Below are 115,343 nucleotides of genomic sequence, written 5' to 3' on the forward strand. Positions count from 1 at the left end.
CGACGCCTACCCGGATCTGGTGCAGGTGGTCGAGCCGATGTTCAGTAATTTTGGCGGCCGAGATTCCTTTGGCGGCGAGATTGTCACCATCAAGTGCTTCGAAGATAACTCGCTGGTGAAGGAGCAAGCCGACCAGCCGGGCGCCGGCAAGGTGCTCGTGGTCGACGGGGGCGGTTCCCTGCGGCGCGCGTTGTTGGGCGACATGATTGCCGAGAAAGCCGCAAAAAACGGCTGGGAAGGGTTGGTGATCTACGGTTGCATCCGTGATGTCGATGTCATCGCGCAGACCGATCTTGGCGTCCAGGCCCTGGCCAGCCACCCGATGAAGACCGACAAGCGCGGCATCGGTGACTTGAATGTGGTGGTCACATTTGCCGGCGTGACCTTTCGTCCGGGTGAGTACATCTATGCGGATAATAATGGCGTGATTGTGTCGCCAAGCCCGCTGAAAATGCCTGAATAAACTGCAATAACCGACGGGGTGAGGATGTTCGAGGAAGAAAACGCGCAATGGGGGCTGGTGCATGCCCTGGTGCTGGACGGTAAAGGCGGTGCGCGTTCGATTGCCCGGACTGAGCTCGACGACTTGCAACTGCAGCCCCAGGAAAGCCTGTGGCTGCATTGGGATCGCAGCCATCCGCAGACCCAGACCTGGCTGCGTAAATCCAGTGGCCTGAGCGAATTTGCCTGCGACCTGCTGCTGGAGGAGAACACCCGCCCGCGCTTGTTGCCGCTGCCAGAGGGCGAGCTTCTCCTGTTCCTGCGCGGGGTTAACCTCAATCCGGGTGCAGAGCCCGAAGACATGGTGTCGGTGCGTATCTTCGCCGCCGCCAGCCGCGTGATTTCCTTGCGCCTGCGCCCGCTGCGCGCTACCGATGAACTGCTTGTGCAACTGGCGGAGGGAAAAGGGCCAAGAACTGCGTCTGAACTCATCCTTTATATGGCGCAGTACCTGACCAATAAAGTGCAGGATCTGGTCACGGACCTCTCTGAAGTCGTGGATTCCGAGGAAGAAAAACTCGATACCGACGAACGGTATACTCCGGAGCACGGCAGCGTGTTGCAGATCCGTCGACGAGCGGCAGGGCTCAAGCGATTCCTCGCGCCGCAGCGGGACATTTTTGCTCAACTGACGCGGATCAAATTGCCATGGTTCTGCGATGACGATGCCGACTATTGGAACGAATTGAACAACAGCCTGACCCGCTATCTGGAAGAGCTCGAATTGACCCGCGAGCGCGTGGGGCTTGTGCTGGAGGCCGAAGACCGGCGCTTGAGCGTGCGCATGAACCGCACGATGTATCGCTTTGGGATCATCACTGGAATCTTCCTGCCCATGAGCTTCTTGACCGGCTTACTGGGTATAAATGTGGGAGGCATACCTTTCTCTCAGAGCCCCTATGGCTTCATCATTGCGTGCCTGTTGATGGTGTCGGTGGCTCTCGGACAATGGTGGCTATTTCGGCGGTTACGCTGGGTTTGAGCTGAATATCACCTGAATGTAGGAAGGGTCCTATGTGACCCCAGGAATTTTCCCCTCGTCTTTAAAACACTTGCGAGAGGTCTTTATGCACGATCCGTTCGAACAGTCTTTACGTGACATGCTCAATGCCTCGCCGTCCAACCGTGACGACGATGCCTGCTTGGGCCGCGTGTTGAAAACCGCTAACCGCCAGGTGGGCGCGGGTGACCTGTTCGGTCTGCTCGGCCGCTGGGTGCCGGCGTTGATGATGGCCTTGAACAACGGTTCGGCCCACGTTTCACCGGTTTCCCGTCGTAAACCTCTTGCTCGCACTGCTGATAAGGCTGATTGAATATGGAACTTGATCTCTGGACCCAGAGCCTGGTCACTGCAATGACCGCATTGTGGACCAAGGTGGCGAACTTCATTCCCAACCTGTTTGGTGCTCTGGTCCTGGTATTGCTGGGCTTTGTCGTAGCCAAGCTGCTCGATACCCTGCTGTCCAAATTGCTCGCTAAACTCGGGCTTGATCGCCTGATGGCAGGCACTGGCCTGACCAAACTGCTGGGGCGTGCCGGGCTGCAAGTGCCGATCTCCACGTTGATCGGTAAGATCGTCTATTGGTTCGTTTTGCTGATTTTTCTGGTTTCTGCGGCTCAATCCCTTGGACTTGAGCGAGTTTCAGCTACGCTCGACATGCTGGCGCTGTATTTACCGAAAGTTTTCGGCGGCGCGCTGGTACTGCTGGTAGGTGTTCTGCTGGCGCAACTGGCCAATGGGCTGGTGCGCGGCGCTGCCGAAGGCGTGGGGCTGGATTATGCTGCTGGCCTGGGGCGAATTGCCCAGGGGTTGGTGATCATCATCAGTATTTCGGTCGCGATCAGCCAGTTGGAGGTCAAGACTGACCTGCTCAACCATGTAATTGTGATCGTTTTGATTACCGTTGGTCTGGCCGTTGCGCTGGCCATGGGCTTGGGAAGCCGGGAAATTGCGGGTCAGATTCTTGCGGGAATCTATGTGCGCGAGCTGTATCAAGTTGGGCAACAGGTGCGTGTAGGCGAGGTCGAAGGGCAAATCGAGGAGATCGGCACGGTCAAGACGACGGTGCTGACCGATGACGGTGACCTGGTGTCGTTGTCCAATCGGATTCTCCTGGAGCAGCAGGTCAGTAGCCGCTAATCCGGTAAACCCTGCTAATGTACGCCGCCGCAAGCTCGGCTGACCGGGCTGTAGCGGACATTGACCTGACTGTCGGCACGACTTGTTTTGAATAAAGCCCAAACGCTGTCCACGCGCTATGACCCCCGTGAGCTCTCTGATGAGGAGTTGGTCGCGCGCTCGCACACGGAGCTGTTTCACGTCACTCGCGCGTACGAAGAATTGATGCGCAGATATCAACGCACTCTGTTCAACGTTTGTTCAAGGTATTTAGGGAACGATAGAGATGCGGACGATGTCTGTCAGGAAGTGATGCTCAAGGTGTTGTACGGCCTGAAGAACTTTGAGGGTAAATCGAAGTTCAAGACCTGGCTCTACAGCATCACGTACAACGAGTGCATCACGCAGTATCGGAAGGAACGGCGAAAGCGTCGCTTGATGGACGCTTTGAGTCTGGACCCCCTTGAGGAGGCGACTGAAGAGAAGTCGCCGGCACCCGAGGAAAAGGGCGGACTCGATCGCTGGCTGGTGTATGTGAACCCGATTGACCGGGAAATTCTGGTGCTGCGATTTGTCGCAGAGCTCGAGTTCCAGGAAATCGCTGACATCATGCACATGGGTTTGAGTGCTACAAAAATGCGTTACAAACGTGCTCTAGATAAATTACGTGAGAAATTTGCGGGCGAGACTGAAACTTAGTGCGTGGCAAATATCTCTTACGTGTAGGCAAGTTCTGTTAGACTTGTCGCCGAGTTGTCCCCCGGTTTGTGGGACTGCTTTACAATCACCAGATGGGGATTTAACGGATGAAACTGAAAAACACCTTGGGCTTGGCCATTGGTTCTCTTATTGCCGCAACTTCTTTCGGCGTTCTGGCACAAGGCCAAGGCGCAGTTGAAGGCGAGCTGTTCTACAAGAAGCAGTACAACGATAGCGTCAAGCACATCGAAGACGGCTTCAATCCTGGCGCTCGCATCGGTTACTTCCTGACCGACGACCTGTCCTTGAACTTGTCCTACGACAAAACCAACCACACCCGTTCGAACGACGGTACTGGTAGCCAGAAGATCAAAGGCGATACCGGCAGCCTGGTTGCCCAGTATCACTTCGGTCAAGCTGGTGTTGACAGCCTGCGTCCATACGTTGAAGGCGGTTTCGGCCACCAGAGCCGTGGCAACGTACAAGCTGACGGCCACAGCGGTCGCGATCAGACCACTTTCGCTACCGTCGGTACTGGCGTGAAGTACTACTTCACCAACAACCTGTACGCTCGTGCCGGTGTTGAAGCTGACTACGGTCTGGACAACGGCAAGTGGGACTACTCCGCACTGGTCGGCCTGGGCGTAAACTTCGGCGGTAACGCTGGCGCAGCTGCTCCAGCTCCTACTCCAGCACCAGCTCCAGAGCCAACTCCAGAGCCAGAAGCTCCAGTTGCTCAGGTTGTTCGTGTTGAGCTGGACGTTAAGTTCGACTTCGACAAATCCGTTGTTAAGCCTAACAGCTACGGCGACGTGAAAAACCTGGCCGACTTCATGGCTCAGTACCCAGCTACCAACGTAGAAGTTGCTGGTCACACTGACTCCGTAGGTCCAGACGCTTACAACCAGAAGCTGTCCCAGCGTCGTGCTGACGCTGTTAAGCAAGTTCTGGTTAAAGACGGCGTTGCTCCTAGCCGTGTAACTGCTGTTGGTTACGGCGAATCCCGCCCAGTTGCTGACAACGCAACTGAAGCAGGTCGTGCTGTTAACCGTCGCGTAGAAGCGTCGGTTGAAGCTCAAGCTCAGTAATTACTGAGTAGAAAAAAGCCCGGCTCAGGCCGGGCTTTTTTTCGCCTGGAATTTGCCTCAGGCACTGGCCGCTGCCGTGATGTAGGCCACTTGGTCGGTGGCGGCAACACTGCCAATCACCAGGATTGCAGGGCTCTTCAAGGCAAAGGAATGAGCATCCTCGTGCATGCGTGACAGCTCACTACGGCATTCGCGCTGCTGGGGCAGTGATGCATTTTCGATCATCGCCACTGGCATATCAGCTGCCATCCCGCCTCCGAGCAATTGCTGGCGAATCTCCTCCAGCTTGGCCACCCCCATGTACACCACCAATGTCGTTCCACCTTCTGCCAGCGCGCGCCAATTAACGCTGCTGTCGTCTTGAGTGTGGGCCGTGACCAACGTCACGCCGCGGCTGACACCGCGCAATGTCAGAGGAATCGCGCAGTTCGTCGCACCCGCCAGCCCTGCGGTGATCCCGTTGACCAACTCCACCTCGACGCCACGCTCGCGCAGCCACATGGCCTCTTCACCACCGCGTCCGAAAATGCACGGATCGCCACCTTTGAGCCGCACCACGCACTTGCCTTGGCGGGCGTAACGCAGCATCAGGCGATGGATAAAATCCTGCGGGGTTGAGCGGCAGCCACCGCGTTTACCCACGGTAATCACACGAGCCTCGGCGCAGTGCTCCAGTACGGCCGGGTTGACCAAATCATCGATCAACACTACATCGGCTTCGTTCATTGCCCGTACGGCTTTGAGGGTCAACAGTTCTGGGTCGCCGGGGCCTGCGCCCACCAGCCAGACTTTTGCGTTCATGTGTTTTTCCTCGTCTAGAGCTGACGTCAGCTATGAAAGAGTGAATACAGAAGAATCAGATTGATCAGCATCGAGACCAGGCCCAAGGTGCGCCAAACCTTCAAAGGTTCGCGCTCAAGGAGTGGCCTCGGACGGATGCTCAGCTCTTGGCGGTCAGCCTGCTCCAGCACCAGCAGCCATTCCTCGGCAGTCTCGTAGCGATGCGTCGGCTGCGCTGCCACAGCGCGTTCCAGGCTCAGAGGGAGCCAGTCCGGGAGGTCCGGACGATAGCGGCTGGCGGTGACGGATTGGGCAAATCTAGGTCGTTGGAAAGCTTCGATTTCACCGTATGGGTAGTGCCCGGTCAGCAGGAAATACAGCGTCACACCAACGCTATATAAATCCTGTTGTGCTGTAGGACGGTCGCCATTGAACGCCTCAGGCGCGATAAAGCTCGGAGTGCCGGGCAGCACATGGGCGCGATCCTCTGACAGGCCGGAGCAATACGCCAGACCGAAATCCAATACTCGCAATTCTCCGTCGTCCCCCAGCAGCAGGTTTTCCGGCTTGATATCGCGGTGCAGGATCTGCCGTCGATGCAGCATGCCCACCGCGCGCAGCAAGCGCTCGGCGACGGACTGCCATTGCGCCAGGGGCAGTGGGCCCTGGCGCTGAAAGAGCTCGGCGAGGGTCATACCGGGATATTCACGCATCACGTAGTACAAATGCTGACGCCCGCTGGCCGTATGGACTTCCGGAAACGCCCGCCCGGCAACCCGTCGCAGAAACCATTCTTCCGACAACAATGCCTGACCGCCGTCGCTGTCATTATCGCGGCTCAGGGGCAGCGTTTTCAGCAGCCAGGGTTGCTGCTGGGCATCGCGTACCCGGTACAACAATGACTGCCTGCTGTGTGCCAGGACGGCGTCGACCTGCCAACCTTCAAAGTGTTGCCCGGCTTTGAGCGGCGGTGGCAAGGGCCATTGCTGCAGCTGCACCAAGGCGTCACCGAGTGTGGCCTCGCCGACCGTGTCGACACGCACCAGCAGGGCGCTGGCATTGTCCTGGCTACCCGCCAGGTGCGCGGCGTTGATCAGGGTGCTTACCGCCAGGTCGAGGTCGGTTTGTTCACGCAGGATCGCGCTGATGCTGTGATCGGCCAGGGTTGCCCACACGCCATCGCTGAGCAGCAGGAAACACTCACCCTCGCGCAATTGACCGTCGAGAAAGTCCAGGACCAGATGTTGATCCAGGCCAAGGGCACGCTTGAGCACATGCTGCATGCCCGGCTGTTCCCACACATGGTCTTCGCTGATGCGCTGCAACTCGCCGTCCAGCCAGCGATATGCCCGGCAATCGCCGACATGGGCCAGGGTGAAGCGCTGGCCGCGAAAGACCAAGGCGCTGAGGGTGGTCAGCAACGGTTGACCTCCCCCATTGGCCTGCAGCCAGCGGTTCTGTGCGAGTAGCAACCGCTCCAGTGCCTGTGCCACGCCCCAGGTTTGCGGCGTGGCGTAGTAATCCAGGGCCAGGGCCTGCAGAGTTGAGCGGGCGGCCAGGCCACCGTCTGCACACTGGCTCACGCCGTCGGCCATGGCGCACAGATAGCCTTTGCTCGCCGCCAGTTCCGCAGCGGGGGTAACCACCCGCAGCGCATCCTGGTTTTCCGCCCGTGGGCCGATGGCACTGGCGTGGGCGATGCTCAGTTGCAGGCTCATCAGACGCGCGCGGCGGTCACAGCGGCCGAACCCCAAGTAGTTCTCCAGCGGCGCTTGACGCCATGCAGACCGAACCAGGCCAATACGCCCAGGCTCGCGAACAACCACAAGGCCAATTGATAGCTTCCGGTGCTCTGCTTGATCGCACCCATGCCCGCCGCCAGGGCGAAACCGCCGATGCCGCCGGCCATGCCAATCAGGCCGGTCATCACGCCGATCTCACGGCGAAAACGCTGTGGTACCAGTTGGAACACAGCGCCATTGCCTGCGCCCAAACCGAGCATGGTGCAGACGAAAAGCGCCAGCGCCGCGTAGGAACTGGGCAGGTTGAAACCGACTGCCGCGATGCAAATTGCTGCGACGCTGTACATGCCGAGCAGTGTGCGGATCCCGCCGAAACGGTCGGCCAAGGCGCCGCCCAGTGGGCGCATCAGGCTGCCACCGAACACGCAGGCGGCGGTGTAGTAGCCGGCGGTCATGGGGCTCAGGCCGTATTGATCGTTGAAATAGCCGGGCAGGGCGCTGGCCAGGCCGATAAAGCCACCGAAGGTCACGCTGTAGAAAAACATGAACCACCAACTGTCGCGGTCGCCCAGAGCCTTGAAGTAATCAGCCATGGACTTGGCTTTAGGGCGTTCAGGCGCATTTTTCGCGAGCCAGGCGAACACGATCAGGGTCAGGATCAGCGGAATCAGTGCGAAGCCGAACACGTTGCTCCAGCCAAAGGCCGCCGCCAGTACCGGGGCCAACAATGCAGCGAACACTGTGCCCGAATTACCGGCGCCGGCGATGCCCATGGCCTTGCCCTGGTGTTCGGCTGGATACCACTGGGACGCCAACGGCAACGCCACTGCAAAGGATGCGCCGGCCATACCGAGGAACAGCCCTAGCAACAAGGCTTGTTCGTAGCTGTGAACCCCCAGTTTCCAGGCGCCGAACAACGCGACAATCACAATCACCTGGCCAATCAGCCCGGCTGTCTTTGGGGATAGCTTGTCCGCCAGCATGCCCATCAGGAAGCGCAACACAGCGCCCGCAAGGATCGGTGTCGCCACCATCAAGCCGCGTTGTTGAGTGGTCAGGTGCAAGTCGGCGGAAATCTGTACCGCCAGCGGGCCCAACAAATACCAGACCATGAAGCTCAGATCGAAATACAGGAACGCGGCAAACAGGGTCGGGGTGTGCCCGGATTTCCAGAAGCTTGATTTCATCACGCACCTCAACGGTTGGGAGTCTTGTAAGAAGGCCTGGTGATGGAGCAGCCGGCTGAGGCCGCCCCACCGGCCCCGTGCTGCTGGGGCCAAAACGAAAAAACGCCGCCATCGGGTTCGCGAGGGCAAACCGGATGTGCGACGTCTTTGTCGTGGAGGGGCAACCGCCGTTGGTTACCTGTGATGATTGTTTAGCAAGTCCCGCGCCACATCAGCCGAGCAGTTCACTCATGGCGATGATTTGCTCTGCCACTTGGATCAGTTTCTGTTGGCGGCTCATGGCTTGGCGGCGCATCAGTGTGTAGGCCTCTTCCTCATTACAGGCCTTCATTTTCATCAGCATGCCCTTGGCCAGTTCGATGCGCTTGCGCTCGGCCAACTGCTGGTCCCGCGCCTGAAGCTGGGCGCGCAAGGCTTGGTCGCTTTCAAAGCGGGCCATGGCCACGTCGAGGATCGGTTGCAGGCGCTGGGCCTGGATGCCCTCGACGATATAGGCACTGACACCGGACTTGATGGCCTGGCGCATCACGTTCGGGTCGTGCTCGTCGGTAAACATCACGATAGGCCGGGGCTGGTCGCGGCTGACGAGCACCACTTGCTCCATCACATCGCGGCCCGGTGACTCGGTATCGATCAGAATCACATCCGGGCGCACTGTTTCGACGCGTGCCGGCAAGTCGATGGTCAGGCCGGACTCATCGATCACCTCGAAGCCAGCTTCGATCAGCGCCGTACGCAGGCGCCCGACCTTGCGCGGGGTGTCATTGATCAACAGGATTCGCAGCATAGAAGTGCTCCTGTCAGCGCAAGGCTTGGCGGTTGGCGTGGTCGGCGATGGCATGCAATCGGAAACTGCGGGCGTAGCCGACGGGGTCCGAGCCGTCCCACACCTTGCCGTCGATCAGTTGGCTGCTGCGCATGTCCTGGCGTTGCGCATTGATGCCCAGCGCGTCTGCCGCCTGGCGATACAGCGCCAGTTGCTGGACCTGGCGGGCAACGCCCAGGTAATCAGGGTCTTCGCGCAGCAGGCCCCAGCGTCGAAACTGGGTCATGAACCACATGCCATCGCAGAGATATGGCAGGTTCACTTCGCCATCGGCGAAAAAGCGCAGGGCATGGGGATCCTGCCAGTGGTTGCCCAGGCCATCGTCATAAATGCCCAGCAGGCGGGGTTCGATGCAGTCGAGAGGCGCGTCAAGGTACTCGCGGCCGCTGAGCAACTGCGCGGTGGAACGTCGGTTTTCGATACTTTCTTCAATAAAACGGCTGGCTTCGAGAATAGCCATGACCAATACGCGGGCGGTGTTGGGGTATTGGTCGACGAAGGCCTGTGTGCAGCCGAGCACCTTTTCTGGATGGTTCGGCCAGATCGCTTGGGTGGTTGCCAGTGTAAAGCCCTGGTTTTGCGCGACTGCGCTGGCACTCCAGGGTTCTCCGACGCAAAAGCCATCAATCCGACCAGCTTGCAGGTGCGCAACCATTTGTGGGGGCGGTACCACGACGCTGTCCACATCCTGTAACGGATGAATGCCCTGACTTGCGAGCCAGTAGTACAACCACATGGCGTGGGTGCCTGTGGGAAAGGTCTGTGCGAAGGTCAGTTTTGTTCGGCTTTGGTGCACGTGGCGATCCAATGCCTCAGGAGTGACCACCCCTTGTCGTTGCAGGGCGTGGGACAGGTTGATGCTTTGACCGTTCTGGTTCAGTCCCATCAGCACCGCCATGTCGGTGGGTGCGACGCCGCCGATGCCCAGGTGAACGGCATAGATCAACCCGTACAGACTGTGGGCGGCGTCCAGTTCACCGCTGACCAGTTTGTCCCGCAGGTTGGCCCACGAGGATTGGCGCTTGAGGTTTAGCGTCAGGCCATAAGGTTGAGCGAAGCCCTGGGTTGCCGCCACCACCAAGGAGGCGCAGTCGCTCAAAGCCATGAAGCCCAGGTCGAGGCTGCTCTTTTCCGGAGCATCACTGCCGTTGACCCAGGCCAGTGGGTCTCTTGTCGGGCTGCTGCCAACCGAATCGTTCATCAACACCTACCTTTTCTTTCAAAAAAAAGCGCCGTTCCCTCAGATGGCGATGCAAGGCCATTGCGGGTAACGACGCCTTTGTCCGTAAGCTCGCTCCGCCGTTGGAGTGCGCTCTGATAACGAGTGCAAAGCAAGGCACATGCCACGGGCCTGGAAGCGCTGTCGGCCGTCACCTTTCCATCAAGATTGAAAATGGACGGCCTCTCAGTATGGCCGCCTCTCACTGCCAGGCCGCCCAGGAAACCTACGGTGTACGCTGACTTCCCCTTAACGACTCCCTGCCTCTGGCTACTGCTTGCCGCGCTGATGCTGGGAGGTGCCGATGCCCATGGCGAAACCTATCAGGCGCAGGACGAGAGCCTGCATACCGTCTTTACTGCCTTGTCCGTGCCTATGGGCCTGCCCATTGTCGTGAGCAGTGAAGTGGCGCGCACACGCATCAGTGAAGTCATTGACCTCGATACACCTCAACACGCCCTGGAGACGCTTGCATTGCAATACGGCTTGATCTGGTACGGCGATGGGCAGGCGCTCTACCTCTATGACGTCAGCGAAGCAAAAAGCTCGACCGTGACGTTGTTGCATATATCCGTCGACAGGTTTCGCGCCCTCATGCGCCGCTCGGGGGTTGATGAAACGCGCTACCCCCTTAGGATCAGCGGAACTCGGACATTCTCTGTGTCGGGCCCGCCCAATTATGTCGATCAGGTGTTGCATCTGGCCCAATTGATGGACCTTGAACGTGCTGATTTGCGCGTGGGTACCCAGGCGTTTGCTGTCGTCCAGGTACTCAACACCCATGTTGCTGACCGGGTGTACTCCATGGGCCCGGAAAAGGTCACGGTGCCGGGGATCGCGTCGCTGATCGACACCCTGCTGGCGTCTGAGGAGGACGGACCACTGGCCGACCAGAGTCTGGCGGTGATCCCCTATTTGGATACCAACAGCCTGCTGATCAAGGGCGAGCCTGAACAGTTGGGTTTCATCGAGCGATTGATCGCCGAGTTGGACACACCCAAGCGGTCTGTCGAAGTCTCGCTCTGGATGGTGGACGTGGAGCGTGACGACCTGAAAAAACTGGAGCCTGCCTGGGATAAGGAGGCGAAGGGTCAGGCCACGCGAATCCTGGAACCGATTGACGATAACCGCTTGATGGCGCAAATCGCCACGCTGGAGCATCGGCGGCGAGCGAAAGTGATGACGTTACCGGTGATTCTCACCCAAGAGAACGTGCCAGCGGTATTTCAGGATAACCACACCTTCTATCTGCCCGCTCCCGGACAGGATCATGCTGATTGGAAGCCTGTGCATTACGGCTCCCAAGTCAGCGTGTTACCGCGTTTTGCCGAAGCGAATCAGATCGAGATGCTTCTCCACGTTGAGGATGGTCGCCAGATGAGCCAGGCCGGTCGGCGCGGCAAACCGAGCGCGGTCGGGCGAGTGAGTGTCAGTAGCGTGGTGCAAGTGCCGCAGGGCAAGCGCCTGTGGTTGGGGCCGTTTAGCCGTGAGGCCAATGAGCAGGGACGCAACGCCGTATCAAATAGCTCGGCCAAGGTTCGTCTGTTTGTGATTCAGTCCCGGGCCGTGGGTAGCGAGAAGGCGTTACCGGCAGGCGTTGGTGCGCCGCCGTTGACTGCGGCGCAATACGAACGAGTGCAACGTGCGTTTGTGCACCCGGGTCGCGATATCTCTCCGTGAAAAAGGTGCTAACCCGTGCATATGGAAATTCTTCTACAGGAACAACTGGTCAGTTTCAGGCGCCTTTCAGCCTTTGCGCCTGGGAAGGTGCTGCCATTGGCGCCTGGAATCAACCACTGCGTGGAGGTTCGGGTTAACGGCAGGCTATTGGCGTTGGGGGAGTTGGTGCAGTTGGAGGATCGCCTGGGGATTGAATTGCACGAGGTCTATCGAAAAGGGGCATCTGACAGTTGTAAATGAACGGTCTTACAGGGTGATGTTGAAAAGCGGCGGCTGTATGGGTTTTTTCCTAGCGTGGGCTGCAAGGCGGTTTTTTATAGTCATGACGTGGGCACAAGAGCCAGTACTGGAAATAAGGAATGAGTCGGATGCCGAGGTGGATATGGCCGTCGTGAATGATGGGTTGACTGCGACTTCCCTGTATTTCTCCCAGTGGATACTGCATGGCGATGGTCGTCTAAGCGGTAAAGTCAGCGATGTTCAGTTGCCGCCCAAGGAGCTGCATGTTTTGCGGTTGCTGCTTGCCTCTGGCGGTGTCCTGATGACCAAGGATCATTTGCTTGAACTGGCCTGGCCACAAGGGGAGGTCGCGGAGGAGTCACTGACCCGTTGCATTTACTCGCTGCGCAAGCATCTTGGAGCCGACAAGGGGTTTATCAAGACCATCTACGGTCGTGGGTATCGCTTCACCTGTCCCGTGAACGTTGAGCGGCATGGGGCTGGGCATACGGATGCCGCGCAGCACCTGTGTTCGGCCTGTGGTCAGCTCAGGCGTGGCTAAGCTGTGGCGCAGGCTGCTGTTGCTCGGCCTATTGATCAGCGCAAACCAGGCGTTTGCCTACTGCTGGGAGGAAACCGCCAGTCGCTACGGTATCGAGCCTGAATTGCTGCAGGCTATCGCTGCCGTGGAGTCGGGGTTTCGTGCAGATGCGATCAACCACGCAAACCAAAATGGTACGCGTGACATCGGCCTGATGCAGATCAACAGTATCCATTTGCCCCGCTTGCTCAAGCTGGGCATTACCGAGGAGCGGCTGTTGAGTGAGCCGTGCCTCTCAGTGGAAGTAGGCGCTTCCATACTGGCCGATTTCATTCAGCGCTTTGGCTACAACTGGACGGCGGTAGGTTCCTACAATGTTGGCGCTGGCTCAGGCCCTCAGCGCGACGCATTGCGCATGCGCTATGCAGAGAAAATCTGGGCACGCTATGAGTTGCTCGTACAGCAGCGCTATTGATGTTTGGGTAGCACGCCTCGCGTGCACCCCGTCACCCCGGCTATAATCGCCGCCACCTTTCGCCGCCATCCGAGTCTAGCCCGCCCATGTATACCCTGGCCCGCCAGCTGTTGTTCAAACTCTCCCCGGAAACCTCCCACGATCTGTCCCTGGACCTGATCGGCGCCGGTGGCCGCCTGGGGCTCAACGGCCTGGTATGCAAGGCACCCGCAAAAATGCCGGTATCAGTGATGGGGCTCGACTTCCCCAACCCGGTCGGACTGGCCGCTGGCCTGGACAAGAACGGCGCGGCCATCGATGGCTTCGCGCAACTGGGTTTCGGTTTTGTCGAGATCGGCACCGTGACGCCACGGCCGCAGCCCGGTAACCCCAAGCCGCGGATCTTCCGCCTGCCTGAAGCCGAGGCGATCATCAACCGCATGGGTTTCAACAACCTCGGCGTCGATCACCTGCTGTCGCGGGTTGAGGCTGCGAAGTACAAGGGCATCCTCGGCATCAATATCGGCAAGAACTTTGATACACCGGTTGAGCGAGCGGTGGACGACTACCTGATCTGCTTGGACAAGGTCTACGCCCACGCCAGCTATGTCACCGTCAACGTCAGCTCGCCGAACACACCGGGCTTGCGCAGCCTGCAGTTCGGTGACTCCCTTAAGCAGTTGCTCGAAGCCCTGCGCCAGCGCCAGGAAGATTTGGCAGTGCGCCATGGCAAGCGCGTGCCGCTGGCCATCAAGATCGCCCCGGACATGAGTGACGAGGAAACCGTACTGGTGGCCCAAGCCCTGGTGGATTCGGGTATGGACGCAGTGATCGCTACCAACACCACCCTCAGCCGTGTCGGCGTCGAAGGGTTGGCCCATGGCGACGAAGCCGGTGGCCTGTCAGGTGCGCCGGTGCGGGACAAGAGCACCCATATCGTCAAGGTGTTGGCTGCTGAGTTGGCCGGGCGTTTGCCGATCATTGCAGTGGGCGGTATCACCGAAGGCAAGCACGCTGCCGAGAAGATCGCTGCCGGCGCGAGCCTGGTGCAGTTGTACTCCGGGTTTATCTACAAAGGCCCGGCGCTTATTCGTCAATCGGTGGATGCGATAGCGGCATTGCGTTGAAAGATCGCCCAATAAAAAGGGCTCCTTAAAAGGAGCCCCTGGGCCGAAGCCCGCCGCCTTGAGAGGGCGTGCGTGGTTAAGTCGTCATCTATTCGTGGTGGTGTCGGAATTAAGTGCCCTTGATTAGCCGACGGCGTGAAGTTCGTTGAGTCTGTGGATTCCCGCAGTGCCAGTCATACCGTCCCAGTTGTCGCCTCGTCCTTCTCGCCAGCCGTTGATCCAGGCTTGGCGTACCGACGGTAGAGTAAATGGGCAAAGCTCACGGGATTTGCCATGAACGCCATATTGATATCCGCGTAAAAAAGCTCTTTCCAACGGATCACGCTTAAGTCTTCTCATAGGGTGTTTCCCTCACTTGTTGACTGTCTTGATATCCTTCGGCCTCGTCTGAGGCCGGGCAGAGTTTTTCTGCCGTTGGTGGGCTCGCTGCCGGCGTGGCGAGCCTAGGTGTTGGCGTCGTTACGGCGCCAACCTGTGTTGAGTTCTAACCAATAGGTCACACGGATTCAATGATCGTTTTGTCATAAGCACGTAACGATTACGATGCTATAGCCATAAGCTGGGATGGCTTTTCGCCCCTTTTTTGAGGCAAAGCCAGCTATGATGCACCCTGCAAAGAGGATGGGTTTAATCCTTTAGTGAGAATGCTGGCCCGTTGCGGTCGGTTACTATTCGACGAAGGGTCGGAATATTTCTTTTTGTTGCTTAAAAAAATCACTCTGCCCCGTCAATAAAGGCTCAAGGGCCCGTCAGACGGGGTGGGACGGCACATTCGTGCCACGCGAGCACTCTTCGAGAAAAGTGCTTGATTGAAAACCGAACCGGCGATGCGTCGCCCGTTCATTTATTGCTGAAAAGCCTGGAATGCCCCATGTCGGACCGTTTTGAACTCTTCCTCACTTGCCCCAAGGGCCTCGAAGGCCTGCTGATCGAGGAAGCCGTCGGGCTTGGCCTTGAGGAAGCCCGCGAGCACACCTCGGCCGTGCGCGGCATGGCCGACATGGAAACCGCCTATCGCCTGTGCCTCTGGTCGCGCCTGGCCAACCGCGTGTTGCTGGTGCTCAAGCGCTTCCCGATGAAGGATGCCGAAGACCTCTACCACGGCGTGCTGGACATCGAATGGGCCGACCACATGGTCTCCGACGGCACCCTGGCGGTGGAGTTCAGCGGTCACGGTTCGGGCATCGACAACACACACTTCGGCGCGCTGAAGGTCAAGGACGCGATCGTCGACAAGCTGCGTACCCCGACCGGCGAACGCCCGTCCATCGACAAGATCAACCCGGACCTGCGCATTCACCTGCGCCTGGACCGTGGCGAAGCAATCCTGTCTCTCGACCTTTCCGGCCACAGCCTGCACCAGCGCGGCTACCGCCTGCAGCAGGGCGCGGCGCCGTTGAAGGAAAACCTGGCGGCGGCGATCCTGATTCGTGCCGGCTGGCCGCGTATTGCTGCCGAAGGCGGCGCGCTGACTGACCCGATGTGCGGTGTGGGGACCTTCCTGGTCGAAGGCGCGATGATTGCCGCCGACATGGCCCCCAACCTCAACCGCGAACTGTGGGGCTTCACCACCTGGCTTGGCCACGTGCCGGCGCTGTGGAAGAAACTTCATACAGAAGCCACTGAACGTGCCGCCATCGGCATGAACAAAACCCCGCTGTGGGTGCGTGGCTACGAGGCTGACCCGCGTCTGATCCAGCCCGCGCGCAACAACATCGAGCGTGCTGGCCTGAGCCATTGGATCAAGGTGTACCAGGGCGAAGTCGGCACCTTCGAGCCGCGCCCGGACCAGAACCAAAAAGGTCTGGTGATCTGCAACCCGCCCTACGGCGAGCGTCTGGGTGACGAAGCCAGCCTGTTGTACCTCTACCAGAACCTCGGCGAGCGTCTGCGCCAGGCCTGCATGGGCTGGGAAGCCGCGGTGTTCACCGGCGCACCGGACCTGGGCAAGCGCATGGGCATTCGCAGCCACAAGCAGTATTCGTTCTGGAACGGCGCGTTGCCGTGCAAATTGCTGCTGATCAAGGTCAACCCGGATCAGTTCGTTACCGGCGAGCGTCGTACCCCGGAACAGCGCCAGGCTGAACGTGAGCAGGCCGTTTACGACCAAGCCCCGGTCGAGCCACAAGAGCGCCAGTACAACAAGAACGGCAACCCGATCAAGCCAGCCCCGGCCCCTGTGGTCGAGCAGGCGCGCCTGAGCGAAGGCGGGCAGATGTTCGCCAACCGCCTGCAGAAGAACCTCAAGCTGCTGGGCAAGTGGGCCAAGCGTGAAGGGGTGGATTGCTATCGCGTGTACGACGCCGATATGCCCGAATACTCCATGGCCATCGACCTGTACCACGATTGGGTGCATGTGCAGGAATATGCCGCGCCGAAGTCCATTGACCCGGAAAAAGCCTCTGCACGTATGTTCGATGCGCTGGCGGCGATCCCTCAGGCGCTGAACATCGACAAGAGCCGCGTGGTGGTCAAGCGTCGTGAGCGCCAGAGCGGCACCAAGCAGTACGAGCGCCAGAGCGCCCAAGGCAAGTTCACCGAAGTCAGTGAAGGCGGCGTGAAGCTGCTGGTCAACCTCACCGATTATCTCGATACCGGCCTGTTCCTAGACCATCGCCCGATGCGCATGCGTATCCAGAAGGAAGCGGCCGGCAAGCGTTTCCTTAACCTGTATTGCTACACCGCCACCGCCAGTGTGCACGCCGCCAAGGGTGGCGCGCGCAGCACCACCAGCGTTGACCTGTCCAAGACCTATCTGGACTGGGCGCGTCGTAACTTCTCCCTCAACGGGTTCTCCGACAAGAACCGCCTGGAGCAGGGTGACGTGATGGCCTGGCTGGAGGCCAGCCGCGATGAGTTCGACATGATCTTCATCGACCCGCCGACCTTCTCCAATTCCAAGCGCATGGAAGGCATTTTCGACGTGCAGCGTGACCACGTGCAGTTGCTGGACCTGGCGATGGCACGCCTGGCACCGGGTGGTGTGCTGTATTTCTCGAACAACTTCCGCAAGTTCGCGCTGGAGGAAAACCTCAGCGAGCGCTACACGGTCGAGGAAATCAGCGACAAGACCATCGATCCGGATTTTGCGCGCAACGCCAAGATCCATCGGGCCTGGAAAATCACCGCTCGCGGTTAACCAACAGCCTGAAGCCGCAAGCCTGGTTTAATCCGGTCTTGCGGCTTTTTTACGCTGGTCAAACTCTGGGCCGATAGCTATAACTTAAGGCCTAGCCAAAGTGACACCCCCGCACGCTGGCGTTGTGAGTGTTGCTTATGCCGATGCAAGCCGTTCGCCCGAAAATCCTAGGCTTTATCAGTGAACAGGCGTCGGCTTGGCTGGTGGCATTGGTGGTGTTTCTGGCGGGCTGTACCCTGACGCTCATCGTCGCCTGGGCGTCCTTCGATCTCTATCAACAACAGGTGCGCCAGCGTTTCCAGTTGCTGGTCAACGAGCGGTACACCCGCCTGCAGGAACGCTTCGAAGATCAGGAACAGCGCTTGAACAGCCTGCGGCGGTTCTTCGTCAATTCCGACGATGTGTCCCGTGAAGAGTTCGATGGTTTCGCCCAGCCTTTGCTATTGCGCACCCGGGCCTACGCCTGGGCGCCGCGCGTGTCTCGCGATCAACGCAGCCAGTTCGAACAAGAGGTGTCCCGCCAGCGTGGTGCGCCCTTTGTCATCCGTGAGTTAAATAGCGCCGGAGAACTGGCCCCGGCGCCTGAGCGTGATGAATACGTGCCGGTGCTCTATAGCCAGACTCAAAGTCTGCTGGGCTCGCCACTGGGTTTTGATCTGCTGGCCCAGCCCCTGCGGCGCTCAGCCCTTGAGCGCGCACAAAAAAGCGGCAAGCTGGCGGTTTCCCAGCCCATGCAACTGGTAGGCGTTGAGCCTGCTTATGCCACTGGCGTATTGCTGGTGGCGCCGGTCAGTCACCTGTCCACTTCCGAGCAGTCCCAGCATGAGCCCTTTGGCTACGTGATGGCCGTGATCAGCATGCGCCAGTTAGTAGCTGACGGCTTGCCCAAGCCGGAACGGGACAACCTGGTGATGCAGATCGTCGATACCTCCGACCTACAGAAACGTGTGCTCTACGAATCGAGCAATAGCGTGGCAAACGGCGACCTGATCGGTGCGCGCCGTCTTACCTTGGGGGACCACGTTTATGCCCTGACCCTGCGTCCGAGCCAGGTGTTCGACCAGACTAACCATTCTTCGTTGATCACGATCCTGACGATGGGCGGGTTGCTCAGCCTGTTGCTCAGCGCTTTGCTCTATGTGCTGGTGAGCCAACGCCAGCGCGCCGTGAAGCTGGTGGAACAGCGTACCGTGCAGTTGCGCCTGCGTGAGCAGGAGTTACGCGGTGCCCATGGCCAACTGCGCAGCGTGCTGAATGCGGCGACCCAGGTCGCCATCATTGCCACCGACTTACGCGGCGTCATCAACACCTTCAATGCCGGTGCCGAACAAATGCTCGGGTTCTCAGCCGAGCAGGTGGTGGGTAAGTTGACCCTCGAAAGCTTGCACTTGGCGTCGGAACTGGAAGCCCGTGCAGCTAGCCTGAGCGTGGCCTTGGGCAAGCGAATCCCTGCCAGTCAGGCGATGCTGGTCGAGAGCCCGGATAACCTGCACGAAGCCCGGGAATGGACCTTGGTGCGCGAGGATCGCAGCCAGTTGACTGTGAACATGCTGGCCACTGTGTTGCTGGATGATCACGGTTTGTGGATCGGGCACTTGGCGATTTACCTGGACATTACCGAGCAAAAACGTGCTTACGAAGCATTGGCGGCCCGTGACCGCCTCCTCAAGAAACTCAGCGCCCATGTGCCCGGCGGTATCTTCCAGTTCACCCTGGAACCCCGCGAAAACTGGCGGTTCATCTATGCCAGCGATGGTATGCGCGACATTTATGAAATCGAAACCGGTGTGTTGCAACAGGACGCGAAGAAAGTTTTCGAGCGTATCCACCCGCTGGACGTGGAGCGGGTACGAGCCTCGATTCGCCTGTCGGCGTTGCAGTTGAGCCATTGGCGCGAAGAGTACCGGGTGCAGTTGCCACAACGGGGTCTGCGCTGGATTCGCGGCGAAGCCACACCGGAAGAGTTACCGGGTGGCGGTACGCTGTGGCATGGCTACGTGTCGGACATTTCCGATTTGAAGCGGGTTGAAGAGGAGCTACGCGCACTGTCCATCACTGATTCCCTGACCGGAATTCACAATCGCCGCTATTTTCAGGACCGACTCAGGGCCGAGATGGTGAGGCTCAATCGGACCAGCGGGGCATTGTCGGTGATCATGCTCGATATCGATCACTTCAAGCGCATCAACGACAAGCATGGTCACGCGGTCGGCGACGCGGTGTTACAGGAGTTGTGCAAACGCATCGGCCAACGCTTGCGTCGTTCCGATGTTTTCTGTCGGCTGGGTGGCGAGGAATTCATGGTGCTTTGCCCCAACACCGGTGGCGAACAGGCCTACAGCCTGGCGATGGAATTGTGGCAGTCGCTGCGCAACGAGCCTATGGAAGCGGTGGGCATCGTCACTGCCAGCTTTGGTGTGGCCAGTTGGCGGATCGACGAAGGCATTGATGGGTTGTTGTTGCGCGCCGACTCGGCCGTTTATGTCGCCAAGCAGGCGGGCAGGGATCGGGTAGAGGCGACGCCGCTGTGTTGAGTGACCTTTGTGGTGAGCGGGCAAGCCGCTCACCACAGGCCCCAGTTCAGCGTCAGAGTACTGGGGCTGAAGCCGCCAATTTAGGTTGGCGATACAGGTCCAGCAGCACCTGATCCAGCACCGACGAAGCGCCCCATGGCTTCGGATCGTTGAGAATCGCCACCACCGCCCAGGTATTGCCGTTGTTGTCGCGGCTGAACCCGGCAATGGCGCGTACGGTGTTCAAGGTGCCGGTCTTGACGTGGGCTTCGCCGCGCATCGCAGTGGTCTTCAGGCGTTTGCGCATGGTGCCGTCGGTGCCGGCAATCGGCATCGAACTGATGTATTCGGCAGCGTAAGGGCTTTTCCAGGCGGCTTGCAGCATCGCGGCCATCTCGCGGGCGCTGACCCGTTCGGCACGGGACAGCCCGGAGCCGTTCTCCATCACCAGATGCGGTGCAGTGATACCTTTTTTCGCCAGCCACTGACGCACTACACGTTGCGCGGCCTTGGCGTCGTCGCCGTCGGCATCGTTGCGAAACTGCGCGCCCAGGCTCAGGAACAACTGCTGCGCCATGGTGTTGTTACTGTATTTGTTGATGTCGCGGATGATTTCCGCCAGGTCCGGCGAGAATGCGCGGGCCAACACCTTGGCATCCTTGGGCACGGGTGCCTGGATATCACGGCCCTGGATGCTGCCGCCCAACTCCTGCCAGATTGCCCGCACGGCGCCGGCGGTATAGGTGGCATGGTCGAGCAGTGACAGGTACGTCTGGGAGCTGCAGCCGTCGCCCAGTTGGCCACTGACGGTGACCGTCACGCTGCCATCGGCGGCAGTGACCGGGTTGTAGCGCACGTCGCCGGTGCATTGCTTGGCGTTGGAAACCTTGACCTGATTGTCGATGCGAATACTGGCGATCGGCGGCTCCACCGATACGATCACACGGCCTGAGTCGTTGCGGGTCACAAAGCGCAGGGCCTTGAGGTTGACCAGCAGGGCGTCGGGCTTAACCAAGAAGGGCTTGTTCTCGTCGTTGCCGTCGTCATTGAATTCCGGCAGTTGTGGCGGGATAAAGAAGCCACGGTCCAACACCAGGTCGCCTGTGACCTGCTGTACGCCATTGGCGCGCAGGTCGCGCATCAGCAGCCAGAGTTTTTCCATGTTCAGCTTGGGATCACCGCCGCCCTTGAGGTAAAGGTTGCCATGCAACACGCCGCCGCTGAGGGTGCCGTCGGTGTAGAACTCGGTTTTCCACTGGTGGTTAGGGCCGAGCATTTCCAAGGCGGCGTAGGTGGTAACCAGCTTCATGGTGGAAGCGGGGTTTACCGAGACGTCAGCGTTGAAGACGGTGGGGGTGCCAGGGCCGTTCAGGGGGATCATCACCAGTGACAGCGCGGTGTTTTGCAGCTTGGCTTTGGCCAGGGCCTGCTGAACATTCGGGGGGAGGGTGTTATTGACTGGGGCAGCTGTGGCGCTGAGGGCCAGTGGCAAGAGGAGACCGGCTAGCAAGACTGAACGTAAAGATTTGATCATAAGAAATGAAACCCTACTGCTGAGGAGGGTGAAAGAGGCGAGGGGTAAATAGGAAAAATCCCTCATTGGTCATGAAAGTGTCGGCATTATGCCCCAAGGTGGGCGCGCTTGTGGCTGAACCATAGCTGGAAATCAGCGTTTTTTTACAGGCAAAGTGCCGCCTGTCCCAGAGAGTCGGGCAATCGTCGCCTTAAACTGCTAAAGTGCCGCCCGTTATTACTTATGAGGATTGTTCCAATGGCGACTAACCGTTCCCAGCGTCTGCGCAAAAAACTGTGCGTTGATGAATTTCAAGAGCTGGGTTTCGAACTGAACCTGGACTTCAACGAAGGCCTGAGTGAAGAAGCTATCGACGCTTTCCTCGAAGCATTCATCAAAGAAGCCATGGAAGCCAACGGTCTGGGCTATGTCGGCGGCGATGACTTCGGTCTGGTTTGCCTGCAGAAGCGTGGCTCGGTCTCCGAAGAGCAGCGCGCTGCTGTTGAAGCCTGGCTGAAAACCCGTTCCGAGCTGACCAAGGCTGAAGTCAGCCCGTTGCTGGACGTGTGGTATCCGGAAAAGCCGATCAACGCGGCTAAGTGATACTGAAAAAAACGGCGACCTGAGGGTCGCCGTTTTTTTATGCCTTGCGCCAGTTCAGAATCAGCAGCGTCAATACCCCCGCCACAATCCCCCAGAACGCCGACCCGATGGAAAACAACGTCAAGCCTGACGCGGTGACCATAAAGGTGATCAGCGCCGCTTCCCGTTCCTTCGGCTCATTCATGGCGATACTCAAGCCGTTGATGATCGAGCTAAACAACGCCAATGCCGCAATCGACAGCACCAGCTCCTTGGGCAATGCTGCGAACAATGCCGCCAACGTGGCGCCGAACACGCCTGCAACCCCGTAGAAAACCCCGCACCACACGGCCGCGGTGTAGCGTTTGTTGCGGTCTTCGTGGGCATGGGGCCCGGTGCAGATGGCTGCGCTGATCGCCGCCAGGTTGATGCCATGGGAGCCAAAAGGTGCCAGTACCAGCGAGGCCAGGCCGGTGGCTGTGATCAGTGGTGATGCCGGCACGTTGTAGCCGTCGGCGCGCAACACGGCGACGCCGGGCATGTTTTGCGAAGTCATTGCCACCACAAACAGCGGAATGCCGATGCTGATCGTCGCGGCCAGTGAGAAGTGCGGCGTGGTCCAGACCGGCGTCGCGACTTCCAGGTGGAAGCCGCTGAAATCCAACAGCCCCATCACCCCGGACAGCGCGGTGCCGATCACCAGCGCGGCCAGCACCGCATAACGTGGCGACAGACGCTTAATGATCAGATACGTGAAGAACATCCCCAGCACCAGGCCGGTGCGATGCTGAGCGGCAACGAAAATCTCGCTGCCGATCTTGAACAGGATCCCTGCCAATAAGGCCGCCGCCAGTGAGGCAGGAATGCGTTTGACCAGTTTTTCAAAGCTGCCGGTCAGCCCGCAGATCGTCACCAGCACCGCACAGGTGATATAGGCACCGATGGCTTCGCCATAACTCACGCCGCCCAGGCTGGTGATCAACAGCGCCGCGCCAGGCGTGGACCAGGCAATGGTGATCGGTGTGCGATAGCGCAGGGACAGGCCGATGCTGCACACCGCCATGCCGATGGAAATTGCCCAGATCCATGAGGAAATCTGCGCGGTGGTCAAGCCGGCGGCTTGCCCGGCTTGGAACATCAGCACCAGGGAACTGGTGTAGCCGGTCATCATCGCAATGAAACCCGCGACGATGGCCGATGGAGAAGTGTCGGCCAGCGGGCGCAAAGGCGCTTGAGTGGCTTCGGTCATGGAGAGGTGTTCCTTTTACCTGGGTATTTGCCGGTGACGGCGCAGATTCAAGCCTAAACTCAAACGTAACTACTCATTGCAATACAGCCGCCGGCGCAATCAGCCGTACAGTGTGTTGGCGCATTGGGTTGTGTACAATGTGCCGTGTTTTTAGGTGATACTTGCCAGCGACCCTCGCTTGCCGTATTACCGTTAATTCGCCGCCGTTCTCCAAACCCGAGTGCCCATGAACGAACAGTTGCAACCTCTCAAGAAACAACCGCGAGCCGGCAAGGCCGGTCGCAGCGGAACCCAGGACGATATCGTCTATGCGCATATCTTCGAGGCCATCCTCGAACAACGCCTGGCGCCCGGCACCAAATTGAGCGAAGAAGCACTGGGCGAAATCTTCGGCGTAAGCCGCACCATCATTCGTCGCGCACTGTCGCGCCTGGCCCATGAAGGCGTCGTGCTGCTGCGGCCCAATCGCGGCGCGGTGGTGGCGAGTCCAAGCGTGGAAGAGGCGCGCCAAGTGTTCCTGGCACGGCGTCTGGTGGAGCGGGCGATCACCGAGTTGGCGGTGCAGCATGCTACCGCTGAACAACTGGCCGAGCTGCGCCAGATGGTCAACGACGAGCGCGACAGTTTCTCCCGTGGTGATCGCGGTGCGGGTATCCGCCTCTCCGGCGAATTCCACCTCAAGCTGGCCGAAGCGGCAAAGAACGCGCCGCTGATCAGCTTCCAGCGCAGCCTGGTGTCCCAGACCTCACTGATCATCGCCCAGTACGAAAGCGGCAACCGCTCGCACTGTTCGTATGATGAGCACACCCAGTTGATCGACGCGATTGAAGCGCGGGACGCGACACTGGCGGTGAATTTGATGATGCATCACATGGATCACATCGACAGCAAGCTCAACCTCGACGAGGAAAGTGCGTCGGATGATTTGCATGCGGTGTTTTCGCATTTGCTCCAGACCAAAAAGCCGGGGCGTTCTTCGGTCAAACTGTAATTTCCCCGTTTCACCCGGAAACAAATGTGGGAGGGGGCTTGCTCCCGATAGCGCTGGATCAGTTAACACATGACTAACTGAACCACTGCCATCGGGAGCAAGCCCCCTCCCACGTTTGGTTTTGTGTAGCGGTTGAGATCAGCGTTGGTGCACGAGTTGGCCGGCAGCGTAGGTCTGCAACACCGTCCGATCATCCCCCAGCGTCATCAACACAAACAACGTCTCGGCAATGTTGTTCGCCTGTTTCAAGCGATAGCTGAGCAGCGGCGTGGCGTTGTAATCCAGCACCAAAAAGTCCGCATCCGTGCCCGGCTGCAACGTGCCGATCTTGTCCTCCAGGCGCAGTGCACGCGCTCCGCCGAGGGTCGCCAGGTACAGCGATTTGAACGGGCTCAACCGCGCCCCTTGTAGTTGCATGACCTTGTACGCTTCGTTCAACGTTTGCAGCAGCGAGAAACTGGTGCCGCCGCCCACATCAGTGCCCAGGCCCACATTCAACTTGTGCTTCTCGGCCATTGGCAGGTTGAACAACCCACTGCCGAGGAAGAAGTTCGACGTCGGGCAGAACGCCACCGCCGAGCCGGTCTCTGCCAGCCGCGCGCACTCGTCATCACACAGGTGCACGCCGTGGGCAAATACCGAACGCTCGCCCAGCAGGTTGTAGTGGTCGTAAACATCCAGATAGCCTTTGCGCTCCGGGAACAACTCCTTCACCCATTCGACTTCCTGCTTGTTCTCACTGATGTGCGTCTGCATGTACAGGTCCGGGTACTCGCCCAGCAGTTGCCCGGCCAATGCCAGTTGTTCCGGCGTGCTGGTCGGTGCGAATCGCGGCGTGACGGCATAGTGCAGACGGCCCTTACCGTGCCAGCGCTCGATGAGCGTCTTGCTTTCCTGGTACCCGGTTTCGGCAGTGTCGGTGAGGTAGTCCGGCGCGTTGCGGTCCATCATCACTTTGCCAGCGATCATGCGCAGGTCGAGTTTCTCGGCCGCTTCGAAGAATGAGTTCACGGACTGCGGATGAACGCTGCCGAACACCAGCGCCGTGGTGGTGCCGTTGCGCAGCAGTTCCTTGATGAAAATATCCGAGACTTCGTCGGCGTGGGCCTTGTCGGCGAATTGGCTTTCACACGGGAAGGTGTAGGTGTTGAGCCAGTCCAGCAACTGCTCGCCATAAGCACCGACCATGCCGGTCTGCGGCAGGTGGATATGGGTGTCGATCAGGCCTGGGGTGATCAGCGCGTCCTGGTAATGGGTGACTTCGATGTCGGCCGGCAGGGTCGGCAGCAGGTCGCCAGCATGGCCGACAGCGCTGATCTGGCCGTTGTCGATCACCAGCAGGCCGTCTTCGAAATACTCATAGGACGCTTCGATCCCAACGATGGCGGGGTCGGCGATGCTGTGCAGGATGGCGGCACGGTAGGCTTTGCGAGTCAAAGGCATGGTTATCTCAATTCGTGGCTTGGCTGCGGCGTGACACCGGCAGCAGTTTGGCAATGGGTTCGGCGCTCGCGGTGTGCTGGCCGAAATTAGCGTTATAGGTGGCGATGATTTCGCCGGCGATGGAGATGGCGATTTCTACCGGTAATTTGCCCTTCACCTCGGTCAGGCCCATGGGGCAGCGCATGCGTTGCAACTGCACGGCGTCGAAGCCACGGTCACGCAGGCGGTGTTCAAACTTGACGCGCTTAGTCTTGGAGCCAATCAGGCCGAAGTAGGCGAAGTCATTGCGCTTGAGCAGGGCGGCGGTGAGTTCCAGGTCCAGCGCGTGATTGTGGGTCATGACGATGCAATAACTGCCCGCCGGCAAGTCAGCAATTTCGTCGACCGGTTCTTCGCTGACGATTTTACGCACGCCCTGGGGGATATGTTCCGGGAACTCCTGATCGCGGGAATCGATCCAGCGTACCCGGCACGGCAGGCTCGCCAGCAAGGGCACCAGCGCGCGGCCGACGTGGCCTGCGCCAAATACCGCAATCTGCGCCTGCACCTGGCCCATGGGTTCAAACAGCAACACGGTGACGCCACCGCAGCACTGGCCCAGGCTGGCGCCGAGGCTGAAGCGCTCCAAATGAGTGTTTTGCTGGCCGCGCGCGAGCATGTCGCGGGCGATCTGCATGGCCTTGTATTCCAGGTGCCCGCCACCGATGGTGTCGAAGGTCTGCGCGGCGCTGATCACCATCTTCGAACCAGCATTGCGCGGCGTGGAGCCGAGTTCTTCGATGATGGTCACCAGTACGCAGGGTTCGCCTCTGTTTTGCAGGTCGGCGAGGGCGCTGATCCAGTTGTTCATGTTTACCTCAACATTACTGTTGTCAGTCAGGCCGCTATCGGGGGCAACCCCCCTCCCACATTTGAAAGTAATCACAGCTCAAAATGTGGGAGTGGGGCTTGCCCCCGATGGCAGCGCCTCGGTCTAGAGCGAAGCCATCTCGGTGTCAGCCTCAACTACCTTCGCAGCAGCCAACTTGCGCATCTGCTCACACCCCCACAACACTCGCTCCGGCGTCGCTGGCGCATCGATTTTCGGCTGATGGCGATAGTCACCCAGACTCGCCACCGCGTCCTTGATCGCGCACCACGAGGCAATCCCGAGCATGAACGGCGGTTCACCCACGGCCTTGGAATGGAACACCGTGTCTTCCGGATTTTTGCGGTTTTCTACCAGCTTCACCCGCAGATCCAACGGCATGTCCGCCACCGCCGGGATCTTGTAGCTGGCTGGGCCGTTGGTCATCAGCTTGCCCTTGTTGTTCCACACCAGCTCTTCCATGGTCAGCCAACCCATGCCCTGGATAAAGCCGCCCTCCACCTGGCCGATGTCGATGGCCGGGTTCAGCGAGGCCCCTACGTCATGCAGGATGTCGGTGCGCAGCATTTTGTATTCGCCGGTCAGGGTGTCGACGATCACTTCGCAGCAGGCTGCGCCGAAGGCGAAGTAATAGAACGGCCGCCCGCGTGACTGGCTGCGGTCGTAGAAGATTTTCGGGGTCTTGTAGAAGCCGGTGCTCGACAGCGACACCTGAGCGAAGTAGGCCTGTTGGATCAGTGCCTCAAAGGTCAGGATCTGGTCACGCACGCGCACATGGCCGTTGTGGAATTCAACGTCCGCCTCGCTCACGTCGTATTTGCGCGCCGCAAATTCCACCAACCGTTGCTTAATGGTTTCGGCGGCATTCTGCGCGGCTTTGCCGTTCAGGTCCGCGCCGCTGGAAGCGGCGGTCGGCGAGGTGTTGGGCACCTTGTCGGTGTTGGTGGCGGTGATTTGCACGCGGTCGATTTCCACCTGGAACACTTCGGCCACTACTTGCGCCACTTTAATGTTCAAACCCTGGCCCATCTCGGTGCCGCCGTGGTTCAGGTGGATACTGCCGTCGGTGTAAATATGGATCAGCGCACCGGCCTGGTTCAGAAAGCTGGCGGTGAACGAGATGCCGAACTTCACCGGTGTCAGCGCCAGGCCTTTCTTCAGGATTGGGCTGTGGGCGTTGTACAGGCGAATCGCTTCGCGCCGCTCGGCGTATTGGCTGCTGGCCTCCAGTTCGGCGGTCATCTCTTCGAGCATGTTGTGCTCGACGGTCTGGTAGTAGTGGGTGACGTTGCGCTCGGTCTTGCCGTAGTAGTTGGCCTTGCGCACCGCCAGCGGGTCCAGCGCCAGATGGCGGGCGATGGCGTCCATCACTTCTTCGATAGCGACCATACCTTGGGGCCCGCCGAAGCCACGGTAAGCCGTGTTGGACGCGGTATTGGTCTTGCAGCGATGGCCGTTGACCGTGGCATCGCCCAGGTAATACGAGTTGTCGGAGTGGAACATGGCACGGTCGACAATCGAGTTGGACAGGTCCGGCGAGCAGCCGCAGTTGCCGGCCAGCTCCAGGTTGATCCCGTGCAGGCGGCCGCTGTCGTCGAAGCCCACGTCGTATTCGATATAGAAGGGGTGGCGCTTGCCGGTCATCAGCATGTCTTCCACGCGCGGCAGGCGCATTTTGGTCGGCTGGCCGGTGAGGCGCGCCACCACTGCGCACAGGCAGGCGGGGCTGGCGGCCTGGGTTTCCTTGCCACCGAAACCACCGCCCATGCGGCGCATGTCGACGACGATTTTGTTCATCGACACATCGAGTACTTCGGCTACCAGTTTCTGCACTTCGGTGGGGTTTTGTGTGGAGCAGTAGACGATCATGCCGCCGTCTTCGGTGGGCATCACCGACGAGATCTGGGTTTCCAGGTAGAAGTGTTCCTGGCCGCCGATGTGCAGAGTGCCCTGGATACGGTTTTTCGCCGTTGCCAGTGCGCCTGCCGAATCGCCGCGTTGATGGGTATGACTGTCGAGCACAAAGTGTTTTTTGCGGTAGGCCTCGACCACGTCCAGCACCGGTTCCAGGTCTTCGTATTCGATCACGGCGGCCATGGCGGCTTTGCGTGCGGTGTCCAGGTCACGGGCGGCAACCGCCAGTACCACTTGCCCAACGAACTGCACGGTATCGATGGCCAGCAGCGGGTCGCCGGGCATCAGCGGGCCGATGTCTTTCAGGCCCGGTACGTCTTCGTGAGTGATAGCGATGCGCACACCTTCGAAGGCGTAGCAGGGCGCGGTGTCGATGCTGATGATTCGAGCGTGAGCGCGGTCAGACATGCGCGCATACAGGTGCAACTGGTTGGGGAATTCCAGGCGGTCATCGATGTACTGCGCCTCACCACTGACGTGCTTGGCGGCGCTGTCATGCTTGACGCTGCGACCGACTCCGGAGGTCAGGTCCTGGGCGAACAGCTCGGCGAGTTCGGCCTGGGTTTTTTCCACGGCGTGATGGTTAGACATAAGCGGTCACCCGAGTCTCGATGTGCGGCGTTTGCAGTTCGATGAAGTATTTACGCAGCAGGTTCTGCGCGCTGAGCAGGCGATATTCCTTGCTGGCGCGGAAGTCCGACAGCGGCGTGAAATCCTGGGCCAGGGCGGCGCAGGCTTTCTCCACGGTGGCGGCGTTCCAAGTGGCGCCGACCAATGCGGCTTCGCAGCTTTTCGCGCGTTTTGGTGTCGCGGCCATGCCGCCGAACGCGACGCGTGCCTCACGAATTACGCCGTTGTCGATCTTCAGATTGAAGGCTGCGCAGACGGCGGAAATGTCATCGTCCAGGCGCTTGGAAACCTTATACGCACGGAACAGCTTATGGCCCTTGGGTACGATGATTTTCTCGATGAATTCACTGTCCTGGCGGGCGGTCACGCGGTAGTCGATGAAGTAGTCTTCCAGGGCCAGAGTGCGGCGTACGTCGCCCTTGCACAGCACGATCTGCGCGCCCAGGGCGATCAGCAGTGGCGGTGAGTCGCCGATGGGTGAGGCGTTACCGATATTGCCGCCCAACGTGCCCTGGTTGCGGATTTGCAGAGAGGCGAAGCGGTGCAGTAGCTCGCCGAAGTCCGGGTATTCGTGATGCAGTGCGGTGTAGCAGTCGGAGAGGGCGGTGGCGGCGCCTATTTCCAGGCGGTCGTCGAACGATTCGACGCGCTTCATTTCTTCAATATTGCCGACGTAAATCATCACTGGCAGTGTGCGGTGAAACTGGGTGACTTCCAGCGCCAGGTCGGTGCCGCCGGCCAGCAGGCGGGCTTGGGGGTAGGCGTCATAGAGGTCGGCCAGGTCGGCCACGGTCAGTGGCACCAGGCAGCGTTTGTCGCCGCTGTTGAGCTCGCCCGTTTGGGTCGGCGCGATGGCTTTGAGGCGTGCAATCGTCTCGGCCTGGCGGCTGTCGAACTGATCCTGGGGCTTGTTGCAGCAGGCCTGTTCGGCGGCTGCAAGAATCGGGCGGTAGCCGGTGCAGCGGCACAGGTTGCCGGCCAGGGCTTCATGGGCTTTCTGGCTGTCGGGAGCGTCGCTGTTCTTTTGCAGGGCGAACAGCGACATCACAAACCCTGGGGTGCAAAAGCCGCATTGCGAACCGTGGCACTCAACCATGGCTTGCTGCACGCTGTGCAGTTGGCCTTGGTGCTTGAGGTCTTCGACGCTGATCAGTTGTTTGCCGTGCAGCGACGACACAAAGGTCAGGCACGAGTTAAGGCTGCGATAACGAATCTGCTCGACGCCTTGATCGTCGCGATGCAGCTCGCCGACCACCACGGTGCACGCACCGCAGTCGCCGCTGGCGCAGCCTTCCTTGGTACCGGATTTGCCCACGTGCTCACGCAGATAGTTGAGCACGGTCAGGTTGGGGTCCAGGGCGTGCTCGCTACGGAGTTCCTGGTTGAGTAAAAACTGGATCACGGAAGGCCTCGCAGACTCATTATTGTTGTTAACCGCTTTTCGCCGAATCTAGTCATGTCTGACTTTTCGGTCAATGATTTTCTGACCAGCAGGTCAAGAAAATGCGATCGCAACACTCTCAATTATGGTCCAGTCTTTTGGAACCGGCGTTTTTGCGGGCTTACGCTGCTCAGCCGCTGCTTATTTCATGCCAAATTCGCCACGGTGGGCGTAGCGCCATCAGCCAGCCAATGCGCTACACTGCCGCGCTTGTACCGATAGAAGATTTTGAAGGGAAAACATGACGTTCAAGGCGCCGGACAGTCTCGCCGAGCAAATCGCTCACCACCTCGCCGAACGCATTATTCGCGGCGATCTCAAGCCTGGTGAGCGCATCCAGGAACAGAAAGTCACGCTGGCGCTAAATGTCAGCCGTGGTTCCGTGCGCGAAGCCTTGCTGATCCTCGAACGGCGCCACCTCATCGCGATCCTGCCGCGCCGTGGTGCCCACGTGACCGAGCTCACCGCGCACAAAGTGCAGAGCCTGTGCACGCTGATGAGCGAGCTGTACATCCTGCTCGGCAATGCCGTCGCCGAAGGCTGGCAGACCCAGGCCGACATGGCGCCGTTCGTGCAGATCCAGCAGCGCCTGGTGACCAATTTCGAGCGTGAGGACATCCGCGCCTTCGTCGAAGAATGCTTTAACGTGATGCGCGCCGCGTACCCCTTTGCCAACAACCCGTACCTGCAGGAAACCGTCGAGAACCTGCAACCGGCGATGAACCGCGCTTATTACCTGGCCCTGGATCAGCGCAAGGCCTCCATGAGCGAGTACCTGGCGCTGTTCGAGCAACTGCTCGCCGCCGTACTGGCCCGTGACGTGCCGCAGATTCGCCTGGTGCTGTCGGCCTACTGCCAGCGCAGCAGCTCGTTGGTCATCGCAGCGTTGGCGGACGGCTAAGCGTGCGGCTCAAGTGCATCAAACTGGCGGGGTTCAAATCCTTCGTCGACCCGACCACGGTGAACTTCCCCAGTAACATGGCGGCGGTGGTCGGGCCCAATGGTTGCGGCAAGTCGAACATCATCGACGCCGTCCGTTGGGTGATGGGCGAGAGCTCGGCAAAAAACCTGCGCGGCGAGTCGATGACCGACGTCATCTTCAACGGCTCCACCAGCCGCAAGCCGGTGAGCCAGGCCAGTATCGAGTTGGTATTCGACAACTCCGATGGCACCCTGATCGGCGAGTACGCGGCCTACGCGGAAATTTCCATCCGCCGCAAAGTCACGCGCGACAGCCAGAACAGCTACTTCCTCAACGGCACCAAGTGCCGTCGACGTGACATCACCGATATTTTCCTTGGCACCGGCCTGGGCCCGCGCAGCTACTCGATCATTGAGCAGGGCATGATCTCCAAGCTGATCGAAGCCAAGCCCGAAGACCTGCGTAACTTTATCGAAGAAGCGGCCGGCATCTCCAAGTACAAAGAGCGCCGCCGCGAAACCGAAAACCGCATCCGCCGTACCCACGAAAACCTTGCCCGCCTCACCGACCTGCGCGACGAGCTGGAGCGCCAGTTGGAGCGCCTGCACCGCCAGGCCCAGGCGGCCGAGAAATACCAGGAATACAAGGGCGAAGAACGCCAGCTCAAGGCACAACTCTCGGCCCTGCGCTGGCAGGCGCTGAATGAGCAAGTGGGGCAGCGCGAAGCGATCATCGGTACCCAGGAAATCAGTTTTGAAGCCTTGGTGGCGGAGCAGCGTAACGCCGACGCCAGCATCGAGCGTCTGCGCGACGGGCACCATGATCTGTCCGAACGCTTCAATCTGGTGCAAGGCCGCTTCTATTCGGTAGGCGGCGACATCGCCCGTGTCGAGCAGAGCATCCAGCACGGCCAGCAGCGCCTGCGCCAATTGCAGGACGATCTGAAGGAAGCCGAACGCGCGCGTCTGGAGACCGAATCTCACCTGGGCCATGACCGCACTTTGCTGCTGACCCTGGGCGAAGAGCTGGACATGCTCACCCCAGAGCAGGAAATCACCAGCGCCGCCGCCGAAGAAGCCGCCGCCGCCCTGGAAGAATCTGAAATTACCATGCATGGCTGGCAGGAACAGTGGGACGCTTTCAACCTGCAATCCGCCGAGCCGCGTCGCCAGGCCGAGGTGCAGCAGTCGCGCATCCAGCAACTGGAAACCAGCATGGAGCGCCTGGCCGAGCGCCAGCGCCGCTTGCAGGAAGAGCGCGTATTGCTCGCCGCTGATCCGGAAGACGCCGCGATCATGGACCTCAGCGAGCAACTGGCCGAAAGCGAAATGACGCTGGAAGAGCTGGAAGCCAGCGAAGAACAGCAAGTACAGCGCCTTGAACAATTGCGTCAGCAGTTGCAACAGGCGACCCAGGCCCAGCAGCAGGCACAGGGCGATTTGCAGCGGCTAAATGGTCGGCTGGCATCCCTTGAAGCCTTGCAGCAAGCGGCTTTGGACCCAGGTACCGGCACCGCCGAATGGCTGCGCGACCAGCATTTGGCAGAGCGGCCACGCTTGGCGGAAGGCCTGAAGGTCGAAGCCGGCTGGGAATTGGCAGTGGAAACCGTGCTCGGTGCCGATCTTCAAGCAGTGCTGGTGGATGACTTTGGCGGTTTCGACCTGGCCGGGTTTGCCCAAGGCGATCTGCGTTTGCTCAGCCCCGCCGCCGATGGTGCGCGGGTGCCGGGCAGCCTGCTGGATAAGGTCGAGGCCGCCATTGACCTGTCGCCGTGGTTGGGCCAAGTCAAACCGGTGGACTCCCTGGAGCAGGCCCTGGCCCAGCGCGGTCAATTGGCAGCCGGCGAAAGCCTGATCAGCCGCGATGGCTATTGGGTCGGCCGGCACTTTTTGCGGGTTCGCCGCGCCAGTGAAGCGGAAAGTGGCGTTCTGGCCCGTGGCCAGGAAATCGTCAACCTGATCGCTGAGCGCGAAGAGCGTGAAGCCACCCTCGAAAGCCTGGAAACCGAACTGCAAACCCTGCGCGCCACCCAGCGCCAGCAAGAGACCGGCCGCGAACACCTGCGCCGTCTGTTGCAGGACGAAGCGCGTCAGCAAGGCGAGTTGAAGGCGCAACTGTCGGCGAGCAAAGCCAAGGCGGAACAACTGACCCTGCGCCGTACCCGTCTTGATGAAGAAGTCGCCGAGATGGGCGAGCAACGCGCCCTGGAACATGAACAGATCGGCGAAGCGCGCCTGCACTTGCAGGAGGCGCTCGACAGCATGGCCCTCGATACCGAGCAGCGCGAACTGCTACTGGCCCAGCGCGACAGCTTGCGCGAACGCCTTGACCGCGTGCGCCAGGAAGCGCGGCAGCACAAGGATCACGCGCACCAATTGGCGGTACGCCTCGGCTCGCTGCGCGCCCAGCATGATTCCACACGCCAGGCCCTTGAACGCCTGGAGATGCAATCCGAACGCCTCACCGAAAAGCGCGAGCAACTGAGCCTCAATCTGGAGGAGGGCGAAGCGCCGTTGGAAGAGCTGCGCCTCAAGCTCGAAGAGTTGCTCGACAAGCGCATGACCGTCGACGAAGAACTCAAGACTGCGCAGATCGCCCTGGAAGACGCCGACCGCGAATTGCGCGACGCGGAAAAACGCCGAACCCAGGCCGAGCAGCAATCCCAATTGATTCGCGGCCAACTCGAACAACAGCGTATGGAGTGGCAAGCCCTGACCGTGCGCCGCAAAACCTTGCAAGACCAATTGCTGGAAGACGGCTACGACCTGCACGGCGTGCTCAACACCCTGACCGCCCAGGCCAACGAGAAAGAAGCCGAGGAAGAACTTGAGCGGATTGCTGCACGTATCCAACGCCTGGGCGCGATCAACCTCGCGGCCATCGATGAATATCAGCAGCAGTCCGAGCGTAAACGTTATCTGGATGCCCAGGACGCCGACCTGGTCGAAGCCCTGGATACGTTGGAAAACGTGATCCGCAAGATCGACAAGGAAACCCGTAATCGCTTCAAAGATACCTTTGATCAGATTAATAGCGGTTTACAGGCGTTATTCCCGAAAGTTTTCGGCGGTGGCAGCGCTTACTTGGAACTGACGGGCGAAGATCTACTCGATACAGGGGTAACGATCATGGCGCGGCCTCCAGGCAAGAAGAACAGCACCATTCATTTGTTGTCCGGCGGCGAAAAAGCCCTGACCGCATTGGCCCTGGTATTTGCCATCTTCAAATTGAACCCGGCGCCGTTCTGTATGCTCGACGAAGTTGACGCCCCATTGGATGACGCTAACGTTGGACGCTATGCACGACTGGTCAAAGAGATGTCCCAGACCGTGCAGTTCATCTATATCACCCACAACAAGATCGCCATGGAAATGGCTGATCAGTTGATGGGGGTGACGATGCATGAACCGGGCTGTTCGCGTTTGGTCGCAGTGGATGTCGAAGAAGCGATGGCGATGGTGGAATCCTGAGCTGCGCCATGAGAGATAGTTTTCATGCGATGTCAGGTGATTTAGCGGTCAGGTGAAAGTGGCAAATGGACATATTTGTTCAAGGCATTTTGACAGACGGTGTAAAGTTATCTTTGGTCGTGCTAGTTTAATGTCAATTTTTCGTGTGCGTGGGCAAAACGTCAGTCAGAACATAGAGTTGGCGCCACGTTTTAAAGCGGTTTGCACGGTGCTAAACCCCTTATTTTTCAGCATTTTTTATTAGAGGCACGGGATTACATGGAAATCGGTCTGCGCGAGTGGCTGATCGTCATCGGCATTATTGTCATTGCCGGTATTCTTTTTGATGGCTGGCGCCGCATGCGCGGTGGGCAAGGGCAAGCTCAAATTCCGTCTGGACCGCAACCTGTCCAACTTGCCTGACGACGACGGCAGCGCCGAGCTGCTGGGGCCGCCCCGTGTGCTGGACACGCATAAAGAGCCGCAACTGGACGAGCACGACTTGCCGTCGATGAGCGCGCCGTTGCGTGAAGCCCGTGAACCGTCTTCCAAACGTGGCAAGCGCGCCAATGCCGCCGTGGCCGAGCCCCATCAGGGCGACCTGAACCTCGACGTCGACGAAGGCCCGAGTTTCAGCAGCCGTGACGATGACTTCCCGGACGAAAACGTTGGCAAGAACGCGCCGCGCCAATCGGTTAACGATCAGCCTGCTGCTGAAGAAGTGCTGGTGATCAGCGTGATCTGCCGCGACGCCGCCGGCTTCAAAGGCCCGGCTCTTTTGCAGAACATCCTCGAAAGCGGCCTGCGCTTTGGTGAGATGGATATTTTCCATCGCCACGAAAGCATGGCAGGCAACGGCGAAGTGCTGTTCTCCATGGCCAACGCAGTCAAGCCTGGCACCTTCGACCTGGACGACATCGACCTGTTCAGCACTCCAGCGGTGAGCTTCTTCCTTGGCCTGCCAGGCCCGCGTCACCCGAAACAAGCGTTCGATGTGATGGTGGCTGCAGCCCGCAAGCTGTCCCAGGAGTTGAACGGCGAACTGAAGGACGACCAACGTAGCGTCCTGACCGCCCAGACCATCGAACACTACCGTCAGCGCATCGTCGAATTCGAGCGTCGCGCCCTGACACAGAAACGCTGAGGTTTGGCTTCAAGCGTTGTCGATAGAATTAAGCGCACCAACATTTGAGCAGCTTCGGCTGCTCTTTTGCTTTATGAGAGAACACCCATGACCGCCGCCCACACCCGCATCCTCGAACTGCGCGCTGAACTGGATCAGCACAACTACCGTTACCACGTCCTCGACGAGCCGAGTATTCCGGACGCCGAGTACGATCGGCTGTTCCACGAGCTCAAGGCTCTGGAAGCTGAGCATCCGGAACTGATCACGCGGGATTCGCCGACGCAGCGGGTCGGCAGCGCGGCGTTGTCGGCGTTCACTCAGGTCAAGCACGAGATCCCGATGCTCAGCCTGGGCAACGCCTTTGATGAAACCACGATGTTGGAGTTTGATCGCCGGGTGACTGAAGGCCTGGACTTGCCGGTGGGCGACCTTTTTGGCGCTGGTGCCGAGGTGGAGTACAGCTGCGAACCCAAACTGGACGGCCTGGCGGTCAGCCTGCTGTATCAGGACGGTGAGTTGGTGCGCGGTGCCACCCGAGGTGACGGCACCACTGGCGAAGACATCAGCGTCAACGTGCGCACCGTGCGCAATATCCCTTTGAAACTGCACGGCAGCGGCTGGCCGGCGACCTTGGAGGTGCGTGGCGAAGTCTTTATGTCCAAGGCCGGCTTCGAACGGCTCAATGCCTCGCAACTGGAAGTCGGCGGCAAGACCTTCGCCAACCCGCGCAATGCCGCCGCCGGCAGTCTGCGTCAGTTGGATTCGAAAATCACCGCCAGCCGCCCGCTGGAATTCTGCTGCTATGGCATTGGCCAGGTAACTGCTGACATCAGCGATACCCACATCGGGAACCTGCAGCAGTTGCAAAAATGGGGCATGCCCATCAGTCATGAGCTGAAGCTGGCCAAGGGTATTCAGGATTGCCTGGATTACTACCGCGATATCGGCGAGCGGCGTAACAGCCTGCCCTATGAGATCGACGGCGTTGTCTTCAAGGTCAACAGCATTGCTGCTCAGCGTGAATTGGGCTTCCGCGCCCGTGAGCCGCGCTGGGCCATCGCCCATAAATTCCCGGCGATGGAAGAACTCACTGAGCTGCTCGACGTGGAATTCCAAGTCGGCCGCACCGGCGCCGTCACCCCGGTAGCGCGTCTGAAGCCCGTCAAGGTCGCGGGTGTGACTGTGTCCAACGCCACCTTGCACAACATGGATGAAGTGGCGCGTCTGGGCGTCATGATTGGCGACACCGTGATCATCCGGCGCGCCGGGGATGTGATCCCTCAAGTGGTGTCCGTAGTGCTTGAGCGACGTCCGGCCGATGCCCGCGCGGTACCGGTTCCCGAGAGCTGCCCGGTGTGCGGCTCCCACGTGGAGCGCACTCAACTGGTCAAGCGCAGCAAGGGCAAGGAAACCGTCAGCGAAGGCGCCGTGTACCGCTGCGTCGGGCGCCTGGCCTGTGGCGCTCAGCTCAAGCAGGCGATCATTCATTTTGTCTCGCGCCGGGCCATGGACATTGATGGACTGGGTGACAAGACCATCGAGCAACTGGTGGATGAAAAACTCATCGGTTCGCCAGCCGACCTCTACACGCTCAAGTACGAGCAGATCATCGACCTGGAAGGTTTCGCCGACATCTCCAGCAAGAAGCTGATCGCCGCCATCGAGAACAGCAAGACTCCGACCCTCGCGCGTTTTATCTACGCGCTTGGCATCCCCGACGTAGGCGAGGAGACCGCCAAAGTGCTGGCACGCTCGCTGGGGGCCCTTGAGCGCGTGCAGCAGGCGTTGCCGCCGGTGCTGACGTACTTGCCCGACGTGGGCCTTGAAGTGGCGCACGAGATCCACAGCTTCTTTGAAGACAGTCATAACCAGGAAGTGATTGGCGCACTGCTGTCGCCGGAGAAGTGCGGCCTGCAATTGCAGGATCAGGGCGACCTCAGCGCCGAGTTCGCCGCTAGCACCACCTTGGGCGGCTTGCTCGACAAGCTGCACGTACCGTCCGTGGGCCCAGGCGCTGCGCAGAAGCTGGCGGACAAGTTCGGCAGCCTGGAAGGCGTGATCAAGGCCGACTGGCTGGACATGCGCCAGGCGCTGCCCGAAAAGCAGGCCAAGGCCGTGCGCGACTTCTTCGACAACCCGGACAACGCCCAGCACGCCTTGGCCATTGAGCAGCAGCTCAAGGACTTCGGCATGCACTGGCAAAGCGAGAAAAAGGTCGTAGAAGGCTTGCCTGAAGCCGGACACACGTGGGTACTCACTGGCTCCCTGGAGCTTATGAGTCGCGACGTGGCCAAGGAAAAGCTCGAAAGCCTCGGCGCCAAGGTGGCCGGTTCCGTCTCGGCGAAAACCCACTGCGTGGTGGCCGGGCCGGGTGCTGGTTCGAAACTGGCAAAGGCCAGCGAGTTAGGCTTGAAGGTGCTGGACGAAGAGGCCTTCGTGGCCTTTCTCGCCACGCACAACATTCCAGTCAGTTGACCCTCACCTGTAGGCGTCCGGCTTGCCGGCGATCGCGCGCCAAGGAGTGCCATCGTCGGCACGCCTGACGCCTATAGGGATGTCATCCCATTTTTGGAACGATCTTCGAAGGGAATTGATCTAGTCTTGGTCACCCCAGGAAGAGATCGCCATGTTCCGCTACTTCGAGCAACTCAGTTCGCGCATTGCCGCACCGTTCATGGCCGAATCCTCGCGCAACAGCAAGGTTTGGCAATGTCGTTGCGGCCAGTCCCTATTCTTTCGCAACAGCCAATGCCTGGCATGCGCAGCGCTGCTGGGCTATCAACCCCGGCAAAGTCGCTTGTCCTCGCTGCAACCCGGCCCCGTCGAAGGCACCTGGCTGCAGGACGATAACCTCGACGCCGGCGCCTTTCGCCGCTGCGCCAACCTTGACACGCCTGCCGCCTGCAACTGGCTGATTCCGGCCCACAGCACCGCACCGCTGTGCGTGGCCTGTAGTCTCAACCGCACGATCCCCGACCTGTCGATCCCGGAAAACCATGAGCGCTGGCGCAAGGTAGAAACCGCCAAGCGCCGGTTGGTGGCGCAACTGATCAGCCTGGGCCTTAGCGTCGTGCCCAAGAGCGTTGACGAAGACACCGGCCTGGCCTTCGATTTCGTTGGCATCGACCTGGAAGGCAACGCCCCGATGACGGGCCATTCGAACGGCTTGATCACCCTCGACATCAAAGAAGCCGACGACGCCCACCGCGAAAAAATCCGGGTGCAGATGCGCGAGCCTTACCGCACCTTGCTCGGTCACTTTCGCCATGAGGTCGGCCACTATTATTGGGATCGCCTGATCGCCAATACCCACTGGCAGGACTCCTTTCGCACCCTGTTCGGCGACGAACGCGCCAGTTATGCCGACGCCCTTGACCAGCATTACCAAAACGGCCCGCGTCCTGACTGGCAGCAAACCTGCGTCAGCGCCTACGCCACCATGCACCCTTGGGAAGACTGGGCCGAAACCTGGGCTCATTACTTGCACATGATGGACGCCGTCGACACTGCCCTGGGCTTTGGCATGAGCGCCCGCGAGATGGACCTGGATTACCAGCCGTTCCCCCTTACTACGCTTTTTGACCCCCAACATCCCAGCGGTCCTGCGTTCCTGTCGTTCGTTAACGCCTGGATTGAACTGGCGGGCATGCTCAATGAGCTGTCGCGCGCCATGGGCCAGCCGGATTTCTACCCGTTCGTGCTACCACCGGCGGTGATCGCCAAGCTGCACTTCATTCACTTGGTGATCCAGGAAGAGGGCGGCCGGGCGGATGAGGTGTTGCAGGCGCAATGACGAACCAATGTGGGAGGGGGCTTGCCCCCGATAGCGTTGGGTCAGTCACTGATTTATTGGCTGGCAGTCCGCTATCGGGGCAAGCCCCCTCCCACAGGGGATGGCGGGGAAGCTAATGGCCATGGCAAGTGCTTGAACCCCTTCATATTTTTAATCCGTCACCAACGGTTGTAACTTCCGATGAGATCGGTACAATGGCCCCGCTTGCCGAGAGGCAGGCGTCGTTATGGTGACCCCATCGGTCCCCCCGCAACGATTACCCGTGAACCTGGTCAGAGCCGGAAGGCAGCAGCCACAGCGGGAACATTGTGTGCCGGGGTGTGGCTGGTGGGGTTGCCTCCATAACGCTCCTCCTTGCAATACCCCTTCGATTCAAATCAAAACTTCTTATTTTCAGCCAACTGCCGATCTTTATTGCGCAGTCGATGACGGCTGTTTCACAACTTTCCAAACCCCCGCTGGACAACCCTAAACCGCCTTGTTAGTTTGCGCCGGCCACTTGTTTCAGAATATGACAATGGCGCTGAATTGATATTGAAGTGCTATCACTTCTTTAACTAACAAGGATGTCTGTGATGAAAAGCCTGCAAGGTTTACCTCGTCTTATCAGTGCTTCGGTAGGCGCTCCGGGTAAAGCCCGCAACTTGCCCGCCGATGTGCAGTGCATCCAATATTTATTCAATCTGATCATTCCCAAGATGGGTTTCCCGTTGGCCGAAAACGGCAAATGCGATGGTCAGTTGGTGCAGTGCATCAGCCAGTACCAGTTTCGCCATCTCAAATACGCCCACCCAGATGGTGTGGTCGACCCCACCGGTCGCACGTTCAACAGCCTGATCGAAGAGGCGGTGAAGGTGCCGGTTAAGTCCTTCCCGACGATGCGTATACCGAGTTTTCTCAACGCATTTGGCAACAGCCAGGGCGACGCGGTGCAGGCCACGGTCAATGTGTACCTGGACCGCATGCGCGCGATGATTGAGGCCGAGCGGCGTAACCGGCAATTGATGCTCCAGGCCACGTGCGACGGGGGCATGACCCTTAGCGAAACGGACTTCCAGAACGCCGCTACGCAACTGGGTAGCGGTATTTCGGTGAATATCATCAAGGCCTTCGCCACCGTGGAATCTGGCGGGCGCTCCGGCTTCGGGCCGGCCAAGCTGCCGGTGATCGCCTTTGAAGGTCACCTGTTTCGCAAATACACCAAGCACATCTATGACCAGGCGCACCCGCTGCTGTCCTACCCCTACAAGAAAAAAGCAGGGCCGCAGTGGCAGGCGAACAACAAGGACCAGACAAAGGCCTGGGAAACCATGGCTACCGCATTCGCCCTGGATCAGGAAGCCGCATTGATGTCGGCATCGTGGGGCATGTTCCAGATCATGGGTTTCAACTTTGCGTCGTGCGGGTACAAGACGGTATTTGAGTTTTCGGCGGCATTAAAGGTGAATGCTGGCAACCAACTAAAGGCGTTCCTCGGCTTTTGCAGTAAGAGCCCTGCGTTGATGAAGGCCATGAAGGCCAAAGACTTTACTGGAATGGCGCGTAACTATAACGGTGAGGACTACGGCAACTACGACGTCCTTATGCAAAAAGCCTACGAAAAACTTGAAGGGAAAAAATAGGATGATCCGTTTACTCGCGATAGGTGTGTTGTCGTTGTGCGCCGTGGCACCTGCCATGGCTGGTTCGGCCGCGCTGCATTCGGGCAAGTACGAAGGGCTGATGCTGGCAGTGACGCCGGAGCATCAGGTCGAAGGTTTTTACACGGAATCAATGGGTGAGGGCGTGACGCGCAGCTGTGCGTTCTACCTGCAAGGTAAGCCCGACGCGCTCACCACTTGGCTCGACGACGCCTACCCTGGCAGCGTGGCGCCGTCGTCCGACGGTGTGACCCTGACCGTGGAAGAAGGCCGTCAGCACCCCGGCTGCATCAACGTACTGATGCCGGAAATCGCCACCGGCCTTGATCTGACCCAGACCGCCAGTAAGAAGTGGATCGGCCTGGTCACAGTGTCTGCCGACAAGGCTTACCTGCAGAAAACCCCCGGCGCCAAGGTGGCCAAGCGTCCGTATATCGTCAAGAACGATGTGGTAGGGGTGCTGGCGTTTAAGGATGGCTGGGCTCAGGTTGAGTTCATCAATGCTGAAGACCGCTCGTTTAAGGGTTGGATCACCCAGGATCAATACAGTCGTCTGGCCGCGCCCACTGCAAAAAACTGAGCAGAACCGCGCACACAAAAACGCCGCAACGTGTCCAGCACGCTGCGGCGTTTTTGTGTGCGGCGGTCAGGCCTTGTTGCGGTTGAACAGCTTGCGGATCACCGCGAACAACGCCACGACACCCACCACCAGAAACTTCTTCGCGGCCAGCAGGAAGATCCCGATCTTGGCGAATAACCCGGCCTTGGCGGCAATCCCGCCGGCAACCAACGCGGCTAGGCCGTAAGTGGCGAGCTTGTCGGTTTTCGGGTTGAAGTCGGTGTAGAGGTTGCCGTCGGTGAAGTTGGTAAACGCCAGGACCTTGGGCAGTTCCTGCTTGATGGTCGGCAGGTCGGCCATCGCCGCGACGGCGTTGAGTTCCAGTACGCCCTCACGGCCCAGCACGCGGATGCTGTAGTTGAGGGTGTTCTGGTCGGCGTCGTCGGCCTTCAGTTCACGGGCCCAGTACATCTTGTGGGTGGTGTCGTCGTAGCGCGGCGGCTCGGCCCAGCCCACCAGATGCAGGCCCGCGTAGCCTTGTTTCTGGCGTTCCTTGTTGTCTGTTTCGTCTTCTTCCTGCATTTGCTTGAGCAGGTCGGAGTAGTCGATTTTCGCGGCATCTTCGTCGGAAATATGCCCGTCGGCCTTGTAGCTGACGATGACGCCCCAGCCGCGTTCCGACAGTGGGCTGACGGCTTTAGGCACGATCATGCCCAGGGTCTTGAAGCCCGGCGGGTTGCCCCAGCCATCGGTGAGCAAGCGCTCAGTGTCGGCAGGATCGAGGTAATAAAATTCGTCGTTGAGCTTGAGGGTGGCAATGCCACTTGGCAGCGTGACGGTGCCGGTCTTTTGCTTAAGTGACGCCAGAAAGTGCTCGGCCGTTTCGGCGGGGGCACTGGCTTCAACGGGGGCAGGCGAGGCAGCAGCAACGGCAGGTGCGGTAGGCAGGCTCAGAGCAGCCGCCGCCAACAACAGGCGGAAGTAATTCATGGTAGTCCCTTACATTTTGAATTAATTTCGTAAGAGGATAACCGAAACAACATGTTGCGAGTTAGCCGAAAGTCTCCCGCAACAGCCCCGCGAATGCATCCCGTGCCAGGTGGCGTTGGGTGTCCTTGTGCCAGAACAGCAGGTTATCCACGGCCGCCAGCTCTTCAAATCGATAAGACGCCAGCTGATTGGCCTGCTCATAGCGCGCCAGGATGCCTTCCGGCGCCAATGCCACGCCAATCCCGGCGCTGACGCAACCGATGATCGTGCCCCAACTGGCATAGCTGGCAATGGTCGGTTTGAAGTTGTGCGGCTTGACCCAGTTTTCCAGTGCTGCGCGATACGGGCAGCCAGGCGGCCAGACCAGCAAGGTGCGGCCGGCGAGGTCCTCGGCGCCATTGATGGGTGCACTGGATGCGCTGGCGATCAGCACCAGGCGCTCGCTGTAGACCACGCTGTGTTCGAGCTTGGAGCGTTTGTTGCCGGCGGCCACGAGCGCCACGTCCAGGCGATGGTGTTGCAGGTCGTCGAGCAACGGGCCCCAGGCGCCTGTCACCAGTTCCAGGCTGACATCCGGGTAGCGCCGGTGATACTCCGCCAGCAGCGGCGGCAAACGTCCGCTGGCGCTGGATTCCACCGCGCCGATACGCAAAGTGCCACGGGGAATGGCGCTGGCGTCCACGGCGCGTTTGGACTCATCCACCAGCGCCAGAATGCGCTCGCAGTACTCCAGGAAAATCTCACCGGCGGCACTGATCGCCAGCCCACGCCCGGCGCGGATGAACAGTGGTGTGCCCAGCTCGCCTTCCAGCTGCTTGATGCGCGTGGTGATGTTGGACGGCACGCAATGCAGCAGCACGGCTGCTTGGGCCACGCTGCCGGTTTGTGCCACGGCTCGCACCATTTTCAGTTGGGCCAGTTCCATTGCTCAGTTCCAGTGATTGCAGAAGTCAGAAACGGTTAATTGTCCTGCGCCTTACGGGGGTCAAGACTGACGGCACACCTTCTCAGTTTCTGGACGCCGTCGATGAATAACCCTTCACCCGCAAAGCTTACGCTAGTCATCGCCAGCGTCATCCTGTGTTGGGCCTATTCGCCGATTGGCGTGCACATGGGGCTGCACAGCTACAGCCCCGGACAATTGGCGTTGTTAAGGTTTTTGATTGCGTCGGTGTTCATGGGCGGTGTGGCACTGGTGATGGGCATCGGTCGGCCGCGCTTGCGGGATTTTCCGTGGTTGCTGGTGCTGGGGTTCTTCGGCGTGTTCCTGCACCACACCAGCCTCAACTACGGGCAGCAATGGGTCACGGCAGCGGCGTCCAGCGTACTGGCGCAGTCGGCGCCGCTGTTCAGTGTGCTGATCGCGTTTTTCTGCCTGAAGGAGCGGGTCAGCGCTTGGCGCTGGGCCTGCGTATTGCTGGGGCTGCTCGGCGTGCTGGTGGTGATCTGGGGGGATCAGGGGCTGGGTGAGATCGACCCGCGTGGCTTGTTGATCCTGCTGGCGGCGGTGTCGTGGAGTGTGTATTTCGCCCTGCAGAAACACTATGCCCACCGCTACAGTCCGCTGACTATGGCGTGCTACATGGTGTGGGCGGGCACCCTGATGCTGTGCGTGAACCTGCCGGGCCTGCCTGCTGCGGTGGTGCAGGCGCCGTTGGCGGAGAACGTCGCGGTGCTGGTACTCGGTATTTTTCCCAGCGCCTTGGCGTATCTGGCTTGGGGTTATGTGTTGAAGCATGTGGAAGTCAGTCGCGCGTCGGTGGCGATGTACCTGATCCCGCCGGTGGCGATGGTGATGGCCGCGACGTTGCTGGGTGAACACATTGCCTTGCAGGTGATGATGGGCGGTGTGATCGTGCTGGCCAGCGTGGCGGCGATCAGTCTGGAAGGGCGCTGGCGGTCAATCGTTCAGACAAAACGCACGCAAACGGTGGCCATCGAAGTCCAGGGCCAGCGGTGACTGGATAAGGACGGCGCCGCGTTCTACCCATCGGTCGTGCAGCAAGAAGCCCACTTCACCGCCGGCTGTAAGCTGGACTGTGGCTCGACCAGAGCCCGAGCCTATAAGGAGCGCCTGTCAGTTTTTGTCAGGGGCGAGCAGGGGTGCCGGGTTTTCGCCGGTGTACAGCTTGATGATGTCGTCGATTTCGCCGGACATTTTCATCCGCAACAAGGTGCGCAGGATTTTTTGCGCTGGCACGTCGGGATCGTTACGCACGATGCAACCGAGGTTTTGCTCGTCAATCAACGCGACCTTGTGCAGCCGCTGGCTGATCGGCATTTTCTGGTTGAAACGGTCGACGATCCATTCGTTGCTCACCGCATAGTTGAATCGCCCCGCCACCAGTTTGTGCAGCACCAGCTCTTCGCTATGGGCGTCGTCGCGGGTGAGTTGGCCGTTGGCAAACAGCGGGTCGAGGGCGGCATAGCGATAGTTGAGCACCGTGCCGATCGGCTGAGGTGCCAGCTTGAGCACCTGTACCGGCTGGTTTTGCGCACTGACCAGCACATTGCGCTGCATCATTAAAGGCAAGCTCCAGAGGTAGTCGCCGGACAGGTTGTCGACCCACGCCTGGGTGACATAACAGCGCACATCAATGTCGCCGTGTCCCATGGCCGCAGAGATGCGTGCCCGGGCCAGCACGTGGAACTGCGCCGGATGACCAACCTGAGTGGCCAGGCTCAGCATCACGTCATACAAAATGCCCTGGGTCGGCCGACCGTTCTCCAGTTGCACCATAGGCATCGCCCAACTGTCGGAAACCGAGAAGCGCAGCGGTGCAGGCGCCGCCAGGCAAGCCGTGGTCATCATCCATAAAGCGCCCAGGACTACGCGCATACACTCTCCGGGTTCAGGCCTTTTGGAGGCCAGTCAGCAGAGCTTAGTCAGATTAGGCGAGCGTGCCGGATGCAATTTCCCCCTTGCTCCGCTAGCATTACCGGCTTCCGCTTCCCAGTTGCGACGGTTTTCGATGAGTTATCAGGTTCTTGCACGTAAATGGCGTCCGCGCTCGTTCCGCGAAATGGTCGGCCAGACCCATGTGCTCAAGGCTCTGATCAATGCCTTGGACAGCCAGCGGCTGCACCACGCCTACCTGTTCACCGGTACCCGGGGCGTGGGCAAGACCACCATCGCGCGCATCATTGCCAAATGCCTGAACTGTGAAACCGGTATCACTTCGACGCCTTGTGGCACTTGCTCGGTGTGCCGCGAGATCGACGAAGGGCGTTTCGTCGACCTGATCGAGATCGACGCCGCGAGCCGCACCAAGGTCGAAGACACCCGCGAGTTGCTCGACAACGTGCAGTACGCGCCTAGCCGCGGTCGCTTCAAGGTCTACTTGATCGACGAAGTGCACATGCTGTCCAGCCATTCCTTCAACGCGCTGTTGAAAACCCTGGAAGAGCCGCCGCCCTACGTCAAATTCATCCTGGCCACCACCGACCCGCAGAAACTTCCTGCAACGATCCTGTCGCGGTGCCTGCAGTTCTCCCTGAAAAACATGACCCCCGAGCGCGTGGTCGAGCATTTGACCCACGTGTTGGGTGTCGAGAACGTACCGTTCGAAGACGACGCGCTATGGCTGCTCGGCCGTGCCGCCGATGGTTCGATGCGTGATGCCATGAGCCTTACCGACCAGGCCATCGCCTTCGGTGAAGGCAAGGTCATGGCCGCCGATGTGCGCGCCATGCTCGGCACCCTCGACCACGGCCAGGTGTTCGATGTGCTGCATGCATTGATCGAAGGTGATGCCAAGGCGTTGCTCGAAGCCGTGCGCCACCTCTCGGAGCAAGGCCCGGACTGGAATGGCGTGCTCTCGGAAATCCTCAACGTCCTGCACCGCGTCGCTATCGCCCAGGCTTTGCCGGAAGGTGTCGACAACGGCCATGGCGACCGCGACCGCGTGTTGGCCCTGGCCCAGGCGTTGCCGGCCGAAGATGTGCAGTTCTACTACCAGATGGGCCTGATCGGTCGTCGGGACTTGCCTTTGGCGCCGGACCCGCGTGGGGGCTTTGAAATGGTCCTGCTGCGCATGCTGGCGTTCCGGCCAGCTGATTCGGCCGATGCGCCGAGACAGCCGCTAAAGCCAGTGGGGATCAGCCAGGCCACAGTTGATTCCGCCAAACCAGTGGCTGGCGCGGCGGTGGTTGCGCCAGTGGTTGCTGCCCCGGTTGCGCCGGCGCCTGAGCCAGCCCCTGTGGTGGTGGCACCTGTGGTTGAGCCGGAGCCGGTGGTTGAGCCCGAGCCTGTCGTCGACTTGCCTTGGAATGACCCGGTAGAAGCCGAGGTCGAAGAAGTCGAACAGCAGCCCTATGTTGAGCCCGTGCTCGAAACCGCCAGCGAGCAGCCTGAGCTGACGCCTATGCCTGCGCCGACACCGGACAGCGTGGTGCCAGCCGCTCCTGAGTGGGTTTCAGCACCGGTTCCCGAGCCGACAGTCGCCCAGGTTGAGGCCGCAACCCCAGGCATCGACCTCGACGACGAGCCGCCGCTGGACGAAGACTACATCGAGCCGGACATGGATTCGGCCTACAGTTACCTGGACGATTTGGCCAGCGAACACACCGCCGAACCGGCCCCCGAGCCCGAAGCAGAACCCGCGGCAGCCCCGGCCACCGGCCTGGCGTTGCAATGGCTGGAACTGTTCCCGAAACTGCCGATCTCCGGCATGACCGGCAGTATTGCCGCCAACTGCACCCTGATTTCCGTCGACGGCGACCATTGGCTGTTGCACCTGGATCCGGCCCACAGTGCCCTGTTCAACGCGACCCAGCAACGGCGCCTCAACGATGCCCTGAACCAGTACCATGAGCGCACGCTGACTATCACCATCGAGTTGATCAAGCCCGAGCAGGAAACCCCGGCCCAAGCCGCAACCCGTCGGCGTATCAACCGTCAGCGCGAGGCTGAGGATTCGATCCACGCAGACCCGCTCATCCAGCAAATGATGCAACAGTTTGGTGCGGTCGTTCGTCACGATACTATTGAACCTGTCGAAGCCCCGGTGACCCAAGCGTCATGACACCGGGCTATTAATTGATCCACGTACTTTTGAGGTGATTCCCATGATGAAAGGTGGCATGGCCGGCCTGATGAAGCAGGCGCAGCAGATGCAGGAAAAGATGGCCAAGATGCAGGAAGAACTGGCCAACGCCGAAGTCACCGGTAAAGCCGGGGGCGATATGGTCAGCGTGGTGATGACTGGGCGTCACGACATCAAGCGCGTGAGCATCGACCCAAGCGTGCTGCCAGGCGTGGGTGAAGATGACCTGGAAATGCTCGAAGCGCTGTTCGCCGCGGCCGTCAACGACGCCGTGCGCAAGATCGAAGCCAATAGCCAGGACAAAATGTCCGGCGTGACCGCTGGCATGCAACTGCCACCGGGCATGAAGATGCCGTTCTGATTCTCCAGCGTTAGCTAGACTCCAATGCCAGGCCCAGTGCCTGGCATTTTTGTTTGTGCCTATTCAATCGAATCCCGATCGAACCCTGGCCCGGCACCCATGGTCTGCAACCTATACCGATGAATTCGATAAGGAGCCCCTGATGCCTCAAGAACTGACCCTGAACCAACGCACCGTGCTGGTCTCGCGGCCCCAAGGCGCGCCCACTCCGGAAAACTTTCGCCTGGAGCGCGTGAGCTTGCCGGAGTTGGCGGACGGCCAAGTGCTGCTCAAGACCCTCTACCTGTCCCTTGACCCCTACATGCGCGGGCGCATGAGCGACGCACCTTCCTACGCCGCCCCGGTGGAAATCGATGAGGTGATGACCGGCGGTGCTGTCAGCCGTATCGAGCAATCCCGTAACCCTAAATTCGAAGTGGGTGATCTGGTGGTCGGCGCCACCGGTTGGCAGAGCCACAGCATTTCCGACGGCCGCAACCTGATTCCGGTGCCCAAAGGTCTCGCCAGTCCGTCCATGGCGTTGGGCGTATTGGGGATGCCGGGTATGACCGCCTACATGGGCCTGATGGACATTGGTCAACCCAAGGCTGGGGAAACCCTGGTGGTCGCCGCTGCCTCCGGCGCAGTCGGTTCGGTAGTGGGCCAGGTCGCCAAGCTCAAGGGCCTGCGCGTGGTCGGGATTGCAGGCGGTGCGGACAAGTGCCGCTATGTCGTGGATGAACTGGGCTTTGATGCCTGTATCGACCATAAGAGCGCAGACTTCGCCGATCAACTCGCCCAGGCTTGCTTCAACGGCGTGGACATCTATTTCGAGAACGTCGGTGGCAAGGTGTTCGACGCCGTGGTGCCTTTGCTCAACCCCAAGGCACGCATTCCTTTGTGCGGGCTGATTGCCGGCTACAACGCCCACGAAGCCCCCAGCGGGCCTGATCGCTTGCCGGCGCTGCAACGCACGTTGCTGACCAAGCGGGTGCGCATCCAGGGCTTTATCGTGTTTGATGACTACGGTGATCGTCAGCCAGAGTTCCTCAGTGCCATGGCGCCCTGGGTCCGCGACGGTAAGATCAAGTTCCGCGAGGACGTGGTCGATGGCTTGGAGCAGGCGCCCGAAGCCTTTATCGGCCTGCTTGAAGGGCGCAACTTCGGCAAGTTGGTGGTGCGGGTCGCGCAGGATTGAGGATTTGACGCTAATCCGGGGCGCGGGTATAAACCGCGTCTCGTTGTTTTGTCGGACCATTGCCCCATGAGCTTCAGCCCCCTGATTCGCCAACTGATCGACGCCCTGCGCACGTTGCCGGGTGTCGGCCAGAAAACCGCCCAGCGCATGGCGCTGCAACTGCTGGAGCGTGATCGCAGCGGCGGCACCCGGTTGGCCCAGGCCCTGAGCCAGGCCATGACGGGCGTCGGCCACTGCCGCCAGTGCCGAACCCTCACCGAAGAAGACCTTTGCCCGCAATGCGCCGACCCGCGTCGCGACGACACGTTGCTGTGTGTGGTGGAAGGCCCGATGGACGTCTACGCGGTGGAGCAGACCGGTTATCGCGGGCGTTACTTCGTGCTCAAGGGCCACCTGTCGCCGCTGGACGGCCTGGGTCCGGAGGCCATCGGCATTCCGCAACTCGTGGCACGTATCGAAGAGCAGGGCACCTTTACCGAGGTGATCCTGGCCACCAACCCGACCGTGGAAGGTGAAGCCACCGCCCATTACATCGCCCAACTGCTGAGCAACAAAGGCCTGATCACTTCGCGTATCGCCCATGGCGTACCGTTGGGTGGGGAGTTGGAGCTGGTGGATGGCGGCACGCTGGCGCATTCGTTCGCCGGTCGCAAGCCGATCGCGCTCTAACAATAAACACCAGCCAAATGTAGGAGGGGGCTTGCTCCCGATGGCAGTGGATCAGCCATGAATCTATTGGCTGACACACTGCTATCGGGAGCAAGCCCCCTCCCACAATGGTTTTGCGGTGTGATTGAGATCTGTGTTGCTAACCAAGCAAGCGCTTGGTAATTTCGCTCCACCTCTCCGTGGAGCTTGCCGATGTCTGCCTATCAGGACTACTTCGACCCCAGCCACCAATTGCTCCGCGACAGCGTGCGCCGTTTTGTCGAGCGGGAGCTGTTACCGGGCATCGAGCAATGGGAGGAGGCGGAGAGCTTTCCCCGAGCGTTGTACCTTAAGGCCGGTGCGGCGGGGATCCTCGGTATCGGTTATCCCGAATCCTTGGGCGGCAGTCACGAGGGCGATCTGTTCGCCAAGGTGGCCGTCAGCGAGGAATTGATGCGCTGCGGCTCCGGCGGCGTGGTCGCGGGATTGGGCTCGCTGGATATCGGCTTGCCTCCCATCATCAAATGGGCGCGGCCCGAAGTGCGCGAACGTGTGGCCCCGCAAGTGCTCTCGGGCGAGAAGATCATCGCCTTGGCCGTCACCGAACCCAGCGGCGGCTCCGATGTAGCCAGCCTGCGCACCCGCGCCGTGCGTGATGGCGACGTTTACCGGGTCAGCGGCAGCAAGACCTTTATCACCAGCGGCAACCGCGCCGATTTCTACACCGTTGCTGTTCGTACCGGCGGGCCAGGCTTTGGCGGCATCAGCCTGTTGCTCATCGAAAAAGACACCCCGGGTTTCACCGTCGGCCAGCCCCTGAAGAAAATGGGTTGGTGGGCGTCGGACACGGCAGAGTTGTTCTTCGATGATTGCCAAGTGCCCGTAGGCAACCTGATCGGCGCCGAGAACATGGGGTTTGCCTGCATCATGGGCAACTTTCAGAGTGAACGGCTGGCGCTGGCGTTGATGGCCAATATGACCGCGCAGCTTGCGCTTGAGGAAAGCCTCAAATGGGCCGCGCAGCGTGAAGCATTTGGCAAGCCCATTGGCAAATTCCAGGTGCTCAAGCATCGCCTGGCGGAAATGGCGACGGCTGTGGAAGTGTCCAGGGAATTCACCTACCGCCAAGCCGCCAAGATGGCCGCTGGCAAGAGTGTGATCAAGGAGATATCCATGGCCAAGAACCTGGCCACCGATACCGCCGATCGGGTGACTTATGACGCCGTGCAGATCCTCGGCGGCCAGGGCTATATGCGCGGCAGCCTGGTGGAGAGGCTGTATCGCGACAACCGTATCCTGTCGATCGGCGGCGGCACTCGTGAAGTGATGAATGAAATCATCAGCAAACAGATGGGGCTTTGAGGCGGCTTACCTGCCTCATCGGGGCAAGCCCTCTGCCACATTTTGATGTGTAAACACCTTCAAGTGTGGGAGGGGGCAGCCCTTGATAGCGTCAGTCCAGCCAAATATTACCGCTCGGACAGCGCAAATTGCGTCAGGCAAAACGTCGGAATTCCCATGTCTTCCAAACGCTGCGAGCCACCCAGCTCCGGCAAATCAATAATTGCCGCGGCTTCAAAAATCTTCGCACCCATGCGCCGCACCAGGTTCGCCGCAGCGATCAAGGTCCCGCCTGTGGCGATCAGGTCATCGAACATCAGCACCGAGTCGCCTTCGCACAGGCTGTCGGCGTGCACTTCCAGGAAAGCTTCGCCGTATTCGGTCTGATAACCCTCGGCCAGGACATCGGCCGGCAGCTTGCCCTGCTTGCGGAACAGGATCAGCGGTTTGTTCAGTTGGTAGGCAATGATCGAACCGATCAGAAACCCGCGGGCATCCATCGCGCCGATGTGGGTGAAATCGGCTTCGACATAGCGATGGGCAAAGGTATCGGCCACCAGGCGCAGGGCCTTGGGCGATTGGAACAGCGGCGTGATGTCACGGAAGATCACCCCAGGCTTGGGGAAGTCGATGACGGGGCGGATCAGGGATTTGATGTCGAACGAATCGAAGGTCATCGTCGAAGAGTCCTGGGAGGAAAACGGACTCGAAGTATACCTGCGGCCTCACCGATTGGCGCGGCCACAAGTGTCTGCATCAACCCTCTAGAGAACCACCCGCCAGCGCACACAGCTGGATCGGGTCGAGAATGTGCACTTCCTTGCCTTCGGCGGCAATCAACTCGTTCTGCTGGAAACGGGTGAACACGCGGGACACGGTTTCCACCGCCAGACCCAGGTAGTTGCCGATTTCGTTACGCGACATGCTCAAGCGGAACTGGTTGGCCGAGAAACCGCGTGCCCGGAACCGGGCCGACAGGTTGACCAGGAATGTCGCGATGCGCTCGTCGGCGGTTTTCTTCGATAACAGCAGCATCATCTGCTGATCGTCACGAATTTCTCGGCTCATCACGCGCATCAACTGGCGGCGCAGTTGAGGTAATTGGATGGCCAGTTCGTCCAGGCGTTCGAAGGGGATTTCGCACACCGACGTGGTCTCCAGCGCCTGGGCCGACACGGGATGCATCTCGGTGTCCATGCCCGACAAACCCACCAGTTCGCTGGGCAGGTGAAAACCGGTGATCTGCTCCTCGCCGTTGTCGCTCAGGCTGAAGGTCTTCAACGCGCCCGAACGTACTGCATAGACGGAGTCGAACTGATCGCCCTGACGAAACAGGAACTCGCCTTTCTTCAGCGGGCGACCACGTTTAACGATGTCGTCCAGCGCATCCATGTCTTCCAGATTCAGCGAAAGTGGCAGGCAGAGGGGGGCCAGGCTGCAATCCTTGCAGTGAGCCTGGCTGTGAGCGCGCAGTTTGACTGGCTCGGACATTTCTTAAATCCTTGTGGGAAAACACACATAAGACGTAAGGGTAACGCACTGGGGGGCAGTGAGGCCAGCGTGTACAAAAAACAGACAGCCGTATAAAGCTTTGTGTATCGGTGCCGATACATATGTGTACGTTCATGAGCAGGAGCTCAGCGCATGTTGATCATCGCCGCCAACAACCCCTCCATCCGTGTGCCAAACCCAGAGCCGGCCCCGCCCGCTGCGGCGGTTGAGACGCAGGATGCCGTGTCAACGCCTGCCACGAGCGAAGGCGTGAAGGTGAGCATTTCGCCGGATGGCTTCAAGGCTGCGGGTGCGGCCAAAAGTGCCAACGCCGATATCGACGACAGCGGTCTGGACGACAACGTTAAGCAAGTTCTTAAAATGATCCGTCAGTTGAAGCAGCAGATCGCCGAAAAATTGGCGGAGCTTCAGGCCATCGCCGCGGACAAAAGCCTGACGCCGGAGGAGGTTCAGGCCAAGGTCGCTAACGTGCAAGGTGCCATCAGTTCCTTGCAGGCCGGCTTGATGACGGCCCAAATCTCCTTGGCCAAGGCCATGAAAACCATGAGTGCCGATCAGGCGCTCAAGGCCGCTTCGTTGTCGATGTAACTAGGTCGATGTAACTAGATCACCCGTGAAAACCGTTGCCGGTTCTGGTGTTCCAGGTACGCGTCGAACACCATGCACACCGAGCGCACCAGCAAGCGCCCTGCGGGCAGCACCCGAATGCCCTGGGCGTCGAGCGCGATCAGGCCGTCCTTGGCCATGGCCTCAAGTTGCAGCCAGATCTCATCGAAGTACCCGCGAAAATCAATATTGAAGGCCTGTTCGATACGCTCGAATACCAGGCTGAAATTGCAGATCAACTGCTGAATCACTTCCCGTCTTAGTCGATCGTCTGTGGTGCAGACCAAGCCACGGCTGGTCGCCAGCTGCGCGCCGGCCAGGGTGTTCTGGTAGCCGTTGAGGTCACTGCTGTTCTGGCAATACAAGTCGCCGATCTGGCTGATCGCCGACACACCCAGGCCGATCAGGTCGCAATGGCCGTGGGTGGTGTAGCCCTGGAAATTGCGTTGCAGCGTGCCTTCTTCCTGGGCGATGGCGAGTTCGTCATCCGGCAGAGCGAAGTGGTCCATGCCGATGTAGCGATAACCCGCCTCGGTCAATTGCGTGATGGTGGTTTGCAGCATCAGCAGTTTTTCCGCCGGTGCTGGCAGCTCGTCGCTGTCGATGCGCCGCTGGGGCATGAAGCGCTCCGGCAGGTGCGCATAGTTGAACACCGACAGGCGATCCGGTTGCAGCTTGATCACTTCTTCCACGGTGCGCGCGAAGTTGATCGGCGTTTGCTTGGGCAGGCCGTAGATCAGGTCGATATTGATCGAGCGAAACTGCAAAGTGCGCGCCGCATCGATTACTGCGCGAGTCTCTTCCAGGCTTTGAAGGCGGTTAACGGCCCGCTGCACCTCGGGGTCGAGGTCTTGCAGGCCAATGCTGACGCGGTTGAAACCGAGTTCACGCAGCAGGCCCATGGTGGCCCAGTCGGCTTCGCGCGGGTCGATTTCGATGCCGTAGTCGCCGGAATCATCATCGAGCAAATTGAAGTGCTGGCGCAGGGAGCCCATGACCTGACGCAGTTCGTCGTGGCTGAGAAACGTCGGCGTGCCGCCGCCGAAATGCAACTGCTCCACCGGCTGTTTCGGGTCGAGGTGGCAGGCCACCATTTGGATCTCCTGCTCCAAGCGGTGCAGGTATGCCTGGGCGCGGCCACGGTCTTTGGTGATCACCTTGTTGCAGGCGCAGTAGTAGCAAATGTTCGCGCAGAACGGCACATGCACATACAGCGACAATGGGCGCACAGCCTTGCGACTGTCGCGCAGGGCGTGTAGCAGGTCGAATGTGCCGACCTGGCTGTCGAATTGTACGGCGGTGGGGTAGGACGTATAGCGCGGTCCCGCCAGGTCGTAGCGATGAATCAGATCGGTGTCCCAACGAATGGCGTCGAGCATGCGGGCGTCCCCCGGATAGGCTAGTGGGCCGAGTCTAGAGGCGTGGGGCAGAGGGCATCTTGATTTGCATCAACGAGCAGCGGCGCTATGCCACATGGCCTTTTAGTGGCCCATCAGCCAGTGCTGGTGCGGCCCTGGCAAGGTCCAAATACCGAACACAATGACCAGCAATCCACCGGCCATGCGCACGCTGCGTTTGCGCAATAACGCGGTGACGCGTTCGGCGGCCAGCCCAGTCGCCAGCAGCACGGGCCAGGTGCCCAACCCGAACGCGAGCATCAGCAAGGCACTGTCCAGCGCATTGCCCTGGCTCGCGGCCCACAGCAGGGTGCTGTAGACCAACCCGCACGGCAACCAGCCCCACAGCGCACCCAGCAGTAAAGCGCGAGGCAGGCTGGACACCGGTAGCAAACGGGTGGCAACGGGCTGGATATGCCGCCACAGGCCGCGCCCGAGGCTTTCGATACGGGTGAGGCCGCTCCACCAACCGGCCAGGTACAGGCCCATGCAGATCAGCAGCAGACCGGCGAGTACCCGCATGAACATCGCCGCCGGGCTATTGGCCACGGCCCAGCCGGCCAGGCCGATCAACAGCCCAGCCGTGGCGTAACTGAGGATTCGCCCCAGGTTGTACGCCAGCAGCAGGCGAAACCGGCGACTGCGTTGCTCCTTGGGAATTGCCAAAGTCAGCGCGCCCATCAGCCCGCCGCACATGCCCAGGCAATGACCGCCGCCCAGCAGGCCTAGGATCAGCGCGGAGACCAGCAGCGGCGCCAATTCAAGCATGAGGTGGGTCTTTGGGCGGTTGTTCCGGGCCGTTGGCTTCGTCGATGGCGGCCAGGTGGTTCGGGTCCTGGTCGTCGAACAGCACGCTGTGGGCCGGGCCGTCGAGGTCATCGTACTGGCCGCTGTCCACGGCCCAGAAGAAGATGTAAATAGCGATGGCCACTATCAGCAGCGCCGCCGGAATCATCACGTATAAAGCTGGCATCTGCACTCCATGCCCGCGCGGCTCACGCGGGCAGCGGGCGGGTGATTGAGGGGGCGCTGGCGGACTGTGCGCTCGGCACGCGAGTCAGGCGCAGGGCGTTGAGTACCACGGTCAACGAACTGATGGACATGCCGACTGCCGCCCAGATTGGCGTGATCCAGCCCAAAGCAGCAAACGGCAACATCAGGCCATTGTATAGGCCCGCCCAGAGCAGGTTTTCAATAATCACTCGTCGGGTGCGCCGCGCCAGGCTGAAAGCCTGCACCAGAGCGTCGAGGCGATTGGAGAGCAACACCGCATCGGCACTGGTCTTGGCCAGGTCGGTGGCCGAGCCCATTGCCACGCTGATATCGGCGGCGGCGAGGACGGGGACATCGTTGACGCCATCGCCGAGCATCAGCACCTTGCGACCTTCCTTGTGCAGCTGTTGCAGCACGTGCAGCTTGTCGTCGGGACGCAGGCCGCCGTGGGCCTCGTCTATGCCCAGCTCAAGGGCGACACTGGCGACCATCGGCGAACTGTCCCCGGACAGCAGCAGTGTGCGCCAACCGCGCGCCTTGCAAGCGGCGAGCAGGGCGGGGGCGTCGCTGCGCAGGCGATCATCCAGTACGAACCAGGCGAGGGCGCCGCTGCGGTCGCCCAGCAGCAGCCATTGCCCGGCGTCGTCCGGCGGAGCGGGGATCGGGCAGCCACTGAGTTCGCAGACGAAGCCCGGCTGGCCGATGCGCAGCAGACGCTCGCCCACTCGACCTTCCAAACCGAGACCGGGCGTACTGAGCACTTCTTCAGCGGCCAGTGGCGCACGGCCAAAGGCGCGGGCAATCGGGTGTTCTGAGCGGTTTTCCAGGGCGGCGGCGAGACCCAGGCAGTCGTCGCTGCCCAATTCGCCCAGCGGCCGGATCGCGCGCAGGGCCAGGCGACCTTCGGTGAGGGTGCCGGTCTTGTCGAAGATCACCGTGTCGATCTGGTTCAGGCCCTCCAGCACATGGCCACGGGTCAGCAGCAGCCCGAGTTTGTGCAGGGTGCCGGTGGCGGCGGTCAGGGCGGTAGGTGTAGCGAGGGACAACGCACATGGGCAGGTCGCCACTAACATCGCCAGCACGATCCAGAACGCTCGTGATGAGTCCAGTTCCCACCACAGCAGGCCGATCAGCGCAGCGGCGATCAGCGAACACAACAGGAACCACTGCGCGGCGCGGTCGGCGATTTGCGCCAGTCGCGGTTTTTCGGCCTGGGCGCGCTCCAGCAGGCGCACGATGGCGGACAGGCGGGTCTCGTGGCCAAGGGCGCGCACTTCGACGGTCAGCGCGCCGTCGACGTTGAGGGTGCCGGCGGTGACGGTGTCGCCGACTTGGCGCGGTTGCGGCAAGTACTCGCCGGTGAGCAGGGACTCATCAATGCTGGACTGGCCATCGAGGATCACGCCGTCTGCTGGCAGCACCGCGCCCGGATGCACCAGCACGCGGTCGCCCAGGGCCAGTTCGCTCAACAGGATGCGTTCGCTCTGGCCGTCGTCTTTCAAGCGCAGGCACGACGCGGGCAACAGGTTGACCAACTGCGCAGTGGCCGCCGCCGTGCGCTCCCGGGCACGGCGTTCCAGGTAGCGACCGGCCAGCAGGAACAGTGCAAACATGCCCACTGCATCGAAATACAGCTCGCCGACGCCGGTGATCGCGGTCCATATTCCCGCCAAATAAGCCCCGCCAATGGCGAGGGATACTGAAACGTCCATGGTCAGGTGGCGCGTGCGCAGGTCGCGCATGGCGCCCTTGAAGAACGGCGCGCAGCTGTAGAACACGATGGGGGTTGTCAGAAACATCGCCACCCAGCGCAGGATTACATGCAGCTCCGGGCTCAGGTCGATATTGAATTCCGGCCAGGTGGCCATGGTTGCCATCATTGCCTGGAACCACAGCAGCCCGGCGACACCGAGTTGGCGCAAAGCCAGGCGGTTTTCGCTGGCCAGTTGCTCGGCGGCGCGGTCGGCCTGATAAGGATGGGCGGCATAGCCGATATGGCGCAGCTCACTGAGCACTTGGCTCAACGGCAATTGCCCGTCGGCCCAGCGCACCTGCAAGCGATGGTTGGACAGGTTCAACCGCGCCTCTGCAACGGCGGGCAAGCTGCGCAGGTGTTTTTCGATCAGCCAGCCACAGGCGGCGCAGCTGATGCCTTCCATCAATAGGGTCGTTTCGGCCAGTTCGCCTTGGTGGTGCACGAAGGGTTTTTGCACGTCGGCGCGGTCGTACAGCGCCAGTTCGTCCACCAGTTGCACCGGCAGCGTTTCGGGGTTGGCCGAGGCTTCGCTGCGGTGCTGGTAATAGCTTTCCAAACCTGCGGCGACGATTGCTTCGGCCACCGCCTGGCAGCCCGGGCAGCAGAGTTCGCGGCGCTCGCCGAGGATATCGGCGGTGAACCGGCCGCCGGGCGGTACGGGCAGGGCGCAGTGGTAGCAGGGAGTGGGGGTGGTCATGGTTCGGGATCTTTGGTGGCTGGGAAGGCCCCATCGCCGGCGAGCCGGCTCCTACGAGAGGGGTGTGGGTCTGTAGGAGCCGGATTGCCGGCGATGCGCGAAGCGCAGGTGTTTATTTTTTCAGGTCTTCGGCACCCTGCAACGGTTCATCACCCAACAGCAAGTCTTTGTCGTGGCTGACTTCTTCTTCCTCGAACAGCCGCCAGGTCTTGTCGCCTTCCACGCCCAGCAGTTCCACGAAGCGGCGGCCTTCGACTTTGTCGGTGACCTGGCCGATGTAGCGGCCGGGTTCGCTGTCGCTGCGGGCCAGATTGATTTTGCGATCTTTCTCCGGCTGAGTCGGGGAAATCAGGTTCAGCTCCAGGGTGTTCGGGTTGCTGTAGCCGGTGAGCTTCAGCTCGACTTCACCGGTCAGTTCGTCCAAATGCAGCTTGGCGCGCAGTTGCAGGGTCTGCGCCAGGCGTTCGCGGTCCAGTGAGCGGTTGATGCCCTTGCCAGCCTCGTAGTAGTTGTCGTTGACCAGGTTGTCCGGGTTGTTTACCGCGATGGTCACCATGGACAAGGTCAAGGTCACCGAGCAGGCGAGGATCCCGATGATGATCCAGGGCCAGAGGTGCTTGTACCAAGGACTTGCGGCAGTGGCTAAGGGCATTGTTCCGTTCTCTCTTTATCGAACTTGTGGGCCGATGAATCGGCTCTTGGCTTCAATGTTGACGCTGGCGTCATCGGCATCGGTGAGGGTGAATTTCACCTCGTTGGTGCTCGACGGCAGTTGTTCCGGCGCACTCGACAGTTCCACTGGCATGCTGACGATATCGCCGGCAGCCACCTTGATCTCGCGCCGGCCCTGCAGCTTGAGGTCTGGCAGGCCTGATGCGTCGAGCACGTAGGTGTGGTCGCGCTGGTCCTTGTTCATGATCTTCAGGCTGTAGACGTTTTCGATACGGCCTTCGGCGTTTTCGCGGTAGAGCACGCGGTCTTTGCTCACGTCGAAGCCCACCAGCGACCGCATGAAGAACGCCCCGGCCAACAGGCTGATCATCGCCAGCAACACCAGGGCGTACCCGATCAGGCGTGGGCGCAGCTTGTGGGTTTTCTGCCCGGACAGGTTGTGCTCGGTGGTGTAGCTGATCAGGCCGCGCGGGTACTCCATCTTGTCCATGATGTTGTCGCAGGCGTCGATGCACGCGGCGCAGCCGATGCACTCGATTTGCAGACCGTCGCGGATGTCGATGCCGGTGGGGCACACCTGCACGCACATCGTGCAATCGATGCAGTCGCCCAGGCCTTGGGCCTTGTAGTCGATCCCTTTTTTACGCGGGCCACGCAGCTCTCCACGACGTGGGTCGTAAGAGACGATGAGTGTGTCTTTGTCGAACATCACGCTCTGGAAACGCGCGTACGGGCACATGTAGATGCACACCTGTTCGCGCAGCCAGCCGGCGTTGCCGTAGGTGGCGAGGGTGAAGAAACCGACCCAGAAATACGACCAGCCATCGGCCTGGCCGGTGAAGAAATCGAACACCAGTTCGCGGATCGGCGAGAAGTAGCCGACGAAGGTAATCCCGGTGGCAAAACCGATCAGCAGCCACAGGCTGTGCTTGCTGAATTTGCGCAGGAATTTGTTGGCGCCCATCGGCGCTTTATCCAGCTTGATGCGTTGGTTGCGGTCGCCTTCGGTGACTTTTTCGCACCACATGAAGATCCACGTCCACACGCTTTGCGGGCAGGTATAACCGCACCACACGCGGCCGGCGTACACCGTGATGAAGAACAGGCCAAACGCCGCGACGATCAGAATACCCGAGAGCAGGATGAAGTCTTGGGGCCAGAAGGTCGCACCGAAAATGAAGAACTTACGCTCCGGCAGGTTCCACCACACGGCCTGGTGGCCACCCCAGTTCAGCCACACCGTGCCGAAGTAGAGCAGGAACAAAGCAGCGCCGCCGAGCATTCGTAAATTGCGGAACAGGCCGGTAAAGGCGCGGGTGTAGATTTTCTCGCGCGGGGCATAGAGGTCGACGGTGGCGGTCGAGTGTTTGGCAGGCGGGGTAACGTCATGTACCGGTATTTGGTCGCTCATCATTGCATCCCACGGCGGTGGAGATTTGCCTCGGCCAGTACGTGCCAACCGGGGTCAAATTAGGGGTCTTGCAGTGGCGTAATGATACGCCCCCGATGCTGCGCAAGGGGTGCGACCTTTGGTCGCGTTGGGGAAAATCAATTGATGGTGTACGTGATCTGGATCAATTGACTTGTGAAGTATGGACGGTTTTTGCGGGCTCAACCTTCAAAAAGCCGAAGATCCAATGTGTGAGGGGGCTTGCTCCCGATAGCGGCGTGTCAGTCAGAGTCACTAATACTGATCCACCGTCATCGGGAGCAAGCCCCCTCTCACAAGGGTTTTTTGGTGTTTCTGGGTAAGGGGGTAGCCTTACTGCTCCTCGGCCTTCTTATCCCCATGGGACAAGCTGTAAACATACGCCGCGAGCAAGTGCACCTTGTCATTGCCTTGCAATTGTTCCTGCGCCGGCATCTGGCCCTGGCGGCCGAAACGGATGGTCTGCTGCAGTTGGGCGAAGCTCGAACCGTAGATGAAGGCGCCGGGGTGGGTCAGGTCGGGCGCGCCCATTGCTGGGGTGCCTTTACCGGCTGGGCCGTGGCAGGCCACGCAGTTGGCGGCGAAGAGTTTTTCGCCGTTGGCTACGTCGGCCTTGACGCCTTCGGGCAGTTTGCGGCCGTCGAGTTGAGTGACCACGTAGGCCGCCACGTCGCTGACACCCTCTTCTTGCAGCACCGGCAGCCAGCCCGGCATCACGGCATGACGGCCTTTCATGATGGTTTCCTTGATCGTCGCCGGCTCCCCACCCCAGCGCCAGTCGGCGTCAGTCAGGTTGGGGAAGCCGTAGGCACCCTTGGCGTCGGACCCGTGGCACACCGAGCAGTTGGACGCGAACAAGCGGCCACCCATCTTCAGGGCTTGTGGGTCTTTGGCGACTTCCTCAATGGGCATGGAGGCGAATTTGGCGAAGATCGGACCGAACTTGGCGTCCGACCGGGCCATTTCCTTTTCCCATTCGTGCACACCGGTCCAGCCGGTCTGGCCGTTGGCGAAGGGGGTTTGTTTGTCGTTGTCGAGGTAGTTGTAGCCCGGCAGCAGGCCTTTCCAATTTCCCAGGCCTGGGTACAGCACCAGGTAGCCAAGGGCAAAAATGATGGTGCCGACGAACAGCATGAACCACCACTTGGGCAATGGGTTGTCGTACTCCTCGATGCCATCGAACGAGTGGCCGACGGTCTCGTCGGTTTGCTCGGCGCGCTGGCCCTTGCGGGTCGACAGCAACAGCCAGGTCAGGGCGAAAATGGTACCCAGACTGAGGACTGTGACGTACAGACTCCAGAACGTAGTCATTCTTTGTTACTCCTAGAAGCTTGCTCGACGTGCTTGATGGCTTCGGGATCATCCGCAAAGGGCAGCAAGGTCGCGTCTTCAAACTCCGACTTGCGCTTGGGGCTGAACACCCACAACGCCAGGCCGATAAAGGCCACCATCACCACAACGGTGCCCAGGCCACGAATCATCCCGATATCCATGAAGAGTCACCGTTTGCTTTTGATGATGGTGCCCAGGCCTTGCAGGTAGGCCACCAATGCGTCCATTTCGGTCTTGCCCTTTACGGCTGCGGCTGCACCGGCGATGTCTTCGTCGGTGTAGGGCACGCCCAGGGTGCGCAAGACTTCCATCTTCTTCGCGGTGTCCTTGCCGTCGAGCTTGTTTTCCACGAGGAACGGGTACGCCGGCATTTTCGATTCAGGCACCACGTTGCGCGGGTTGTACAAGTGCGCACGTTGCCAGTCATCGGAGTAACGCCCGCCAACACGGGCCAGGTCAGGGCCGGTGCGCTTGGAACCCCACAAGAACGGGTGGTCCCATACGCTTTCGCCTGCGACCGAGTAGTGGCCGTAGCGTTCGGTTTCGGCGCGGAACGGGCGGATCATCTGCGAGTGGCAGCCCACGCAACCGTTGGCGATATAGACGTCGCGGCCTTCCAGTTCAAGGGCGGTGCGCGGCTTCATGCCTTCCACCGGCTTGTTGGTCACGTCCTGGAAAAACAGCGGAACGATCTGGGTCAGGCCGCCGATACTCACGGCGATGACCATGAAGAAGGCCAGCAGGCCGATATTCTTCTCGACTACTTCATGCTTCATCAGTGGGCTCCCACAACGGCGATCTTGGCGGCGGCTTCGGCTTCTGCCGGGTCCGAGGCACGCACGGTGCGCCAGACGTTGTAGGCCATGAACAGCATGCCAGCAGCGAAGAACGCACCGCCCAGGGCGCGGACGATGTAGCCCGGATGGCTGGCTTGCAGCGCTTCGACGAACGAGTAGGTGAGGGTGCCGTCATCGTTGATCGCACGCCACATCAGGCCTTGGGTGATGCCGTTGACCCACATCGAAGCGATGTAGAGCACGGTACCGATGGTGGCCAGCCAGAAGTGCGTGTTGATCAGCCCGACGCTGTGCATCTGCGCACGGCCGAACAGTTTGGGGATCATGTGGTACAGCGCACCGATGGAGATCATCGCCACCCAACCGAGGGCACCGGCGTGAACGTGGCCGATGGTCCAGTCGGTGTAGTGGGAGAGCGAGTTGACGGTCTTGATTGCCATCATCGGCCCTTCGAAGGTCGACATACCGTAGAACGCCAGGGATACCACAAGGAAGCGCAGGATCGGGTCGGTGCGCAATTTATGCCAGGCACCCGAGAGGGTCATCATGCCGTTGATCATGCCGCCCCAGCTCGGAGCCAACAGGATGATCGACATCGCCATGCCCAGGGACTGTGCCCAGTCCGGCAGTGCGGTGTAGTGCAAGTGGTGCGGGCCGGCCCAGATGTAGAGGGTGATCAATGCCCAGAAGTGCACGATGGACAAACGGTACGAGTAAATAGGACGTTCGGCCTGTTTCGGCACGAAGTAGTACATCATCCCCAGAAAACCGGTGGTGAGGAAAAAGCCTACGGCGTTATGCCCGTACCACCACTGGATCATCGCGTCCGTCGCGCCGGCATACGCCGAGTAGGACTTGAACAGGCTGACCGGCAGCGATGCGTGATTGACGATGTGCAGCATCGCCGTGACCACGATGAACGCACCGTAGAACCAGTTGCCCACGTAGATGTGCTTGGTTTTGCGCTTGACGATGGTGCCGAAGAACACCGCACCGTAGGTCACCCACACAATCGCCAGCAAAATGGCGATCGGCCATTCCAGCTCGGCGTATTCCTTGGTGGTGGTGTAGCCCAGTGGCAGGCTGACGATGGCGCCGACGATGACCGCCTGCCAACCCCAGAAGGTAAAGGCGGCGAGGCCATCGGAGATCAGTCGCGTCTGGCAGGTTCGCTGCACGACATAGTAGGAGGTGGCAAACAATGCACATCCGCCGAAGGCGAAAATCACCAGGTTGGTGTGCAGCGGGCGTAGGCGACCGAAGGTCGTCCATGGCAAGTCGAAATTCAATTCCGGCCAAACCAGTTGCGAGGCGATGAACACCCCGAGCCCCATGCCAAGGATCCCCCAGACCACCGTCATGATGGCGAACTGGCGGACTACCTTATAGTTATAAGCAGTCGGACTGATTGCTGTGCTCATTCTAAGGTTCCACGGTTTAGGTTTTTTTATAGGTAAAATCGGCCGCAAGTATGTAGAAAGCGAGGGGCCATTGCAACGCAATGGCTGACCTGGATCAATGCGTTCCACGCCAGATTCTGCGCCCTTTCCATGTTTGGCGTAAGGACAAAATCAGAAATCGAAAGCTGATCGAGTGGACAGGAAATTTTGGGGGTCGCAACGACTGTCGTCGCGTACGCCAAGATCGGTCCGCTGTGCAAGCAAGCGTAGACCCGAATGGCAGTAGGGGAAAGTTGTGCTTTGGAGGGGTGTGACACTTGGTCGCGTAGCGCGGTAGAGCTGCCGCCCCAAATTGGGGCGGCAGTCAGGTGTTACTGAGCTGCGCTTTCTGGCATTGCACCATCAGCGTTGTGAGACAGGCTGTACACGTAAGCTGCGAGCAGGTGCACTTTGTCGTTGCCCTGCAACAGTTCCTGCGCCGGCATCTGGCCCTGACGGCCGTGGCGAATGGTCTGCTGCAATTGCGCCAGGCTGGTGCCGTAAATATAGCCGCCTGGCAGCGTCAGGTTCGGCGCCCCCATGACTTCCATACCGTGGCCTTCCGGCCCATGGCACGCCACGCAGGTGGTGTTGAACGCCGCTTTGCCCGCATCCAGGTCGGCAGTGCTATCGGCCGGCAGTGGCAACTTGGCCAAATCGTGACGTACATAGGCAGCGACGTTTTTCACACCGTCGTCACCCAGCACCGTACCCCAGGCCGGCATCGCCGCGTGGCGACCGTTCAGGATGGTGGTCTTGATGGCCTCAGCCGAGCCGCCCCAGCGCCAGATGTTGTCTGCCAGGTTAGGGAAGCCGAACGCGCCCTTGGCGTCCGAGCCGTGACACACCGCGCAGTTGGACGCGAACAGGCGACCGCCCATCTTCAGCGCTTGCGGGTCTTTAGCGACTTCTTCAACGGGCATGGCCGAGAATTTGGCGAAGATCGGCCCGAACTTGGTGTCGGCCTTGGCCATCTCCTTGTCCCACTCCTTGGCCGAGGTCCAACCGTCTTCATAGCCCGGCAGCACACCTTTCCAGTTCCCCAGGCCCGGGTAGAGCACCAAGTAGCCGACCGCAAACACCAGGGTGCCGGCGAACAGCATGAACCACCACTGGGGCAGCGGGTTGTCGTATTCCTCGATACCGTCGAAGGCGTGGCCCATGGTCTGGTCGACACTGCCCTTGGTCTCGCCCTTGCGGGTGGCGATCAATAGCCAGGTCAGCCCGATCAGGCTGCCGAGGGTCAGTACGCAGATCCATGTACTCCAGAATAGGGTCATGGCCGATTGCTCCTTGTTGCAGGCTCTTCTTGAGCGTCGGATGGAGAAGGTTCATCGGCGAAGGGCAGCAGGCGCGCCTGCTCGAATTCCTCATTGCGCCGGTTGTTGAACACCCACAGCGACAGGCCGATAAAGGCGATGGCAACGACCAGCGTGCCAAGGCCGCGGATGGTGCCCGCATCGAATTCAAATCCCATGGCTCACCTCTTGCTCTTGATGGCAGTGCCGAGTACTTGCAGGTACGAAACCAGCGCGTCCATCTCGGTCTTGCCCTTGAGGCTGGCCACGGCGCCACTGATGTCGTCGTCGGTGTATGGCACGCCGAGGGTGCGCATTACTTTCAACTTGTTCTCGGTGTGGCTGCTGTCGACCTGGGCCGTGACCAGCCACGGGTAGGCCGGCATCTTCGACTCGGGCACTACGTTGCGCGGGTTGTACAAGTGCGCGCGGTGCCAGTCGTCCGAGTAGCGGGCGCCAACGCGGGCCAGATCCGGGCCGGTGCGCTTGGAACCCCACAGGAACGGGTGATCCCACACGCTTTCGCCCGCCACCGAGTAGTGGCCGTAGCGTTCGGTTTCGGCGCGGAACGGACGGATCATCTGCGAGTGGCACTGCACGCAGCCTTCGCGGATGTAGATGTCGCGGCCTTCCAGTTGCAGCGCGGTGTAGGGCTTCATGCCTTCCACCGGCTTGTTGGTCACGTCCTGGAAGAACAGCGGGACGATCTGGGTCAGGCCGCCGATGCTCACGGCGAGCACCATGAGCAGCATCAACAGGCCGACGTTCTTTTCAATAGTTTCGTGTTTCATCACAGACTCCTCAGGCCAGCTGCGCAGTGGTGGCGGCTTCGACAGGCTGCGGCGAACGCACGGTGCGCCACGTGTTGTAAGCCATCAGGAACATGCCGCTGAGGAACACCGCACCGCCCACCAGCCGCACGATGAAGCCTGGATGGCTGGCCACCAGGGTTTCGACGAAGGAGTAGGTCAAGGTGCCGTCTTCGTTGATCGCACGCCACATCAGGCCCTGGGCGATGCCGTTGACCCACATCGAGGCGATGTAGAGCACGGTGCCGATGGTGGCCAGCCAGAAGTGCGCGTTGATCAGGCCGAGGCTGTACATCTGCTCGCGACCGAAGACTTTCGGGATCATGTGGTACAGCGCGCCGATGGAGATCATCGCCACCCAACCGAGGGCGCCGGCGTGTACGTGGCCGATGGTCCAGTCGGTGTAGTGGGAGAGGGCGTTGACGGTCTTGATCGCCATCATCGGGCCTTCGAAGGTCGACATGCCGTAGAACGCCAGGGACACCACCAAAAAGCGCAGGATCGGGTCGCTGCGTAACTTATGCCAGGCGCCCGAGAGGGTCATCATCCCGTTGATCATGCCGCCCCAGCTCGGAGCCAGCAGTACCAGAGACATCACCATGCCCAGGGACTGCGCCCAGTCCGGCAGTGCGGTGTAGTGCAAGTGGTGCGGACCGGCCCAGATGTACAGGGTGATCAGCGCCCAGAAGTGCACGATGGACAAGCGATAGGAATACACCGGACGTTCGGCCTGCTTGGGCACGAAGTAGTACATCATCCCCAGGAAGCCTGCGGTGAGGAAAAAGCCTACCGCGTTGTGCCCATACCACCACTGCACCATGGCATCCGTCGCACCGCCGTAGAGGCTGTAGGACTTGGTCAGGCTGACCGGGATTTCCAGGTTGTTGACGATATGCAGGATCGCCACGGTGATGATGAACGCACCGAAGAACCAGTTACCGACGTAGATGTGCTTGGTGTTGCGCTTCATCACCGTGCCGAAGAACACGATGGCGTAGGCCACCCAGACAATGGTGATCAGTATGTCGATCGGCCATTCCAGCTCGGCGTATTCCTTGGAACTGGTGTAGCCCAGCGGCAAGGTGATCGCAGCCAGCAGGATGACCAACTGCCAACCCCAGAAGCAAAACGCGGCGATTTTCGGCGCGAACAGCTGCGTTTGGCAGGTGCGCTGCACCGAGTAGAACGAGCTGGCAAACAGTGCGCAGCCGCCGAAAGCGAAGATCACCGCGTTGGTGTGCAGCGGGCGCAAGCGGCCGAAGCTGGTCCAGGGCAAATCGAAGTTGAGTGCGGGCCAAACCAATTGGGCGGCGAGAAAAACCCCGAGCCCCATGCCGACGATGCCCCACACCACCGTCATAATGGCGAATTGGCGGACCACCTTGTAGTTATAGGCGGTACTTAAAGTAGTGTTCATGGTTCCCCATCCACGGTTCAACCCAAGCAAATGCGGCACTTGGGCTGGAGTTATAGGCAGACTAAATAGCGAGGCAAGCATGGGCAAAGAGCACAAGGCCAGTATTGACGGGGATCAATGGGCGCAGTGTGTGCGGGAACACGGCTGGTTGTGGGATGTCGCGAAAGGGTCTATCGCGCGTACACCGGTGACGCTGATCCTGGCCCACGGCGCCGGCGCACCGATGGACTCATCCTTCATGAACGACATGGCTGCACGCCTTGCCGGGCATGGCGTCAACGTGTTGCGCTTCGAGTTTCCCTACATGGCCCAGCGTCGATTGGACGGTGGCAAACGCCCACCCAACCCGGCGCCGAAACTGTTGGAAGCCTGGCGCGAAGTGCATGCCGAGGTGCGACGTCATGTCGCTGGGAAACTGGCCATTGGTGGCAAGTCCATGGGCGGGCGCATGGCGAGTCTGTTGGCCGATGAATTGGCTGCGGACGCGTTGGTGTGCCTGGGCTATCCGTTCTACGCGGTGGGCAAGCCGGAAAAACCGAGGGTCGAGCATTTGGTCGAGCTAAAGACGCCGACGTTGATTGTGCAGGGCGAGCGCGATGCGCTGGGCAATCGGGCGACGGTGGAGGGGTATGTGTTGTCACCGAGCATCGAGGTGATGTGGCTGGTGGCGGGGGATCATGATTTGAAGCCGTTGAAGGCTTCGGGGTTTAGTCATGAGCAGCATTTGGAGGCTGCGGCGGTGCAGATCGCCAGGTTTCTCGGCGCCTGTTAGGGCCGTATCGGGACGTAGGTATCTATATATCTTTGATGCAAACATACCCTGAGAAAACAAGGCTCTTGTGGGGAGCGGGCTTGCCCCGCGCGGGGCTGCGCAGCAGCCCCAAAACCTGCCAGTCGGGTGTTGCTGAAAAAATGCGGTGTCTGGATTAGGGCTGCTTCGCAGCCCAGCGCGGGCAAGCCCGCTCACCACAGAGTTATGTGTCTGCCTTTAGGCGTTGTGTAGATAACCCTGCCCCCGATAGCGGTCTAGCGGTTAAAACGCTCCACCAGCGAGTACTGGGTGTTGGCGGTATGCGTCAATTCCTCACTCAACTGCGCCGAGTTCATCGCCTGCTCCGAGGTCTGATCTGCCAACAGCGCAATGGTGCTGATGTTACGGCTGATCTCTTCGGCTACCGAGCTTTGCTCTTCAGTCGCCGCTGCAATTTGCGTGGTCATGTCAGTGATATGCGCCACCGCCTCACTGATGCCCACCAACGCCTGATCCGCCTCCATCACCCGCGCCACGCCTTCTTCGGCCTGGCGATGCCCGGCGTCCATGGTTTGCACGGCGGCGGCGGCGGTGTGTTGCAGCTTGGCGATCAGAGCATGGATCTGCCCGGTCGACTCGGCCGTACGCTGCGCCAGCTGCCGTACTTCGTCGGCTACCACGGCAAAGCCACGGCCCATCTCGCCGGCACGAGCGGCTTCGATAGCGGCGTTCAATGCCAACAGGTTGGTCTGGTCGGCAATGCCCTTGATCACGTCAACAACGCCGCCGATCTCATCGCTGTCCTTGGCCAGTTGAGTGACGGTCACGCCCGTCTCACCTACGGCAACCGACAGACGCTGAATGGCCTCGCGGGTTTCCCCGGCGATATCGCGGCCGCGACCGGTTAAGCGATTGGCTTCCTGGGTGGCGTCAGCCGTGCGCTGCACATGGCTGGCGACTTCCTGGGTGGTCGCCGCCATCTGGTTGACCGCCGTGGCCACCTGTTCGGTTTCCACGCGCTGGCGTTCCAGGCCGCTGGAGCTGTTGTGGGCCAGGGTGTTGGACTGCGCCGCTTGCTCGTTGAGATGCTCAGCAGTGTCCTGCAAGCGCGTAAGGCATGTCTTTAGACGCGCTTCCTGGCTGAGGATCGACATCTCCAGGCGCGCCTGAGCGCCACGGCTGTCGGTGTACATCTGCGCGATCAACGGGTCGGAGGTGGTCTGCTCGGCCAAACGCAGCAGGCGCTTGAGACCGCGCTGTTGCCAGCTCAGGCCCAGCAGGCCCAACGGCACCGACAAACCCGCCGCCAGGGCAAAGCCCCAGTGGGAGTTGAGCGACACGCCAATCATGAAGCTCAACTGGCTGATCAGGATAAACGGCAGCCAGTCCTGCAACACCGGCAGCCACTTGTCCCGCTGGGGAACGGCCGACTTGCCCTGGTTGATACGTTGGTAGAGCGCTTCGGCCCGGCGGATCTGCTCGGCGGTGGGCTTGATGCGCACCGATTCGTAGCCGACTACCTGATTGCCTTCAAAGACCGGCGTCACATAGGCGTTAACCCAGTAGTGATCGCCCGTCTTGCAGCGGTTCTTAACGATGCCCATCCATGGCAAGCCTTGTTTGAGCGTGGCCCACATATGCCCGAACACCGCCGCCGGCACATCCGGGTGACGAACCAGGTTGTGCGGGGCGCGTACCAGTTCTTCGCGACTAAACCCACTGATCTCGACGAAAGCATCGTTGCAGTAGGTGATCACGCCTTTGGCATCTGTGGTTGAGATCAACCGTTGCTGAGCGGGGAAGGTACGTTCGCGCTGGGTAACGGGTTGGTTATTACGCATGGTTGTTCAATCCGCAAGGCTTTCAGGGGGTATCGACCGGAACGGGGGTTTATTTAACTTATTTTTGCAACAATCCCTCGGTCGGACGCCACCTCACTGTTCTATTTGAGTTTTCCGGTATTGAGAATGTCGATCGCCATAGGCTATTGAACGTCGCTGCCGTAGTACTCCTGGATAAATGCAGCACGGTCAGTAGCGCCCAGGGTCAGCTTGGCGAGTGCGGCAACCACGGCATCCGGGTTTGCGAGGGCAAATACAGAAGCATTGGGGATGATGTAAATGGTGAACCTTTTTGAATAACCGCCCAGGCCCGCCAGGATTGGTTTGCCGGTGGCTGCGTATTCGAGCAGTTTGGAGGGCACGATTTTTCAAGAGCCATTGAAGCTATTCAGGTGCAAGAACGGCGCATTTGCGTGCTGATAATAGTGAATCAATTTGTCACGAGATATCGGGGGAATGAGTTCGACATTCGTGACGGCCTTTTGATGAGTGCTTCGCTCAACTTCTTCATCGTAATGCCGTCGCCGATCACATAAAAACGCGCTGTATGCCAGCTATTCAGCCAGTGGAGGAAAAGTTTTTTCCAAGCCTTGGCTCCTGCCGATATTGCCTGCTCAGACAATCTTCAGTGGGGTGAGGATGGGTTGGGCGTACTTGGATCGAAGGGCGTTTCAAGAAACATATCGTCGACACCGTGGATGTGCGTTGAAAAGGTTTTGCCAAGATATCGAGCTGAGAAGTAATCCAAAAAGCCAGGTGATACCTGGTTGGCCTGCATCGCGTGCTGGGGGGCTTTCCAAACGGGAGAACAGTCGCACGAGGCGTTTGCCGAGGGATATCGACAAAGACATCTCGGATATCCAGATGAAGTGGCGTGTGTTTATTACGTGGCAACTGCCTTCAGCGCAGCGTCAGGCATTTAACGGGTAGCAATCGGGGTTTATGCGTTGCTTCAGGCACGAAAGGGCTGTGGACGATTCAGCCCAACGGGCAAGCGGGCGAGTACTGACCGTTCGGACAGGTAAGGCATTTTGCAAGGGCAGGTAAATACAAAACCGCCTTCAGGGTGGCTTGGACTCAGGTGAAATCGGGCGGAATCAGTAAATCGGTTTAGCCACTTGTTGATAGGTGTAATTAGTCTGGAGGAGCTGATTGTCTTGGCACTATTTCGACAAGGGGAGTCGCTCGATAGCTATCAAAGAGTTTATTGAAATAGCTGAATATATTTTTGAACTTTTTGAGCTTTTAGATGTATGGCTGGCTAGTTAAAACATGACCCGTGGATCACTGCTAAATACACTCTTGGAGTTTAGGGGGAAGAATTAGCTATTTCGTATTTTTCAGATTTTTGGAATGTATAGCAGCGACTATTGTGCCCGTTTGATCGTCTTTGCGACGCGTTTTGGTGATGCGGCCGATTTGCCTTGTTGGCCTAGGCGCGATCATCGCCTTCTGAAATGCCGCGTTGCTGCGCGGAAGAGGTTGTGGGGCGATCTGTGGGGTATAAGCGGCGTTGTTGCTCCCTGTAACCGCTTCAATTTGAAGCATTCTTCTGGCCCCATGCCCCAAAAATACCCATCAATGAATAGGCGGTCTCGTTTTTGAATTTCACGTGGCTCAGTAAAAAGTGCAGCGACGGTTGCGGCTGTTTAAGCGAGTCGGGAGGGGGAGGGATGTGGCACTTTAATATTAATCCTCGACTGTTTGTCCGGTTGCCCAGTCGCTGACTCAGTGATGCATGGCTGTGTCGGTACTTGGAGTGCGCGGAGCTTCAAACGGAGGAGGGTGGCCATTGATCAAGAGTTGGATTGTGCCTACAGAAGATAACTGTATACTTCATCATTTCCTACGACACATGTCCGCATTTCCTACAGAAATGTTCGCCACGAAGGGAGTTTCGTGTCTATTTTTGCTTCCAGTAGTGCCTCTCTTCTTGATGTGCACGATTTTTGCCATGCAAAAGTCGCCGTATTGATGTGCACGTACAACGGCGAATCCTTTCTGGCCGAGCAGCTTGATTCCTTTGAGCGCCAAACTCATGGTAATTGGATCCTGGTTGTATCAGACGACGATTCCCAAGACGGAACCCTGGCGCTATTGGATGGCTACCGAAATAACTGGGGGGATGAGCGCCTTAGAGTGGTACGTGGACCCAAGAGAGGCTTTGCGGCCAACTTTTTATCGCTGACTACTCGAGATGACATCGACGCTGATTTTTTTGCGTGGTCTGATCAGGACGATATCTGGGATCAAGACAAAATCGAGGTGGCGCTCGCTTGGCTGCAAACCATTCCTCAGCATATTCCTGCTCTCTATTGCGGCCGTACCCAACTGATCAGTGAATCAGGGGTGCCGTTAGGGGTATCGCCCCTGTTCCGTTTGCCGTCAGGTTTTGCCAATGCACTGGTTCAAAGTATCGCTGGTGGCAACACCATGGTCTTTAACCAGGCAGCCCGTGATCTTATCCGGGAAGCGGGTGCCGATATCAGCGTTCCTGCTCACGATTGGTGGGCGTATCAGTTGGTCTCGGGTGCGGGAGGGGTCGTCAACTATGACCCTGAACCCAAAGTGCGTTATCGCCAGCACAGTGAAAACTTGATAGGCAGCAATTCAGGCTGGTCTGCTCGGCGGGTGCGTTTGCGCATGGTTTTTCAAGGACGGTTTTACGAGTGGAATGAGCAGAATATTCATGCGCTCGAATCCATGCAGCATCGTCTTTGTGATGAGCACCGCGCGACGCTTGCCCGCTTCAAACATGCAAGAAACCAAACATTATTTCGAAGATTATTGGGAATGCGGCTAGCCGGCTTGTATCGACAGACCCTGCTCGGCAACCTCGGCCTAATCCTCGCAACACTACTGAAAAAGATCTGAATAAATGACTATCTTGGTAACTGGCGGCGCAGGCTTTATCGGTGCGAATTTTGTATTGGACTGGTTGGCGCAAGCGGACGAGCCTGTCATTAACTTGGACAAACTGACGTATGCGGGCAATCTGGAGAACCTCAGCTCTCTTGAGGGTGATAAGCGTCACGTGTTCGTACATGGCGATATCGGCGATACACAATTAGTCGAAAGCTTGCTCGTTAAGCATTCGCCACGCGCCATTCTGAACTTCGCTGCCGAGTCGCACGTGGATCGGTCCATTCACGGCCCGGAAGACTTTATCGAGACCAATGTTGTCGGCACATTCCGCTTACTGGAAACGGTGCGCGCCTATTGGAAAGGCTTGCCGACAGATGCTCAGCAGGCTTTTCGTTTCCTGCATGTTTCGACAGACGAGGTCTATGGCTCCTTGTCCAAGGACGATCCCGCCTTCACCGAAACTCACCAGTACGAGCCCAACAGCCCCTATTCAGCTAGCAAGGCCGCTAGCGACCACCTTGTGCGTGCCTACCACCACACGTATGGTTTGCCGGTCCTGACCACCAATTGCTCGAACAACTATGGCCCCTATCACTTCCCGGAAAAACTGATTCCGTTGATGATCGTCAATGCGCTGGCGGGCAAGGCACTGCCGGTGTACGGCGACGGCCAGCAGATTCGCGACTGGCTGTACGTCAAGGACCATTGCAGTGCCATCCGCCGTGTACTGGAGGCCGGTACGGTGGGTGAGGTCTATAACGTAGGGGGATGGAACGAAAAGCCCAACCTGGACATCGTTCATACCATCTGCGCCTTGCTTGATGGGCTGCGTCCTCGCCAGGACGGCAAGCCTTACAACGAACAGATTGCATACGTAACAGACCGCCCAGGGCATGATCGTCGCTATGCCATTGACGCGCGTAAGCTTGAGAGCGAGTTAGGCTGGAAACCGGCAGAAACCTTCGAGACTGGAATTCGCAAGACCGTGGAGTGGTACCTGGATAATCAGGAGTGGGTCAGTAATATCCAATCCGGCTCTTACCGCGAGTGGGTGGAAAAAAACTATTCCGGACGCTCTGTATGAAGATCCTTCTGCTTGGCAAGAATGGCCAAGTAGGATGGGAGTTACAACGCAGTTTGGCCCCGCTGGGCCAAGTGCTCGCGTTGGATTCCAAAAGCCTCGACTACTGCGGTGACCTTAGCGACCTAGAGGGGCTTGCTGCGACCGTGCAGCGGTTTGCTCCAGATGTCATCGTCAACGCTGCTGCATATACCGCCGTGGACAAGGCAGAAAGCGAGCCTGGCGTGGCGCGGCGCGTTAACGCAGAGGCACCGGCTGTATTGGCCGCAGAGGCCCTGAAGCTCAATGCCTTATTGGTGCACTATTCAACTGACTATGTCTTCGCAGGCGATGGCGAAACGCCTTGGCAGGAAAGCGATCCGGTCGGCCCTCTTAGTGTCTATGGCGCGACCAAGCTTGCCGGTGAGCAGGCGATTCAGTCGTCGGGTTGTTCGCACCTGATATTTCGCACCAGTTGGGTGTATGCCGCACGGGGCAACAACTTCGCCAAGACCATGTTGCGCCTTGCGCAGGAACGCGACAGCCTGAACGTCATTAACGATCAGTTCGGCACGCCGACTGGCGCCGATTTACTCGCGGATGTCACTGCGCACGCCATTCGCGCGGTAAGGCAGCAGTCACACCTGGGCGGGCTCTACCACCTCGCGTCAGCCGGTGAGACCACCTGGTATCGCTATGCGCGATTCGTACTTGAGCAAGCGCAAGCGGCAGGGGTAGAGCTTCAGGTTGGCCCAGCTTCAGTCGGCGCCATCGCGACAGCGGCCTATCCAACGCCGGCTAAACGCCCCGGCAATTCGCGACTTAATACCCAAAAACTGCAGAACGCCTTCTCATTGTTCTTGCCGGATTGGCAAGACGGTGTGGCACGGATGCTTATTGAAACACTAGAGAAATGAACATGCTCAAACGTAAAGGAATCATTCTGGCTGGCGGCTCGGGCACGCGCCTGCACCCGGCGACCTTGGCCATTTCCAAGCAATTGTTGCCTGTTTACGATAAACCGATGATCTATTACCCGCTGACAACACTGATGTTGGCCGGTATTCGCGACATCCTGATCATCTCCACCCCCCAGGACACGCCGCGTTTTGAGCAATTGTTGGGTGATGGCAGTAATTGGGGACTGAATATTTCCTACGCGGTGCAGGCCTCCCCGGATGGCCTGGCTCAGGCATTCATTATTGGTGAAGACTTCATCGGTAACGACCTGTCGGCGTTGGTGCTGGGTGACAACATCTACCACGGTCACCACTTTAATGAGCTGTTGAGAAACGCAATGGCTCGGGAAGAGGGCGCCAGTGTCTTCGCATACCACGTTAACGATCCTGAGCGGTACGGGGTCGTAGAGTTCGATAGCCAAGGCAGGGCGATGAGCCTGGAAGAGAAGCCGCTCCAGCCAAAATCAAGCTATGCCGTAACAGGTCTGTATTTCTATGACCAGGAAGTGGTTGATATTGCTAAAAGCATTCAACCCTCACCTAGAGGTGAGCTGGAGATTACCGACCTCAATCGTATCTATATGGAACGAGGCAAGCTGTCTGTAGAAATCATGGGCCGAGGGTATGCCTGGCTGGATACCGGTACTCACGATTCTCTCCTTGAGGCGAGTCACTTCATTGCCACGCTGGAGCGTCGCCAAGGGCTCAAAGTTGCTTGTCCGGAAGAAATTGCATTCAGGCAAAAGTGGATCGATGCGCAGCAGTTGGAGAAGCTGGCTGCACCGCTTTCCAAGAACGGTTATGGCCAATATCTCAAACGTTTACTGCATGAGAAGATCTTTTGAAGCACGTTGCTGCAATCTGCCTTCCAAGGCGCTTGCCCTAAGATCTTTTTTTGACCTGCAGCGTCGCCCTGTCGGCCTGGATACATTTTGGAGATATTGTAAAGATGAGAGTTACCCCACTCGTTCTCCCGGAAGTTCTTCTAATCGAACCGAAAGTGTTCGGGGACGAGCGCGGTTTTTTCTACGAAAGTTTCAATCAAAAAATTTTTGAAGAAGCACTGGGAAGGCCAGCTCATTTCGTTCAGGACAACCACTCCCGATCAGTCAAAGGTGTACTTCGCGGCCTGCACTATCAAATCCAACAGGCCCAGGGAAAGCTTGTGCGTGTCACCCACGGTGAGGTGTTTGATGTTGCTGTTGATTTGCGTAAAAGCTCGGCGACTTTCGGCAAGTGGGCGGGCGCCTTCCTGAGTGCAAGCAACAGATCCCAGCTTTGGATACCGGAGGGATTTGCGCATGGTTTCGTTGTTCTCTCCGATAGCGCAGAATTTCTCTACAAAACCACGGATTACTGGGCGCCGGAGCACGAGCGGAGTGTTGCCTGGGACGACCCTGATTTGGCGATTGCCTGGCCGATCTGCGAAGCCCCGACGCTTTCCGCAAAAGATGCCAGTGCACCTCGCTTGATTGATGCTGAGGTGTTTGCCTAGTGAACCCTCATCGCGCACCTTCCGCGGGGCCATTCAGTCTGGCTGCGAGCCTGTGGAAAAATCGTTCGTTGATTTCGCAAATGACTACTCGCGAGGTCATTGGTCGTTATCGTGGCTCGGTGATGGGCCTGACATGGTCGTTCTTCAATCCGATCCTCATGCTTGCGGTTTATACCTTCGTGTTCTCCGAGATTTTCAAAGCTCGATGGGCTGGGGTGGAAACAGGCAAAGGCGGGTTCGCGGTTCTGCTATTTGTTGGCATGATTGTTCACGGATTGTTTGCAGAATGTGCTAATCGTGCGCCATCGCTTGTGATGACCAATAGCAACTACGTAAAAAAAGTAGTATTTCCGCTGGAAATTCTGCCGGTGATTACGCTGGGGTCCGCGTTGTTTCATAGCTGCATCAGCCTGATCGTGTTGCTGGCCGCTCAGTTTCTGATCATGGGCCAGATCCATTGGACGGCGCTCTTGTTCCCGCTGGTCCTGGTGCCCTTGATATTGGCGACGCTCGGCGTTAGTTGGTTCCTGGCGTCGCTGGGGGTTTACCTGAGGGATGTGGGGCACGTAATAACGGTACTCACGACCGTGCTTCTTTTTCTTTCCCCTGTGTTGTACCCGACCGCTGCGCTGCCTGAGGCCTACAAACCGTGGCTAAAGCTCAATCCTTTGACTTACATCATTGAGGAGAGTCGAAGCGTGCTGCTTTTTGGAAACCTGCCTGATTGGGGGAGCTTGGGGGTCGCGGTCATCATTGGAGCAGTGATGGCTTGCGTTGGATTCTGGTTCTTCCAAAAAACACGTAAAGGGTTCGCTGATGTCATCTGATCATTCGGTAATCAGCGTTCGGAATGTCTCCAAATGTTTTTACACATACGACAAGCCACGCGATCGCCTGAAGCAAGCGATTGTGCCGCGTCTGCAGCGTTGGGTGGGCGATCCGTTGACCACGTACGGCAACGAATTTTGGGCATTGCGTGACATCAGTTTTGAGGTCAGCAAAGGCGAAACAGTCGGCATCGTCGGTCGAAATGGATCGGGCAAGTCGACCTTGCTGCAGATAATCTGCGGCACACTTGCGCCGACGATTGGCGAGATTGAAACCCGCGGACGTGTCGCCGCGCTTCTCGAGTTGGGTTCAGGCTTCAATCCGGAGTTCACCGGGCGTGAGAATGTCTATCTGAACGGTGCTGTACTGGGTCTTACCCGTGAGGAAGTGGATGATCGCTTCGATGCTATCGCGGGTTTTGCGGATATCGGAGAGTTTCTCGATCAGCCGGTCAAAGCTTATTCCAGTGGCATGGCGGTCAGACTCGCTTTCGCCGTTCAGGCACAAGTGGACCCTGAGATTCTAGTGGTGGACGAGGCTCTTTCGGTAGGTGATGCTCGGTTTCAAGCCAAATGCTTTGAGCGCCTGCGCCAGCTCAAAGAGAATGGAACAAGCATTCTGTTAGTGACGCACTCCAGCGAGCAGGTGGTCACGCACTGCTCGCGTGCAATTCTGTTGGAGCAAAGTCGGGTCGAAATGATCGGTGCGTCACGCCCGGTTATAAACCGCTACACCGATATCCTCTTTGGTCGTAATGCCAGTGATGGCCCCGAAGATGGCCATTCATGCGCACCTGCGAGTACCACTCAAGAGTCTGTAGCGCCAGTAACTCCCCATGCATTGCTTAACCTGGATAACGATGTCTATGCATCGCGCGTTGGGTACAACCCGCATGAGTATCGCTGGGGCGACGGTGCCGCCACTCTGCTTGATTTCCATTTAAGAGCCAGTGCTAGGGAGTTTCCCACCAGTGCGGAAACCGGTGAAGAGATCGTACTGAGTGTTGCATTCAGATTTAACCGCCCGGTGATCAATCCGATTCTGGGTTTCACCATTAAAACCAAGGAAGGGGTCACGGTTTACGGCACTAACTCTTATTTATTGGAGTGTGTGGAAACACGCTCCATGGGAGAATCCGGTAGCGCCGCGACTGCCAGTGTCAGATTTATAAATAGACTAGCGACGGGTGATTATTTTATATCCCTAGGGATCGCCTCCCGAGAGGGCGAAGACATCATTGCTCATGACCGACGTTATGACTCTATTCACTTGATTGTCGAGCCTACCCCTAAACTGTTGGGGCTGATTGACCTTGCAGCTGCCATGACAATCGATCCGGTAGATCCAAATGTTTAAACTCGATGATTATGGCTATACCAAGGATGATGCGACGAATGTATGGGTTCGCGCTGATTTTCAGGGCATCGCCTACAGTGATGGTGATAGTGCCGAAACTGAATTGGCGAGCATCATCCATAACGCAAATGACGTTTCTGTATTGTCGGATGAACTCCCGCAGTACTGCACCGATTGGGCAAAGCTTTATCATTTGAGTGCGACGCGGGCTAATATCCTGCGTCCGTTTGAACACTTATTAAAGTCTCGCGTGCTAGAGATCGGTGCCGGTTGTGGCGCCATCAGCCGTTACCTTGGTGAATGCGGAGCGGACGTGTTGTGCCTCGAAGGAAGCCCGCGTCGAGCGGCCATTGCAGCGAGTCGCACGCGGGATCTGGATAACGTCACGGTACTGGCCGAGCGGTTCGATGACTTTAAAGTCGAAGAGCAATTCGACGTGGTCACTCTGATTGGCGTGCTTGAATACGCCAGCATGTTCAGTAATGCCGATGATCCGGCCTTAGCAATGCTTACGCGAGTTCGCAAACTATTGAAGCCCGATGGGCATCTATTTATCGCCATCGAAAATCAGTTGGGGTTGAAGTATTTTGCGGGGGCTCCCGAAGATCATGTCGGTATCACCATGTATGGAATTGAAGGCCGTTACGAACATGGCCAACCCAAAACCTACGGCAGGAAAGAGCTCAAAGATCTAATCACGAGCGCGGGGTTTAGCTCTTCCAGCTTCCTGGCCCCCAGCCCGGATTACAAACTGCCCAATTCGATCATCACGGAGGGTGGCTTCGAGAGTGACGAGTTCGACGCTGCGGCCTTGGCATGGCAAAACGTTAAGAAGGATCCGCAGCTTCCAGAGCAGACCACCTTTAACTTGGAAAAAGCTTGGTCGGTCGTCATTGACAACCGTCTAGGCATGGATCTGGCGAACTCCTTTCTGATTGTGGCGTCCTGCGGGAAAAATGAACCGCTTGACGTTGACGTGCTTGCCTACCACTACAGCACTGGCAGGAGGACCCGTTACTGCAAGGAATCAGTGTTCGTCAAAACACCGCAAGGTATTCAGGTCCGTTACAGAAAGCTGGGAACTCTTGCTAGCGATGTGACGGAAGCGAGCCTTGAGGATGGCTTCAAATATGTGCTTCCAAGTGTGGACGCCTATGCCAAGGGCAGCGTGCTCAGTCTTGAATTTCTTGATCTCGCGGCACGTCGCGACTGGAGCGTGGAAGGTTTTACGCCATTTTTACAAAAGTATCTCGCGTGCCTGAGGACGCTCCTCAAAAAGGAGGGGGCCGACTTCGAATTACTCTCGGCCAAGTCTCTGCTTCCGGGTCGTTTTATCGATGCGGTCCCTCAAAACATAGTTGTCGGAGCGGGCGACGTTCCACAATTCATAGATGTTGAGTGGGAAAGTTCTGAGGGCGTTGAGCTCGGCTACTTGATGATGCGGGCGCTTCTGCTGCTCATGGCAGCAGCAAGTCCTTTCTATCCGAGTACTTCTTCGGTCAGTCGGCAGGAGTTCGTCACCCAGCTGTTGGCAAGTGCTGGTATGGACATTAGCCCTGAAGACCTTGCGCGCTACATCGGTACCGAGGCGGCTTTTCAGGAGCGGGTAACCGGTGCTGACGCGAATCGCTTCCTGAATTGGTCTCCCGATGCGATGGTCCATAAGCTCGGCGTGACGCATATGCCGTCCAAGCACGCCAAGCTCTATATAAGTGACGAGGCAGGGAATCTTTCAGAGGAGTCCGCCCTGCTCCGAGTGGTAGATGATGGACCTCAACTAATCAGGTTTACCCTTCCTCGCGCGCTGCCCAAGGGGGGATTGCTGCGGTTTGACCCCATCAATAGACGTCAAAGCTTTTCGATTCACTCGATCAGGGTGTACTCTAGCGCCGAAAAGATTTTGGAGTGGCAAGATGACATCAGTCAGCCGCTTGTCATTGCGTCCGCGATGCGGATTTCCGAAGTCGGGCGCGACACGCTTTATCTAGCGCTGAGTGACGATCCGAGCGTGATGATTCCTCTGCAAGCAGAAACGCTTAGTGGTACCGATCAACTAGAGCTAGAAGTAAGCTTCACCTTATTCACGGAAGAGCAACTGGCTCAAGAGATCGAAGTGCTGAATCAATCTGGACTCACACGCAATAATGCTGAATTGCAAAATAAACTCGAACAGTTTTTAGACTCAAGTAGCAAGCTGGATTTGATTGCTGACTCAAACAGTAAGCTTGACGTTATCCTGGGTTCAAATAACAAACTTGACCTGCTAGTTGACTCAAATAAAGAAATTACAAATATTCTGGAGTTGGTAAAGGCTTCGATAGCATCCAACAATGCGGATGTGATTTCCCGAATCATTCGCGAAAAAGATGAAGAGGTTCAAGTCGTCGTCGAACAAATTCGACAGCAGGCTGAGGAACACGAGGCATTCGTTCAACTTTTGAGCGAGCAGAAAAAATTAGAACTGGACGAGAAAGACTCCCAGATTGAAGAGTTCATCGCAGCGACTGCACTTGAACACGCGCATTCAGAGGCCGAGCGGCTTCAGATCCTTGCGACATTGCATCAACAGGCGTCTCTAAAAGACGAGGCACTGCAACACACGCTGGCCAAGTGGCAAGAGTCGTTGCTGGAGAAGGATGTTCATATCGCCAGTCTTGAAGAACGACTGCGTGTACAGCAGGTACAGAAAGACACTCATATCCATAACTTGAACCTGCAGATCATCGCGATGCAGTCATCGTCAAGTTGGAAGGTTACTTCACCCCTGCGAAAACTCGTTAAGAGCGTTAGACAAGCTAAGAGTTTATGGCGCCTGTTGCCCGCGGTTATCCGTCGAGGCGGTGGATTGCGCAGGACCATGCGCAAGGCTATTGCAGTTTGGCGTCAACAAGGCATTGCTGGCTTGAAGGCACGGGTGGTGTGGGTTGCTGGTGCGAGCAACTTTGCATTTGTAGGCAAGGAAACTCGTGAGGTTCCAGATCGCCACGATTATTCCAGATGGGTTCAGTACTACGACACCCTTGATGAAAATGGTCGCTGGAAAATCAGCGAAGAAATTCGTAAGTGGAAAACCAAGCCACTCATTTCGATCATTATGCCCGTCTACAACCCGCCTTTGGGCTTGTTGCGTGAGGCGGTCGAGAGCGTTAAGTCCCAGCTCTACAAAAACTGGGAGCTGTGTATCGCGGACGACGCTTCCAATGATCCTGAGGTCATCGCCTATCTCAAGTCGCTGAAGCAGCAGGATCAGCGTATTAAAGTGGTGTTCCGCCAGCAAAATGGTCATATCTCCAATGCCAGTAATTCGGCGCTGGAATTGGCGTCGGGGCAGTACATCGCTCTGATGGACAATGACGACTTGCTCGCCGAACACGCATTGTATTGGGTGACCCGTGCTGTTCATGATTGTCCGGATGTTGGCGTTATCTATTCAGATGAAGACAAAATCGACACTGCCGGTAAACGAAGCTCGCCTTATTTCAAATCGGGTTGGAATGAGTTCTTGTTCCGTTCCCAGAATATGGTTTGCCATTTGGGCGTATACCGTTCGGATCTGGTGAAAGCTGTCGGTGGGTTCCGCACAGGGTTTGAAGGCTCCCAAGACTACGATCTGGCGTTGCGATGCATCGAGAAACTCGACCGCAATCAAATCGTACACATCCCTCGCATTCTCTATCACTGGCGTATGCACGCTGGCAGTACCGCCATGGCTGGCGACGAGAAGCCTTATGCCGCGCTCGCTGGTGTCAAAGCCCTAGATGAACATCTCCAGCGCAAAGGTGATATCGGTACTACAGAGCTTTTACCGATGGGCATGTATCGCGTTCACTACACGCCTCCCGTGACGCCGCCATTGGTTACTCTGATTATTCCCACGCGCAACGCCCACTCGTTGGTCAAGCAATGCATCGACAGTATTCAGGCGCTGACTACCTACAGTCATTATGAAATTATCTTGATCGATAATGGATCGGACGATCCGGTTTCTATCGAATATTTTGCAGCGCTCGACCAACAGGACAACGTTCGCGTGTTGCGTGACGATGGGCCGTTCAATTATTCCGCATTGAACAATGGCGCCGTCAGAATGGCGCGCGGTGAGCTGATTGGCCTTGTTAACAACGACATTGAAGTCATCACGCCGCAATGGCTGGATGAGATGGTGTCAATCGCACTACAGCCGAACGTTGGAGCAGTAGGGGCGCGGCTGTGGTATCCCGATGATCGCCTGCAACACGGTGGCGTCGTGGTGGGTGTGGGGGGAGTTGCAGGTCACTCGCACAAATACTTGCCAAAAGGTGACTACGGCTACTTTTGCCGGGCGGCGCTGATTCAAGAGTTTTCTGCTGTGACCGCGGCTTGCCTAATCATCAAGAAAAGCATTTTTGAACAGGTAGGCGGTTTGGATGAAGAAAACCTTAAGATTGCCTTCAACGATGTCGACTTCTGCTTGAGGGTGCAGGAGGCGGGCTACATCAATGTGTGGACCCCTTTTGCAGAGCTCTATCACCACGAGTCCGCGACGCGTGGCTTGGAAGATACGCCTGAGAAAAAGGAAAGATTTTCTAATGAGGTTGTTTATATTCAAAGCCGCTGGCCGAATATTTTGGAAGACTACGCCTACAGCCCGAACCTGACATTGGACCATGAGGATTTTGGCTTGGCCTGGCCACCTAGGGTAAAACTTTAATCCACCGGGATCGCTGTCTGATCTGAAATAGGGCTCTGTTGGCGAGTAAAAGACTCTTGAAGTTGGCCTGTGCAGCGGCAGTGACCTGTCAATCACTATCGCCGCTGCCCTAACGGGGTGACGGAATCTGCGCGTACTCGATCAGGATCGTAAGGCCATGATTTACGCGCGGAAGCGGCTCGCCTTCGGAGGGCATTGGGAAGGTAGTCAGGGTGATCGGGCCAGCAGAGCATGCGCTATGTTGCGTGACCACCGTTTTTCCTGGCGCTATCTTCGTGGTCCCTTTTATGAAGAAATGTTTCGTCTGTGGTAACGTTGCCCGCGAATAAAAGGCACTGTGTTTGAGTATGCCTTAGCGTTTGCTTCCCGTTATTTTCATAAGTTTATTTTGTAGTAGGTTACCCAATGTTCAGGGAAGAGTTCTCGTGACTGTCCATATTGCATCTCCCGGCTTTCCGCTAGTTGTCGATCTCGACGGTACGCTGCTGCGCTCCGACATGCTGCTGGAAACAGGTATGGCTTTTGTCCGCCATAAGCCCTTGAGTCTATTCAAGGTTTTTGGATGGCTGACCAAGGGAAAGGCTGTCCTGAAAGAGGAGCTCGCCCTCGCCAACCCTATTGATGTCAGTGTCTTACCTTTCGATCCGGTAGTGATTGAGCTGATCGAGGATGAGCGACGCAAAGGTCGTACCATTGTTCTGGCTACGGCCAGTCATCACAGCCTTGCCGAAAGTATTGCAGAGCACCTCCAATTATTTGACTTGGTGCTGGCGTCGGATGCCAACCGCAACCTGTCCGCTCATCGCAAGAGAGACCTTCTGGTCGAGCAGTACGGCGAAGGTGGCTTCGATTACGTGGGCAACTCCCATGATGACATCCTCGTGTGGGCTTCAGCCCGCAAGGCCTATGTCGTCAACCCGGAGTCAGGCGTTGAGCGTCGAGCTCAGTCCCACGGTAATGTGCAACAAGTCATTCATTCCAATACATCTGGTCTAAAAGACTGGCTGAAGGCTTTTCGGCTTCACCAGTGGATGAAGAATGCGCTGATTTTTGTTCCTCTGATCGCGGCTCACCAACTGACCAGCCCATTGCTCCTATGGCAGGGCATTCTGGCCTTTTTGTTTTTTGGGCTCTGCGCGTCAAGTGTCTATGTGCTCAATGACTTATTAGATCTCGCAGATGATCGACATCATCACTCCAAAAGAAACCGACCATTTGCGTCGGGACGATTGTCGATCAAATACGGAGTGCTCGTCTTTCCACTACTGTTGCTTGGCGCTTTTGCCGGCGCCATATGGCTATTGCCTTGGGCGTTTTCTGGCGCGCTCGTCGTTTATTACATATTGACGCTGGCCTATTCGCTTTTATTGAAGCGACAAATGGCTATCGACGTGATCGCACTGGCCGCTCTCTATACCTTGCGCATAATTGCAGGGGCGGCAGCATTTGGATTGGCGCTGACCTTCTGGATTCTGGCGTTTTCAATGTTCATTTTCTTGAGCCTCGCGCTGGTTAAGCGTTACGCAGAGCTACGCGAAGCGAAGCGAAAGGGCGATACCGGGAAGACTCGTGGTCGAGGCTATTACCCGGCGGATCTGGAAATGATCTCCTCGTTGGGAGCCTCTTCCGGCTATCTGGCGGTCATGGTGTTGGCGTTGTACATTCACGACCAGGCCACCACTGGCCTTTACGCCCATCCGCAAGTCATTTGGTTGGCCTGCCCGTTGCTGCTGTTCTGGATAACCCGAGTGTGGATGCTCACGCATCGCGGACAAATGCATGACGATCCCGTGGTGTTCGCGATCCGCGACCGTATTAGCTTGATTGTCGGCGCATTGTTTGGGCTGGTGTTCTGGGTGGCTGCATGAGCCGTGCGCTTTATTCCTGGGGCTGCTATCCGCGCACGCCTCAAACTGCACACGCGTTTAGCTGGCTTAGCGATGTCGCCGCTCTACGGGATGCAGTGGTCGCGGCGCAGGGCAGCACGCTGCCCTATGGTAACGGACGCAGTTATGGCGACAGTTGCATGGCCGATAGCAATCATGTTTTGCATATGCGAAGCCTTGATCGCTTCATCCAGGCCGACTGGCAGCAAGGCATTGTTACCGCCGAAGCAGGTGTAACCCTCGCCGAGATACTGGCAATCGCTATACCACAAGGCTGGTTCTTGTCCGTCACGCCAGGCACGCAGTTCGCAACACTAGGCGGTGCGATTGCGAACGATGTCCACGGAAAAAACCATCACCTGCGCGGCACTTTCGGCAACCACGTACGTTCCTTCGGTTTGTTGCGACACAACGAAGAACATCTGAGCTGTTCCCCAACTGAAAATACAGAGCTTTACGCTGCGACCATTGGCGGCCTGGGCCTGACGGGGATTATTAACTGGGCGCAAATTCAGTTGATCCCGATTCGCGCGAGCCAGATAGATAGCAAAGTGGTTCGATTCGAGAACCTGGCGGAGTTCTTCAATTTGTCCGCTGAACTGGATCATCAGCATGAATACAGTGTTGCCTGGATCGATTGCCTGGCGAAGGGCCCCCAGACTGGGCGCGGTGTATTCATCGTGGGTGACCATGCCCGTTATGGCTCACTGGAAGTGGACGCGCGGACAAAGTTGAGTGTTCCGCTGACACCGCCAATTTCGCTGATAAACAATCTGTCCTTGCGTGCCTTCAATGATTTGTATTGGCGGGTACATCCTGCGCAGAGCACACGCAAACGTAGCAGCTACGAACCGTTTTTTTATCCATTGGACCGCATCCTGCATTGGAACCGTATTTATGGCCGCCGTGGGTTCCAGCAGTACCAGTGTGTGATTCCTGACGCAGTCGCTGACGTGGTCATGCGCGACCTGCTGGGCGCTATTGCCGAGTCAGGACAGGGCTCGTTTCTAGCCGTGCTCAAACGCTGTGGAGACATCGCTTCTCCGGGCCTGCTTTCGTTTCCGCTGCCTGGAACTTCCCTGGCCCTCGACTTCCCCCACAAGGCGGATTTGGCGCGTCTGTTCACCCGGTTGGATGCCATCGTTCGCGAAGGAGGAGGGCGTCTGTACCCGGCCAAGGATGCTCACATGAGCGGCGCCGATTTTCGCCAGGCCTATCCTGGCTGGGAGCGACTGGAAGCGTTGCGTGATCCCTCGCTGAATTCCCACTTTTGGAAACGAGTTACTCAATGAAACGAATTTTGATTATTGGCGCTACATCGGCCATCGCCACTGCTTGCGCTCGCCTTTGGGCAAAACAAGGCAGCGAGTTCTTTCTCGTCGCTCGCAGTGCCGACAAGCTCGCACAAGTCTCGGCGGATCTCACCGCGCGCGGTGCAAAAACAGTGACTGTTCACTGCATGGATGCCATCGATTTTGCTGCCCATGGCCCGATGCTCGAAAGCTGTGCCGCTACGCTGCAACAAATTGATGTTGCGCTCATAGCACACGGTACTTTGCCAGATCAAAAAGCGTGTGAGCGGGATGTCTCTGTTGCATTGGCAGAGCTCAGCAACAACGGAACGTCGGTGATTGGTCTGCTCTCGCTTCTTGCCAATCAATTTGAGACCCAGCGCTGTGGCACGTTAGCGGTGATCTCATCTGTGGCAGGCGACCGCGGCAGGCCTTCGAACTACCTTTATGGTACGGCGAAAGCGGCGGTGTCGACCTTCTGTGAGGGGTTACGCGCGAGGATGTTCAAGGTCGGCGTGCATGTGATGACAATCAAGCCGGGGTTCGTTGACACGCCTATGACTCGTGGTCTGGCCTTGCCGGCTGCGCTGCTGGCGACGCCAGAACAAGTGGCGGCTCTTATCATCAAAGGCGTTGAAAAGCAAAAAGACACACTGTATGTGCCGGGGTTTTGGCGCCTAATCATGCTGATTATAAAAAGTGTACCAAGTGTAATTTTTAAAAGGCTCAACCTTTAATTTTATCTTGTTGCGTTGGGCTTTATTGGGGAGGGATATTTTGAAATCTAATAGTATTCGTAATTTTACGGTCGCCGCGTTGCTTCTATGCATTGCCATCGTAATAACTTCACTCATAGGCGGTGTAATTTCATTTTCCCCCGTGCCCTATTGGGATATGTGGGACGGCTATATAGACTTTTACTCAAAAGTTCAGGCGGGCGATTATTCCGCTTGGTGGGTGCCGCATAATGAACATAGAATTATATTGTCCAGACTCTTCTTTTGGAGCGATCTACGCTGGTTTGGTGGATTAAGTTACTCGCTTATTGTCGTTAACTACCTGCTTGCTGCGGCGGCCTGCGTAGTGTTTGTTCAATTTTTAAATGAGGCCTTCCGACAGCTCCCCAATAAAAGCACTCGACCTTTTTTTGCGTGTGTGCTTGTGAGTTGGTTGTTTTGCTGGTCTCAATATGAAAATTTCACGGTTGGATTCCAGAGCCAGTTTTTCATGGCGCAGTTGTTGCCGCTGTGTGCTTTCTATTTTATTTATAAAATGTCCATTGTTCCTGAAAAAGCGACACGATACTTTATATGTTCTGCGCTGTTTGGGGTGCTGGCTGTAGGTACAATGGCGAATGGTGTTATCACCATGCCTCTTTTGGTTCTTTATGGGGTGTTCTGTAGGATTGGATGGCGCAAAAACGCGGTGCTTTGTTTCCTCTCGGCCGTTTGTATTGGTTTCTACTTCTACAAGGCGCCAGCAAAGGAAAGCTCTCTGCTGCATACCTTGTTGAGCGATCCATTGGGTATTGCGCATTATATATTTGTATATGTGGGCAGCCCATTTTATTATATTGCTCCTTTTTCAAGTAACTCGCTGAAGGTGACTGTTGCTGCATTGGCTGGCTTTTTCTTTATAGTTACAGTTGCCGGCGTCGCCTATTCGAACATTCGATCCACCCAGAAAAACTACCTCCATCTCAGTCTGCTTTTATTTGTCCTCTATATCGGCGGAACAGCGTTGGGCACTGCGGGCGGGCGGTTGCAGTTGGGTATCGAGCAGGCGTCGAGTAGTCGATATACCACGCCGGCGCTTATGCTGTGGGCGGCTCTGTTTGTGATGCTTATGCCGATCTTGGCTCGCTGGGCGGAAAAATATCGCACTGTACTCGCTGTTTTTCTGGTGCTCTCCGTGGCCCTGTTGTTAGGGCAGACGCGGGCGCTTGGATCGAAAGAAAATGAGCATTTCGAACGGCTCGTTGCCGCATTGGCGCTTGAACTAAATGTCAATGACAGCACTCAGATCACTCATGTCTATCCGAGAGCTGAGCGGGCTCTTAATGTTGCTAAAGTTGCTGTTGAAAATAATGTTTCAATTTTTAGTAGTAAACCTATCATTGGTGCTCATGAGAAAATGGGTACTGTAAGCAACCGTACTGAAGGGAAACAGTGTTTAGGCACTATCGATCAAATTTCTCCCGTTGTTGGCGAGGAGCGTTGGGGTGCTGTAAGCGGATGGATTTTTGACGAGGAGACTGAGACGGTTCCGCATTCAGTCGTTATCCTTGATCAAAAAAATGTCGTTGTAGGTTACGCCGTAACGGGAGGCGTCCGAACTGATATAGCTCGGCGTGAAGGCGCTAGCGCCATTCACTCCAAGCTTGAGGGATATGTACTAAAAAGCAGTTTGGGCGCTCAGTTAAAAGTCATTTCCAGTAGTTCCTGTTACTTTAATGTCCTATCCACCCCGATTCTTTATAGCTTCAGTTCAGTCAACGCAGATGTGAATGCCACTGCTGTGGGGACCTCGGCTGTGGTAAAGGGAACAGAATGGAGCGGCAGCGATTCATGGCATTCCAAGATTGATGGCCTGACCGTAATGGGCAGTTTTCGACAATCAGATGGCGATACGGGGTCGATCGTATTGCGCCTAAAACGAGGCGATAAGTTGCTGTATAGATCAGGTCCTACAGGCGGTCGCCAGATACTTGAGCTGAACGGGGACCCCAGTACCATCTCTACTCTTCCCATTGCGACTGAATGGGTAGCGCTGGATTTTTCCGACAAGCGATTCCCTGACAGTTACACCATAAAGCTTTCAGATAACGGCGATGCTTGGGGCGAGTGGTCTGCGATAGCGCTTAAGACTGATCACAACTAAATTTTCGCCCACGAGTGAGGTAGATTCAATGCAAGCAACACTGAACAAAAAAATTATTCTTCCCGGCGGTGCCGGCCTCGTGGGCCAAAATCTGGTTGCCCGGTTCAAGGCAAAGGGCTACACCGATATTGTGGTGCTGGATAAGCACCGCGCGAACCTTAAGGTGCTGAAACAGGTTCAACCCGATGTAACTGTTGAGTACGCCGACCTTGCTGAGCCAGGCGAATGGCAGCGTCACTTCGTAGGTGCCGAGGTCGTAGTGATGCTTCAGGCGCAGATTGGTGGTCTCGATTATCAGGATTTTGTGCGCAATAACGTCGACGCCACTGCGTTGATCCTTGAAGCCATCAAGTTGAACGATGTCCCTTGCCTGGTGCACATCAGTTCGTCTGTTGTTGAGTCCATGGCAGATGACTTTTATACGAGGACTAAAAAAGATCAGGAAAAAATGGTGCTCGACAGCGGTATCCCATGCCCTATCCTGCGTCCGACCCTGATGTTTGGCTGGTTTGACCGTAAGCATTTGGGTTGGCTGTCGCGCTTCATGAAGAAAGTCCCGGTTTTTCCGATTCCAGGACATGGCCGCTATATGCGTCAACCCCTGTATGTGGGTGACTTCAGTAATGTCATCATCAGTTGCATAGAAAATAATATTAAAGACGGCATCTACAATATTTCAGGGCATGAAAAAATCGATTATATCGATATGATTCGTGTCATTAAAACGGTCATAAACACCAAAACCCCGATTGTGCGAATTCCGTACACATTGTTCTACAGCTTGATCTGGATGTGGGGGGTGTTCGATAAAAACCCGCCCTTCACGACTCAGCAGTTAGCGGCCTTGAGTACCAAGGACGAGTTCGAAGTAATCGATTGGCCGGGTATTTTCGGAGTTCCGTACACACCCTTTGCCGAAGCGGTGGAAGAAACATTTAACGATCCAACTTACGGCAAAGTGGTTCTGGAGTTTTGAGTATGGGGCAGCGAATTGCGGTATTGGGTGCGGGTCCTATGGGGCTTGCCGTAGCGTACCAATTGGCACGTGACGGGCACACTCCAGTTATTTTTGAGGCGGATGATCGCGTCGGTGGTATGACGGCAGCGTTTGATTTTTCCGGTTTGACCATTGAACGTTATTACCACTTTCATTGCATCTCCGACCATGCGTTCCTCACCATGCTGGATGAGTTGAGCCTGGCGGATCAGATGCGCTGGGTAGAAACCAAGATGGGGTATTGGTATCAAAACCGCCTTCAGCCATGGGGAAATCCCATCGCGCTGCTCAAGTTCAAGGGGTTGAGTCTGGTTGCCAAGGTTCGCTACGGCCTGCACGCTTTTCTTTGCACAAAGCGTAATGACTGGAAGCCACTGGACGATGTTGAGGCCACTGGTTGGATCCGTCGCTGGGTCGGTGAAGAGGCTTGGGAAGTTTTATGGCGTCGGTTGTTCGACTACAAGTTCTACGGTTATGCAAGCAATCTTTCCGCTGCGTGGATTTGGAGTCGCATTCGCCGGATCGGCCGCTCACGGTATAGCTTGTTCCGGGAGAAGCTGGGTTATTTAGACGGCGGTTCAGAGACACTGCTGCAGGCGATTAAACGGGATATCGAAGCCAACGGTGGCGAAGTTAGACTGAAGTCACCTGTCACGAAAGTTCTGATGGACGGTGGAAAGATTCAAGGGGTCGAGGTAAATGGTGAAGTTGAACATTTTGACAAAGTGATCAGTACTATCCCATTGCCCTATGTGCCTAAGGTTATGCCGGACTTGCCCGATGACATCCTGCAGCGCTTCAAAGCGCTGAAGAACGTCGCAGTTGTTTGCGTAATCGCAAAGCTGCGCAAACCATTGACTGAAAATTTTTGGCTGAACACCAATGATCCTGACATGGACATTCCTGGTTTGGTTGAGTACAGCAACCTGAGGCCTTTGGATCAGCACATCGTTTATGTTCCGTTTTATGTGCCGGGTGAACATCCAAAATTTGCCGAGCCGGATGACGTCTTTCTCGAAAAAGTTCGACGGTATTTTAAAAAGATCAATCCATCGCTGGTGGACGATGATTTTCTCGACCTCCGTGCCAGCCGCTATCGGTATGCGCAGCCGATTTGTGACCCAAGCTATTTAGAGAGGCTTCCTCCCGTTTCGTTACCTGTCGAGGGGCTGTGGGTAGCCGATACTTCTTACTACTACCCGGAAGATCGCGGTATCTCTGAAAGCATTGATTTCGGGCGAAAAATGGCACGGGATGCGGTGAAGTGATTCAGCAATTCATGTCCCGGCAATTTTTGACTTTTCTGTTCACCGGAGGTACGGCGGCAGCTGTCAACTTTGGTTCGCGAATTATCTATAGCCAATGGTGCGGTTTTTCGAGCGCCGTGATCCTTGCCTACATCACCGGCATGATCACGGCGTTTGTCCTCGCGAAGCTGTTCGTTTTCAAGGAAAGTGAACAGTCGGTCCAACGATCGGCGATGATTTTCGTGTTGGTTAATATTGTCGCCGCTCTGCAAACATGGTTGATCAGTATGGGGTTGGCGTTTTACGTGTTGCCAGCCCTTGGCGTCGAGACGTTTGTTGATGAAATTGCTCATGCGGTCGGTGTTGTCGTACCGGTTTTTACCAGTTACTTAGGACACAAACGCTGGTCATTCCGCTGAACTGCACGCATTTGGTCACACATAGCAATTGCCGTAGCTACTCAAGGCACGGCAAATAGTGACTGCTGCAAGATGGTGCTGTTCAAATGACGTGACATATTCTTCGCTCGGTTTTTTAGAAGTAGGGATGTTGCGATGGGCATAATGCACTTCAAGATTTGGAGAAGTTAAAAAATGAGTAGTACTGGGCAAATGCCCCTCATGTCATCGCGGAAAGTATGGATAGCATCATGTACATTTTTGTTTTTCATGATTCTGATGTCCTTAGCTTCTTTCGCACCGCAAATGCCGCAGAACGATCTGGACCCTTCTTGGGCATGGGGCATAAGCCATGCAGTTGATACCGGAATTAGCCTGGGTAAAGATATAGTTTTTACCTATGGTCCATTAGCTAACGTGTATACGTGGGTATATTCCGAAAAGTACGGAAGCATCTATTTTATATTGTCCCTGTATCTCGCTATCGCAATGTATTTTGGCACGTGGTCACTATTCGTTGATAAACATCGTTTCATTCCAGTCTTAGCGTTAGCCATGATTTTTGCGTGGTTCGGATTCCGAAAAGATGCGTTCCTTATGGCGATCCCCGTTATTGCAATTTTTAATTTGATTGGGTCGAATCTGGAGGGCGAGAAACTTAAAGGGCGTCGTCTGTATGCGCTGATCGTCTTACTTCCTGCGTTAGGAATCCTGCCGCTTATTAAGCTCAGTTTTTCAGCGATTTGCGGCTTCAGTGCCTTGCTAGGGGGCTTGTTACTTATTCGGCAGCGTGAATATAAGGGGCTAGCCGCAGTATTACTGATTCCTGTCGTTACGCTAGTCGGGCTTTGGGTAGTGATCGGGCAAAAGCTTGCTGAATTACCAATGTATATACTTAATGCCCTTCCTATAATTTCCGGATATACGGAGGCCATGGCTCTTTACGATAGCTTAGTACTACCTGCTGTCGCGTTAGTGGGTTCAGCTTTTATTCTGTACGGAATTCTCAGCACGACTAAGTTGCCGAGGTTGTTGGCATCGACCGCGGCCATACTGGGTGCGGCCTATTTATTTCTAGTCTTCAAGGCTGGCTTTGTCCGGCAAGACACGCACCCTTCGATGACCGGTATTGGAATGATGACCCTCGCGCTACTAGCCTGGCCCATGGTCCATTCGTTACGCACGCTTGGAACGACGGTCTTTGCGGTTGCCGCCGGTTCAGCAGTAGCTTTCTTGAGTTTATCCACCAATCCAGCTGCACTCACAGGCTACTTTTTTGCGCGTGCAGACTCGAGCTTGAATGGCGCTATGGTTCGTGCATTTGATCCTGGTGTGTTCAAAGCAGATTACGAAGCGACAAAGCAGCAGATCGCGGCGAGTGATCCCATTCCTAAACTGAATGGTTCGACTGACATCTACTCTTACGCTCAGGCCGCCTTGCTGGCGTCTAATAATGAGTGGTCACCGAGGCCGGTTTTTCAAAGTTACTCGGCGTACACGCCAACATTACTTCAAAAAAACGCTGATTTCCTGCAGAGCAGTCGAGCGCCAACAAATATCGTTTTCAATGTTGAGCCCATCGACGGACGTCTTGCTTCCCTGGACGATGGGGCGAGCTGGCCGGCTCTGTTTCAGCAGTATGAACCACAAGCAATGGCTGGTAAGAGGGTCATACTGTCGCGCAATGATAGCCCGGTTCCGACATTTGTTGACCTTGGGCGAGTTAATGCTCGGATGGGACAGTCACTTAAAATTCCCGACTTTGATGGTCAGGTTTACATGACTGCAAACGTCAGACCTAGCGTGCTGGGTAAACTTAAATCATTGATATTTAAACCAAGCTACTTGCTAGGGCGGGTAACGTTAAAAAATGGTCGCGCTTTAGATTACCGCGTGATTTCAGGAATGATGCAGACACCGTTTTTGATATCACCATTAGTAGAGAGTTCGAAAGAATTTTTGTCAATGTATGTGAGTCCTGAGTTTCTCGATGTAAAGAGAGTTGAGAGTGTCGCGATATACAGTAAAAAAGATAATGATCGTGGTTGGCTGGATGCGGTAACAGTGAACTTCTACGGCATGAAGAACCCGCAAAGTGAACACGCTAGAGATTTGCTGCAGATCGAAAAGCCTAAACATACCGAGAAACCTGCTGCAGGGGAGTGTGTCGGTTCACTGGACGCTATCAATGGAGGTCCGGTAATTAACGGTATAGCCAAGGTCAATAATTTCGTTTCGCTTCGAGGCTGGAGCGCTGAGAGACCTGATTCGAGCATGGATCACGTAAAGCGTGTTGTGTTTATTGAGGGTGTTAAGGGCTTGCTCATGGCGAATGCTGTTAGCGAGGCGCGTGCAGATGTCGCGGATCACTTCAATGCTCCACAAATGCTTATGTCGGGTTACTTGAGCTATATTGACGTGACCGAACTGCAAGGTCGTTATCAGCTGAGCTTGGGCATGGAGCGAAACGGGCAGGTAATTCGCTGCCCTCACCCTCCTGTTGAACTCCAAATCAAATAAAGACTTTAAGGTCCACGGGAACGTCCAATAGTTGCGCCCTGACATCCCGTCTTGCACAACCAAGCCGGTTGCCAACGATGCGTCAACAACTCGCCAGTTTCACTCGCCTGCTGCGCTAGCAGGCGAGTGAAAAACGTCCTTCAAACAGGCTTACGCATCATGATCATTGAGTTATGCCGATTGGATCAAACTCATGAGCGCAGCAGCGCGGTTGCTAGTGCGTTGCGAACAGGCGAATAACCAGTTTTTTCCAAGATCCCTGGGTCGGATTTTCTGCTCGATATGGTCGTAGTCTATCGGCACCGTTCAATTACCCAGATAACGACTAAACACCGCCTAGCGTTTGAGGCGTTAACCACTCGCCTCCTTAATCCTTAAAACTTCATGCAAAAGCTCGCCCTCGACAATCATCCGGACATCAAATGCGGCCATAGCGGCACTGATTTTCCTGACGTATTCGTCGACGAGCGTCCAGTCCCATTGCGAACTTCGTCAGGGCATCGTCAAGTCGCTGCAGCTGCACATCGGTCAACAGGCCAGCGGTCGGTATCACTTTATCGATGATATGCGCTCGCCCCGGGGTCTGGGTCTAGGTTTTGCAGTCATCGCAGATCCACTTGCCACGAACGTGCCGCGCAACGCGGAACACGCCCGGCGTGCATCGCTGAGTCTTCGACGATGTGCTTTGGGGTGCAACCGCAGAGACAGCAAGTGTTTTCGGACCTGTGATGGAAAAGCATGCGAGGAAAGTCGGCACGCAAATCGGTGAGTTTGGGTCGTTGAGGGACTGATGGCTGTGTGGCCTTTAGAGCCAGGATTTCAAGGTAGGCTTCGAGGGCGGCCATTTGGTCTCAATCAAGTCGTCAAGCGAGCTGGCTTGGCCGGGTTATCTCGTGAATGAGCTTATGGTCGCGGATCTTGAGGTATCACACTTCTTTTTCGAGACGAAGAAGTTGTGCAATAGTTCAAATGGAGGCTCAACGCCCGCCAGGTCTTCGCTGGCAGACGTTGAACCGGCCTGAAAACTTCACCGACGTTTAGCGCGCCGCGCGGTTTTCTACTTGCGCGCAATGCATTTGCTTGCGCGTTGGCTGGGCAGACCTTCCGTAGTATTTAAGATGGGGCATACCCGTTGATTTAATCACTTCGCTTGGAAGACTCGATTAATGTGCCTATATCTGCTCCAAAATATTGAGCCCCGTCCTGTGTCAGGTGTGCTGTATCAAAAAATAAAGGTCTGTCTTTCGGGCTGAGCACAGCGCAACTTGTGTTATTGGGACAGATTATTTGCATTAGATCCACAAATATAATGTGCCTGGTTTTTGAAAGTTTTTCATTTAGAGATTTCGTTTCTTCATCTTTAAAGCGGGCAGCAAAATGACTGATTCCGGAGGTTCGACCAAGAGCCGTAACGATATCGATGCTGCTTTTTGATAAGTTTTTCCGACCAAATACGTAGACTTTTGCTTTAGTCATAGATGAGATTTTTTCAAACGCTTTTTCATTGTAGTCAATAGTCTCCGGATTCCAGCGAAATGCTATATATATTCTATCTGCATTGTCCAGTAATTTAGGGTCCATGGCTCTAGCCATCTTCACTTTGCACGGCTCAATAAGGTCTGGACTTTGTATTGTCATGGTGTTTATTTTGGTAAAGAATTTTTCTTCGTCCCCCTTCTCCACATAAAATGTGCTGCAATTAGACCATAAAGATCTAGAAACTATATCTGATTCTTTCGTATGACCACCCTCTGCGAGCATATTGACAAGATCTGCTGCTTGAGAATCGCCAATTACCAGTATTCTTTCTTTATTGCTGCTTAGATCAAAACCTTCTTTAAGATTTAGTGCATCGTGACGCTCCCATACGTACTTATCGAGTTCGCCACGGTTGATTTGGGTGATGTTCCTAATAGAATCGGGCAGTCTCCAGTCCCAGCCATCCATCGCCCAACTGCTCGCTGAGATAGACATTACAATCGCAGTGCCGCTCATTATCGCCATTCCAAACTTAGGCCGGCTGAGTTTGGACTTCGCTGTGCTTCTGAATGGTTTTTCAATTAAAAAGTAAAGGCAGAGGGCAAGTGCGAACGTCGTTGCGAAGAGTGCGAACGTCCCGGTTGCTGAGATTTCATCAAAAACAACATAGCTCGTAAAAACGAGTAACGGCCAGTGGACGAGATATAAGGAATAGCTAATCTCTCCAATCTTGGTAGCTAGTGTAGAGGAAAGCGGTAACGAGAATTTAGTATTGGCTCCTCCATAAATCATAAGTGACGCCCCGGCTGCTGGCACCATAGCAGACAATCCAGGGAATACAGTGGTTTTGATGTTAAATAAAGTTATTGAATATATTATAAGTCCTAGCCCAAAAAGATATGCGGCATCATATATGTGCTTGTGGCTTTTAAAGCGCTCAACTAATAAAATTATGGCGCCGAACAAGAATTCGTAAATTCTAAAAGGCGTTAAATAGAAAGCTCCTGAAGAGTCCTTGTTTAAGTAAAGTACCGCTGAGATGGCGCCAAAAATTGTCAGGAGTAAAGTGGCAAAAAGTGTTCTTTGTGTTACTTTTGTTATGAGGAGAAGTAATACTGGCCATATAATATAAAACTGAATTTCTACACTGAGCGACCAAGTGTGTAGTAGTGGTTTGACAATTGAGGATGTGTCAAAGTATCCGCTCTCCATCCAGAAGAAAAAATTTGATAGCCCACTGAGTGCATATACGGTAGAGCCTGACATTTGTTTAAAGTCGGCGGGGGAGAATAGTATATATGCTGCAATGTAAGATGCGACAATGGTTGTTAGTAGTGCCGGTATTAAGCGTCGTATGCGCCGATAATAAAAATCATAAAAATCAAATTTCCCATCATACTGTTTTTCAAGGAGTCCTTTAGTAATCAGGTAACCACTGATCACAAAAAAAATGTCGACGCCAACAAAACCACCGGAAAATAAGCTGACGTTAAAATGATAAAAAATTACAGAGATAACAGCTATCGCTCGGAGCCCATCTATATCCGGTCTATAGTTTTTTTGCTGTGATGTCGATAATTTATTGACTTTTGATTGCGCGACACACGTCATGCAGATTTGCCCCTATCGCATTGTTTTTGATTTTCGCATGGTACTGATTTAAGTCCATTTAGTCTTGCTAAATTGAACTCGAAGCAAGGGTTTCACGGGTTGCTTATTGTGCTAGCCGAGCTGCGGTGCACTGTGAAGCCCCCCCACGAGAGAAAGTATAGCGAAAATGCTTGGCCCACGAGTCATGCACGATGCATCGCCAAGTGTATGACAGAGGGCTGTACGCGATCTATGAAATCAACCGACCCTATGGAGGGCGCGCTTAGCCAGGGAAATGCTGACAAACACTTCATGACTTTGTGCTGCACTCCCTTCACACTAACTGAACACTACTGCAATGCCCTAGAGAATGAGTTTACTTATTGCTAAAAGGAGAACTGACACTTTCTGGTCACGGATGATGCCGGTTGTTTGAGGTAATTCAAGCTAGCCTTCGTTCTCTCCCTACAGTCTGCAAGCCCGTGTTTGATATGTTCTATATTCTCGCCAATTACCCACAACACTCCGAATGAACAAACCGTGGCGTTCAGCATGAAACGTGAGCTAAAGCCATACTTCCGATTTTTTTAAGCGATCCATCATCCACACATTCAAAAACCAAAGTTGAAATCTGATGCTGCGCACCCAATCTCTTCTGGAGCCATCCCCTTGCGAAGCGACCTGACGCCAAAATCGTAAATGCTACCTGTACCCCAAGTCGGTCGACATTCGAATTTCCATTAGTGGCCTTGTCGCTCGGGTCGTTATTCGATCTACGGGCTGGCTAGGAGTAGCCAGAAGCCGATAGCTGTCTGTCATGATTCGGGTTCATCGGGAATGGCAAGGCTTCGGTGGTGAACTACTCTGGGGTAATTTCGCGCCTTTGTTGAGATCCGGCAGCAAGTCCCCCCTACAGTATCCTGCCCACCTTCCCCACCCTTAACACCAACCACAACGCCCCCCCAATCAACGCCCCGCCGTATAGATGCGCCATCGATAACGGTTCGTCGAGCAACAACGCCCCCCACAGCACCCCAAACGGCGGGATCAGGAAGGTAGTGGTCATCGACCTCACCGGTCCAATAGCCGTCAGCAACCGGAAGTACAAAACGTACGCCAACGCCGTACACCCCAACCCCAACCCGAGCAACGATGCCCACACCTCCCAGCCACCCCAGCTCGCGGGCGGATGCAGGGCGGCGCTGTAGGCGAAGAGCGGCAACAGAAACAACGTCGCGCCGAGCATGCTGCCCAAGGCGGACAGGCGACTGTCCAACCCGCCACGCTGGTCCAGCCAACGCCGCGCGAGGAAGCCGGCGAAGCCGTAACAGGTGGTCGCCACCAGGCAGGCCACTGCGCCCATCAACAGCTCAAGGTCAAAGGCCACCGGCCCGGCGCGCGTGAGTACGCCTACACCAAGCAGGCCAAGGCTCACCCCGGCGATTTTTGAAGCGGTGAGCCGTTCGCTGAAGAACAGCCCGCCGATCAATACGCCCATCAGCGGCGTGGTGGCATTAAAGATCGCCGAGTAACCGGCCGGCAGCACTTGGGCGGCCACGGAGTACATGGTCGCCGGGATCCCGGAGTTGATCACGCCGAGCAACAGGACTGTCTTGAACTTGCCCTGGAAATCCCAGCGCACTCGCATTACTGCCAGCATCACCAGCAGGCCGGCAGCGGCAATCGATACGCGGAAAAACGCGGTCGGCACGGGGCCGATTTCCGGGGCGATGATGCGCATGAACAAAAAGCTCGCGCCCCAAATGGCAGCCAGCCCCAACAGGTACAGGGTGTCGACAGGTCTCACGGAATATTCCTACATCAATAAGGCCGCGAGTGTTGCCCAGTCACCTGTCCGACACAATCACTGTTTACACGACAAACCGCGTCACCAAACCGTTGAGGTCCACTGCCAGGCGCGACAATTCCTGGCTGGCGGCCGAGGTCTGGGTAGCGCCGGCGGCGGTCTGGGTGGACAGGTCGCGGATATTCACCAGGCTGCGGTCCACTTCGCGGGCCACCAGCGCCTGTTGCTCGGCGGCGCTGGCAATCACCAGGTTGCGCTGGCTGATCTGCGAGATGGCGGCGGTGATTTTCTCAAGGGCGCTGCCGGCGCTGTTGGCCCGTTGCAGGGTCTGGCCAGCGTGCTCTGCGCTGCTGTTCAACGCTTCGACGGTGTCCTGCGTGCCTTGCTGGATACCGCTGATCATCTGCTCGATTTCTTCGGTGGAATCCTGTGTGCGCTGCGCGAGGGAACGCACCTCGTCGGCAACCACCGCAAAACCGCGCCCGGCTTCACCTGCGCGCGCCGCTTCAATCGCAGCGTTGAGGGCCAGCAGGTTGGTTTGCCCGGCAATGCCACGGATGACTTCCAGAACCTTGCTGATGTCCTGGGCCTGTACCGCCAGGCCTTCGGCTTTGTTCGAGGCGCTGAGTACTTCATCCACCAGGTTCTGGATCGAGCTGATGGTTTCGCTGATCTGGTAGTGGCCGTGCTTGCTGTCTTCATCCGAGGCCTGGGACGCTTCGGCGCTGGACACCGCATTGCCCGCCACTTCGTCCACGGCCGCGCTCATCTGGGTAACGGCGGTGGCGGCTTGTTCGATTTCATCGTTTTGCGCTTGCAGGCCGCGCGTGCTCTGTTCCATCACCGAGCTCATTTCTTCTGCGGCCGAGGCCAGTTGTTGCGCCGATTCGCTGATGCCACGGATGGTGGTCTGCAACTGCGTCTGCATGGTGACCAGGGCGCCAAGCAGTTGGGCCGGCTCATCATTGCCGCTGACGTTGATCGGTTGGCTCAAGTCGCCGGCGGCGATGGTGCGCGCCACGGACAGCGCCTGGCTGAGAGGCGCGGTGATGCTGCGGGTCAGCAGCCACGCCAGCAGCAAAGTGGCGATCAGTGCAATCACGATGATCAGGCCGACCACCCATTGCGCGCTCGAATACATCTGTGCAGCGGAGTCCGCGGCGGCTTCGACACCGTTCTGATTGAAGACGATCAGCTTTTCCAAACTCTGGGTGAGGAGGGTGCCTTGAGGCGCAAGACGGTTGTTGAGCAGGTCAATAGCGTCTTGTTGCTGATCCTTATCGATCAAATCAACCATTTGGCCGACGATCGCCAGGTAGCCGGCCACGTCGGTTTTGACCTGCTTGAGCATCTCGCGCTCTTCGTCATTGGTCAGCAGGGTTTCATGGCGGGCCAGCAGGGTTTGCAGTTCGTTGCGCTGCAGGGTAATCAGGTTTCTGCTGTTGTCACGCACCCGGGACTCATCGGTGGTCACCAGGCGCAAAGCCTCCAGGCGGATACTGGCCGCGAAGGCCGCGCTGTCGTGGATATTCTCGATGCTCGGCATCCACGACTGCTCGATGACCAGCGCGCTTTCGCGCAGCTTGGCCATCTGCCCCAGGCCGAACAGGCCAACAATCACCAGCAAGCTGGCCAACACCCCAAAACTCAGACTGGCACGCAGACCGATCCTCATGTTCCTCAATGACATCTCAATGCTCCTTGGGCAATTAGAACCTGCTCCCGGATCGGTCTTTTGACCTTGTTAGGGTGGGAGAGGGCGCGCTGTATATCAAAGTGCTATCAAGGTGGTAATCGGGGTTTCCCTTAGTTGGATCCAACGCTTGAGGCGGGATCAAAATTGGAATTGGCACCGCTATTTCTGGCACCAAGTGCCAAGCCCCGCCGTTAGCGGCTATTGGTCAAACGGATGACGACTAATAGGTGTTTTTATTGACCGTATGGTCGAATTAAAAAAATTGAAAACAAATGTACGATGTGAACGAAGTTGTACAACGCAGCGCAAAAAATCAGCCTTCTCCTGCTTACATACACTGGCTAAGCTCAGGGCTTCCCGATGCTCGTTCGAGGTTTTCCGCATGTCGCAACCCACGCCCGCCCTCGCTATCGCCCGCACGATCCTCGACGGCTTCGACGATTACCGTGAGCACTTTCGCCAGATCACCGATGGCGCCCGCGAGCGTTTCGAAAAGGCCCAGTGGCAGCAGGGCCAGGCGGCGTCTGCGGCGCGGATCAACCTGTACGAAGAGAAGGTCTCTGAGGTGATCGCTGGCCTGCGCGCCCGTTTCGAAGACGCGGACTTACTGGATGTCGACCTGTGGCCCTTGGTCAAAAGCGCCTACATCGACTTGATCGACCTGCGTTTCGACGATGAGCTGTCCGAGACTTGGTACAACTCGATCTTCTGCGGCCTGTTCAGCCACGACCTGATCAGCGATGGCTGCATGTTTATCCACACCACTCGGCCCAGCCTGCGCCGGGCGCGGGCAGCGCAGACCCGCACCTATACGCCCGCCGGTAAAATCGGCGAGATGCTTGCGCAGATCTTTGCGGACTACCGTTTCAGCGAGCCCTACGCCGATCTGAACGCAGACCTGCAGCGCCTCGAAGCGCAATTACGGGAAAACCTGCCCGATTGGGTATGCAAGGACCCGGACCTCAAGGTCGAGTTGTTTTCTTCGGTGCTCTACCGCAACAAAGGCGCCTATCTTGTAGGTCGCCTCTACACCCGAGAGGAACAATGGCCCCTGGTGATTCCGTTGTTGCACCGCGAAGGGCAGGGCATCCAGATCGATGCGTTGATCACCGACGAAGCCGATGTGTCGATCATCTTTTCGTTTACGCGTTCCTACTTCATGGTCGACGTACCGGTGCCCGCGGAGTTCATCGGTTTCCTCAAGCGCATCTTGCCGGGCAAGCACATTGCCGAGCTGTACACCTCTATCGGCTTCTATAAGCATGGCAAGTCGGAGTTCTATCGCGCGCTGATCAATCACCTGGCCACCACCGACGACCAATTCATCATGGCGCCGGGCGTGCGTGGCATGGTCATGAGTGTGTTCACGCTGCCAGGCTTCAACACCGTGTTCAAGATCATCAAGGACCGCTTTTCACCGTCGAAAAACGTCAACCGCGCCACGGTGATCGAGAAGTACCGCCTGGTCAAAAGCGTCGACCGTGTGGGGCGCATGGCCGATACCCAGGAGTTTGCCGACTTCCGTTTCCCCTTGAGCAAGTTCGAGCCCGAGTGCCTGGCCGAGTTGCTGGAAGTCGCCGCCGGCACCGTCGAAGTAGAGGGCGACACCGTGCTCATTCGTCACTGCTGGACCGAGCGGCGCATGACCCCGCTCAACCTGTACCTCGAAAACGCCAACCCCGCCCAGGTGCGCGAAGCCCTGGAGGACTACGGCTTGGCCATCAAGCAACTGGCGGCGGCGAATATCTTCCCCGGCGACATGCTGCTGAAGAACTTCGGCGTCACCCGCCACGGCCGCGTGGTGTTTTATGACTACGACGAAATCTGCTTTCTCACCGAAGCCAATTTCCGCCACATCCCCGAGCCACGCACGCCCGAGGATGAAATGGCGTCGGAACCCTGGTACTCCATCGGTCCGCTGGACGTGTTCCCAGAAGAATTCCCGCCGTTCCTGTTCGCCGACGCCGGGCAGCGCAAGCTATTTGATGAATTGCATGGCGAGTTGTACAACGCCGACTACTGGAAGGGACTGCAAGAAGCGATTCGCGCGGGGAAGGTGATTGATGTGTTTCCGTACCGACGCAAGGAGCGCGGTTACTCCTGAAGGGCGAGGTATGCTGGAACCCCCGCCCTGAGTCGGCTGGCGTCAGACGATGACACATACGCCCTTGGTTGCCTCCACGCCCATGCTCCTTAAATGTTGCAGCGCGGGCCTCAAGTCACTTTGCTTGGGTAAGTAATGGCCTGACGTATTGGATAGACAGACTTTCCCCAGCAGGTTTTTTTTCATGTACCCGGCACTGACGATCTTCTGCGACTGACCGGGGCCAGCGCCGATTTCGGCAATGGCGGGGTGAGACATCCACTTGGGTGGCACGTTTTTGTCGATGTTGCCGACTACCAATTGGCCGCCTTGGGTAAGCACAAACTTATTCAACGAAGTCGGTTTATCCAGGATCTTCAGGTCTTTTGGCTGATTGACGTTCACCAACTGACCTCTGGGGTTTTTGGGGTTCAGCGCCGCGCCTGCCAGGTGCAGCTCCGCATTCAGGTCCCGCGCTTTTGTATTGTTCAGCAGCGCATAGCCAACGGAAGTGCAGCAGGGTAACGGCGAGCCTTTATAAGGCGTGACGTCGTGATGTGTGTTGGCGTGTGAATGCGAGAAACTGCCGCTGGTAGAGCGATGGGGATTAATAGGCATACGAAATCCTCTTGGGGGGGCAGATTTGAACCCCGCGTCGCTCGCTCAATACATCGGATTTCAGCTTTAACGCGTGGGAACGGTGGTCGGTTTTTTGTAGGAACCGTCCTTGTGATGGGGTTGCCAGCGCCGTTACCCGATGACGCAACGTCTCCCGTCCTGTCGAAATCTGCGACAATCGCGTCCATTCCATCGACTGATGCTGCGCAGGCCTCACCTGCCTCACCCAAAAGACCCTTGCCGCCCTGATGACTGACCAAGCGCCCGCTATTGACCAACTGCTGAAAAACCTCGATCACGCCATGCTCGCCGACCGCCACCGCTTGCGGCGGCAGTTGCTTGAGCTGCGCAAGAAGCCCGACGAGGAAAAACTGGCGCAGTGGGTCACGCGCATGCAGGCGTCCTGCGCCCAGGTCACGGCACGGCGCGCCAGCCTGCCGGTGATTCGCTACGACGACAGCCTGCCGATTGCCGCCAAGCGCGACGAGATCAAGGACGCGCTGAACAAACATCAGGTACTGATCATTGCCGGCGAAACCGGTTCGGGTAAAACCACCCAGTTGCCGAAAATCTGCCTGGAAATCGGTCGCGGCCAGTACGGTTTGATCGGTCACACCCAGCCACGCCGAATTGCCGCGCGTAGCGTTGCCAGCCGGGTTGCCGAAGAGTTGGCCACGCCTTTGGGCGCGTTGGTGGGCTATCAGGTCCGGTTCGAGGATCAGAGCGATTCCAACACCCTGATCAAGCTGATGACTGACGGCATCCTGCTGGCGGAAACCCAGAACGACCGTTACCTGGAACGCTACGACACGATCATCGTCGACGAAGCCCACGAACGCAGCCTGAACATCGACTTCCTGCTCGGTTACCTGAAAACCCTGCTACCGCGTCGCCCGGACCTCAAAGTCATCATCACCTCGGCCACCATCGACCTGGAGCGCTTTTCCAAGCACTTCGACGATGCACCGATTGTCGAGGTCTCGGGTCGCACGTTCCCGGTGGACACGTGGTACCGCCCGCTTACCCTGGAGCAGGACGAAGAGGGCAACCGCGTCGAGGATGACTTGACCGTTGACCAGGCGATTCTCGCCACCCTCGATGAAATTGCCGCTTACGAGCGCAGCGAACGGCGCAGCCCCGGCGATGTGTTGGTGTTTTTGCCGGGCGAGCGCGAGATTCGTGACGCCGCCGAGATGCTGCGCAAGGCCCAGCTCAAGCACACGGAAATCCTGCCGCTGTACGCGCGCCTGTCACCGGCCGAGCAGCAGCGGATTTTCCAATCCCACCCGGGCCGGCGCGTGGTGCTGGCGACCAACGTCGCGGAAACCTCGCTGACCGTGCCTGGCATTCGTTATGTGATCGACAGCGGCACCGCGCGCATCAGCCGCTACAGCTACCGCGCCAAGGTGCAGCGCCTGCCGATCGAGGCGATTTCCCAGGCCAGTGCCAACCAGCGTAAAGGTCGGTGCGGCCGGGTCGAGCCGGGTATCTGCATCCGTCTGTTCAGCGAAGAAGATTTTATCGGGCGGCCGGAATTTACCGATCCGGAGATCCTGCGTACCAACCTCGCCGCCGTGATCCTGCAGATGCTGCACCTGCGCTTGGGTGAAATCACCGACTTCCCGTTTATCGAACCGCCGGATGGCAAGGCGATCAGCGACGGTTTCAACCTGTTGCAAGAGCTCTCGGCCGTGGACCGCAACAGCCAACTCACCCCGCTGGGCCGCCAACTGGCGCGCCTGCCGGTGGACCCTCGCATGGGGCGCATGTTGCTGGAAGCCGCCAAGCTCGGCAGTTTGCAGGAAGTGCTGATCGTCGCCAGCGCCATGTCGATCCAGGACCCGCGCGAGCGTCCGCCGGAGCGCCAACAGGCCGCCGACCAGGCCCATGCACAGTGGAAAGATCCCGATTCGGACTTCGCCGGGCTGGTCAATTTATGGCGCGGCTTTGAAGAACAGCGCCAGGAGCTCACGGCCAGCCCGTTACGCAACTGGTGCCGCAAGAACTTCCTCAACTACCTGCGCCTGCGCGAGTGGCGTGATTCCCATCGCCAGCTGAGCCTGATTTGTCGTGACATGCAGCTGACCATCAACAAAGAACCGGCTGACTTCCCGAAACTGCACAAAGCGGTGCTCTCCGGCCTGCTCAGCCAGATCGGGCAGAAGACCGAAGACGGTGATTACCTCGGTGCGCGCCAGCGGCGCTTTTGGATTCACCCCTCGTCGGGTATCGGCAAGAAGCGTCCGCAATGGCTGATGACCGCCGAACTGGTGGAAACCACCAAGTTGTACGCGCGCATGGTCGCCAAGATCGACGCGGACTGGATCGAACCGCTGGCCGGGCACCTGATCAAGAAAAACCACTTCGAGCCGCATTGGGAGAAGAAGCGCGGCCAAGTGGTGGCGTTTGAGCAGATCACCTTGTTCGGGTTGATTGTGGTCGGGCGCCGGCCGGTGCATTACGGGCCGATTGACCCGGTGGTGTCCCGCGAGCTGTTTATCCGCGAAGGCCTGGTGCGCGGCGAGATTCAATCCCGCGCCAAGTGCCTCACGGCCAACCAGCAACTGCTGGAACAACTCGACGAACTGGAAGCCAAGGCCCGCCGCCGCGACATCCTGGCCGATGAAGAAACCCTGTACGCCTTCTACGACGCGCGTTTGCCGGCGGAGATCCACCAGACCGCCACCTTTGACAGCTGGTACAAGGTCAACAGCCAGAAAGATCCGCAACTGCTGATCATGCGCGAAGAAGACGTGCTCGCCCGTGAGGCCAGTGAAGTCACCGCCGCGCATTACCCGGACACCCTGCACTTGGGCGACCTGGAATTGGCCCTGAGTTACCACTTCGAACCCAACCACCCGCGCGACGGCGTGACCCTGCGCGTACCGGCGCCGCTGTTGCCGGCCTTGCCGCCGGAACGTTTGGAATGGCTGGTGCCGGGGGTGATCGAAGCCAAGTGCATCGCCCTGGTGCGCAACCTGCCCAAAGCGCTGCGCAAGAATTTCGTGCCGGTGCCGGACTTCGTAAAGGCCGCACTGCAACGCATCGAGTTCGGTCAGGGCTCGCTGCCCCAGGCGCTGGGGCGTGAACTGTTGCGCATGACCGGCGCGCGGGTCAGCGATGAAGCTTGGGCCGAGTCGGCGCAGCAGGTGGAAAGCCACCTGAAGATGAACCTGGAAGTGGTCGACGGCCAAGGTAAGTTCCTCGGCGAAGGTCGCGACTTGGCTGAGCTGACCGCACGCTTTGCCGAAGCCAGCCAAGCCGCTTTGGCCGTGCCGCAAACGGCGAAAAGCCAGCAGCCGGTGGAAGCCAAGGTGTTCGCCGCTGTGGCCGAGAAAACCCAGCAAAAGATCGCTGGGCTGTCGATGACGGTGTACCCGGCGCTGGTGGAAGAAAACGGTACGGTCAAGGAAGGTCGCTTTTCCACCGCCGCCGAGGCTGAGTTCCAGCATCGCCGCGCGTTGCAGCGTCTGCTCATGCAGCAACTGGCGGAACCGGCGAAATTCCTGCGCGGCAAGTTACCCGGCCTCACCGAGTTGGGGCTGATGTACCGTGAATTGGGGCGTATCGATGCGCTGGTGGAAGACATCCTGCTGGGGAGCCTAGACACCTGCGTGCTCGAAGGCGAAGCCAGCCTGCCGCGTGATGGCGCTGGTTTGGCCGCTTTGGCCGAACGCAAGCGCGGCAGTTGGACCGAACACGCCGAACGCCAGGCGCGCTTGACCCTGGAGGTGCTGAAACTCTGGCACGGCTTGCAAAAGCGCTTCAAAGGCAAGATCGACCTGGCGCAGGCGGTGGCCTTGAATGACATCAAGCAGCAACTGAGTAACCTGGTCTATCCAGGTTTTGTGCGGGAAACCCCGGCGCAGTGGTTCAAGGAGCTGCCGCGTTACCTCAAGGCCATTGAGTTGCGTCTGGAAAAACTGCCGAGCCAGGTGCAAAAAGATCGGGTGTGGAGCAGCGAGCTCAGCGGGCTGTGGGCGCAATACCAGAACCGCCTGAACAAGCATGCCCAGGAAGGTAAGCGTGATCCTCAGTTGGAGCTTTATCGCTGGTGGCTGGAGGAATATCGGGTGTCGTTGTTTGCCCAGCAGTTGGGCACCAAAGTGCCAATTTCCGACAAGCGCTTGAGCAAGCAGTGGACGCTGGTCGAGGCCTGATCCCTTCACGATTTCCAGCATCGACAAGGTTTCAATGTGGGAGGGGGTTTGCTCCCGATGGCGGTCTATCAGAAACAAATTCTGTAACTGACACACCGCTATCGGGAGCAAGCTCCTACCACACATTAAAAAGGTGTTTGTCTGGGAAGTGGCGCCAAACCCCAGCGTTTGTGGCAAACTTCGCGCCCATAAATGCCGGGATCGTCGTAGCAGCGACGCGATGGAATAAAGCGATGCCAGTTTGATGTCCGCTGGGCGGAATAGAACTACTCACAGTTTGGTACGACGGTACCAATATCTTCTGCCTGACAGATTTAGAGGAACGACCGTGCATAACGTCGTCATCAGCGGCACTGGCCTTTACACCCCTGCCAACAGCATCTCTAACGAAGAGCTGGTGCAGTCTTTCAATACCTACGTGCAGCAGTTCAATGCTGACAACGCCGCTGCCATCGAGCGTGGCGAGGTGCAGGCGCTGACTGAGTCCAGCGCGGCCTTTATCGAAAAGGCGTCGGGCATCAAGAGCCGCTTCGTGATGGACAAAGACGGCATTCTCGATCCGCAGCGCATGGCCCCACGCCTGCCTGAGCGCAGCAACGACGAATGGTCGGTGCTCTGCCAGATGGCCATTGGCGCCGCCGAACAAGCCCTGCAGCGTGCGGGCAAGACCGCCGCCGACATCGACGGCGTGATCGTCGCCTGCTCCAACCTGCAGCGCGCCTACCCGGCCATTGCCATCGAAGTCCAGGAAGCCCTGGGTATCGCCGGGTTCGGTTTTGACATGAATGTGGCGTGCTCCTCGGCGACCTTCGGCATCCAGAACGCCGCCAACAGCATCCAACTCGGCCAGGCCCGGGCGATCCTGATGGTCAACCCGGAGGTCTGCACCGGCCACCTGAATTTCCGCGATCGCGATAGTCACTTCATCTTTGGTGACGCCGCTACTGCTGTGATCCTGGAACGTGCCGACCTGGCAACGTCCGAGCACCAGTTCGATGTGGTGAGCACCAAGCTGCTGACCAAGTTTTCCAACAACATCCGCAACAACTTCGGCTTCCTCAACCGTGCGGCGGAAGAGGGCATCGGCGCGCCCGACAAGCTGTTCGTGCAGGAAGGCCGCAAAGTCTTCCGCGACGTATGCCCGATGGTGGCCGAGCTGATCGGCGTGCACCTCGAAGAAAACCAGTTGAACGTGGCCGATGTGAAACGCTTCTGGCTTCACCAGGCCAACCTGAGCATGAACCACCTGATCGTGAAGAAACTGCTGGGCCGCGAAGCCACGGTAGAAGAGGCCCCGGTGATTCTCGATACTTACGCCAATACCAGCTCTGCTGGCTCGGTGATTGCGTTTCACACCTACCAGGATGACCTGCCCAAGGGGTCGGTTGCGGTGCTCAGTTCGTTCGGTGCAGGTTATTCCATCGGCAGCGTGATCCTGCGCAAGCGTTGATCCTGCGACAGGCCTTGCAGTGAAATCGAGGTAGACAATGGCAGCAGCGGACGACGCGCATCTGCTTGAACGCCTGCTCAAGGGTGATCAACGGGCTTACAAGGAGTTGGTCACCACCTACCAGAGCGCCATGCGGGCGGTGGCATATGCCATCGTCGGCCAGCGCCATGCCGATGAAATCGTCCAGGACGCCTGGCTGTCGGTAGTGCGCAACCTTTCCAAATTCGAAGGCCGGTCCAGCCTCAAGACCTGGCTGCTGACCATCACCGCTAACGCCGCCAAGGGGCGCTACAAGCAGAATCGTCGTGAGGTGTTGCTCGACGATTTGCCTTCGCCCCACGGCACCATCGGCGATGACCGCTTTACCCCCGACGATGGCCACTGGGCGGTCGCCCCCTTTGCCTGGCATCAGGACACGCCGGAAGCCTTGCTGACCGAGGATGAGCTGCGTGATTGCCTGGAGCATACGTTGCTGAGTTTGTCGCAGTTGCAAAGCAGCGTCCTGGTGCTGCGTGAACGCCAGGGCCTGGAGTTGGAGGAGATTTGTAATCTCCTGACGCTCTCACTCTCCAATGTCCGTGTGCTGTTGCATCGAGCACGGCTTAAAGTCTTTGCCACTGTGGAGCATTTTGAGGAAACGGGCGAATGTTGACCTGTAAAGAACAAGTGGCACGTTCCAGTGACTATCTCGATGGGCAATTGACCTTTCGCGAGCGCTTGCTGGTGCGTCATCACTTGATGTTCTGCCCGAACTGCCGCCGGTTTATCCGTCAGATGCGCCTGATGCAGGCGACCCTGAAGATCATGCCGGATGAGCCGGTGAAGGATGTGGATGCCTTGGCGCAACGGCTGGCTGCCGAGCGGCTCAAGGATCAATAAAGGCGGGGTAGAAGCAGACTCGCGTGGCGCGATCGAACGGATGATGGGGATCGATCTCGCCACGCAAGGCTGTTGCAACCACCTCGGGCCGTCCTGGCCCAAGGCTTATTACACGTACTGTTAGAACTTGGCTTCTGCGTCCAACTGCAGAGTATTGGCATTGGCGTCGCGGTAACCTGCGACGCTGGCGTAGTCTGCCTTGGTCAGGAAGTAAGTCGCGCCGATGGCGAAGTTCTTGTCGATGTCGTAACCGACCTTGAACTTGTGACCCCGTGCACCGGTGAAGCCGCCGGCGAAGTCCGAGTCGGTGAGGGCACCCACCACCGCGTAACGCTGCACATCGCGGTAGTTGTAGTCCAGGTTCAGGCCAAACACCTTGGACTTGGCACCCAGCAACCAGGCTGTGTCCTTGTCTTTATCAGTGGCTTTGGTGTTTTGCACGTACTGGCCGTAGAACGACAACGGTACGGCCAGGCCGCCGATATCGATTTGGCTGAAGCCTTCGTACAGGCGGTATTCGCTGGCATTGCCGGCCGTGGTGTTCGCCACGGTTTCAGCCGGGGTCAGGCACTGGAAGGAACCGGCGGTCGGGCAGCGGCTGTCTTCGTCATTCTGGAACGCATAGACACTGCCGCCCAGCGTCAGCTTCAGGTTGTCGGTCAGGGTGAAACGCGAGCCCAACTGGCCGGCGGTCATGCGCAGGTCATTGCGAAATTGCACGCCGTCGCCATTGACGTTGTCTTTGAGGTTGTAGTTACCCAGGCTGCCGAACAGCTCGGCACTGCTCCCCAGTGGGTATTTGTAGGTCAGGGCCAGACCTTCCGGGTTGATATCGCTATCCCAGATCACGTCGCCCATGCTGACCCACGGTTGCAGCATCTTGCCGCCGATCACGTGCAGGTTTTTGATCTGGTCCGGGTGGTAGTCGATGTAGCCCAGGTCCAGCCAGATCGACTTCTTGTTGAAGTAGCCATCCAGGTCCTGGTTGGTGGAACGGGCATCGTCGCTGCTACCGGTAGCAATGCGGATGCCGGTATCCACTTGTGGGTTGATTTCGGTGTAGGCGCCCAGACGCGCGCGGATGCGCTCACGGTCCTTGTCCTTGCCGCCATTGTTGGGGGTGCCATCGATCTTGATGGTCTCGTGGCGGAAACGTACATCACCCTTGAACTGTGTCTTGGCTGCCCAAGCCAGCTTCTGGTCGAAGCTGCTCAGCTCATTGGTTTTTTTCGCGGTGGCCGCGATCTGTTCGTTGCTCTCTTGCTGAGCTTGCCGGGCGATCTGCTGTTCTTTCTGGTCTTTGGCCAACTCGTTTTGCAGTTCGGTGTACTGCGAAGCGGTGATCTGGCCGTTGGCCTTGAGCATGTCGAGCAGTTTAGCGTCGACTGCAGCGCTGGCCGGAACGCTCAGGGCCAGTAACAGGCCGCCGCACAGGGCCGCCGCAGTTTTAGTGGAAGCAAGACGCATATCAATCTCCGAAAGTGAGGAGGGATGGCAAACCATCCAGGACACAACCGACCGATGACGGACGGAAAAATAGCCGACTGGTAGAACCAGGCGCTCTAAAAACAGGCGTCAGTATCGCGATGGTTTATGACGCAGCAGTGGCGAAGTGATGTCATCTGTGTGACAAATTCTTTTGCTTCGGAACTATTGTTTTAGAGCCTTGTCGGGCGATTTGAGGGTGTGTGAAACCTAGCGATAAGCGATACTCGCGGAGCTTTTACGCCCTGATGTAGTGAGGATGCCGATGCCGTTGCAACGCCTGCAAAGCTTGTCCGAAATAGCCCCGCAGACCTGGGATGCCTTGGTGCCTCAGGCCCAACCGTTCGTGCGGCACGCGTTCCTGAGCGCCCTCGAAGACAGCGGCAGCGTCGGCCCGCACTCCGGCTGGCAGCCGGAGCATTTACTGCACTGGGAAGGTGATCGGCTGGTGGCGGCACTGCCGGGTTATCGCAAGTGGCATTCTTATGGCGAATACGTGTTCGATCACGGTTGGGCCGATGCCTGCGAGCGGGCCGGTATCGAGTACTACCCCAAATTGCTGACAGCTGTACCGTTCAGTCCGGTCAGTGGCCCGCGCCTGTTGGCGGCCAACGCACAGGACGGTTTCGAATTGCTCAACAGCCTGCCGGGCTACCTGGAAATCGAAGGGCTCTCCAGTGCGCATATCAACTTTACCGATGCCTTGGCCGATGAGGCCTTAGCCCTGCAACCGGGCTGGATGCAGCGCCTGGGCTGCCAGTTTCATTGGCAGAACCGTGGCTACCGTGACTTCCAGGATTTCCTCGACGCCCTGAGTTCACGCAAGCGCAAGCAGATGCGCAAAGAGCGTGAGCAGGTGGCGGGGCAGGGCATCGACTTCGAATGGTTGCAAGGCCATGAGTTGAGCGAGGCGCAGTGGGATTTTGTCTACGCCTGCTACGCCAACACCTACGCGGTGCGCCGCCAATCGCCCTACCTGACCCGCGCGTTTTTCAGCCTGCTGGCCGAACGTATGCCCGAGGCAATCCGGGTGGTGCTGGCCAAACAAGGCGCGCGGCCGGTGGCCATGGCCTTCAGCCTGATCGGCGGTGACAGCTTCTACGGCCGCTACTGGGGTTGCCTGGCGGAGTTCGACCGCCTGCATTTCGAAACCTGTTTCTACCAGGGCATGGACTACGCCATTGCCCACGGCGTGCAACGCTTCGACGCTGGCGCCCAGGGCGAGCATAAATTGATTCGCGGGTTTGAGCCGGTGATCACCCACTCATGGCATTACTTGCGCCATCCAGGGTTGAAGAATGCCGTGGAGGATTTTCTTGAGCGTGAGCGGGTAGGGATTCTGGCGTATGCCGAAGAGGCGAGGGCCGCCCTGCCTTATCGGCAGGGCTGACCCCCGCTGGTTTCAGGCTGAGTCCTCCCTGCCTAGCCACCGATAGGTAACACCGCCGATGACCGCACCGAGGATCGGCGCGAGCCAGAACATCCACAATTGCTGGATCGCCCACCCGCCCACGATCAGTGCCGGCCCGGTACTGCGAGCTGGGTTGACTGAGGTGTTGGTGACAGGGATGGATATCAAGTGGATCAAGGTGAGCGCCAGGCCAATGGCGATGGGCGCGAGGCCCTTCGGGGCGCGGTGGTCGGTGGCGCCGAGGATGATCAGCACGAACATGGCCGTCATCACCAGCTCGCACACCAACCCCGCCGCCATCGAATAACCGCCCGGCGAATGCTCGCCATAGCCGTTGGAGGCCAGCCCGCCGGCCAATTCAAAGCCAGGCTTGCCGCTGGCGATGAAGTACAACAATGCGGCGGCGACTACCCCGCCAATGACTTGGGCCACGATGTACGCCGGTAACTCCCTGGCCGGAAACCTCCCGCCCACTACCAGCCCCACCGATACCGCCGGGTTGAGGTGACAACCGCTGATATGCCCAATGGCAAACGCCATGGTCAGCACCGTGAGCCCGAACGCCAGGGACACGCCCAACAACCCGATCCCGACAGCAGGAAACGCGGCGGCCAACACCGCACTCCCGCAACCGCCCAACACCAGCCAAAACGTACCCAGCCCCTCTGTGACTGAACGCTTGAACAAAGACATGCAGCACGTCCTTGATAGATCACTCTACCGAATCAGTAAATCAATGATGCTCCCTGCAGATTTACTTCAGCGCCCGTCTGGGCACTGCACTCAGTACAGCACGGTTTTTACACAAATCCAGGCGATGAAAAAGCGCCAAAGGGCTGTGGGCGTTGGCGCGAACTGCACATTCTACTGAGGGGGTGGCTACTGAATGGCTGTGAGCAAATGTGGGAGAGGGCTTGCCCCCGATAGCCGTGTGTCAGTCACCGATGCAGCAACTGACACACCCTCATCGGGGGCAAGCCCCCTCCCACAATTTGAACGGTGTATAGGATTGAAATCCTCAGTCGATTCCGACAAACCCGCCCGTCTGGTGCTGCCACAACCGCGCATACAAGCCCTTATGGGCCAGCAACTCGGCATGGCTGCCGCTTTCGGCAATCTGGCCTTTCTCCAGCACCACCAAGCGATCCATCCGCGCAATCGTAGACAAGCGGTGTGCAATCGCAATCACGGTCTTGCCTTTCATCAGGGTTTCCAGGCTTTCCTGAATCGCCGCTTCCACTTCCGAGTCCAGGGCCGAAGTGGCTTCGTCCATGATCAGGATCGGCGCATCTTTGAGAAGCACGCGTGCGATGGCAATACGCTGACGTTGGCCACCGGAGAGTTTCACCCCGCGTTCGCCCACGTGTGCATCCAGCCCGGTGCGGCCTTCGGAGTCTGACAGCAGTGGGATGAACTCATCGGCGCGAGCCTTGTGCACGGCGGCCCAGAGCTCTTCGTCGGTGGCGTCGGGCTTGCCGTACAGCAGGTTGTCGCGGATCGAACGGTGCAGCAGCGAGGTGTCCTGCGTGATCATGCCGATTTGGGCGCGCAGGGATTCCTGGGCGACCTCGGCTATGTTCTGGCCATCGATCAGGATGCGCCCGCCTTGCAGGTCGTACAGACGCAGCAGCAGGTTGACCAGGGTCGATTTGCCCGCCCCGGACGGGCCGATCAGGCCGATCTTTTCACCGGCCTTGATCTCAAGGTTCAGGCCGCCAATGATCCCGCTCTGTTTGCCGTAGTGGAAATCCACCTGCTCAAAGCGTACTTCGCCACGGGGCACTGTCAGGCGGGGCGCGTTGTCGCGGTCAATCACCGCCAATGGCTGAGCGATGGTCTTGAGACCGTCCTGCACCATGCCGATGTTTTCGAAGATGCCGTTGACCACCCACATGATCCAGCCGGACATGTTGACGATGCGGATTACCAGACCGGTGGCCAGGGCAATCG

91 protein-coding genes, 1 other RNA gene and 2 pseudogenes (2 of these 94 only partly in view) are annotated in these 115,343 nt (G+C 57.8%); 53 read left to right on the top strand and 41 right to left on the bottom strand.

Annotated features, from left to right (window positions below; translation table 11 throughout):
- The 6 genes from rraA to ACVWXD_RS02995 all read left to right on the top strand — a co-directional run.
- Window positions 1-463, top strand: partial view of a ribonuclease E activity regulator RraA gene (gene rraA, locus ACVWXD_RS02970; RefSeq protein ID WP_032887592.1) — the 3' portion only. Its footprint begins 29 nt before the window's first position; 463 of the gene's 492 nt are visible here — the last part of the coding sequence; its start codon lies off the left edge, out of view; its stop codon occupies window positions 461-463.
- A gap of 24 nt (window positions 464-487) precedes the next feature.
- Complete coding sequence (locus tag ACVWXD_RS02975) at window positions 488-1,483, top strand: zinc transporter ZntB (RefSeq protein ID WP_032887594.1); 996 nt, start codon at window positions 488-490, stop codon at window positions 1,481-1,483.
- Between the two features lie 85 nt (window positions 1,484-1,568).
- On the top strand, window positions 1,569-1,814 hold the full coding sequence (locus ACVWXD_RS02980; protein ID WP_025854229.1) for a hypothetical protein: 246 nt from the start codon (window positions 1,569-1,571) through the stop codon (window positions 1,812-1,814).
- Between the two features lie 2 nt (window positions 1,815-1,816).
- On the top strand, window positions 1,817-2,641 hold the full coding sequence (locus ACVWXD_RS02985; protein ID WP_003175519.1) for a mechanosensitive ion channel family protein: 825 nt from the start codon (window positions 1,817-1,819) through the stop codon (window positions 2,639-2,641).
- An 87-nt stretch (window positions 2,642-2,728) separates the two neighbouring features.
- Window positions 2,729-3,319 (top strand): RNA polymerase sigma factor SigX, encoded by a 591-nt coding sequence (gene sigX / locus ACVWXD_RS02990; protein ID WP_032887596.1) that lies wholly within the window; start codon window positions 2,729-2,731, stop codon window positions 3,317-3,319.
- A gap of 107 nt (window positions 3,320-3,426) precedes the next feature.
- Window positions 3,427-4,407: an OmpA family protein gene (locus ACVWXD_RS02995; protein WP_032887598.1), complete on the top strand. Its 981-nt coding sequence runs from the start codon at window positions 3,427-3,429 to the stop codon at window positions 4,405-4,407.
- 57 nt (window positions 4,408-4,464) lie between these two features.
- Here ACVWXD_RS02995 and cobA read toward each other — a convergent pair whose 3' ends face one another.
- From cobA to ACVWXD_RS03020, 5 genes are all read right to left on the bottom strand, one after another.
- Window positions 4,465-5,208 carry a uroporphyrinogen-III C-methyltransferase gene (gene cobA, locus ACVWXD_RS03000; RefSeq protein WP_032887600.1) on the bottom strand — a complete coding sequence of 248 codons (744 nt, stop codon included), beginning with the start codon at window positions 5,206-5,208 and terminating at the stop codon, window positions 4,465-4,467.
- 26 nt (window positions 5,209-5,234) lie between these two features.
- Entirely contained in the window at window positions 5,235-6,905 is a 1,671-nt protein-coding gene (locus tag ACVWXD_RS03005) for a protein kinase domain-containing protein (protein WP_457370661.1), read from the bottom strand.
- Window positions 6,905-8,116: a nitrate/nitrite transporter gene (locus ACVWXD_RS03010; RefSeq protein ID WP_095185347.1), complete on the bottom strand. Its 1,212-nt coding sequence runs from the start codon at window positions 8,114-8,116 to the stop codon at window positions 6,905-6,907. The genes ACVWXD_RS03005 and ACVWXD_RS03010 overlap by 1 nt, the downstream gene beginning before the upstream one ends.
- A 211-nt stretch (window positions 8,117-8,327) precedes the next feature.
- The gene (locus tag ACVWXD_RS03015) at window positions 8,328-8,903 is read right to left on the bottom strand and encodes an ANTAR domain-containing response regulator (protein ID WP_032887604.1); all 576 of its coding nucleotides are present in this window, start codon (window positions 8,901-8,903) and stop codon (window positions 8,328-8,330) included.
- A gap of 13 nt (window positions 8,904-8,916) precedes the next feature.
- The gene (locus tag ACVWXD_RS03020; RefSeq protein WP_032887605.1) at window positions 8,917-10,143 is read right to left on the bottom strand and encodes a CmpA/NrtA family ABC transporter substrate-binding protein; all 1,227 of its coding nucleotides are present in this window, start codon (window positions 10,141-10,143) and stop codon (window positions 8,917-8,919) included.
- A 249-nt stretch (window positions 10,144-10,392) separates the two neighbouring features.
- Here ACVWXD_RS03020 and sctC point away from each other — a divergent pair, with 249 nt between their 5' ends.
- The 5 genes from sctC to ACVWXD_RS03045 all read left to right on the top strand — a co-directional run bounded on the left by sctC (window position 10,393) and on the right by ACVWXD_RS03045 (window position 14,182).
- Complete coding sequence (gene sctC / locus ACVWXD_RS03025) at window positions 10,393-11,841, top strand: type III secretion system outer membrane ring subunit SctC (protein WP_375803667.1); 1,449 nt, start codon at window positions 10,393-10,395, stop codon at window positions 11,839-11,841.
- 15 nt (window positions 11,842-11,856) lie between these two features.
- On the top strand, window positions 11,857-12,081 hold the full coding sequence (locus ACVWXD_RS03030; RefSeq protein ID WP_032887609.1) for a FliM/FliN family flagellar motor switch protein: 225 nt from the start codon (window positions 11,857-11,859) through the stop codon (window positions 12,079-12,081).
- Window positions 12,082-12,223: 142 nt separating this feature from the next.
- Window positions 12,224-12,622, top strand: coding sequence for a winged helix-turn-helix domain-containing protein (locus tag ACVWXD_RS03035; protein WP_032888085.1), 399 nt, complete (start codon window positions 12,224-12,226; stop codon window positions 12,620-12,622).
- Entirely contained in the window at window positions 12,615-13,076 is a 462-nt protein-coding gene (locus ACVWXD_RS03040) for a transglycosylase SLT domain-containing protein (RefSeq protein WP_032888087.1), read from the top strand. The genes ACVWXD_RS03035 and ACVWXD_RS03040 overlap by 8 nt, the downstream gene beginning before the upstream one ends.
- Before the next feature lie 86 nt (window positions 13,077-13,162).
- Window positions 13,163-14,182 (top strand): quinone-dependent dihydroorotate dehydrogenase, encoded by a 1,020-nt coding sequence (locus ACVWXD_RS03045; RefSeq protein WP_095185350.1) that lies wholly within the window; start codon window positions 13,163-13,165, stop codon window positions 14,180-14,182.
- A 123-nt stretch (window positions 14,183-14,305) separates the two neighbouring features.
- On the opposite strand, the gene rmf is transcribed toward ACVWXD_RS03045, so the two are convergent.
- Window positions 14,306-14,521: a ribosome modulation factor gene (rmf, locus tag ACVWXD_RS03050; RefSeq protein ID WP_002553055.1), complete on the bottom strand. Its 216-nt coding sequence runs from the start codon at window positions 14,519-14,521 to the stop codon at window positions 14,306-14,308.
- Window positions 14,522-15,053: 532 nt separating this feature from the next.
- On the opposite strand from rmf, the gene rlmKL reads away from it, so the two are divergent.
- Window positions 15,054-17,321 carry a bifunctional 23S rRNA (guanine(2069)-N(7))-methyltransferase RlmK/23S rRNA (guanine(2445)-N(2))-methyltransferase RlmL gene (gene rlmKL / locus ACVWXD_RS03055; protein ID WP_032887613.1) on the top strand — a complete coding sequence of 756 codons (2,268 nt, stop codon included), beginning with the start codon at window positions 15,054-15,056 and terminating at the stop codon, window positions 17,319-17,321.
- A gap of 137 nt (window positions 17,322-17,458) precedes the next feature.
- Window positions 17,459-19,855 (top strand): sensor domain-containing diguanylate cyclase, encoded by a 2,397-nt coding sequence (locus ACVWXD_RS03060; RefSeq protein ID WP_099602944.1) that lies wholly within the window; start codon window positions 17,459-17,461, stop codon window positions 19,853-19,855.
- A gap of 52 nt (window positions 19,856-19,907) precedes the next feature.
- On the opposite strand, the gene dacB is transcribed toward ACVWXD_RS03060, so the two are convergent.
- Window positions 19,908-21,368, bottom strand: a complete 1,461-nt coding sequence (gene dacB, locus ACVWXD_RS03065) for a D-alanyl-D-alanine carboxypeptidase/D-alanyl-D-alanine endopeptidase (RefSeq protein ID WP_032887618.1) — start codon at window positions 21,366-21,368, stop codon at window positions 19,908-19,910.
- A 237-nt stretch (window positions 21,369-21,605) separates the two neighbouring features.
- Here dacB and ACVWXD_RS03070 point away from each other — a divergent pair, with 237 nt between their 5' ends.
- Complete coding sequence (locus ACVWXD_RS03070; RefSeq protein WP_016979277.1) at window positions 21,606-21,950, top strand: YggL family protein; 345 nt, start codon at window positions 21,606-21,608, stop codon at window positions 21,948-21,950.
- A 37-nt stretch (window positions 21,951-21,987) separates the two neighbouring features.
- On the opposite strand, the gene ACVWXD_RS03075 is transcribed toward ACVWXD_RS03070, so the two are convergent.
- Window positions 21,988-23,178, bottom strand: coding sequence for a benzoate/H(+) symporter BenE family transporter (locus tag ACVWXD_RS03075; RefSeq protein WP_260366252.1), 1,191 nt, complete (start codon window positions 23,176-23,178; stop codon window positions 21,988-21,990).
- A 226-nt stretch (window positions 23,179-23,404) separates the two neighbouring features.
- On the opposite strand from ACVWXD_RS03075, the gene ACVWXD_RS03080 reads away from it, so the two are divergent.
- Window positions 23,405-24,169, top strand: a complete 765-nt coding sequence (locus ACVWXD_RS03080; RefSeq protein WP_017134778.1) for a GntR family transcriptional regulator — start codon at window positions 23,405-23,407, stop codon at window positions 24,167-24,169.
- Window positions 24,170-24,307: 138 nt separating this feature from the next.
- Here ACVWXD_RS03080 and guaD read toward each other — a convergent pair whose 3' ends face one another.
- From guaD to xdhA, 4 genes are all read right to left on the bottom strand, one after another.
- Entirely contained in the window at window positions 24,308-25,612 is a 1,305-nt protein-coding gene (guaD, locus tag ACVWXD_RS03085) for a guanine deaminase (protein ID WP_095185354.1), read from the bottom strand.
- A 7-nt stretch (window positions 25,613-25,619) separates the two neighbouring features.
- The gene (xdhC, locus tag ACVWXD_RS03090) at window positions 25,620-26,462 is read right to left on the bottom strand and encodes a xanthine dehydrogenase accessory protein XdhC (protein ID WP_260366254.1); all 843 of its coding nucleotides are present in this window, start codon (window positions 26,460-26,462) and stop codon (window positions 25,620-25,622) included.
- A gap of 123 nt (window positions 26,463-26,585) precedes the next feature.
- Window positions 26,586-28,985 carry a xanthine dehydrogenase molybdopterin binding subunit gene (gene xdhB, locus ACVWXD_RS03095; RefSeq protein WP_032887626.1) on the bottom strand — a complete coding sequence of 800 codons (2,400 nt, stop codon included), beginning with the start codon at window positions 28,983-28,985 and terminating at the stop codon, window positions 26,586-26,588.
- On the bottom strand, window positions 28,978-30,426 hold the full coding sequence (xdhA, locus tag ACVWXD_RS03100) for a xanthine dehydrogenase small subunit (protein WP_260366257.1): 1,449 nt from the start codon (window positions 30,424-30,426) through the stop codon (window positions 28,978-28,980). Before xdhA ends, xdhB begins: the two co-directional genes overlap by 8 nt.
- 280 nt (window positions 30,427-30,706) lie before the next feature.
- On the opposite strand from xdhA, the gene ACVWXD_RS03105 reads away from it, so the two are divergent.
- From ACVWXD_RS03105 to ACVWXD_RS03140, 8 genes and pseudogenes are all read left to right on the top strand, one after another.
- Window positions 30,707-31,366: a GntR family transcriptional regulator gene (locus ACVWXD_RS03105; RefSeq protein WP_032887629.1), complete on the top strand. Its 660-nt coding sequence runs from the start codon at window positions 30,707-30,709 to the stop codon at window positions 31,364-31,366.
- 2 nt (window positions 31,367-31,368) lie between these two features.
- The gene (gene smc, locus ACVWXD_RS03110) at window positions 31,369-34,857 is read left to right on the top strand and encodes a chromosome segregation protein SMC (protein WP_260366258.1); all 3,489 of its coding nucleotides are present in this window, start codon (window positions 31,369-31,371) and stop codon (window positions 34,855-34,857) included.
- A 258-nt stretch (window positions 34,858-35,115) separates the two neighbouring features.
- Window positions 35,116-35,980: pseudogene (gene zipA, locus ACVWXD_RS03115) on the top strand (cell division protein ZipA).
- A gap of 87 nt (window positions 35,981-36,067) precedes the next feature.
- Window positions 36,068-38,437 (top strand): NAD-dependent DNA ligase LigA, encoded by a 2,370-nt coding sequence (gene ligA, locus ACVWXD_RS03120; protein ID WP_457370662.1) that lies wholly within the window; start codon window positions 36,068-36,070, stop codon window positions 38,435-38,437.
- Window positions 38,438-38,588: 151 nt separating this feature from the next.
- Window positions 38,589-39,755 carry a zinc-binding metallopeptidase family protein gene (locus ACVWXD_RS03125; RefSeq protein ID WP_457370663.1) on the top strand — a complete coding sequence of 389 codons (1,167 nt, stop codon included), beginning with the start codon at window positions 38,589-38,591 and terminating at the stop codon, window positions 39,753-39,755.
- A 236-nt stretch (window positions 39,756-39,991) separates the two neighbouring features.
- Window positions 39,992-40,088: signal recognition particle sRNA small type (gene ffs, locus ACVWXD_RS03130), an RNA gene on the top strand.
- Window positions 40,089-40,330: 242 nt separating this feature from the next.
- Complete coding sequence (locus ACVWXD_RS03135; RefSeq protein WP_260366264.1) at window positions 40,331-41,377, top strand: N-acetylmuramidase family protein; 1,047 nt, start codon at window positions 40,331-40,333, stop codon at window positions 41,375-41,377.
- Between the two features lies 1 nt (window position 41,378).
- Window positions 41,379-41,975, top strand: coding sequence for a hypothetical protein (locus ACVWXD_RS03140; RefSeq protein ID WP_260366265.1), 597 nt, complete (start codon window positions 41,379-41,381; stop codon window positions 41,973-41,975).
- A gap of 66 nt (window positions 41,976-42,041) precedes the next feature.
- Here ACVWXD_RS03140 and ACVWXD_RS03145 read toward each other — a convergent pair whose 3' ends face one another.
- Together ACVWXD_RS03145 and ACVWXD_RS03150 are read right to left on the bottom strand one after the other, a co-directional pair.
- Entirely contained in the window at window positions 42,042-42,944 is a 903-nt protein-coding gene (locus tag ACVWXD_RS03145) for a DUF2167 domain-containing protein (protein WP_032887643.1), read from the bottom strand.
- A 61-nt stretch (window positions 42,945-43,005) separates the two neighbouring features.
- Window positions 43,006-43,869, bottom strand: coding sequence for a LysR family transcriptional regulator (locus ACVWXD_RS03150; RefSeq protein WP_032887645.1), 864 nt, complete (start codon window positions 43,867-43,869; stop codon window positions 43,006-43,008).
- A gap of 102 nt (window positions 43,870-43,971) precedes the next feature.
- On the opposite strand from ACVWXD_RS03150, the gene ACVWXD_RS03155 reads away from it, so the two are divergent.
- On the top strand, window positions 43,972-44,904 hold the full coding sequence (locus ACVWXD_RS03155) for a DMT family transporter (RefSeq protein WP_260366268.1): 933 nt from the start codon (window positions 43,972-43,974) through the stop codon (window positions 44,902-44,904).
- A gap of 117 nt (window positions 44,905-45,021) precedes the next feature.
- On the opposite strand, the gene ACVWXD_RS03160 is transcribed toward ACVWXD_RS03155, so the two are convergent.
- On the bottom strand, window positions 45,022-45,783 hold the full coding sequence (locus tag ACVWXD_RS03160; protein ID WP_457370664.1) for a substrate-binding periplasmic protein: 762 nt from the start codon (window positions 45,781-45,783) through the stop codon (window positions 45,022-45,024).
- Between the two features lie 133 nt (window positions 45,784-45,916).
- Here ACVWXD_RS03160 and dnaX point away from each other — a divergent pair, with 133 nt between their 5' ends.
- The 5 genes from dnaX (at window position 45,917) to ACVWXD_RS03185 (ending at window position 51,537) form a co-directional block, all read left to right on the top strand.
- Window positions 45,917-47,968: a DNA polymerase III subunit gamma/tau gene (gene dnaX / locus ACVWXD_RS03165; RefSeq protein ID WP_032887651.1), complete on the top strand. Its 2,052-nt coding sequence runs from the start codon at window positions 45,917-45,919 to the stop codon at window positions 47,966-47,968.
- A 43-nt stretch (window positions 47,969-48,011) separates the two neighbouring features.
- Window positions 48,012-48,350, top strand: coding sequence for a YbaB/EbfC family nucleoid-associated protein (locus ACVWXD_RS03170; protein ID WP_032887653.1), 339 nt, complete (start codon window positions 48,012-48,014; stop codon window positions 48,348-48,350).
- Between the two features lie 142 nt (window positions 48,351-48,492).
- The gene (locus tag ACVWXD_RS03175; protein ID WP_457370665.1) at window positions 48,493-49,527 is read left to right on the top strand and encodes an NADP-dependent oxidoreductase; all 1,035 of its coding nucleotides are present in this window, start codon (window positions 48,493-48,495) and stop codon (window positions 49,525-49,527) included.
- A gap of 66 nt (window positions 49,528-49,593) precedes the next feature.
- The gene (gene recR, locus ACVWXD_RS03180) at window positions 49,594-50,196 is read left to right on the top strand and encodes a recombination mediator RecR (protein WP_032887656.1); all 603 of its coding nucleotides are present in this window, start codon (window positions 49,594-49,596) and stop codon (window positions 50,194-50,196) included.
- Between the two features lie 192 nt (window positions 50,197-50,388).
- Entirely contained in the window at window positions 50,389-51,537 is a 1,149-nt protein-coding gene (locus tag ACVWXD_RS03185; RefSeq protein ID WP_181643271.1) for an acyl-CoA dehydrogenase family protein, read from the top strand.
- Between the two features lie 107 nt (window positions 51,538-51,644).
- Here ACVWXD_RS03185 and ACVWXD_RS03190 read toward each other — a convergent pair whose 3' ends face one another.
- Together ACVWXD_RS03190 and fnr are read right to left on the bottom strand one after the other, a co-directional pair.
- Complete coding sequence (locus tag ACVWXD_RS03190) at window positions 51,645-52,193, bottom strand: adenine phosphoribosyltransferase (protein WP_032887660.1); 549 nt, start codon at window positions 52,191-52,193, stop codon at window positions 51,645-51,647.
- A gap of 79 nt (window positions 52,194-52,272) precedes the next feature.
- Window positions 52,273-53,007 carry a fumarate/nitrate reduction transcriptional regulator Fnr gene (gene fnr / locus ACVWXD_RS03195; protein ID WP_032887662.1) on the bottom strand — a complete coding sequence of 245 codons (735 nt, stop codon included), beginning with the start codon at window positions 53,005-53,007 and terminating at the stop codon, window positions 52,273-52,275.
- A gap of 153 nt (window positions 53,008-53,160) precedes the next feature.
- Here fnr and ACVWXD_RS03200 point away from each other — a divergent pair, with 153 nt between their 5' ends.
- Complete coding sequence (locus ACVWXD_RS03200) at window positions 53,161-53,616, top strand: hypothetical protein (RefSeq protein WP_095185367.1); 456 nt, start codon at window positions 53,161-53,163, stop codon at window positions 53,614-53,616.
- 14 nt (window positions 53,617-53,630) lie between these two features.
- On the opposite strand, the gene hemN is transcribed toward ACVWXD_RS03200, so the two are convergent.
- The 14 genes from hemN to ccoN (ACVWXD_RS03270) all read right to left on the bottom strand — a co-directional run bounded on the left by hemN (window position 53,631) and on the right by ccoN (ACVWXD_RS03270) (window position 67,670).
- A complete protein-coding gene (hemN, locus tag ACVWXD_RS03205; RefSeq protein WP_095185368.1) occupies window positions 53,631-55,013 on the bottom strand; it encodes an oxygen-independent coproporphyrinogen III oxidase in 1,383 nt (460 codons plus the stop codon).
- A gap of 102 nt (window positions 55,014-55,115) precedes the next feature.
- Window positions 55,116-55,799 (bottom strand): sulfite exporter TauE/SafE family protein, encoded by a 684-nt coding sequence (locus ACVWXD_RS03210; RefSeq protein WP_032887667.1) that lies wholly within the window; start codon window positions 55,797-55,799, stop codon window positions 55,116-55,118.
- Window positions 55,792-56,004 carry a cbb3-type cytochrome oxidase assembly protein CcoS gene (gene ccoS, locus ACVWXD_RS03215; protein ID WP_032887669.1) on the bottom strand — a complete coding sequence of 71 codons (213 nt, stop codon included), beginning with the start codon at window positions 56,002-56,004 and terminating at the stop codon, window positions 55,792-55,794. Before ccoS ends, ACVWXD_RS03210 begins: the two co-directional genes overlap by 8 nt.
- A gap of 22 nt (window positions 56,005-56,026) precedes the next feature.
- Complete coding sequence (locus ACVWXD_RS03220) at window positions 56,027-58,477, bottom strand: heavy metal translocating P-type ATPase (RefSeq protein WP_457370666.1); 2,451 nt, start codon at window positions 58,475-58,477, stop codon at window positions 56,027-56,029.
- A gap of 112 nt (window positions 58,478-58,589) precedes the next feature.
- On the bottom strand, window positions 58,590-59,129 hold the full coding sequence (locus ACVWXD_RS03225) for a FixH family protein (protein ID WP_032887673.1): 540 nt from the start codon (window positions 59,127-59,129) through the stop codon (window positions 58,590-58,592).
- Between the two features lie 15 nt (window positions 59,130-59,144).
- Window positions 59,145-60,560 carry a cytochrome c oxidase accessory protein CcoG gene (ccoG, locus tag ACVWXD_RS03230; protein ID WP_032887674.1) on the bottom strand — a complete coding sequence of 472 codons (1,416 nt, stop codon included), beginning with the start codon at window positions 60,558-60,560 and terminating at the stop codon, window positions 59,145-59,147.
- Between the two features lie 351 nt (window positions 60,561-60,911).
- Entirely contained in the window at window positions 60,912-61,889 is a 978-nt protein-coding gene (gene ccoP, locus ACVWXD_RS03235) for a cytochrome-c oxidase, cbb3-type subunit III (protein ID WP_095185370.1), read from the bottom strand.
- Window positions 61,886-62,071, bottom strand: a complete 186-nt coding sequence (locus ACVWXD_RS03240; protein WP_003175465.1) for a CcoQ/FixQ family Cbb3-type cytochrome c oxidase assembly chaperone — start codon at window positions 62,069-62,071, stop codon at window positions 61,886-61,888. The genes ccoP (ACVWXD_RS03235) and ACVWXD_RS03240 overlap by 4 nt, the downstream gene beginning before the upstream one ends.
- Before the next feature lie 6 nt (window positions 62,072-62,077).
- Window positions 62,078-62,686 (bottom strand): cytochrome-c oxidase, cbb3-type subunit II, encoded by a 609-nt coding sequence (gene ccoO / locus ACVWXD_RS03245; RefSeq protein WP_003193167.1) that lies wholly within the window; start codon window positions 62,684-62,686, stop codon window positions 62,078-62,080.
- Window positions 62,686-64,128, bottom strand: coding sequence for a cytochrome-c oxidase, cbb3-type subunit I (gene ccoN / locus ACVWXD_RS03250; protein WP_032887677.1), 1,443 nt, complete (start codon window positions 64,126-64,128; stop codon window positions 62,686-62,688). Before ccoN (ACVWXD_RS03250) ends, ccoO (ACVWXD_RS03245) begins: the two co-directional genes overlap by 1 nt.
- A gap of 350 nt (window positions 64,129-64,478) precedes the next feature.
- On the bottom strand, window positions 64,479-65,426 hold the full coding sequence (gene ccoP / locus ACVWXD_RS03255) for a cytochrome-c oxidase, cbb3-type subunit III (RefSeq protein ID WP_032887679.1): 948 nt from the start codon (window positions 65,424-65,426) through the stop codon (window positions 64,479-64,481).
- Window positions 65,423-65,623: a cbb3-type cytochrome oxidase subunit 3 gene (locus tag ACVWXD_RS03260; protein WP_032887681.1), complete on the bottom strand. Its 201-nt coding sequence runs from the start codon at window positions 65,621-65,623 to the stop codon at window positions 65,423-65,425. The genes ccoP (ACVWXD_RS03255) and ACVWXD_RS03260 overlap by 4 nt, the downstream gene beginning before the upstream one ends.
- 3 nt (window positions 65,624-65,626) lie before the next feature.
- Entirely contained in the window at window positions 65,627-66,235 is a 609-nt protein-coding gene (ccoO, locus tag ACVWXD_RS03265; protein WP_032887682.1) for a cytochrome-c oxidase, cbb3-type subunit II, read from the bottom strand.
- Between the two features lie 10 nt (window positions 66,236-66,245).
- The gene (gene ccoN, locus ACVWXD_RS03270) at window positions 66,246-67,670 is read right to left on the bottom strand and encodes a cytochrome-c oxidase, cbb3-type subunit I (protein WP_032887684.1); all 1,425 of its coding nucleotides are present in this window, start codon (window positions 67,668-67,670) and stop codon (window positions 66,246-66,248) included.
- Between the two features lie 79 nt (window positions 67,671-67,749).
- On the opposite strand from ccoN (ACVWXD_RS03270), the gene ACVWXD_RS03275 reads away from it, so the two are divergent.
- Window positions 67,750-68,442 (top strand): alpha/beta family hydrolase, encoded by a 693-nt coding sequence (locus ACVWXD_RS03275; RefSeq protein ID WP_457370667.1) that lies wholly within the window; start codon window positions 67,750-67,752, stop codon window positions 68,440-68,442.
- 254 nt (window positions 68,443-68,696) lie between these two features.
- Here ACVWXD_RS03275 and ACVWXD_RS03280 read toward each other — a convergent pair whose 3' ends face one another.
- Entirely contained in the window at window positions 68,697-70,262 is a 1,566-nt protein-coding gene (locus ACVWXD_RS03280; RefSeq protein WP_032887688.1) for a methyl-accepting chemotaxis protein, read from the bottom strand.
- 143 nt (window positions 70,263-70,405) lie between these two features.
- Entirely contained in the window at window positions 70,406-70,624 is a 219-nt protein-coding gene (locus ACVWXD_RS03285) for a hypothetical protein (protein ID WP_457370668.1), read from the bottom strand.
- Window positions 70,625-72,161: 1,537 nt separating this feature from the next.
- On the opposite strand from ACVWXD_RS03285, the gene ACVWXD_RS03290 reads away from it, so the two are divergent.
- The 16 genes from ACVWXD_RS03290 (at window position 72,162) to ACVWXD_RS03365 (ending at window position 94,735) form a co-directional block, all read left to right on the top strand.
- The gene (locus ACVWXD_RS03290) at window positions 72,162-73,136 is read left to right on the top strand and encodes a glycosyltransferase family 2 protein (RefSeq protein WP_457370669.1); all 975 of its coding nucleotides are present in this window, start codon (window positions 72,162-72,164) and stop codon (window positions 73,134-73,136) included.
- A gap of 4 nt (window positions 73,137-73,140) precedes the next feature.
- Window positions 73,141-74,211, top strand: coding sequence for a dTDP-glucose 4,6-dehydratase (gene rfbB / locus ACVWXD_RS03295; protein ID WP_099602962.1), 1,071 nt, complete (start codon window positions 73,141-73,143; stop codon window positions 74,209-74,211).
- Window positions 74,208-75,104: a dTDP-4-dehydrorhamnose reductase gene (gene rfbD / locus ACVWXD_RS03300; RefSeq protein WP_099602963.1), complete on the top strand. Its 897-nt coding sequence runs from the start codon at window positions 74,208-74,210 to the stop codon at window positions 75,102-75,104. The genes rfbB and rfbD overlap by 4 nt, the downstream gene beginning before the upstream one ends.
- Before the next feature lie 2 nt (window positions 75,105-75,106).
- Entirely contained in the window at window positions 75,107-75,991 is an 885-nt protein-coding gene (gene rfbA / locus ACVWXD_RS03305) for a glucose-1-phosphate thymidylyltransferase RfbA (RefSeq protein WP_099602964.1), read from the top strand.
- Between the two features lie 104 nt (window positions 75,992-76,095).
- Entirely contained in the window at window positions 76,096-76,641 is a 546-nt protein-coding gene (gene rfbC, locus ACVWXD_RS03310) for a dTDP-4-dehydrorhamnose 3,5-epimerase (RefSeq protein WP_099602965.1), read from the top strand.
- Window positions 76,641-77,468 carry an ABC transporter permease gene (locus tag ACVWXD_RS03315; protein ID WP_457370670.1) on the top strand — a complete coding sequence of 276 codons (828 nt, stop codon included), beginning with the start codon at window positions 76,641-76,643 and terminating at the stop codon, window positions 77,466-77,468. The genes rfbC and ACVWXD_RS03315 overlap by 1 nt, the downstream gene beginning before the upstream one ends.
- Complete coding sequence (locus ACVWXD_RS03320; RefSeq protein WP_457370671.1) at window positions 77,458-78,825, top strand: ABC transporter ATP-binding protein; 1,368 nt, start codon at window positions 77,458-77,460, stop codon at window positions 78,823-78,825. The genes ACVWXD_RS03315 and ACVWXD_RS03320 overlap by 11 nt, the downstream gene beginning before the upstream one ends.
- Window positions 78,818-83,515: a glycosyltransferase gene (locus ACVWXD_RS03325; protein ID WP_457370672.1), complete on the top strand. Its 4,698-nt coding sequence runs from the start codon at window positions 78,818-78,820 to the stop codon at window positions 83,513-83,515. The genes ACVWXD_RS03320 and ACVWXD_RS03325 overlap by 8 nt, the downstream gene beginning before the upstream one ends.
- A gap of 497 nt (window positions 83,516-84,012) precedes the next feature.
- The gene (locus ACVWXD_RS03330; RefSeq protein WP_241089483.1) at window positions 84,013-85,383 is read left to right on the top strand and encodes a UbiA family prenyltransferase; all 1,371 of its coding nucleotides are present in this window, start codon (window positions 84,013-84,015) and stop codon (window positions 85,381-85,383) included.
- Window positions 85,380-86,693, top strand: coding sequence for an FAD-binding oxidoreductase (locus tag ACVWXD_RS03335; protein WP_457370673.1), 1,314 nt, complete (start codon window positions 85,380-85,382; stop codon window positions 86,691-86,693). Before ACVWXD_RS03330 ends, ACVWXD_RS03335 begins: the two co-directional genes overlap by 4 nt.
- Window positions 86,690-87,430, top strand: a complete 741-nt coding sequence (locus ACVWXD_RS03340) for an SDR family oxidoreductase (RefSeq protein WP_457370674.1) — start codon at window positions 86,690-86,692, stop codon at window positions 87,428-87,430. Before ACVWXD_RS03335 ends, ACVWXD_RS03340 begins: the two co-directional genes overlap by 4 nt.
- A 40-nt stretch (window positions 87,431-87,470) precedes the next feature.
- A complete protein-coding gene (locus tag ACVWXD_RS03345) occupies window positions 87,471-89,573 on the top strand; it encodes a hypothetical protein (RefSeq protein ID WP_457370675.1) in 2,103 nt (700 codons plus the stop codon).
- 28 nt (window positions 89,574-89,601) lie between these two features.
- Window positions 89,602-90,549: an NAD-dependent epimerase/dehydratase family protein gene (locus ACVWXD_RS03350; RefSeq protein ID WP_457370676.1), complete on the top strand. Its 948-nt coding sequence runs from the start codon at window positions 89,602-89,604 to the stop codon at window positions 90,547-90,549.
- Window positions 90,550-90,551: 2 nt separating this feature from the next.
- Window positions 90,552-91,838 (top strand): NAD(P)/FAD-dependent oxidoreductase, encoded by a 1,287-nt coding sequence (locus tag ACVWXD_RS03355; RefSeq protein ID WP_457370677.1) that lies wholly within the window; start codon window positions 90,552-90,554, stop codon window positions 91,836-91,838.
- The gene (locus tag ACVWXD_RS03360; protein WP_457370678.1) at window positions 91,835-92,236 is read left to right on the top strand and encodes a GtrA family protein; all 402 of its coding nucleotides are present in this window, start codon (window positions 91,835-91,837) and stop codon (window positions 92,234-92,236) included. Before ACVWXD_RS03355 ends, ACVWXD_RS03360 begins: the two co-directional genes overlap by 4 nt.
- A gap of 258 nt (window positions 92,237-92,494) precedes the next feature.
- The gene (locus ACVWXD_RS03365; RefSeq protein WP_457370679.1) at window positions 92,495-94,735 is read left to right on the top strand and encodes a hypothetical protein; all 2,241 of its coding nucleotides are present in this window, start codon (window positions 92,495-92,497) and stop codon (window positions 94,733-94,735) included.
- Between the two features lie 5 nt (window positions 94,736-94,740).
- Here ACVWXD_RS03365 and ACVWXD_RS03370 read toward each other — a convergent pair.
- The 4 genes and pseudogenes from ACVWXD_RS03370 to ACVWXD_RS03385 all read right to left on the bottom strand — a co-directional run.
- Window positions 94,741-95,038: pseudogene (locus tag ACVWXD_RS03370) on the bottom strand (hypothetical protein); the annotation flags it as partial.
- An 834-nt stretch (window positions 95,039-95,872) separates the two neighbouring features.
- Window positions 95,873-97,825, bottom strand: coding sequence for an acyltransferase family protein (locus ACVWXD_RS03375; protein ID WP_457370680.1), 1,953 nt, complete (start codon window positions 97,823-97,825; stop codon window positions 95,873-95,875).
- Window positions 97,826-98,714: 889 nt separating this feature from the next.
- Entirely contained in the window at window positions 98,715-99,611 is an 897-nt protein-coding gene (locus ACVWXD_RS03380) for a DMT family transporter (RefSeq protein ID WP_457370681.1), read from the bottom strand.
- A 64-nt stretch (window positions 99,612-99,675) separates the two neighbouring features.
- Window positions 99,676-101,301 (bottom strand): methyl-accepting chemotaxis protein, encoded by a 1,626-nt coding sequence (locus tag ACVWXD_RS03385; protein WP_032887692.1) that lies wholly within the window; start codon window positions 101,299-101,301, stop codon window positions 99,676-99,678.
- A gap of 388 nt (window positions 101,302-101,689) precedes the next feature.
- Between ACVWXD_RS03385 and aceK the strand changes: the two genes are divergently transcribed.
- On the top strand, window positions 101,690-103,411 hold the full coding sequence (gene aceK, locus ACVWXD_RS03390; RefSeq protein WP_032887694.1) for a bifunctional isocitrate dehydrogenase kinase/phosphatase: 1,722 nt from the start codon (window positions 101,690-101,692) through the stop codon (window positions 103,409-103,411).
- Window positions 103,412-103,453: 42 nt separating this feature from the next.
- On the opposite strand, the gene ACVWXD_RS03395 is transcribed toward aceK, so the two are convergent.
- Window positions 103,454-104,008 carry a hypothetical protein gene (locus ACVWXD_RS03395; RefSeq protein ID WP_099602979.1) on the bottom strand — a complete coding sequence of 185 codons (555 nt, stop codon included), beginning with the start codon at window positions 104,006-104,008 and terminating at the stop codon, window positions 103,454-103,456.
- 248 nt (window positions 104,009-104,256) lie between these two features.
- Between ACVWXD_RS03395 and hrpA the strand changes: the two genes are divergently transcribed.
- The 4 genes from hrpA (at window position 104,257) to ACVWXD_RS03415 (ending at window position 110,497) form a co-directional block, all read left to right on the top strand.
- Window positions 104,257-108,168 carry an ATP-dependent RNA helicase HrpA gene (gene hrpA, locus ACVWXD_RS03400; protein WP_457370682.1) on the top strand — a complete coding sequence of 1,304 codons (3,912 nt, stop codon included), beginning with the start codon at window positions 104,257-104,259 and terminating at the stop codon, window positions 108,166-108,168.
- Between the two features lie 328 nt (window positions 108,169-108,496).
- On the top strand, window positions 108,497-109,618 hold the full coding sequence (locus ACVWXD_RS03405) for a beta-ketoacyl-ACP synthase III (RefSeq protein WP_122681166.1): 1,122 nt from the start codon (window positions 108,497-108,499) through the stop codon (window positions 109,616-109,618).
- Between the two features lie 37 nt (window positions 109,619-109,655).
- A complete protein-coding gene (locus tag ACVWXD_RS03410) occupies window positions 109,656-110,270 on the top strand; it encodes an RNA polymerase sigma factor (RefSeq protein ID WP_032887701.1) in 615 nt (204 codons plus the stop codon).
- Window positions 110,264-110,497, top strand: a complete 234-nt coding sequence (locus tag ACVWXD_RS03415) for an anti-sigma factor family protein (protein WP_032887702.1) — start codon at window positions 110,264-110,266, stop codon at window positions 110,495-110,497. Before ACVWXD_RS03410 ends, ACVWXD_RS03415 begins: the two co-directional genes overlap by 7 nt.
- Before the next feature lie 120 nt (window positions 110,498-110,617).
- On the opposite strand, the gene ACVWXD_RS03420 is transcribed toward ACVWXD_RS03415, so the two are convergent.
- Window positions 110,618-111,964 (bottom strand): putative porin, encoded by a 1,347-nt coding sequence (locus tag ACVWXD_RS03420; RefSeq protein WP_032887704.1) that lies wholly within the window; start codon window positions 111,962-111,964, stop codon window positions 110,618-110,620.
- Between the two features lie 283 nt (window positions 111,965-112,247).
- Between ACVWXD_RS03420 and ACVWXD_RS03425 the strand changes: the two genes are divergently transcribed.
- Window positions 112,248-113,372 (top strand): GNAT family N-acetyltransferase, encoded by a 1,125-nt coding sequence (locus ACVWXD_RS03425; protein WP_032887706.1) that lies wholly within the window; start codon window positions 112,248-112,250, stop codon window positions 113,370-113,372.
- Window positions 113,373-113,384: 12 nt separating this feature from the next.
- Here ACVWXD_RS03425 and aqpZ read toward each other — a convergent pair whose 3' ends face one another.
- Together aqpZ and ACVWXD_RS03435 are read right to left on the bottom strand one after the other, a co-directional pair.
- The gene (aqpZ, locus tag ACVWXD_RS03430; protein WP_032887707.1) at window positions 113,385-114,086 is read right to left on the bottom strand and encodes an aquaporin Z; all 702 of its coding nucleotides are present in this window, start codon (window positions 114,084-114,086) and stop codon (window positions 113,385-113,387) included.
- A gap of 325 nt (window positions 114,087-114,411) precedes the next feature.
- On the bottom strand, window positions 114,412-115,343 hold the 3' portion of the coding sequence (locus tag ACVWXD_RS03435; protein ID WP_095185393.1) for an ABC transporter ATP-binding protein. Its footprint extends 901 nt past the window's final position; only the last 932 of its 1,833 coding nucleotides appear in the window; its start codon lies beyond the right edge, outside the window; the stop codon is at window positions 114,412-114,414.

The sequence above is a fragment of the Pseudomonas sp. TE3911 genome (assembly GCF_054062775.1).

Bases quoted from the DNA above. Each gene is read 5' to 3' on its own strand.
- ACVWXD_RS03225 (WP_032887673.1), bottom strand. From the start codon at position 59,129: ATGCCCTTAGCCACTGCCGCAAGTCCTTGGTACAAGCACCTCTGGCCC.
- ACVWXD_RS03350 (WP_457370676.1), top strand. From the start codon at position 89,602: ATGCAAGCAACACTGAACAAAAAAATTATTCTTCCCGGCGGTGCCGGC.
- ACVWXD_RS03010 (WP_095185347.1), bottom strand. From the start codon at position 8,116: ATGAAATCAAGCTTCTGGAAATCCGGGCACACCCCGACCCTGTTTGCC.
- ACVWXD_RS03415 (WP_032887702.1), top strand. From the start codon at position 110,264: ATGTTGACCTGTAAAGAACAAGTGGCACGTTCCAGTGACTATCTCGAT.
- ccoP (WP_095185370.1), bottom strand. From the start codon at position 61,889: ATGACTACGTTCTGGAGTCTGTACGTCACAGTCCTCAGTCTGGGTACC.
- ACVWXD_RS03080 (WP_017134778.1), top strand. From the start codon at position 23,405: ATGAACGAACAGTTGCAACCTCTCAAGAAACAACCGCGAGCCGGCAAG.
- ccoG (WP_032887674.1), bottom strand. From the start codon at position 60,560: ATGAGCGACCAAATACCGGTACATGACGTTACCCCGCCTGCCAAACAC.
- ACVWXD_RS03410 (WP_032887701.1), top strand. From the start codon at position 109,656: ATGGCAGCAGCGGACGACGCGCATCTGCTTGAACGCCTGCTCAAGGGT.
- aceK (WP_032887694.1), top strand. From the start codon at position 101,690: ATGTCGCAACCCACGCCCGCCCTCGCTATCGCCCGCACGATCCTCGAC.
- hrpA (WP_457370682.1), top strand. From the start codon at position 104,257: ATGACTGACCAAGCGCCCGCTATTGACCAACTGCTGAAAAACCTCGAT.
- ACVWXD_RS03420 (WP_032887704.1), bottom strand. From the start codon at position 111,964: ATGCGTCTTGCTTCCACTAAAACTGCGGCGGCCCTGTGCGGCGGCCTG.
- ACVWXD_RS02980 (WP_025854229.1), top strand. From the start codon at position 1,569: ATGCACGATCCGTTCGAACAGTCTTTACGTGACATGCTCAATGCCTCG.
- xdhB (WP_032887626.1), bottom strand. From the start codon at position 28,985: ATGTCTAACCATCACGCCGTGGAAAAAACCCAGGCCGAACTCGCCGAG.
- ACVWXD_RS03280 (WP_032887688.1), bottom strand. From the start codon at position 70,262: ATGCGTAATAACCAACCCGTTACCCAGCGCGAACGTACCTTCCCCGCT.
- ACVWXD_RS03075 (WP_260366252.1), bottom strand. From the start codon at position 23,178: ATGACCGAAGCCACTCAAGCGCCTTTGCGCCCGCTGGCCGACACTTCT.
- rfbC (WP_099602965.1), top strand. From the start codon at position 76,096: ATGAGAGTTACCCCACTCGTTCTCCCGGAAGTTCTTCTAATCGAACCG.
- xdhC (WP_260366254.1), bottom strand. From the start codon at position 26,462: ATGAACAACTGGATCAGCGCCCTCGCCGACCTGCAAAACAGAGGCGAA.
- cobA (WP_032887600.1), bottom strand. From the start codon at position 5,208: ATGAACGCAAAAGTCTGGCTGGTGGGCGCAGGCCCCGGCGACCCAGAA.
- ACVWXD_RS03175 (WP_457370665.1), top strand. From the start codon at position 48,493: ATGCCTCAAGAACTGACCCTGAACCAACGCACCGTGCTGGTCTCGCGG.
- dacB (WP_032887618.1), bottom strand. From the start codon at position 21,368: ATGATCAAATCTTTACGTTCAGTCTTGCTAGCCGGTCTCCTCTTGCCA.
- ACVWXD_RS03320 (WP_457370671.1), top strand. From the start codon at position 77,458: ATGTCATCTGATCATTCGGTAATCAGCGTTCGGAATGTCTCCAAATGT.
- fnr (WP_032887662.1), bottom strand. From the start codon at position 53,007: ATGTCCGAGCCAGTCAAACTGCGCGCTCACAGCCAGGCTCACTGCAAG.
- ACVWXD_RS03160 (WP_457370664.1), bottom strand. From the start codon at position 45,783: ATGCGCGTAGTCCTGGGCGCTTTATGGATGATGACCACGGCTTGCCTG.
- dnaX (WP_032887651.1), top strand. From the start codon at position 45,917: ATGAGTTATCAGGTTCTTGCACGTAAATGGCGTCCGCGCTCGTTCCGC.
- ACVWXD_RS03145 (WP_032887643.1), bottom strand. From the start codon at position 42,944: ATGAATTACTTCCGCCTGTTGTTGGCGGCGGCTGCTCTGAGCCTGCCT.
- ACVWXD_RS03330 (WP_241089483.1), top strand. From the start codon at position 84,013: ATGCTGCTGGAAACAGGTATGGCTTTTGTCCGCCATAAGCCCTTGAGT.
- ACVWXD_RS03275 (WP_457370667.1), top strand. From the start codon at position 67,750: ATGGGCAAAGAGCACAAGGCCAGTATTGACGGGGATCAATGGGCGCAG.
- ACVWXD_RS03135 (WP_260366264.1), top strand. From the start codon at position 40,331: ATGAAAAGCCTGCAAGGTTTACCTCGTCTTATCAGTGCTTCGGTAGGC.
- ACVWXD_RS03150 (WP_032887645.1), bottom strand. From the start codon at position 43,869: ATGGAACTGGCCCAACTGAAAATGGTGCGAGCCGTGGCACAAACCGGC.
- ccoN (WP_032887677.1), bottom strand. From the start codon at position 64,128: ATGAGCACAGCAATCAGTCCGACTGCTTATAACTATAAGGTAGTCCGC.
- ACVWXD_RS03170 (WP_032887653.1), top strand. From the start codon at position 48,012: ATGATGAAAGGTGGCATGGCCGGCCTGATGAAGCAGGCGCAGCAGATG.
- ccoO (WP_003193167.1), bottom strand. From the start codon at position 62,686: ATGAAGCATGAAGTAGTCGAGAAGAATATCGGCCTGCTGGCCTTCTTC.
- ACVWXD_RS03220 (WP_457370666.1), bottom strand. From the start codon at position 58,477: ATGACCACCCCCACTCCCTGCTACCACTGCGCCCTGCCCGTACCGCCC.
- recR (WP_032887656.1), top strand. From the start codon at position 49,594: ATGAGCTTCAGCCCCCTGATTCGCCAACTGATCGACGCCCTGCGCACG.
- ACVWXD_RS02975 (WP_032887594.1), top strand. From the start codon at position 488: ATGTTCGAGGAAGAAAACGCGCAATGGGGGCTGGTGCATGCCCTGGTG.
- ACVWXD_RS03190 (WP_032887660.1), bottom strand. From the start codon at position 52,193: ATGACCTTCGATTCGTTCGACATCAAATCCCTGATCCGCCCCGTCATC.
- ACVWXD_RS03035 (WP_032888085.1), top strand. From the start codon at position 12,224: ATGGCCGTCGTGAATGATGGGTTGACTGCGACTTCCCTGTATTTCTCC.
- ACVWXD_RS03385 (WP_032887692.1), bottom strand. From the start codon at position 101,301: ATGTCATTGAGGAACATGAGGATCGGTCTGCGTGCCAGTCTGAGTTTT.
- ccoS (WP_032887669.1), bottom strand. From the start codon at position 56,004: ATGCCAGCTTTATACGTGATGATTCCGGCGGCGCTGCTGATAGTGGCC.
- guaD (WP_095185354.1), bottom strand. From the start codon at position 25,612: ATGCCTTTGACTCGCAAAGCCTACCGTGCCGCCATCCTGCACAGCATC.
- rfbB (WP_099602962.1), top strand. From the start codon at position 73,141: ATGACTATCTTGGTAACTGGCGGCGCAGGCTTTATCGGTGCGAATTTT.
- rfbA (WP_099602964.1), top strand. From the start codon at position 75,107: ATGCTCAAACGTAAAGGAATCATTCTGGCTGGCGGCTCGGGCACGCGC.
- rlmKL (WP_032887613.1), top strand. From the start codon at position 15,054: ATGTCGGACCGTTTTGAACTCTTCCTCACTTGCCCCAAGGGCCTCGAA.
- ACVWXD_RS03020 (WP_032887605.1), bottom strand. From the start codon at position 10,143: ATGAACGATTCGGTTGGCAGCAGCCCGACAAGAGACCCACTGGCCTGG.
- ACVWXD_RS03125 (WP_457370663.1), top strand. From the start codon at position 38,589: ATGTTCCGCTACTTCGAGCAACTCAGTTCGCGCATTGCCGCACCGTTC.
- ACVWXD_RS02995 (WP_032887598.1), top strand. From the start codon at position 3,427: ATGAAACTGAAAAACACCTTGGGCTTGGCCATTGGTTCTCTTATTGCC.
- ccoP (WP_032887679.1), bottom strand. From the start codon at position 65,426: ATGACCCTATTCTGGAGTACATGGATCTGCGTACTGACCCTCGGCAGC.
- rfbD (WP_099602963.1), top strand. From the start codon at position 74,208: ATGAAGATCCTTCTGCTTGGCAAGAATGGCCAAGTAGGATGGGAGTTA.
- ACVWXD_RS03325 (WP_457370672.1), top strand. From the start codon at position 78,818: ATGTTTAAACTCGATGATTATGGCTATACCAAGGATGATGCGACGAAT.
- ACVWXD_RS03425 (WP_032887706.1), top strand. From the start codon at position 112,248: ATGCCGTTGCAACGCCTGCAAAGCTTGTCCGAAATAGCCCCGCAGACC.
- ACVWXD_RS03200 (WP_095185367.1), top strand. From the start codon at position 53,161: ATGTTGATCATCGCCGCCAACAACCCCTCCATCCGTGTGCCAAACCCA.
- ACVWXD_RS03375 (WP_457370680.1), bottom strand. From the start codon at position 97,825: ATGACGTGTGTCGCGCAATCAAAAGTCAATAAATTATCGACATCACAG.
- ACVWXD_RS03395 (WP_099602979.1), bottom strand. From the start codon at position 104,008: ATGCCTATTAATCCCCATCGCTCTACCAGCGGCAGTTTCTCGCATTCA.
- ACVWXD_RS02985 (WP_003175519.1), top strand. From the start codon at position 1,817: ATGGAACTTGATCTCTGGACCCAGAGCCTGGTCACTGCAATGACCGCA.
- ligA (WP_457370662.1), top strand. From the start codon at position 36,068: ATGACCGCCGCCCACACCCGCATCCTCGAACTGCGCGCTGAACTGGAT.
- ACVWXD_RS03005 (WP_457370661.1), bottom strand. From the start codon at position 6,905: ATGAGCCTGCAACTGAGCATCGCCCACGCCAGTGCCATCGGCCCACGG.
- ACVWXD_RS03045 (WP_095185350.1), top strand. From the start codon at position 13,163: ATGTATACCCTGGCCCGCCAGCTGTTGTTCAAACTCTCCCCGGAAACC.
- ACVWXD_RS03335 (WP_457370673.1), top strand. From the start codon at position 85,380: ATGAGCCGTGCGCTTTATTCCTGGGGCTGCTATCCGCGCACGCCTCAA.
- ACVWXD_RS03015 (WP_032887604.1), bottom strand. From the start codon at position 8,903: ATGCTGCGAATCCTGTTGATCAATGACACCCCGCGCAAGGTCGGGCGC.
- ACVWXD_RS03070 (WP_016979277.1), top strand. From the start codon at position 21,606: ATGGCGACTAACCGTTCCCAGCGTCTGCGCAAAAAACTGTGCGTTGAT.
- ccoO (WP_032887682.1), bottom strand. From the start codon at position 66,235: ATGAAACACGAAACTATTGAAAAGAACGTCGGCCTGTTGATGCTGCTC.
- ACVWXD_RS03210 (WP_032887667.1), bottom strand. From the start codon at position 55,799: ATGCTTGAATTGGCGCCGCTGCTGGTCTCCGCGCTGATCCTAGGCCTG.
- ACVWXD_RS03260 (WP_032887681.1), bottom strand. From the start codon at position 65,623: ATGGGATTTGAATTCGATGCGGGCACCATCCGCGGCCTTGGCACGCTG.
- ACVWXD_RS03105 (WP_032887629.1), top strand. From the start codon at position 30,707: ATGACGTTCAAGGCGCCGGACAGTCTCGCCGAGCAAATCGCTCACCAC.
- ACVWXD_RS03155 (WP_260366268.1), top strand. From the start codon at position 43,972: ATGAATAACCCTTCACCCGCAAAGCTTACGCTAGTCATCGCCAGCGTC.
- ACVWXD_RS03060 (WP_099602944.1), top strand. From the start codon at position 17,459: ATGCCGATGCAAGCCGTTCGCCCGAAAATCCTAGGCTTTATCAGTGAA.
- ACVWXD_RS03140 (WP_260366265.1), top strand. From the start codon at position 41,379: ATGATCCGTTTACTCGCGATAGGTGTGTTGTCGTTGTGCGCCGTGGCA.
- hemN (WP_095185368.1), bottom strand. From the start codon at position 55,013: ATGCTCGACGCCATTCGTTGGGACACCGATCTGATTCATCGCTACGAC.
- ccoN (WP_032887684.1), bottom strand. From the start codon at position 67,670: ATGAACACTACTTTAAGTACCGCCTATAACTACAAGGTGGTCCGCCAA.
- ACVWXD_RS03240 (WP_003175465.1), bottom strand. From the start codon at position 62,071: ATGGATATCGGGATGATTCGTGGCCTGGGCACCGTTGTGGTGATGGTG.
- aqpZ (WP_032887707.1), bottom strand. From the start codon at position 114,086: ATGTCTTTGTTCAAGCGTTCAGTCACAGAGGGGCTGGGTACGTTTTGG.
- ACVWXD_RS03185 (WP_181643271.1), top strand. From the start codon at position 50,389: ATGTCTGCCTATCAGGACTACTTCGACCCCAGCCACCAATTGCTCCGC.
- ACVWXD_RS03365 (WP_457370679.1), top strand. From the start codon at position 92,495: ATGTCCTTAGCTTCTTTCGCACCGCAAATGCCGCAGAACGATCTGGAC.
- rmf (WP_002553055.1), bottom strand. From the start codon at position 14,521: ATGAGAAGACTTAAGCGTGATCCGTTGGAAAGAGCTTTTTTACGCGGA.
- ACVWXD_RS03340 (WP_457370674.1), top strand. From the start codon at position 86,690: ATGAAACGAATTTTGATTATTGGCGCTACATCGGCCATCGCCACTGCT.
- ACVWXD_RS03355 (WP_457370677.1), top strand. From the start codon at position 90,552: ATGGGGCAGCGAATTGCGGTATTGGGTGCGGGTCCTATGGGGCTTGCC.